This is a genomic window from Sphingopyxis fribergensis (assembly GCF_000803645.1).
In the GTDB taxonomy this organism is placed as follows: domain Bacteria; phylum Pseudomonadota; class Alphaproteobacteria; order Sphingomonadales; family Sphingomonadaceae; genus Sphingopyxis; species Sphingopyxis fribergensis.
Genome location: NZ_CP009122.1, coordinates 2424660 through 2537088 on the forward strand (window position 1 = coordinate 2424660; position 112429 = coordinate 2537088).

The 112429-nt window shown below is 62.7% G+C and carries 113 protein-coding genes, 3 tRNA genes and 1 pseudogene (2 of these 117 only partly in view); 54 read left to right on the forward strand and 63 right to left on the reverse strand.

All coding sequences use genetic code 11. The annotated features are described in order from the left end of the window. Nucleotides 1-35: the final stretch of a DNA polymerase IV gene (gene dinB / locus SKP52_RS11165; RefSeq protein WP_267128059.1), read on the forward strand. It extends 1024 nt beyond the left edge of the window; the window shows 35 of its 1059 coding nt (coding positions 1025-1059); its start codon lies off the left edge, out of view; it ends in the stop codon at nucleotides 33-35. Here dinB and SKP52_RS11170 read toward each other — a convergent pair. Both SKP52_RS11170 and SKP52_RS11175 read right to left on the reverse strand, forming a co-directional pair. Next, nucleotides 28-486: a hypothetical protein gene (locus SKP52_RS11170; RefSeq protein ID WP_039574784.1), complete on the reverse strand. Its 459-nt coding sequence runs from the start codon at nucleotides 484-486 to the stop codon at nucleotides 28-30. The genes dinB and SKP52_RS11170 overlap by 8 nt on opposite strands. 57 nt (nucleotides 487-543) lie before the next feature. After that, nucleotides 544-2139 carry a peptide chain release factor 3 gene (locus SKP52_RS11175; RefSeq protein ID WP_039574785.1) on the reverse strand — a complete coding sequence of 532 codons (1596 nt, stop codon included), beginning with the start codon at nucleotides 2137-2139 and terminating at the stop codon, nucleotides 544-546. A 66-nt stretch (nucleotides 2140-2205) separates the two neighbouring features. Here SKP52_RS11175 and SKP52_RS24595 point away from each other — a divergent pair, with 66 nt between their 5' ends. Together SKP52_RS24595 and SKP52_RS25365 are read left to right on the forward strand one after the other, a co-directional pair. After that, on the forward strand, nucleotides 2206-2868 hold the full coding sequence (locus SKP52_RS24595) for a hypothetical protein (RefSeq protein ID WP_148309103.1): 663 nt from the start codon (nucleotides 2206-2208) through the stop codon (nucleotides 2866-2868). 287 nt (nucleotides 2869-3155) lie between these two features. Beyond that, nucleotides 3156-3452: an immunity 53 family protein gene (locus tag SKP52_RS25365; protein WP_081997302.1), complete on the forward strand. Its 297-nt coding sequence runs from the start codon at nucleotides 3156-3158 to the stop codon at nucleotides 3450-3452. A 71-nt stretch (nucleotides 3453-3523) separates the two neighbouring features. Here SKP52_RS25365 and SKP52_RS11185 read toward each other — a convergent pair whose 3' ends face one another. Next, the gene (locus tag SKP52_RS11185) at nucleotides 3524-3829 is read right to left on the reverse strand and encodes a hypothetical protein (protein WP_039574786.1); all 306 of its coding nucleotides are present in this window, start codon (nucleotides 3827-3829) and stop codon (nucleotides 3524-3526) included. 125 nt (nucleotides 3830-3954) lie between these two features. Between SKP52_RS11185 and SKP52_RS11190 the strand changes: the two genes are divergently transcribed. Next, nucleotides 3955-4761 (forward strand): enoyl-CoA hydratase-related protein, encoded by an 807-nt coding sequence (locus SKP52_RS11190; RefSeq protein ID WP_039574788.1) that lies wholly within the window; start codon nucleotides 3955-3957, stop codon nucleotides 4759-4761. Between the two features lie 98 nt (nucleotides 4762-4859). Here the strand turns inward: SKP52_RS11190 and SKP52_RS11195 are convergent, their stop codons facing one another. From SKP52_RS11195 to SKP52_RS11205, 3 genes are read right to left on the reverse strand one after another with little or no spacing between them, the layout of a single operon-like run. After that, entirely contained in the window at nucleotides 4860-5462 is a 603-nt protein-coding gene (locus SKP52_RS11195; protein WP_039574790.1) for an HD domain-containing protein, read from the reverse strand. Nucleotides 5463-5494: 32 nt separating this feature from the next. Next, nucleotides 5495-6211 carry a COG3904 family protein gene (locus SKP52_RS11200; RefSeq protein ID WP_039574793.1) on the reverse strand — a complete coding sequence of 239 codons (717 nt, stop codon included), beginning with the start codon at nucleotides 6209-6211 and terminating at the stop codon, nucleotides 5495-5497. Then, a complete protein-coding gene (locus SKP52_RS11205; protein ID WP_228383903.1) occupies nucleotides 6195-6755 on the reverse strand; it encodes a hypothetical protein in 561 nt (186 codons plus the stop codon). Before SKP52_RS11205 ends, SKP52_RS11200 begins: the two co-directional genes overlap by 17 nt. 149 nt (nucleotides 6756-6904) lie before the next feature. On the opposite strand from SKP52_RS11205, the gene SKP52_RS11210 reads away from it, so the two are divergent. Next, nucleotides 6905-7351 carry an RrF2 family transcriptional regulator gene (locus SKP52_RS11210; protein WP_039574797.1) on the forward strand — a complete coding sequence of 149 codons (447 nt, stop codon included), beginning with the start codon at nucleotides 6905-6907 and terminating at the stop codon, nucleotides 7349-7351. A gap of 24 nt (nucleotides 7352-7375) precedes the next feature. After that, complete coding sequence (locus SKP52_RS11215) at nucleotides 7376-8794, forward strand: MFS transporter (protein ID WP_039574799.1); 1419 nt, start codon at nucleotides 7376-7378, stop codon at nucleotides 8792-8794. A gap of 17 nt (nucleotides 8795-8811) precedes the next feature. Here the strand turns inward: SKP52_RS11215 and SKP52_RS11220 are convergent. Together SKP52_RS11220 and SKP52_RS11225 are read right to left on the reverse strand one after the other, a co-directional pair. Next, nucleotides 8812-8887: transfer RNA gene (locus SKP52_RS11220), tRNA-Ala, on the reverse strand. Nucleotides 8888-9022: 135 nt separating this feature from the next. Beyond that, a complete protein-coding gene (locus tag SKP52_RS11225; protein WP_039574801.1) occupies nucleotides 9023-9346 on the reverse strand; it encodes a TIGR02300 family protein in 324 nt (107 codons plus the stop codon). A gap of 124 nt (nucleotides 9347-9470) precedes the next feature. Here SKP52_RS11225 and aroA point away from each other — a divergent pair, with 124 nt between their 5' ends. The 4 genes from aroA to SKP52_RS11245 all read left to right on the forward strand — a co-directional run bounded on the left by aroA (nucleotide 9471) and on the right by SKP52_RS11245 (nucleotide 13899). Further along, a complete protein-coding gene (gene aroA, locus SKP52_RS11230) occupies nucleotides 9471-10799 on the forward strand; it encodes a 3-phosphoshikimate 1-carboxyvinyltransferase (RefSeq protein WP_039574803.1) in 1329 nt (442 codons plus the stop codon). Next, complete coding sequence (locus tag SKP52_RS11235; protein ID WP_039574805.1) at nucleotides 10796-11425, forward strand: (d)CMP kinase; 630 nt, start codon at nucleotides 10796-10798, stop codon at nucleotides 11423-11425. The genes aroA and SKP52_RS11235 overlap by 4 nt, the downstream gene beginning before the upstream one ends. Nucleotides 11426-11701: 276 nt before the next feature. Next, nucleotides 11702-13414: a 30S ribosomal protein S1 gene (rpsA, locus tag SKP52_RS11240; RefSeq protein WP_039574807.1), complete on the forward strand. Its 1713-nt coding sequence runs from the start codon at nucleotides 11702-11704 to the stop codon at nucleotides 13412-13414. 206 nt (nucleotides 13415-13620) lie between these two features. Then, nucleotides 13621-13899: an integration host factor subunit beta gene (locus SKP52_RS11245; protein WP_039574809.1), complete on the forward strand. Its 279-nt coding sequence runs from the start codon at nucleotides 13621-13623 to the stop codon at nucleotides 13897-13899. Between the two features lie 99 nt (nucleotides 13900-13998). On the opposite strand, the gene SKP52_RS11250 is transcribed toward SKP52_RS11245, so the two are convergent. Beyond that, the gene (locus tag SKP52_RS11250) at nucleotides 13999-14766 is read right to left on the reverse strand and encodes an ABC transporter permease (protein WP_039574811.1); all 768 of its coding nucleotides are present in this window, start codon (nucleotides 14764-14766) and stop codon (nucleotides 13999-14001) included. After that, nucleotides 14763-15710 carry an ABC transporter ATP-binding protein gene (locus tag SKP52_RS11255; RefSeq protein ID WP_039574813.1) on the reverse strand — a complete coding sequence of 316 codons (948 nt, stop codon included), beginning with the start codon at nucleotides 15708-15710 and terminating at the stop codon, nucleotides 14763-14765. Before SKP52_RS11255 ends, SKP52_RS11250 begins: the two co-directional genes overlap by 4 nt. An 89-nt stretch (nucleotides 15711-15799) precedes the next feature. On the opposite strand from SKP52_RS11255, the gene SKP52_RS11260 reads away from it, so the two are divergent. From SKP52_RS11260 to SKP52_RS11275, 4 genes are all read left to right on the forward strand, one after another. Next, nucleotides 15800-15885, forward strand: a tRNA-Leu gene (locus SKP52_RS11260). A 130-nt stretch (nucleotides 15886-16015) separates the two neighbouring features. Further along, nucleotides 16016-17476 (forward strand): ABC transporter substrate-binding protein, encoded by a 1461-nt coding sequence (locus SKP52_RS11265; RefSeq protein ID WP_039580742.1) that lies wholly within the window; start codon nucleotides 16016-16018, stop codon nucleotides 17474-17476. Between the two features lie 42 nt (nucleotides 17477-17518). Next, the gene (locus SKP52_RS11270) at nucleotides 17519-17941 is read left to right on the forward strand and encodes a DUF4112 domain-containing protein (RefSeq protein WP_039574814.1); all 423 of its coding nucleotides are present in this window, start codon (nucleotides 17519-17521) and stop codon (nucleotides 17939-17941) included. A gap of 173 nt (nucleotides 17942-18114) precedes the next feature. Beyond that, entirely contained in the window at nucleotides 18115-20241 is a 2127-nt protein-coding gene (locus tag SKP52_RS11275) for a prolyl oligopeptidase family serine peptidase (RefSeq protein ID WP_039574815.1), read from the forward strand. A gap of 132 nt (nucleotides 20242-20373) precedes the next feature. Here the strand turns inward: SKP52_RS11275 and SKP52_RS11280 are convergent, their stop codons facing one another. From SKP52_RS11280 to cyoA, 7 genes are read right to left on the reverse strand one after another with little or no spacing between them, the layout of a single operon-like run. Next, entirely contained in the window at nucleotides 20374-20919 is a 546-nt protein-coding gene (locus SKP52_RS11280; protein WP_039574817.1) for a response regulator transcription factor, read from the reverse strand. Continuing rightward, nucleotides 20916-22223: an ATP-binding protein gene (locus SKP52_RS11285; RefSeq protein WP_039574820.1), complete on the reverse strand. Its 1308-nt coding sequence runs from the start codon at nucleotides 22221-22223 to the stop codon at nucleotides 20916-20918. Before SKP52_RS11285 ends, SKP52_RS11280 begins: the two co-directional genes overlap by 4 nt. Beyond that, nucleotides 22223-22924 carry an SURF1 family protein gene (locus SKP52_RS11290; protein WP_039574822.1) on the reverse strand — a complete coding sequence of 234 codons (702 nt, stop codon included), beginning with the start codon at nucleotides 22922-22924 and terminating at the stop codon, nucleotides 22223-22225. The genes SKP52_RS11285 and SKP52_RS11290 overlap by 1 nt, the downstream gene beginning before the upstream one ends. Next, complete coding sequence (cyoD, locus tag SKP52_RS11295) at nucleotides 22921-23298, reverse strand: cytochrome o ubiquinol oxidase subunit IV (protein WP_039574824.1); 378 nt, start codon at nucleotides 23296-23298, stop codon at nucleotides 22921-22923. The genes SKP52_RS11290 and cyoD overlap by 4 nt, the downstream gene beginning before the upstream one ends. After that, the gene (cyoC, locus tag SKP52_RS11300) at nucleotides 23295-23921 is read right to left on the reverse strand and encodes a cytochrome o ubiquinol oxidase subunit III (RefSeq protein WP_148309260.1); all 627 of its coding nucleotides are present in this window, start codon (nucleotides 23919-23921) and stop codon (nucleotides 23295-23297) included. The genes cyoD and cyoC overlap by 4 nt, the downstream gene beginning before the upstream one ends. Nucleotides 23922-23940: 19 nt before the next feature. Further along, on the reverse strand, nucleotides 23941-25953 hold the full coding sequence (cyoB, locus tag SKP52_RS11305) for a cytochrome o ubiquinol oxidase subunit I (RefSeq protein ID WP_039574826.1): 2013 nt from the start codon (nucleotides 25951-25953) through the stop codon (nucleotides 23941-23943). Between the two features lie 16 nt (nucleotides 25954-25969). Then, nucleotides 25970-27154: a ubiquinol oxidase subunit II gene (gene cyoA, locus SKP52_RS11310; RefSeq protein WP_052208131.1), complete on the reverse strand. Its 1185-nt coding sequence runs from the start codon at nucleotides 27152-27154 to the stop codon at nucleotides 25970-25972. Nucleotides 27155-27323: 169 nt separating this feature from the next. On the opposite strand from cyoA, the gene SKP52_RS11315 reads away from it, so the two are divergent. Continuing rightward, nucleotides 27324-28661: an MFS transporter gene (locus SKP52_RS11315; RefSeq protein WP_039574828.1), complete on the forward strand. Its 1338-nt coding sequence runs from the start codon at nucleotides 27324-27326 to the stop codon at nucleotides 28659-28661. A 42-nt stretch (nucleotides 28662-28703) separates the two neighbouring features. On the opposite strand, the gene SKP52_RS11320 is transcribed toward SKP52_RS11315, so the two are convergent. Next, entirely contained in the window at nucleotides 28704-31325 is a 2622-nt protein-coding gene (locus SKP52_RS11320; RefSeq protein WP_039580750.1) for a GAF domain-containing hybrid sensor histidine kinase/response regulator, read from the reverse strand. 27 nt (nucleotides 31326-31352) lie between these two features. Next, complete coding sequence (locus SKP52_RS11325) at nucleotides 31353-31574, reverse strand: hypothetical protein (protein ID WP_039574830.1); 222 nt, start codon at nucleotides 31572-31574, stop codon at nucleotides 31353-31355. 160 nt (nucleotides 31575-31734) lie between these two features. Here SKP52_RS11325 and SKP52_RS11330 point away from each other — a divergent pair, with 160 nt between their 5' ends. The 7 genes from SKP52_RS11330 (at nucleotide 31735) to SKP52_RS11360 (ending at nucleotide 40202) form a co-directional block, all read left to right on the forward strand. After that, the gene (locus SKP52_RS11330) at nucleotides 31735-32496 is read left to right on the forward strand and encodes a histidine phosphatase family protein (RefSeq protein WP_039574832.1); all 762 of its coding nucleotides are present in this window, start codon (nucleotides 31735-31737) and stop codon (nucleotides 32494-32496) included. After that, nucleotides 32489-33370: an NAD(P)H-hydrate dehydratase gene (locus SKP52_RS11335; RefSeq protein ID WP_039580753.1), complete on the forward strand. Its 882-nt coding sequence runs from the start codon at nucleotides 32489-32491 to the stop codon at nucleotides 33368-33370. The genes SKP52_RS11330 and SKP52_RS11335 overlap by 8 nt, the downstream gene beginning before the upstream one ends. Nucleotides 33371-33938: 568 nt before the next feature. Beyond that, entirely contained in the window at nucleotides 33939-35576 is a 1638-nt protein-coding gene (locus tag SKP52_RS11340) for a recombinase family protein (protein WP_160292398.1), read from the forward strand. A gap of 636 nt (nucleotides 35577-36212) precedes the next feature. Then, nucleotides 36213-36860 carry a helix-turn-helix domain-containing protein gene (locus tag SKP52_RS24600; protein WP_052208136.1) on the forward strand — a complete coding sequence of 216 codons (648 nt, stop codon included), beginning with the start codon at nucleotides 36213-36215 and terminating at the stop codon, nucleotides 36858-36860. A gap of 557 nt (nucleotides 36861-37417) precedes the next feature. Continuing rightward, nucleotides 37418-38074: a PEPxxWA-CTERM sorting domain-containing protein gene (locus SKP52_RS11350; RefSeq protein WP_039574834.1), complete on the forward strand. Its 657-nt coding sequence runs from the start codon at nucleotides 37418-37420 to the stop codon at nucleotides 38072-38074. 295 nt (nucleotides 38075-38369) lie between these two features. After that, entirely contained in the window at nucleotides 38370-39368 is a 999-nt protein-coding gene (locus SKP52_RS11355) for an acyltransferase family protein (protein WP_052208137.1), read from the forward strand. A gap of 234 nt (nucleotides 39369-39602) precedes the next feature. Beyond that, nucleotides 39603-40202 (forward strand): FkbM family methyltransferase, encoded by a 600-nt coding sequence (locus SKP52_RS11360; protein WP_081997554.1) that lies wholly within the window; start codon nucleotides 39603-39605, stop codon nucleotides 40200-40202. 156 nt (nucleotides 40203-40358) lie between these two features. Here SKP52_RS11360 and SKP52_RS11365 read toward each other — a convergent pair whose 3' ends face one another. Further along, entirely contained in the window at nucleotides 40359-41042 is a 684-nt protein-coding gene (locus tag SKP52_RS11365; protein ID WP_039574838.1) for a helix-turn-helix domain-containing protein, read from the reverse strand. A 532-nt stretch (nucleotides 41043-41574) separates the two neighbouring features. Next, a complete protein-coding gene (locus SKP52_RS11370) occupies nucleotides 41575-42153 on the reverse strand; it encodes a PEPxxWA-CTERM sorting domain-containing protein (RefSeq protein WP_039574840.1) in 579 nt (192 codons plus the stop codon). Between the two features lie 968 nt (nucleotides 42154-43121). Between SKP52_RS11370 and SKP52_RS11375 the strand changes: the two genes are divergently transcribed. Next, a complete protein-coding gene (locus SKP52_RS11375; protein ID WP_039574841.1) occupies nucleotides 43122-43745 on the forward strand; it encodes a PEPxxWA-CTERM sorting domain-containing protein in 624 nt (207 codons plus the stop codon). Further along, on the forward strand, nucleotides 43730-44407 hold the full coding sequence (locus SKP52_RS26965) for a L,D-transpeptidase family protein (RefSeq protein WP_228383905.1): 678 nt from the start codon (nucleotides 43730-43732) through the stop codon (nucleotides 44405-44407). The genes SKP52_RS11375 and SKP52_RS26965 overlap by 16 nt, the downstream gene beginning before the upstream one ends. On the opposite strand, the gene SKP52_RS26970 is transcribed toward SKP52_RS26965, so the two are convergent. Next, entirely contained in the window at nucleotides 44404-44712 is a 309-nt protein-coding gene (locus SKP52_RS26970; protein WP_228383942.1) for a hypothetical protein, read from the reverse strand. The two genes, SKP52_RS26965 and SKP52_RS26970, sit on opposite strands and share 4 nt — an antisense overlap. On the opposite strand from SKP52_RS26970, the pseudogene SKP52_RS26975 reads away from it, so the two are divergent. Then, a pseudogene (locus SKP52_RS26975) lies at nucleotides 44617-44910 on the forward strand (CAP domain-containing protein); the annotation flags it as partial. The gene SKP52_RS26970 and the pseudogene SKP52_RS26975 sit on opposite strands and share 96 nt — an antisense overlap. Before the next feature lie 137 nt (nucleotides 44911-45047). Here the strand turns inward: SKP52_RS26975 and SKP52_RS26980 are convergent. Further along, on the reverse strand, nucleotides 45048-46064 hold the full coding sequence (locus tag SKP52_RS26980) for a cell wall hydrolase (RefSeq protein ID WP_081997307.1): 1017 nt from the start codon (nucleotides 46062-46064) through the stop codon (nucleotides 45048-45050). Between the two features lie 301 nt (nucleotides 46065-46365). Here SKP52_RS26980 and xrtV point away from each other — a divergent pair, with 301 nt between their 5' ends. The 3 genes from xrtV to SKP52_RS11405 are packed head-to-tail and all read left to right on the forward strand — an operon-like array spanning nucleotide 46366 to nucleotide 48719. Then, nucleotides 46366-47163 (forward strand): exosortase V, encoded by a 798-nt coding sequence (gene xrtV / locus SKP52_RS11395; RefSeq protein WP_052208951.1) that lies wholly within the window; start codon nucleotides 46366-46368, stop codon nucleotides 47161-47163. Then, on the forward strand, nucleotides 47156-47854 hold the full coding sequence (epsI, locus tag SKP52_RS11400; RefSeq protein WP_052208142.1) for an exosortase-associated protein EpsI, V-type: 699 nt from the start codon (nucleotides 47156-47158) through the stop codon (nucleotides 47852-47854). The genes xrtV and epsI overlap by 8 nt, the downstream gene beginning before the upstream one ends. 19 nt (nucleotides 47855-47873) lie before the next feature. Then, a complete protein-coding gene (locus SKP52_RS11405) occupies nucleotides 47874-48719 on the forward strand; it encodes a hypothetical protein (protein ID WP_039574844.1) in 846 nt (281 codons plus the stop codon). Nucleotides 48720-48725: 6 nt separating this feature from the next. Here the strand turns inward: SKP52_RS11405 and SKP52_RS11410 are convergent, their stop codons facing one another. Then, nucleotides 48726-50111, reverse strand: coding sequence for a hypothetical protein (locus tag SKP52_RS11410; RefSeq protein WP_039574845.1), 1386 nt, complete (start codon nucleotides 50109-50111; stop codon nucleotides 48726-48728). 52 nt (nucleotides 50112-50163) lie between these two features. Here SKP52_RS11410 and SKP52_RS11415 point away from each other — a divergent pair, with 52 nt between their 5' ends. Next, a complete protein-coding gene (locus SKP52_RS11415; RefSeq protein ID WP_148309105.1) occupies nucleotides 50164-50646 on the forward strand; it encodes a hypothetical protein in 483 nt (160 codons plus the stop codon). After that, on the forward strand, nucleotides 50643-51737 hold the full coding sequence (locus SKP52_RS11420; RefSeq protein ID WP_039574847.1) for a glycosyltransferase family 4 protein: 1095 nt from the start codon (nucleotides 50643-50645) through the stop codon (nucleotides 51735-51737). Before SKP52_RS11415 ends, SKP52_RS11420 begins: the two co-directional genes overlap by 4 nt. Here SKP52_RS11420 and SKP52_RS11425 read toward each other — a convergent pair. Next, nucleotides 51726-52646, reverse strand: coding sequence for a UDP-glucuronic acid decarboxylase family protein (locus tag SKP52_RS11425; RefSeq protein WP_321164076.1), 921 nt, complete (start codon nucleotides 52644-52646; stop codon nucleotides 51726-51728). The genes SKP52_RS11420 and SKP52_RS11425 overlap by 12 nt on opposite strands. Before the next feature lie 178 nt (nucleotides 52647-52824). On the opposite strand from SKP52_RS11425, the gene SKP52_RS11430 reads away from it, so the two are divergent. Beyond that, nucleotides 52825-54006: a glycosyltransferase family 2 protein gene (locus SKP52_RS11430; protein ID WP_039574853.1), complete on the forward strand. Its 1182-nt coding sequence runs from the start codon at nucleotides 52825-52827 to the stop codon at nucleotides 54004-54006. Here SKP52_RS11430 and SKP52_RS11435 read toward each other — a convergent pair. Both SKP52_RS11435 and SKP52_RS11440 read right to left on the reverse strand, forming a co-directional pair. Next, the gene (locus tag SKP52_RS11435; RefSeq protein WP_052208144.1) at nucleotides 53951-54733 is read right to left on the reverse strand and encodes a WecB/TagA/CpsF family glycosyltransferase; all 783 of its coding nucleotides are present in this window, start codon (nucleotides 54731-54733) and stop codon (nucleotides 53951-53953) included. The genes SKP52_RS11430 and SKP52_RS11435 overlap by 56 nt on opposite strands. Nucleotides 54734-54741: 8 nt before the next feature. Beyond that, entirely contained in the window at nucleotides 54742-56319 is a 1578-nt protein-coding gene (locus tag SKP52_RS11440; RefSeq protein WP_039574855.1) for a tetratricopeptide repeat protein, read from the reverse strand. Nucleotides 56320-56500: 181 nt separating this feature from the next. Here SKP52_RS11440 and SKP52_RS11445 point away from each other — a divergent pair, with 181 nt between their 5' ends. From SKP52_RS11445 to SKP52_RS11465, 5 genes are all read left to right on the forward strand, one after another. Next, complete coding sequence (locus tag SKP52_RS11445) at nucleotides 56501-57064, forward strand: polysaccharide biosynthesis/export family protein (protein ID WP_052208147.1); 564 nt, start codon at nucleotides 56501-56503, stop codon at nucleotides 57062-57064. A 48-nt stretch (nucleotides 57065-57112) separates the two neighbouring features. Beyond that, nucleotides 57113-58294 (forward strand): hypothetical protein, encoded by a 1182-nt coding sequence (locus SKP52_RS11450; RefSeq protein WP_148309106.1) that lies wholly within the window; start codon nucleotides 57113-57115, stop codon nucleotides 58292-58294. Nucleotides 58295-58314: 20 nt separating this feature from the next. Next, nucleotides 58315-59742 carry a Wzz/FepE/Etk N-terminal domain-containing protein gene (locus SKP52_RS11455; RefSeq protein ID WP_160292400.1) on the forward strand — a complete coding sequence of 476 codons (1428 nt, stop codon included), beginning with the start codon at nucleotides 58315-58317 and terminating at the stop codon, nucleotides 59740-59742. Between the two features lie 24 nt (nucleotides 59743-59766). Then, the gene (locus SKP52_RS11460; protein WP_039574861.1) at nucleotides 59767-60567 is read left to right on the forward strand and encodes a CpsD/CapB family tyrosine-protein kinase; all 801 of its coding nucleotides are present in this window, start codon (nucleotides 59767-59769) and stop codon (nucleotides 60565-60567) included. A gap of 263 nt (nucleotides 60568-60830) precedes the next feature. Next, nucleotides 60831-61850 carry a glycosyltransferase family 2 protein gene (locus SKP52_RS11465; protein ID WP_039574864.1) on the forward strand — a complete coding sequence of 340 codons (1020 nt, stop codon included), beginning with the start codon at nucleotides 60831-60833 and terminating at the stop codon, nucleotides 61848-61850. 17 nt (nucleotides 61851-61867) lie between these two features. On the opposite strand, the gene SKP52_RS11470 is transcribed toward SKP52_RS11465, so the two are convergent. The 7 genes from SKP52_RS11470 to SKP52_RS11500 all read right to left on the reverse strand — a co-directional run bounded on the left by SKP52_RS11470 (nucleotide 61868) and on the right by SKP52_RS11500 (nucleotide 71414). Further along, nucleotides 61868-63052 (reverse strand): glycosyltransferase, encoded by a 1185-nt coding sequence (locus tag SKP52_RS11470; protein WP_052208150.1) that lies wholly within the window; start codon nucleotides 63050-63052, stop codon nucleotides 61868-61870. Continuing rightward, nucleotides 63049-64017 carry a glycosyltransferase family 2 protein gene (locus SKP52_RS11475; protein WP_039574866.1) on the reverse strand — a complete coding sequence of 323 codons (969 nt, stop codon included), beginning with the start codon at nucleotides 64015-64017 and terminating at the stop codon, nucleotides 63049-63051. The genes SKP52_RS11470 and SKP52_RS11475 overlap by 4 nt, the downstream gene beginning before the upstream one ends. Then, entirely contained in the window at nucleotides 64010-65371 is a 1362-nt protein-coding gene (locus SKP52_RS11480) for an oligosaccharide flippase family protein (protein WP_039574868.1), read from the reverse strand. Before SKP52_RS11480 ends, SKP52_RS11475 begins: the two co-directional genes overlap by 8 nt. Before the next feature lie 271 nt (nucleotides 65372-65642). After that, nucleotides 65643-67022, reverse strand: coding sequence for an O-antigen ligase family protein (locus SKP52_RS11485; RefSeq protein ID WP_039574869.1), 1380 nt, complete (start codon nucleotides 67020-67022; stop codon nucleotides 65643-65645). A 110-nt stretch (nucleotides 67023-67132) separates the two neighbouring features. Beyond that, nucleotides 67133-68548: a sugar transferase gene (locus SKP52_RS26985; protein ID WP_052208151.1), complete on the reverse strand. Its 1416-nt coding sequence runs from the start codon at nucleotides 68546-68548 to the stop codon at nucleotides 67133-67135. Between the two features lie 7 nt (nucleotides 68549-68555). After that, a complete protein-coding gene (locus tag SKP52_RS11495; RefSeq protein ID WP_039574871.1) occupies nucleotides 68556-70895 on the reverse strand; it encodes a hypothetical protein in 2340 nt (779 codons plus the stop codon). Nucleotides 70896-71165: 270 nt separating this feature from the next. Then, a complete protein-coding gene (locus tag SKP52_RS11500; protein WP_039574873.1) occupies nucleotides 71166-71414 on the reverse strand; it encodes an XrtV sorting system accessory protein in 249 nt (82 codons plus the stop codon). A 240-nt stretch (nucleotides 71415-71654) separates the two neighbouring features. Between SKP52_RS11500 and galU the strand changes: the two genes are divergently transcribed. Beyond that, nucleotides 71655-72533, forward strand: a complete 879-nt coding sequence (gene galU, locus SKP52_RS11505) for a UTP--glucose-1-phosphate uridylyltransferase GalU (protein ID WP_039574874.1) — start codon at nucleotides 71655-71657, stop codon at nucleotides 72531-72533. A 483-nt stretch (nucleotides 72534-73016) separates the two neighbouring features. Then, on the forward strand, nucleotides 73017-73760 hold the full coding sequence (locus SKP52_RS26990) for a PEPxxWA-CTERM sorting domain-containing protein (protein WP_228383622.1): 744 nt from the start codon (nucleotides 73017-73019) through the stop codon (nucleotides 73758-73760). Nucleotides 73761-74544: 784 nt separating this feature from the next. Here the strand turns inward: SKP52_RS26990 and SKP52_RS24615 are convergent. Further along, nucleotides 74545-75192, reverse strand: coding sequence for an Npun_F0296 family exosortase-dependent surface protein (locus tag SKP52_RS24615; protein ID WP_160292401.1), 648 nt, complete (start codon nucleotides 75190-75192; stop codon nucleotides 74545-74547). Between the two features lie 540 nt (nucleotides 75193-75732). Between SKP52_RS24615 and SKP52_RS26995 the strand changes: the two genes are divergently transcribed. Next, nucleotides 75733-75942, forward strand: coding sequence for a DUF5818 domain-containing protein (locus SKP52_RS26995; RefSeq protein ID WP_407695104.1), 210 nt, complete (start codon nucleotides 75733-75735; stop codon nucleotides 75940-75942). A gap of 501 nt (nucleotides 75943-76443) precedes the next feature. Here SKP52_RS26995 and SKP52_RS11520 read toward each other — a convergent pair. Continuing rightward, the gene (locus SKP52_RS11520; protein ID WP_039574875.1) at nucleotides 76444-76887 is read right to left on the reverse strand and encodes a hypothetical protein; all 444 of its coding nucleotides are present in this window, start codon (nucleotides 76885-76887) and stop codon (nucleotides 76444-76446) included. Nucleotides 76888-78087: 1200 nt separating this feature from the next. Here SKP52_RS11520 and SKP52_RS11525 point away from each other — a divergent pair. From SKP52_RS11525 to SKP52_RS27235, 3 genes are all read left to right on the forward strand, one after another. Continuing rightward, nucleotides 78088-78267: a hypothetical protein gene (locus tag SKP52_RS11525; RefSeq protein WP_039574876.1), complete on the forward strand. Its 180-nt coding sequence runs from the start codon at nucleotides 78088-78090 to the stop codon at nucleotides 78265-78267. Between the two features lie 196 nt (nucleotides 78268-78463). Continuing rightward, nucleotides 78464-79336, forward strand: a complete 873-nt coding sequence (locus tag SKP52_RS11530) for an FkbM family methyltransferase (protein WP_039574879.1) — start codon at nucleotides 78464-78466, stop codon at nucleotides 79334-79336. Nucleotides 79337-79358: 22 nt separating this feature from the next. Continuing rightward, nucleotides 79359-79481 carry a hypothetical protein gene (locus SKP52_RS27235; RefSeq protein ID WP_267127954.1) on the forward strand — a complete coding sequence of 41 codons (123 nt, stop codon included), beginning with the start codon at nucleotides 79359-79361 and terminating at the stop codon, nucleotides 79479-79481. 146 nt (nucleotides 79482-79627) lie between these two features. Here SKP52_RS27235 and SKP52_RS11535 read toward each other — a convergent pair whose 3' ends face one another. Beyond that, nucleotides 79628-80365, reverse strand: a complete 738-nt coding sequence (locus SKP52_RS11535) for a hypothetical protein (RefSeq protein ID WP_039574880.1) — start codon at nucleotides 80363-80365, stop codon at nucleotides 79628-79630. 66 nt (nucleotides 80366-80431) lie between these two features. Then, nucleotides 80432-80734: a hypothetical protein gene (locus tag SKP52_RS11540; protein ID WP_148309108.1), complete on the reverse strand. Its 303-nt coding sequence runs from the start codon at nucleotides 80732-80734 to the stop codon at nucleotides 80432-80434. A gap of 374 nt (nucleotides 80735-81108) precedes the next feature. Between SKP52_RS11540 and SKP52_RS24620 the strand changes: the two genes are divergently transcribed. Together SKP52_RS24620 and SKP52_RS11550 are read left to right on the forward strand one after the other, a co-directional pair. After that, nucleotides 81109-83499: a CHAT domain-containing protein gene (locus SKP52_RS24620; RefSeq protein WP_052208156.1), complete on the forward strand. Its 2391-nt coding sequence runs from the start codon at nucleotides 81109-81111 to the stop codon at nucleotides 83497-83499. Nucleotides 83500-83631: 132 nt separating this feature from the next. Next, nucleotides 83632-83913: a DUF1153 domain-containing protein gene (locus tag SKP52_RS11550; RefSeq protein ID WP_039574884.1), complete on the forward strand. Its 282-nt coding sequence runs from the start codon at nucleotides 83632-83634 to the stop codon at nucleotides 83911-83913. A gap of 90 nt (nucleotides 83914-84003) precedes the next feature. On the opposite strand, the gene SKP52_RS11555 is transcribed toward SKP52_RS11550, so the two are convergent. From SKP52_RS11555 to traA, 3 genes are all read right to left on the reverse strand, one after another. Beyond that, nucleotides 84004-84378, reverse strand: a complete 375-nt coding sequence (locus SKP52_RS11555; protein WP_039574886.1) for a glycine zipper 2TM domain-containing protein — start codon at nucleotides 84376-84378, stop codon at nucleotides 84004-84006. Nucleotides 84379-84528: 150 nt separating this feature from the next. After that, the gene (locus tag SKP52_RS11560) at nucleotides 84529-85248 is read right to left on the reverse strand and encodes a DUF6118 family protein (protein ID WP_039574888.1); all 720 of its coding nucleotides are present in this window, start codon (nucleotides 85246-85248) and stop codon (nucleotides 84529-84531) included. A 9-nt stretch (nucleotides 85249-85257) separates the two neighbouring features. Further along, nucleotides 85258-88170 (reverse strand): Ti-type conjugative transfer relaxase TraA, encoded by a 2913-nt coding sequence (traA, locus tag SKP52_RS11565; protein WP_039574889.1) that lies wholly within the window; start codon nucleotides 88168-88170, stop codon nucleotides 85258-85260. Nucleotides 88171-88341: 171 nt separating this feature from the next. Here traA and SKP52_RS11570 point away from each other — a divergent pair, with 171 nt between their 5' ends. The 3 genes from SKP52_RS11570 to SKP52_RS25380 are packed head-to-tail and all read left to right on the forward strand — an operon-like array spanning nucleotide 88342 to nucleotide 89269. Next, a complete protein-coding gene (locus SKP52_RS11570; RefSeq protein WP_039574891.1) occupies nucleotides 88342-88665 on the forward strand; it encodes a conjugal transfer protein TraD in 324 nt (107 codons plus the stop codon). 1 nt (nucleotide 88666) lies between these two features. Then, nucleotides 88667-88924 (forward strand): conjugal transfer protein TraD, encoded by a 258-nt coding sequence (locus SKP52_RS27000; RefSeq protein ID WP_167702731.1) that lies wholly within the window; start codon nucleotides 88667-88669, stop codon nucleotides 88922-88924. 9 nt (nucleotides 88925-88933) lie between these two features. Next, on the forward strand, nucleotides 88934-89269 hold the full coding sequence (locus tag SKP52_RS25380; protein WP_081997315.1) for an excalibur calcium-binding domain-containing protein: 336 nt from the start codon (nucleotides 88934-88936) through the stop codon (nucleotides 89267-89269). A gap of 8 nt (nucleotides 89270-89277) precedes the next feature. Here the strand turns inward: SKP52_RS25380 and SKP52_RS11585 are convergent, their stop codons facing one another. From SKP52_RS11585 to SKP52_RS11620, 8 genes are all read right to left on the reverse strand, one after another. Then, nucleotides 89278-89718 (reverse strand): MucR family transcriptional regulator, encoded by a 441-nt coding sequence (locus SKP52_RS11585; RefSeq protein ID WP_039574893.1) that lies wholly within the window; start codon nucleotides 89716-89718, stop codon nucleotides 89278-89280. 26 nt (nucleotides 89719-89744) lie between these two features. Next, nucleotides 89745-90665: a HEPN domain-containing protein gene (locus SKP52_RS11590; protein ID WP_039574895.1), complete on the reverse strand. Its 921-nt coding sequence runs from the start codon at nucleotides 90663-90665 to the stop codon at nucleotides 89745-89747. A 58-nt stretch (nucleotides 90666-90723) separates the two neighbouring features. Continuing rightward, nucleotides 90724-90975, reverse strand: coding sequence for a sigma factor-like helix-turn-helix DNA-binding protein (locus SKP52_RS11595; protein ID WP_052208157.1), 252 nt, complete (start codon nucleotides 90973-90975; stop codon nucleotides 90724-90726). Next, nucleotides 90972-91205, reverse strand: coding sequence for a zincin-like metallopeptidase domain-containing protein (locus SKP52_RS11600; RefSeq protein ID WP_039574898.1), 234 nt, complete (start codon nucleotides 91203-91205; stop codon nucleotides 90972-90974). Before SKP52_RS11600 ends, SKP52_RS11595 begins: the two co-directional genes overlap by 4 nt. Before the next feature lie 335 nt (nucleotides 91206-91540). Further along, entirely contained in the window at nucleotides 91541-92887 is a 1347-nt protein-coding gene (locus SKP52_RS11605) for a dihydrolipoyl dehydrogenase family protein (protein WP_039574902.1), read from the reverse strand. After that, a complete protein-coding gene (merB, locus tag SKP52_RS11610) occupies nucleotides 92869-93648 on the reverse strand; it encodes a mercuric reductase (RefSeq protein WP_025549114.1) in 780 nt (259 codons plus the stop codon). The genes SKP52_RS11605 and merB overlap by 19 nt, the downstream gene beginning before the upstream one ends. Nucleotides 93649-93657: 9 nt before the next feature. Then, a complete protein-coding gene (locus tag SKP52_RS11615) occupies nucleotides 93658-93885 on the reverse strand; it encodes a GDCCVxC domain-containing (seleno)protein (protein WP_025549113.1) in 228 nt (75 codons plus the stop codon). Beyond that, on the reverse strand, nucleotides 93878-94237 hold the full coding sequence (locus SKP52_RS11620) for a hypothetical protein (RefSeq protein ID WP_017184393.1): 360 nt from the start codon (nucleotides 94235-94237) through the stop codon (nucleotides 93878-93880). Before SKP52_RS11620 ends, SKP52_RS11615 begins: the two co-directional genes overlap by 8 nt. A 74-nt stretch (nucleotides 94238-94311) precedes the next feature. Here SKP52_RS11620 and SKP52_RS11625 point away from each other — a divergent pair, with 74 nt between their 5' ends. Beyond that, entirely contained in the window at nucleotides 94312-94728 is a 417-nt protein-coding gene (locus SKP52_RS11625; protein WP_017184392.1) for a MerR family transcriptional regulator, read from the forward strand. A 3-nt stretch (nucleotides 94729-94731) separates the two neighbouring features. Here SKP52_RS11625 and SKP52_RS11630 read toward each other — a convergent pair whose 3' ends face one another. The 5 genes from SKP52_RS11630 to SKP52_RS11650 all read right to left on the reverse strand — a co-directional run bounded on the left by SKP52_RS11630 (nucleotide 94732) and on the right by SKP52_RS11650 (nucleotide 101974). Then, nucleotides 94732-95601: an ArdC family protein gene (locus SKP52_RS11630; protein ID WP_017184391.1), complete on the reverse strand. Its 870-nt coding sequence runs from the start codon at nucleotides 95599-95601 to the stop codon at nucleotides 94732-94734. A 155-nt stretch (nucleotides 95602-95756) separates the two neighbouring features. Beyond that, on the reverse strand, nucleotides 95757-97934 hold the full coding sequence (locus tag SKP52_RS11635) for a hypothetical protein (RefSeq protein ID WP_039574906.1): 2178 nt from the start codon (nucleotides 97932-97934) through the stop codon (nucleotides 95757-95759). Then, a complete protein-coding gene (locus tag SKP52_RS11640; protein ID WP_039574907.1) occupies nucleotides 97931-99718 on the reverse strand; it encodes a hypothetical protein in 1788 nt (595 codons plus the stop codon). Before SKP52_RS11640 ends, SKP52_RS11635 begins: the two co-directional genes overlap by 4 nt. Then, entirely contained in the window at nucleotides 99715-101064 is a 1350-nt protein-coding gene (locus SKP52_RS11645) for a tyrosine-type recombinase/integrase (RefSeq protein WP_039577820.1), read from the reverse strand. Before SKP52_RS11645 ends, SKP52_RS11640 begins: the two co-directional genes overlap by 4 nt. A 157-nt stretch (nucleotides 101065-101221) precedes the next feature. Beyond that, nucleotides 101222-101974, reverse strand: coding sequence for an ArdC family protein (locus SKP52_RS11650; RefSeq protein ID WP_039574908.1), 753 nt, complete (start codon nucleotides 101972-101974; stop codon nucleotides 101222-101224). An 892-nt stretch (nucleotides 101975-102866) separates the two neighbouring features. Between SKP52_RS11650 and SKP52_RS11655 the strand changes: the two genes are divergently transcribed. Beyond that, entirely contained in the window at nucleotides 102867-103091 is a 225-nt protein-coding gene (locus SKP52_RS11655; RefSeq protein WP_039574909.1) for a helix-turn-helix transcriptional regulator, read from the forward strand. A 54-nt stretch (nucleotides 103092-103145) separates the two neighbouring features. On the opposite strand, the gene SKP52_RS11660 is transcribed toward SKP52_RS11655, so the two are convergent. From SKP52_RS11660 to SKP52_RS11670, 3 genes are all read right to left on the reverse strand, one after another. Next, complete coding sequence (locus SKP52_RS11660) at nucleotides 103146-103469, reverse strand: DUF736 domain-containing protein (RefSeq protein WP_039574911.1); 324 nt, start codon at nucleotides 103467-103469, stop codon at nucleotides 103146-103148. Nucleotides 103470-104024: 555 nt separating this feature from the next. Beyond that, a complete protein-coding gene (locus SKP52_RS11665; RefSeq protein WP_039574913.1) occupies nucleotides 104025-105251 on the reverse strand; it encodes a tyrosine-type recombinase/integrase in 1227 nt (408 codons plus the stop codon). Nucleotides 105252-105448: 197 nt separating this feature from the next. Further along, nucleotides 105449-105534, reverse strand: a tRNA-Tyr gene (locus SKP52_RS11670). A 79-nt stretch (nucleotides 105535-105613) separates the two neighbouring features. On the opposite strand from SKP52_RS11670, the gene rlmB reads away from it, so the two are divergent. Continuing rightward, nucleotides 105614-106384 (forward strand): 23S rRNA (guanosine(2251)-2'-O)-methyltransferase RlmB, encoded by a 771-nt coding sequence (gene rlmB / locus SKP52_RS11675; protein ID WP_039580812.1) that lies wholly within the window; start codon nucleotides 105614-105616, stop codon nucleotides 106382-106384. Nucleotides 106385-106479: 95 nt separating this feature from the next. Here the strand turns inward: rlmB and SKP52_RS11680 are convergent, their stop codons facing one another. Then, the gene (locus tag SKP52_RS11680) at nucleotides 106480-106797 is read right to left on the reverse strand and encodes a 2Fe-2S iron-sulfur cluster-binding protein (protein ID WP_039574914.1); all 318 of its coding nucleotides are present in this window, start codon (nucleotides 106795-106797) and stop codon (nucleotides 106480-106482) included. A gap of 101 nt (nucleotides 106798-106898) precedes the next feature. On the opposite strand from SKP52_RS11680, the gene SKP52_RS11685 reads away from it, so the two are divergent. Next, on the forward strand, nucleotides 106899-107516 hold the full coding sequence (locus SKP52_RS11685) for a DNA-3-methyladenine glycosylase family protein (protein ID WP_039574915.1): 618 nt from the start codon (nucleotides 106899-106901) through the stop codon (nucleotides 107514-107516). 30 nt (nucleotides 107517-107546) lie between these two features. Here SKP52_RS11685 and SKP52_RS11690 read toward each other — a convergent pair whose 3' ends face one another. From SKP52_RS11690 to SKP52_RS11710, 5 genes are read right to left on the reverse strand one after another with little or no spacing between them, the layout of a single operon-like run. Further along, complete coding sequence (locus SKP52_RS11690) at nucleotides 107547-109181, reverse strand: recombinase family protein (RefSeq protein WP_039574916.1); 1635 nt, start codon at nucleotides 109179-109181, stop codon at nucleotides 107547-107549. A 24-nt stretch (nucleotides 109182-109205) separates the two neighbouring features. Next, entirely contained in the window at nucleotides 109206-109547 is a 342-nt protein-coding gene (locus tag SKP52_RS11695) for an HVO_A0114 family putative DNA-binding protein (RefSeq protein WP_039574918.1), read from the reverse strand. Then, a complete protein-coding gene (locus SKP52_RS11700) occupies nucleotides 109544-109828 on the reverse strand; it encodes a toxin-antitoxin system TumE family protein (RefSeq protein WP_039574920.1) in 285 nt (94 codons plus the stop codon). Before SKP52_RS11700 ends, SKP52_RS11695 begins: the two co-directional genes overlap by 4 nt. 44 nt (nucleotides 109829-109872) lie before the next feature. Beyond that, a complete protein-coding gene (locus SKP52_RS11705) occupies nucleotides 109873-110079 on the reverse strand; it encodes a hypothetical protein (RefSeq protein WP_039574921.1) in 207 nt (68 codons plus the stop codon). After that, on the reverse strand, nucleotides 110048-110278 hold the full coding sequence (locus SKP52_RS11710) for a helix-turn-helix transcriptional regulator (RefSeq protein ID WP_039580815.1): 231 nt from the start codon (nucleotides 110276-110278) through the stop codon (nucleotides 110048-110050). Before SKP52_RS11710 ends, SKP52_RS11705 begins: the two co-directional genes overlap by 32 nt. Nucleotides 110279-110706: 428 nt before the next feature. On the opposite strand from SKP52_RS11710, the gene SKP52_RS11715 reads away from it, so the two are divergent. The 3 genes from SKP52_RS11715 to SKP52_RS11725 form a co-directional block, all read left to right on the forward strand. Beyond that, nucleotides 110707-111627: a HEPN domain-containing protein gene (locus SKP52_RS11715; protein ID WP_039574923.1), complete on the forward strand. Its 921-nt coding sequence runs from the start codon at nucleotides 110707-110709 to the stop codon at nucleotides 111625-111627. A 222-nt stretch (nucleotides 111628-111849) separates the two neighbouring features. After that, on the forward strand, nucleotides 111850-112350 hold the full coding sequence (locus SKP52_RS11720) for a hypothetical protein (protein ID WP_228383623.1): 501 nt from the start codon (nucleotides 111850-111852) through the stop codon (nucleotides 112348-112350). Beyond that, on the forward strand, nucleotides 112347-112429 hold the start of the coding sequence (locus SKP52_RS11725) for an RNA polymerase sigma factor (RefSeq protein ID WP_081997317.1). It continues 430 nt past the right edge of the window; 83 of the gene's 513 nt are visible here — the first part of the coding sequence; its start codon is at nucleotides 112347-112349; the stop codon falls past the right edge of the window. The genes SKP52_RS11720 and SKP52_RS11725 overlap by 4 nt, the downstream gene beginning before the upstream one ends.

Consider the following 112429-nt stretch of genomic DNA (forward strand, 5'->3'; position numbering starts at 1 on the left):
CCACGACGCCCGCCGACCTGCTCAGCCTTATCTGACTGCAAGCCCCGGCGCATGGCGCCGGATCGCCGCCTGCATCTTGGGCGATAGCGTCTTGAAATCGCAGCGGATCAGCGGTTCGTCCGAAACCTGGATTTCCTCGCGAAAAGGCGATCCAACACGGTACAGCGCACGGTCGGCACCCTGCGATTTGACGCGGAAATAACCCGCACCGTCATAATCGCCGAACTGCATTTGCGTGAAACCGCCCTCGACCGTCCGCGTCTGGGTGATCGGCCGCAACTCGGCCGCGGGCCCCAGATTGCCGGTCGGTCCGTAATAATAGAGCGATCCCCAACGCGTCCCGTCAAAGACATAGCCATAGCGCACGGTCGCGCATTTCTGATTGTCGTTGGTCCACAACCCTTTGCCGATCGGCATGCTGATCGTCTGTGCCGCCGCCGGCACGCTGCTCGCGATCGCGGCGAGCGCCAAAATCCATACGCGCATAGATCCCCCCACTTCTGCCGAAAGATGACGTCATGGTGGAGGAATTGGGCGAGGCGATCAACCCGCGTTGGCGAACACGCGTTCCTTGGTCGCGGTGAAGCGGATCGCGGGGTGGCGCTGCGTCACATAGCCGACTTCCCAGGCATCCTTCGCCATGAACACCGGCGCGCCGTCGCGATCGGTGGCGCTGGCGCCGCGGTGGTCCGCCTGAAACGCTTTCAGCGCCGCGGCATCGTCGCTCGCGATCCAGCGCGCGGTGTCCCACGGCGACTGCTCGAGCTTCGCCTCGACCTTATATTCGGCATCGAGGCGACTGATGAGCACTTCGAGCTGGAGCTGGCCGACGACGCCGACGATCATGTTCGACCCGATCTCGGGGTAAAAGACCTGGATGATCCCCTCCTCCGCCATATCGTCGAGCGCCTTGCGAAGCTGCTTGGTCTTCGTCGGATCGACGAGCGCGACGCGGCGCAGCAGTTCGGGCGCGAAGTTCGGCAGCCCGGTGATCGTGATGTCGGTCCGCTCGGACAGCGTATCGCCGACGCGCAGCGTGCCGTGGTTCGGAATGCCGATGATATCGCCCGGATAGGCCTCTTCGGCCATCTCGCGGTCCTGCGCGAGGAACAGCATCGGGCGGCTGATCGCGATCGCCTTGCCCGTCCCGCCCTGCATCAGACGCATCCCGCGCTCGAACTTGCCCGAGCAGAGGCGCATGAAGGCAATACGGTCGCGGTGCGCGGGGTTCATGTTCGCCTGCACCTTGAACACAAATCCGGTCACGGCATCGTCGCCGGGCTGCACCGGCGCGGGTTCGGCGGGCTGCGGCTGCGGCCCCGGTGCGTGGTTGGCGAGCGCATCGAGCAGATCGACGACGCCGAATTCCTTCAGCGCCGATCCGAAATAGACCGGCGTCAGGTCGCCGTTGCGATAGGCGGCAGCGTCAAACTCCGCATAGCAGGCCGATGCCAGCTCGGTTTCTTCCTTGAGCAAGGCCAGCGCGCGCTCCGAAAGCTCCGCAGCCAGCGCCGGGTCGTCGAGCCCCGCGACTTTCGCGCGGTGGCCTTCGTACATCCGCGAGGCATCGCCACCCGACTTCATGATCGCCGGATCGACGAGGTCGTAAATCCCTTCGAACTGCCCGCCCATGCCCGCGGGCCAGTTCATCGGGCAGACGTCGAGCGCAAGCCGGTCCGCGACCTCGTCGAGCAACTCGAATGGCGGCAGCCCCTCGCGGTCGACCTTGTTGATGAAGGTGATGATCGGCACCGAGCGCAGGCGGCAGACCTCGAACAGCTTGAGCGTCTGCGGCTCGATCCCCTTCGCAGCGTCGATGACCATCACCGCGCTGTCGACGGCCGTGAGGGTACGATAGGTATCCTCGCTGAAATCCTCGTGCCCCGGCGTGTCGAGCAAGTTGAAGACGAGCCCCTCATGCTCGAAGGTCATCACCGACGAGGTGACCGAAATCCCGCGCTGCTGTTCGATCTTCATCCAGTCGGAGCGCGCGCGCCGCGCCTGCCCACGCGCTTTGACCTCGCCCGCGATATGGATCGCGCCGCCGGCGACGAGCAATTTCTCGGTCAGCGTCGTTTTACCCGCGTCGGGATGCGAGATGATGGCAAAGGTACGGCGGTCGGGGTGCGTCTGGGACATGGCGCGGGCGCCTAGCAGGTGGGGCGACATGTGGAAAGGGGCTGGCGTCCCCACCCCCGCCGCCGCATGATCGGCGCCATGCGCACCCTGCTCCCCATAGCCGCAATGGCCGCCGCCCTGATCGCCGCGCCTGCCGCGGCGCAGGACTCGCCCTTCGTTGGCGAATATAGCCTCGCCGAAGGGCCCGACGTCGGCGGCGGGCTGCTGATCCGGAACGACGGCCGCTTTCAATATATGTTGGCGGCGGGGGCGCTCGATGAACGCGCCGAGGGCCGGTGGGAGATGCGCGGTGACATGGCCTGCCTGACTACCGATCCCAAGCCGGTGCCGCCCGCGATGGAGAAGGGTGCGCTGCTCGAGGTCGAGGGCAGCGTCCCGACCCTGCTCGTTACCTGGCCGGGCGGCAAAGGCATCCCCGGGGTCGATTTCACGATCGGCTTCGACAGCGGCGATCCCGCTGAGGATTACACCCAGGTTTACGGCTGGACGATGCCCGAAGACGACCAGCGCATCCCGCGCTGGATCGAGGTGCGCGAGCCGATCTACGGCATCACCGCGCCGCGATTTGACCTCACCGAAGCCGACGGCGGCAAGCTCCGAGTCACCATCATCCCCAACGATATCGGCGTGGTGAATTTCGAGGGCGCCTGCGTAGAGAAGACCGAGCGCGGCGTCACCCTCCACCGCGCCGAGGGTGACATGCGGTTCGTGCGGCTGGGCGACCCCTAAAGCCACAAAAGTCCCGCACGCGCGCGCCGACTTTGTATCCCTTGTGGCCCCTTCGACACGCTCAGGACAGGCTTAAGGCGACAAAATATACGCATGCACACGCTAAAACTGTCTCCTTTGTCGTTTTAGGATCTGGTTGCAGAAGCCGAAGATTTCAAAGACCGAATCCGACGCTGGCATGGCGCGGCAATGTAGGACAGCGGTTTTTTGGGTCGGCCGATGTCGGTTTTGGGGTGGGAAGCGGACTTTCGCTTTCCAACTCTCCATCATTCAAATAGCCTCGTCCAATGGACGTCTTAGATTGGTTCGCTCGCTGGTATGAAGCCCAATGCGATGGAGATTGGGAGCATGGCTTCGGTCCTCAGATAGACACCATCGACAATCCCGGCTGGTCGATCAAAATCGCGCTAGAAGGAACAGATTGCGACGGCCGCACTCTCGATAGGATTTCCCATAATTATGAACATGATACCGATTGGTGGGCGTGTTGGACTGAAACGAATGTCTTTCACGGCGTTGGCGGGCCGTTACATCTTCGCTCCTTGCTCGAAACTTTTCGAGATTGGGCGACGAACGTCCACTAACGGTCGCTTTCTGCCATCGTGTCCCGAATAGCGCCGAACGGCGAAAACGGGGTGGGAAGCGGACTGAGGTGTTATGCAGCGGGATCTTCGAAGCAGATTTCGACGCCCAGCAGCTTTCCGGTCTCGCGCGAAACTCTGGCGGCCGTGAGCACAACAGCATCAGCAGGAGTGGCACCTGCCAAATAAAGCTGGAAAGTCGCGACGTCGTCCTCGACGATCGTGCCTAGAGTGAGGTTTGGGTCGTTCTGATATAGGTCGAAGCTCTTCTGCACGCCTTCAAGAGCCTTGCGAGTTGCCTCGCGCGCGACGGGCTCCAACTCGTTGATGGTAAATCTTTTCGCCACAGCACAGCGATAGCGCTTGATCGGCCGCTCCACAATGTCCGCAATCGGTCGATACCGGACGTGACTGCCCAACCCCTTCCCTCTTGCACTCCTCGCACAAATAAGTAACAACTTTACGTGAACGTAAAGGTAAAGCGCCTGCGAGAGGATCCTTCCCCATGACCGACATTCCCACCTTCGACACGATCAAGCTCGATCTCGCCGACCAAGTCGCGACGATCACGCTCAACCGCCCCGAGCGGCTCAATTCGATGCCGCCCGCAATGGCCGACGACATTCGCGAAGCACTCGATCATCTGCCCGGCCTCGGCGCACGCGCGCTGCTGATCACCGGCGAAGGCCGCGGCTTTTGTTCGGGGGCCGATCTGGCGGGCGACCGCTCGGCGGGCGGCGCGGTCAGCGGCGGGGCGCGCAGCCGCAACGCGCTGCGCGGCCACTATAACCCGATGCTGCTTTCCCTCGCCAGTCTCGACATTCCCGTCGTCGTCGCGGTCAATGGCCCCGCCGCGGGCGTCGGGTGCAGCTTTGCGCTGTCGGGCGATTTCACCATCGCGGGCAAGAGCGCCTATTTCCTTCAGGCGTTCGTCAATATCGGCCTCGTTCCCGACGGCGGATCGTCCTGGCTGCTCCCGCGCCTGATCGGCGTGCCGCGTGCGCTTCAGATGATGATGCTCGGCGAGAAGATTTCGGCCGACCAGGCCGCCGACTGGGGCATGATCTACAAGAGCGTCGAGGACGCCGATCTCTTGGTCGAAGCCAAGGCGCTGGCGACACGCCTCGCGAACGGCCCAACCATTGCGCTCGGCACGATGCGCAAGATATTGCGCGACGGCCTGACGCAGGATTTCGCGACGACGCTCGACGCAGAAGCCAAGGGCCAGTTCGTCGCGGGCGGCACCGCCGATGCGATGGAAGGCATCATGGCGTTCCAGCAAAAGCGGAAGACCGAGTTCAAGGGGAAGTAAGCCGCCCATTCCCCCTCGTGTCGAGCGAAGTCGAGACACCCCACAGGCCTACGCCAAGCGAACGGGTTTCTAACGCGGCCTTTTGCTTTTTGCTTTGCCTACTCCGCCGCCTCTTCGACCATCACCTTTTTATAGATGCTCGTGCGCGGATAGGAGCAGAGGCGCATCACCATCGGCTCGAAAAATTCGAGCGGTTCGCTATCATAATCGGGATCGAACGCTGGCGCGTCATATTTTTCACAGAATTCTGCGCACGCCGCATAATGCGGGCTATCCTTGAACTGGTCGCGCATGTCGCGGTCGAGCCCGAGATAGTGGAAGAAATAATGGCCCTGGAACACGCCATGATGCTGGACGATCCACAGATTTTCCTCTGACAGGAACGGCTTCAATATCGCCGCCGCGACATCGGGATGATTGAACGCGCCCAGCGTGTCGCCGATATCGTGGAGCAGCGCCATCACGACATATTCCTCGTCGCGGCCATCGCGGTGCGCGCGCGTCGCGGTCTGCAGGCAATGTTCGAGCCGGTCGACCGGAAAGCCGCCATAATCGCCGCCGAGCAGCTTCAGATGGTCGAGGATGCGCTTGCCATTGTTCGGCGCAAACTCCTTCTGCTCGCGCGCGATAATGTCCCAATCTTCCTGCGTCCCGTCGATCATCGACCGGAAAGTGGCGTGATCGTGCGTCATCTCGTTCATGGCAGCCTCTCCTATTTTGAGAGCAGCCTATCCTATTCGTTGTTATTTGCAACGTTATAGGCCTTGACCTCGACTTGCGTCAGGCAGCGCCGCGTCGACTTGTCCTCAGCGTTGGCGAGTGCTTTTTGCCGGTACATAACTTCGGTCAAGAGCTTGCGCGACACGCCCATGCGGATCAGGAAATCATTGTCCTCGCTCGCGAGCAATGCGGCATCCTGTTCGATGTCGCCGATCAATTCCTTGGTCGCATCGGTGCCCATCGCGACGCTCATGTCGATCGCGCTGCGGTCGCCGGTGCGCGTGAACATATGGACGATGAACAAGCCGCCGGGGTCGATCACGCGCGGCTGTCCGCCCATGAAGATGAAATTGCACGCGCTGAAACAGGCCCATCCCGCCGGGATGCGCGTCGTGAGGCCAAAGTTCGAACGGATGATCCGCCCCGCGGCATTGCCCGCGCGCGCGTCGCCGCCGGGCGAGCGCAGCCAGACTTCGCTGATGTCGGGATTGGCGGCGAGCGCGGTCTTCAGCCGCTCGGGCAGCCCGGTATCGATCCGTCCCTCGGCAAGCAGCACCTTGCCGCCCTTTTTCGCCACGGGGGTCAGCTTCATCGTTGCATTCGCCGACCAATCGGGGGTCAGCGGACAGGTCGGGTTCGCGGGGTCGATCGCGGGCTTGGCGGCGGCGGTCAGGCAGGCGACCAGACCCGCCGCCGCCGCGATGCGAAAGACTTTACGCCGCGAGTACATAGCGCGCCTGGCCGGGGGCCTTGCACATGCGCTTCGACACGCGCGTTTCCTCGCCCTCGACGATGACGATATCGGTGACGCTCATGCATTGCGAGCCGTCGGCGAGCTCGTTCTTTGCCGCAACGGTCGACGATCCGCTGACATTCTGCCGCGTCTCGCTTGTCCAGTTCGCGGTCGCGCCGACCTCTTCGCCGCGCGTCACTTCGTCGGTCGCGGCCGCCGCCTGCACCTGCTCTGCGGGGTCGAGGCGGCAGGCGATCGCGTCGGTGAGCGTGCCGCTGACCTCGCCGATCGGCACATAGCTGTAAACGCCCGCTTTGCTCGCGGCGTCGCCGACCGCATCGCTGATTACATTGCCGAGGATGTTGCGGCCGATGCTGCTCCCCTTCTTGCCCTTGGGACAACCGCCATTGCCCTCTTCGCTCGGCTTGGGCGCGGGGGTCGTGACCTTGCGGAGCAGGCTGCCGAACTGCGCCTGTGCGGGCGCGACGGCCAGTAGGCACGCCGCGAGAACCGCGGGGGTCGCCAATATTTTACGCATCATCCTGTCCACCCTTGCCGCGCCCGATACCGGGCAACCATGCGACCTTTATAGGGGTGGTTCATGCCACCCGCTGTGATTTTCATCAACTCTGCAACTTATGTCATCCAGACAGGTTGAATTAAGCCTGAATATGTCACAGTAACGCCGCCATGCTCTCGCAAAAGACCCGTTATACGATCCGCGCGTTCCAGCACCTTGCCGACCATTGGGGCAAGGGCCAGGTCCAGCTTGCGGATATCGCGGACGCGCAGAACATCCCCCCGAAATTCCTCACCGTTATCCTGTCCGAAATGGCGCGCGAAGGCCTGCTGATTTCGCAGCGCGGGCGCGACGGCGGATATCAGCTCGCGCTGCCCCCGATCGACATCAGCTATGGCGACCTTGTTCGCCTCACGCGCGGCTCGCTCGCGCTCGTTCCCTGTGCGGCGCGCAATGCGCACGAGCATTGCAAGAATTGCCTGCCCGAAGCCGAATGCCGGCTGCGCAGCCTGATGCTGAAGGTCCGCGACGACACCGCATCGATCCTCGACCGCATCACCCTTGCCGACCCGATCGCGCTCGAACCCGTGTTCGACAAGGATGAGGCGGCCGAATAGCAAAGGCGCCGGGAGAAAGGGATTATGACAGCCGCTCTTCCCACTCCCTGCGACAGCGCGGTCCTGGGCCGCCCCGAAGGGCAACTGCCGCCGCATCCGCGCTGGACGCTCGTCGCGACGATCCTCGCGTCGAGCCTCGCCTTTATCGACGGGTCGGTGGTCAATGTCGCGCTGCCCGCGATTGACCGCAGCCTCGATGCCGGCGCCGCCGGGTTGCAATGGACCGTCAACGCCTATCTGCTCCCGCTCAGCGCGCTGCTCCTCCTCGGCGGCGCGGCGGGCGATCAGATGGGGCAGCGCCGGATGTTGATCGCGGGGATCCTAGTGTTCCTTGCTGCGTCGCTCGCGTGCGCGGTGGCGCCGACGATCGAAGTCCTGCTCGCCGCGCGCGCGTTACAGGGGGTCGGCGCCGCAATGCTGATGCCGAACAGCCTCGGCATTCTCGGCAACAGCTTCCGGGGCGAATCGAAAGGGCGTGCGATCGGGACGTGGGCGGCGGTCGGCGCCATCGCGAGCGCGGTCGGCCCGCCGCTCGGCGGCTGGCTGATCGAAGTCGCCGGATGGCGCGCGATTTTCTACCTCAACCTGCCCGTCGGCGCCGCGGCGATATTCGTCGCGTGGCGCTATGTCGCGAATGACAAGGGCAGCGGCAAGCCGCTCGATTGGGTCGGAGCGGCGCTCGTGACGCTCGGGCTCGGGCTGCTCACCTGGAGCCTCACCCTCTGGTCGAACGACGGGATCGTGGGCGGAACGGTGCTTTTCGGCCTGATCGCGGGCGTCGCAATGCTCGCCGCTTTCATCTTCGTCGAACGCGCGCGCGGCGATGCCGCGATGATGCCGCTTTCGCTCTTCGCATCGAAAGCCTTTGCCGGCCTGACCTTCCTCACCTTCGCCCTCTATGGCGCGCTCGGCGGACTGCTCGTCCTCCTACCCTATCTGCTCATCACCAGCGGCTATTCGCCACTCGAGGCGGGCCTGGCGCTTTTGCCCTTCCCGCTCGTCATCGGACTTGCCTCGCGCTGGATCGGCCAGATCGCGGCGGGCGCGGGGCCGCGATGGCCGTTGACACTTGGCCCGATCGTCGCCGGCGCGGGCTTCCTTCTGCTCCACCGCGTCGATCCCGCGGCAGGTTATGTCGTGGGCGTGCTGCCCGGCCTCTTCGTGATAGCGCTCGGCATGGCGGGCGCGGTGGCGCCATTGACGACGGCGGTCCTGTCGGCGGTCGACGACCAGCACATGGGGACCGCGTCGGGCTTCAACAGCGCAATCGCGCGGACAGGCGGTCTGATCGCAACCGCGCTTGTCGGGGTCGTGCTGTCGCAGAGCGGCGACGCTTTGCTGTCGGCATTTCGCACGGCCGCCGTCGCGGGCGGCGTGCTTGCTGGTGCGGCGGGGTTCGCCGCGTGGGCCACGCTAGGCGATCCCGAGCAGAGCGGTCGATAAGGTAAGTTGGAAAGAAATGGTGGAGCCTAGCGGGATCGAACCGCTGACCTCCTGCATGCCATGCAGGCGCTCTCCCAGCTGAGCTAAGGCCCCGTACCATTTCATCGTGCCGCGCTGGCCAATATGCTTGGCTGCTGCGACCGGGACGCCGCCTTTAGCAGCGCCATCGAGTGATGCAAGGGGCCAAATGCATCTTTGTGACGCCTTTTTGACCCCTCGCTGAAAAAATCAGGTTTCGACGTCGTCGTCATCCGCCGTCGCGACACCCAGATCGTCGTCGCCACCAAGGTCGACATCATTGTCGGGCGAATCGCTGTCCTCGTCGACATCGACGTCCAGATCCAGATCCTCGTCGACGACGACCTCTTCCTTGACGACCTTGCCGGGCTTTTCGACCTCGAACGGAGTCGACTGCTTCGATTTCAGGACCGATTCCGGGATCCAGTTGTAACCGCAATTGATGCAGTTGATCGGATCGTCCTTGGTCAAATCATAGAATCGGGTCGCGCATTTCGGGCAGCTACGCTTCGTGCCCCATTCAGCCTTTATCATATATGCCTCGTAACCTTCTGAAAGGAGATAGTAATTTCGGGAAAGCGACGACTGCCTGCGCGGCATCCATCAAATCGGCGTGCGCCTTGCCAGATTGCAAGGCCGCTGTCAAAAGCCGCACGCCATGACCGATCACACCGCCACGCCGCGCAGCTTTTCCGCTTCCATTCCGCTTAAAGGTAGGATCGCGATTCCGGGTGACAAGAGCATCTCGCACCGCTCGCTGATGCTATCCGCCCTCGCGGTCGGAGAGAGCCGTGTTACCGGCCTGCTCGAAGGGCATGACGTGTTAGCCACCGCGGCCGCGATGCGCGCGATGGGCGCCACCATCGAACGGCAGGACGACGGCGAATGGCGTATCCATGGCGTTGGCGTCGGCGGGCTGCTCCAACCGCGCGAAGCACTCGACATGGGCAACAGCGGCACCTCGACCCGCCTGCTCATGGGCCTCGTCGCAAGCCACCCGATCACCACGACCTTCATCGGCGATGCCAGCCTGTCGGGCCGCCCGATGGGACGCGTTATCGATCCGCTATCGCAGATGGGCGCCGATATCAGCGCCTCGCCCGGAGGCCGCCTGCCGCTGATGGTGCGCGGTCTCGCCCCCGCCATCCCCCTCGCCTACCGCCTGCCGATGGCCTCGGCGCAAGTGAAAAGCGCGATATTGCTCGCGGGCCTTAATACGCCCGGCATCACCGAAGTGATCGAGCCCGTGCCGACGCGCGACCATAGCGAACGCATGCTGCGCGGCTTCGGCGCCGACCTGACCGTCGACACCGACGCCGACGGCACGCGCCATATCCGCATCCGCGGCGAGGCCGAATTGAAGCCGCAAACGATCGTCGTTCCCGGCGATCCGTCGTCGGCCGCCTTCTTCATCGTTGCCGCGCTGCTCGTTCCGGGATCCGACGTCCTCATCGCCAACGTCGGCCTCAACCCCACCCGCGCGGGCCTCGTCGAAATCCTCAAACAGATGGGCGGCGACATCGAACTGCTCGACCCCCGCACCGTCGGCGGCGAACCCGTCGCCGACCTGCGTGTCCGCCACAGTGCCCTCAAGGGCATCGACGTCGATCCCGCGATCGTGCCGAGCATGGTCGACGAATTCCCGATCCTCTTCGTCGCCGCCGCGCTCGCCGAGGGCCGAACCGCGACCACCGGCCTCGACGAACTGCGCGTCAAGGAAAGCGACCGCATCGCGGTGATGGCAACTGGCCTGAAGGCAATCGGCGCGCGCGTCGAAGAAAACGAAGACGGCCTGATCATCGACGGCACCGGCGGCGATGCGTTGCCCGGCGGTGCCACCGTCGCCGGCCATCTCGACCACCGCATCTGCATGAGCTTCGCGATCGCCGGTCTCGTCAGCAAGGCGCCGGTGACGATCGACGACATCGCGCCGGTCGCGACCAGCTTCCCCAATTTCGAGCAGCTGCTCGCCGGTCTCCAGCAATGATCATCGCCGTCGACGGCCCCACCGCGTCGGGCAAGGGCACGCTCGCCCGCCAGCTCGCCGACCATTATGGCCTGCCCGTGCTCGACACCGGGCTGCTCTATCGCGCGGTCGGCTATCAGACGCAGCTCAATCATGGCGACGCCGACAATGCCGCCGATGCGCTCGCCGCGTGCGATTTCCCCGTCAGCCTGCTCGATGATCCCGCGCTGCGCTATGAAACCACCGGCGGGCTCGCCAGCCGCGTGTCGGTCCATCCCGCCGTCCGCGCCGCGCTGTTCCAGCGCCAGGTCGATTTCGCCAACCAGCCCGGCGGCGCGGTGCTCGACGGGCGCGACATCGGCACCGTCATCGCGCCGCATGCCGATGCCAAGCTGTTCGTCACCGCCAGCCCCGAGGAACGCGCGCGCCGCCGCCACGCCGAGATGCGTGGACGCGGCGTCGATGTGACCTATGACGCCGTGCTCGCCGACGTTCACGCGCGCGATGCGCGCGATACCGGCCGCGCCGATGCACCGCTGCTGCGCGCCACCGACGCATTGCTGCTCGACAACACGGGCATGGACAAGGACGCCGCGCTCGCCGCCGCGATCGCCTTTGTCGAAGAGCGCCGGGCGCACCGCGGCTAGGCTGGCTTTCTGCCTTGCTTTGATGGGGGGTGCGGACTATATGCGCGCCGTCCGACGGGCTTTATTGCGGGTCGAGACATGGTCAGACCGCCGCTCGAAACCGAGTGTCGGGCGTGGCGGGATGCACCCGTCGCGCCCATTTTGCTTTGCCCATGGCTTGCCGGTAAGCGGTTCGAAGGATGCCGTGTCCTGCATCCGGCAGGCATGGCAGATCGGCCATTAAGACCAGCGGAACCAACCGCTTGGCCGGAACAAATGAAGTAAGGACACACATCTATGGCCACTACGGCTTTCCCGACGCGCGACGATTTCGCCGCGATGCTCGATGAATCGCTTGGTGGTGCCGACGGCGGCTTTGAAGGCCGCGTCGTCAAGGGCACCGTGACCGCGATCGAAAACGACCTGGCAGTGATCGACATCGGCCTGAAGAGCGAGGGCCGCGTGCCGCTTCGCGAATTCGCGATGCCGGGCCAGAAGGCCGACATCAATGTCGGCGACGAAGTCGAAGTCTATGTCGACCGCGTCGAAAACGCCAATGGCGAAACCATGCTGTCGCGCGACCGTGCTCGCCGCGAAGCCGCCTGGGACCGCCTGGAAGAAGAATTCAACAAGGAAGCCCGCGTCGAAGGCGTCATCTTCGGCCGCGTCAAGGGCGGCTTCACCGTCGACCTCGGCGGCGCCGTGGCGTTCCTTCCGGGTTCGCAGGTCGACATCCGCCCCGTGCGCGACGTCGGCCCGCTGATGGACCTGCCGCAGCCCTTCCAGATCCTCAAGATGGATCGTCGCCGCGGCAATATCGTCGTGTCGCGCCGCGCCATCCTCGAAGAAACGCGCGCCGAACAGCGCTCGGGCCTGATCCTGAACCTCGAAGAAGGCCAGATCATCGAAGGCGCGGTCAAGAACATCACCGATTATGGTGCGTTCGTTGATCTCGGCGGCATCGACGGCCTGCTCCATGTCACCGACATGAGCTACAAGCGCGTCAACCACCCGAGCGAAGTCATCAACATCGGTGACACCGTCCGCGTCCAGATCATCCGCATCAACCGCGACACGCAGCGCATCAGCCTCGGCATGAAGCAGCTCGAAAGCGATCCGTGGGAAGGCGTCGCCGCCAAATACCCCGTCGGTGCGAAGCTGTCGGGTACGGTCACGAACATCACCGATTACGGTGCTTTCGTCGAACTCGAAGCCGGCATCGAAGGCCTGGTCCACGTCAGCGAAATGTCGTGGGTCAAGAAGAACGTCCACCCCGGCAAGATCGTCTCGACCAGCCAGGAAGTCGACGTCATCGTCCTCGAAGTCGACAGCGACAAGCGCCGCATCTCGCTCGGCCTCAAGCAGGCCCAGTCGAACCCCTGGGGCGCGTTCGCCGAAACCCACCCGGTGGGCTCGGTCGTCGAAGGCGAAGTCAAGAACGCGACCGAATTCGGTCTGTTCGTCGGCCTGCCGGGCGACGTCGACGGCATGGTTCACATGTCGGACATCGCTTGGGGTATCTCGGGCGAAGAAGCGCTGCACCTCCACCGCAAGGGCGAGGCCGTGCAGGTCGTCGTTCTCGACGTCGACGTCGAGAAGGAACGCATCAGCCTCGGCATCAAGCAGCTTGAAAAGGGTGCTCCGGCCGTTGGCGGCGGCACCGCTGCTGCTGGCTCGGTGAAGAAGAACGACGTCGTCACCGTCACCGTCCTCGAAGTCCGCGACAACGGCCTCGAAGTCCAGGCTGGCGACGATGGCGCCACGGGCTTCATCAAGCGCGCCGACCTTGGCCGCGACCGCGACGAACAGCGTGCCGAACGTTACCAGGTCGGCCAGAAGTTCGATGCGATGGTCATCGGCTTCGACCGCTCGAAAAAGCCGAACTTCTCGGTCAAGGCGATGCAGATCGCCGAAGAGAAGCAGGCTGTGGCGCAGTATGGCTCGTCGGACTCGGGTGCGTCGCTCGGCGACATCCTCGGCGAAGCGCTGAAGGCCGGCAAGAAGGATTAATTCCTCCTTCCGCGTCCACGCGAAACAAAAGGCCCGCAGAGCATCCCTCTGCGGGCCTTTTTCTTTCAGTGATATATTTTGACCGGACAGTGATTCATGATACCTTCTCCGCGCGTTGGGAGGGGTCTCACGCAAAAATGAGCCGGCAACGGCCGGACGCCCGCCTCAGCGGGAAACGCGTGGCTGTATATAATAGGGGAAGCACCATGATCCGGTCAGAACTGGTTCAAAAGATCGCTAGCGAAAACAGCGATTTGCGGCTGGAGGAAGTCGAGCGCATCGTCGACACCTTCTTCGATTCCATCGTCGAGCAGCTCGCCGCCGGCGGCCGCGTCGAACTCCGCGGCTTTGGCGCCTTCTCGACCCGTTCGCGCGAATCGCGCACCGGTCGCAACCCCCGCACGGGCGCCGCCGTCGACGTGAAGGCGAAAAACGTCCCCTATTTCAAACCGGGCAAGGAAATGCGCGAACGCCTGAACGGCTAAGCGCCAGCCAAAATCCCGTCATTGCGAGCGCAGCGAAGCAATCTCCAGTTCGATAGCTGAAGATTGCTTCGCTGTGCTCGCAATGACGTTGTTGAAGCCTCAGTTCTTCAGCCGATATCCCGTCCGGAACATCCAGAAAATAATGCCCAGGCACAACGCCAGGAACAGCGCCACTGCGCCCATGCTGACCTCGATCCCGACGTCGCCCTTGCCGAAGAAGGTCCAGCGAAAGCCGCTGATCAGATAGACGACGGGGTTGAACAGCGTGATCGTCCGCCATGCCGCGGGCAGCATGTCGAGCGAATAGAAGGCACCGCCCAAAAAGGTCAGCGGATAGATGACCAGCATCGGGATGACCTGCAGCTGCTCGAAACTCTGCGCCCAGATGCCGATGATGAAGCCGAACAGGCAGAATGTCACAGCCATCAGGATCATGAATGCGGCCATCAACAGCGGATGCGCGACCTGCACATCGACGAACAGGTGCGCGGTCGCGAAGATGATCGACCCGATAATCACCGATTTCGTCGCCGCGGCGCCGACATAGGCCATCACCGTTTCCAGCGGCGACAGCGGCGCCGACAGCATCTCGTAAATCGTCCCCGTCCATTTGGGCATATAGATGCCGAACGACGCATTGCTGATGCTTTCAGTGAACATCGTCAACATCATCAGCCCCGGCACGATGAATGCGCCATAGGGCACGTCGTTTACCTCGGTCATCCGGCTGCCAATCGCCGATCCGAAGACGACGAAATAGAGCGCGGTGGTGATCACCGGCAGCATCAGGCTGGTCCAGAAAGTGCGCCCGAAGCGCGCCATTTCGAAAGCGTAGATCGCGCGCACGCCGCGCCAGTTCGCGGTCATGCGGCTTCTCCCTTTGCGCCATTCGATTCGTGCACCAGCCCGACAAAAATATCCTCGAGCGAGCTTTGCCTTGTGTGCAAGTCCTTGAACTGCACTCCGATGTCGGTCATCCGCCGCAGCAGCGAGGGAACCCCCGTTGCCTCGGCGCGGCTGTCGAATTCATAGACCAGCTCATTGCCTTCGCCTGCCAGCGCGAGCTTCCACTGCCCCAGCTCGTCGGGAATTGCCGTCAGCGGCTCGGCCAGATTGAGCGTCAGCGTCTTGCGTCCCAGCTTCTTGATCAGCTCGTCCTTTTGCTCGACCAGGATCAGCCGTCCGCCGGTGATCACCCCGACGCGGTCGGCCATTTCCTCGGCCTCCTCGATATAATGGGTGGTGAGGATGATCGTCACCCCCCGCTCGCGAAGGCCGCGGACCATGTTCCACATATCGCGGCGCAACTCGACGTCGACCCCTGCGGTGGGTTCGTCGAGGAACAGGATTTCGGGTTCGTGACTGAGCGCCTTGGCGATCATCACGCGGCGCTTCATGCCGCCCGACAATTCCATGATCTTCGATGTGCGCTTGTCCCACAAGGACAGGTCGCGGAGCAATTGCTCGATGAATGCCGGGTCGCGCGGCTTGCCGAACAGCCCGCGCGAAAAGCTCACCGTTGCCATGACCGTCTCGAACGCATCGGTGTGCAGTTCCTGCGGCACCAGCCCGATCATCGTCCGCGCGGCGCGATAGCCCTGCGCATGATCATGCCCGGCAACGGTCACCGTCCCCGCGCTCGCAGTCACGATGCCGCAGACGATGCTGATCAGCGTCGTCTTGCCCGCGCCATTCGGCCCGAGAAGTGCGAAAATCTCGCCCTTGTTGATGGTGAGGTCGACATCGCTCAGCGCTGTGTGACCGCTTTTATAGGTTTTCCCGAGGCCGGAAATTTCGAGGACTGCTGTCATGTCCCGCCTCTAGCCGAGCCGCCCGACCGCGTGAAGCGCCAAACAGCGCTTGACGTCCATCGGCCCATCGGCTTGATCCACCCGACCATGCGGACGTGGCGAAATCGGTAGACGCAGCAGACTTAAAATCTGCCATCCTCTGGGTATGCGGGTTCAAGTCCCGCCGTCCGCACCAGCATTGCGACATATCGGGCGGCAAGCCGGATGCCCACTTCCGGTTTTGCCCGGCATCACTATGATGCAAGACGATGCCGCCAAAAACTGACATTCCGAAATCCGGGTCGAAGACCCTCTTGCCAAAGATCATGCTCGGCTTGGCCGTCCTGTCGCTCGGCAGCTGCGGCCTGTTCGGCGAACGCGGCCCGGTCAAGATCGCCGCGATTGGCCCGATCAATGCGGCCGCGAACCCGCTGAACGGCGAGCTTTCGGCCGCCAATGCCGCGCTGCTCGACGCGACCTCGCAGGGGCTGGTCAGTTATGACGGCGAGGGACAGATCGACACCGGCCTCGCCGACCGCTGGACCGTTACCGCCGACGGGCGCAGCTATATCTTCCGCATTCGCGAAGCCAAATGGAGCGATGGCCGCAAGGTCACGGCCGAGAATGTCGCCGCAATCCTGCGATCCTATCTGGCCCCCGCCAGCCGTCACGTCCTGAAAAGCGATTTCCCGGAGATCGAGACGATCAAGGCGATGACCGACACGGTGATCGAGATCCGCCTCGCCGTACCACAGCCCTCGATCCTCGAACTGCTCGCACAGCCGTCGATGGCGATCGTCAACAAGGGCATGGGCTGGGGCCCGATGCGCGCGCGCAAGATCGGCCGCGCGGTACTGCTCTCGCCCGTTCCCGACCCGCTCGCCGAGGACCAGGAAGCCGCCGAAGCCGCCGCGAACGACCCCGCCGCCTCGATCGAGCTGGTGGGCACGTCACCTGCGGGCGCGCTCGCGCGGTTCAAGAACGGCTATGCCGATGGCGTCGTCGGCGGCCGTTTTTCGACCTTGCCCTATTTCGCCGCGTCGAACATCGGTCGCTCGCGGCTCGTCGTCGACCCCGTCCCCGGCCTGTTCGGCCTGTCGTTCGTCCGCGCCGAGGGGTTCCTCGCGATCGACGCCAACCGCGACGCGCTCGTGCGCGCGGTCCGGCGCCAGCGACTGGTCGAAGCCTTCGGGCTCGCCGAATGGCAGCCACAGGTCACGCTCCGCCCCGCGCTCTATGCGCGCGACGGCGGCCCTGCCCCGCTCGTGCCCGTCTGGGCCGAATATGACGAGGCGTCGCGGATTGCGCAGGCGAAACGCGCCGTCGATGCCTGGCTCGACGCGGGGCGCGAGATCGAGCCGCTGCGTATCGCCGTCCCCGACAACCCAGGTGGCCGCATTCTGTTCGCTTATGTGTCCGCCGATTTCAAAGCGATCGGCGTGCCGAGCCAGCGCGTCCCGATGGCGTCGACCGCCGACCTCCGCCTGATCGACGAAGTCGCGCCGAACGACGATGCTTTGTGGGCGCTGCGCCGCCTGTCGTGCCGCCGCGATACGCTGTGCAACCGCGAGGCGCAGGGACTGATCGACCGAGCGACGGCCAATGTCGACGCGGGCCAGCGCCGGGTGCAAGTCAGCGAGGCCGAGGCCGTTCTGGGCCGTTACGCCCCCTTCATCCCGCTCGCGACCCCGCTCCGCTGGTCGGTCGCGTCGCAGCGCCTCACCGGCCTTCGCGCCAACGGCCGCGCGCAGCACCCATTGAATCATGTGATTGCCTTACCTAACTAATACAGCGGCGCTGCACCTTCGAGCGCTTTTGAAAGGACCCAAATGGCCCCTTCTCCCCCGAATCCCGACGCGATCTTCGACGCGCTGATCGCGAATCGCAGCGATCCCGCGGCGCTGCGAAAGCGCGTCGAGACGCTGGAAATCCTGCTCGAACGCAGCTTCATCATCCCCGGCATCAATCGCCCAGTCGGTCTCGACGCGATCGTCGGCCTCGTCCCCGTGGTCGGCGACGTCATCGCCGCGACGATGGGCGCCTACCTCATCTGGGAAGCACGCAATCTCGGCATGCCGAAATGGAAAATCTGGCGCATGGTCGGCAATCTTGGCGTCGATACCGCGCTCGGCGCCGTGCCGCTGGTCGGCGACGCTTTCGACTTCTTCTTCCGGTCGAACACACGCAATCTTCGGATCATCAAGAAGCATCTCGACAAGCATCACCCCGGCACGATCATCATCGACCAGTAAACTTCTTTTCATTGCGAGCAAAGCGACGCAATCTCGAGCGGTTTGCGCACTCTCTGGATTGCCGCGTCGCCTTCGGCTCCTCGCAATGACGATCGTTGCATTTGCAACAGCCTTCCCCTCCGGTGTCTAATGCTGCTAGCACAGCGCCTCCAAACCCCAGGGGAGACTATTGAATGATCCGCGCCAGCCTCGCCGCGCTTGCCCTCAGCTGTTCCTTTGCCGCCGTAGCGGCGGCCGCGCCGCAGGAGGTCGACAAAAATGGGGACCCCTATCTCTGGCTCGAGGATATCGAGGGCGCGAAGGCGCTGGACTGGGTCAAAAAGGAAAATGCGGCAACCGACAAGCTGATCACCAGCCGTCCGAGTTTCGAGGCCGACCGCAAGCGCGCGCGCGAAATCCTCGACGACGACCGTCAGATTGCCGCACCCGGCGAAGTGATGGGCGACATAATCACCAATTTCTGGCGCGACGCGAACAACCCCCGCGGCATCTGGCGCCAGAGCCCGCTCGACGCCTATCTCGCCGGCAAGCCCGTCTGGACGACGCTGATCGACGTCGACGCGCTCGGCAAGGCCGAAAAGCAAAGCTGGGTGTGGCACGGCGCCGACTGCCTCGCCCCCGATTACAAACGTTGTCTCGTCTCGGTAAGCCCCGGCGGCACCGACGCCGACGTCGTTCGCGAGTGGGACCGCACGACCAAAAGCTTTGTCGAGGGCGGCTTTACGTTGCCGCAGGCGAAGAGCAGCGTGACGTGGGAGGATGCCGACACCCTGCTGGTTGCGACCGATTATGGCGAAGGCAGCATGACCGCGTCAGGCTATCCGCGCATCGTCAAACGCTGGAAGCGCGGCACGCCGCTCGCGGCGGCCGTGACGGTGGCCGAGGGCGAGCACGAGGACGTCGGCATGAACGTCTTCGCTTTCACCGACGGCGGCACGCGCTGGCCGATAATCAGCCGCGGCAAGACCTTCTACACCGCCGACTATCTGATCCGCGGCGTCGGCGGCGAGACCTATCGTTCGACGATCATCCCCGACACCGCCAGCCTGCGCGACGTGCTCGGCGGGCAGGCCATCGTCTTCCTCAACAAGGATTTCGGGACCGGCTTTCCCGCGGGCTCGCTGATCTCACTGTCGCTCGCGGATATGGCGGCCGACCGGCAGGTGCCGATCATTCCTGTGATGACTCCGACGAAGGCGCAGGCAATCGAAAATGTTTCGGCGACCGACAATATATTGTGGGTCAAGGCGCTCGACGATGTCGAGGGCAAGCTGTTCGCGCTGCGCCGCGACGCGAAGACTGGTGATTGGAGCAAAAAAGAGGTTCCGCTCGCCGCAAACGCGACGGTCAACATCGCGGGCACGATCGGCAAGCGCGATACCGTCTTCGCGAGCGCGGAGACGATGCTGATGCCCCCGACGCTCTACGCCGTGTCCGAAACCGCCGCGCCGCAAGCCGTGCAGAGCCTGCCCGCGACCTTCGACGCGAATGACATGACCGTCGAAAAGCGCTTCGCAACGTCGAAGGATGGCACCAAAATCCCCTATTTCATTGCGCGTAAGAAGGGCGCGACCGGCCCCGTCGCTGCGCTGATCCACGCCTATGGCGGCTTCCGCGCCGCGCAGACGCCGGGCTATCTCACCGGCCAGCCGTACCGCGCCGGTCCGCTCGGGCTGTTCTGGGTCGAGGACGGCAATGCCTATGTCCTCGCCAACATCCGCGGCGGCGGCGAATATGGTCCCGCCTGGCACGATGCGGCGCTGCGCGAGAAACGCCAGAACAGCTTCGACGATCTCCACGCGGTCGCCGAGGATCTGGTCAAGACCGGGATCAGCACCAAGGGCAAGATCGCGATCTCGGGCCGCTCGAACGGCGGCGTGCTCGTCGGCGCGGCGATGACGCAGCGCCCCGACCTTTATGGCGCGGTGATCTCCGGCTCGCCGATCAAGGATATGTGGCGGTACGACAAGATGCTCGCGGGCGCCTCATGGGTCGCCGAATATGGCGATCCCGACGTGCCCGAAGATTGGGCGTTCCTGTCGAAATATTCACCATACCAGAACATCCGCAAGGGCGTTAAATATCCGCCGATCTTCCTCTATCTTTCGACCAAGGACGATCGCGTCCATCCTGGCCACGCGCGCAAATTTGCCGCGCGGCTTATGGAGAATGGCAACCGCGTCTATTATCACGAATATCTGGAGGGCGGCCATTCGGTCGGCGCCGACCATGCCGAGGATGCGGTGCGCGCAGCGATGCTCCACGGCTTTCTGACGCGCGAGTTGGTGGAGAAAAAATAGGGCGGCCCAACACCCTAGTCCGTTCGTGCTGAGCTTGTCGAAGCACCGTTCTTCTTCGGCCAACGTCACAAGAAAGAACAGCCCTTCGACAAGCTCGGGGCGAACGGATCATTTGTCGGCGCCCGCCGCAACTCACCGTATCTGCCTTTTCTCCAGCTTTCGCGCCAGCGTCCGCCGGTGCATCCCCAGCCGGCGCGCGGTCTCGGAGATATTGAAGTCGGTCTCGACCAACACTTGGTGGATATGCTCCCATTCGACCGTCTTGATCGACGACTGGCGGTCGCCCACCGGCGTTTCGGCATTGCCGTCGGTACGGTCGAACGCTGCCTCGATATCGTCGGTGTTCGACGGCTTGGCGAGATAATAGGAAGCGCCGAGCTTGATCGCCTCGACGGCGGTCGCGATGCTCGCAAAACCGGTCAGCACGACGATCCGCATTGCCGCATCCGACGCACGCAGCGCCTGCACGCACGCCAGCCCCGACGCACTGCCGAGCTTCAGGTCGACGACCGCATAGCCCGGCCGGAAAGCGTGCAAATGCACCTCCATCTCTTCGGGGCTATGTGCGACCTGCACCAGATAACCGCGCCGCTCGAACGATCGCTTCAGCGTCCGCGCGAACGCCTCGTCATCCTCGACGATCAGCAATTGCCGCCCATCCTTACCGGCGTCGGTCATGCCGTCTCTCCATCATCACGCGCGAGCGACGATATGGGCAGGAAAATCCGCACTAGCGCGCCGCCTTCGTCACGATTGGACACGCTGGCGCCGCCGCCCAGCTTGCGCAGCACATTGACGAGCAGAAACAGGCCCAGCCCGCCACCGGGGCGTCCCTTGGTCGAGCGGTAGGGCTGGCCGAAATTCTCCAGCATCTCCCGGGTGAAACCGGGGCCGCGATCGGCGATTTCGATCACCAGCATGTCACCGTCGCGCGAGGTGGTAAAGCTGGTCCAGTCGGGCGAAACCTCGGCCGCATTGTCGAGCACATTGCCGATGACCTGGCGCAGCGCGGGGTCCGACACGATGGCGACGTCGGCACCGAAACGATCATTGAATTCGACCGTATCCGGACGGCGCACCGCACGCGTGTGCGACACGATTTCGTTGAACGCCGCGCGCATCGTCGTCAGTTGCGGCGCTTCGCCCCGCGCCTCGCCGGCCGACATCAGGATGCCGCTGACGATTGCCTTGCACCGCTGCACCGCCGCATCCATGTCGGCGAGGTCCTCCTGCATCTCGCGATCCTTCGCGAGGCGCGGCGCTGCTTTCCAGTCGCCGATCAGCACCGACAGCGTCGACAGCGGCGTCCCAAGCTCATGCGCCGCGCCCGATGCGAGCAGCCCCATGCGCACGATATGATCCTCCTCGGCGGCGCGCTGGCGGCTAGCTGCGAGCGCCGCGTCGCTGTCGCGCAGGTTGCGGCTGATCCGCGTGACGAAGGCGACGAGCAGCACCGCGATCAGCAGGAAGCAAACGAAGCTGCCCTGTAGATAGAGCTCCATCGGATCGGCCGCATAGGCAGGAGGCAGCACCAGCGGCGTCGGATCGGCGCGCAGCGCCGCGAGCGCCGCCAATGCTGCAACGACGATCGCCCACGACGACCGCGGCGTCAGCAGGATCGCGCCGATCACCACCTGCAACAGGAACAGCGAGGCAAAAGGATTGCCGAGTCCACCGCTGTGGTGAAGTTGCCAGCCGAGCGCCGCGACGTCGAACAGCAACACCGCGGTCAGCTCGGCGTTCGTCACCGCGCGCCCGCGGCGGAGCAAGGCAATGCTCGCGAAGTTGATTGCGATCAGCACCGTGATCGCCGCGAGCAGGGGGGCGCCCGGCAGCGATATGCCCATCGGTCCGCTGACGATCCCGATCGTCGCCAGCTGCCCCCCGACCGCAATCCAGCGCAGCTGGACCAGCAGCGTCATATTGCGGCGCCCGGCGGGGGCTCGGGCGGGCGCGGCCGGCAGGATCGTCGGGCTGGTCATCAATCGCGGATACGCCACAGCCGCCAAGCAAAAAAGAGGCTGAGTGCACAAAGCGCAAACCAGGTCAGCGCATAGACGAGATGATTGTCGGAAAAGCGCACGACGGTCAGCCCGCCGATGGGATAGCCGCCGGGATTCGGAGCGGAGTCCGCATCGACGAAATAGGGCGCGGTCTTACCCAATCCCCTCGCCTTGGCGATCGCGGCGACATCGCGCGAATACCATCGGTCCGCGGCCGGATCGTTCGAACGAAGGAACGCCCCTTCGGGCTCGGTCACACGCAGCAGCCCCGTCACGGTCACCGCGCCCGCGGTATTGCCTGCCGTCCGCGCCGCCGGATCGCGCCGATCCCTGGGCACGAACCCGCGATTGACGAGCAGCGTGAATCCTGGGGTTTCGAGGGGAGTCAGAACCCAGAAGCCCGGACCGCGATCGGTCACTGCCTGCACCAGCGTCTCGCGGTCGTGCCGAAAGCTGCCGGTCGCGGTCACCCGGCGATAGGCATCGCCCTTTGCGTCGACCCGCCCCCACGCATCCGGACCTGGGGCCGCCGCGGGCGCCGCATGGATGCGCGCGTCGACCGCTGCGACCAGCGCATGCTTCCACGCGCGCCGCTCGACCTGCCAGACGCCGAGCGCCGCCAGCCCCATCGCCGCGATCAGCGCCGCGGCGGCAAAGGCGCCGCGGCGGGTGCGTGTCACGGTACCTGTCTCGCGTCTTCGTGCGACATCGGCATCATGTTGGTGTTGAGGTGATGCATCACCCACAAGGATCCTGCGAGCATGATCACGACGACGATCACGGTGAAGATCAGCGAAGTCAGCGACCAGCCGCCCTCCGCTTTTGGTGTCATGTGAAGAAAGAACACCATGTGGACGACGATCTGCACCACCGCAAAACCCATGATGATCGCGCCGGTCGTGCCGGCACTGAGCGGCATCGTCATCACCAGCCAGAAGGGGATGGCGGTCAGGATCACCGACAGCACGAAGCCGATGACATAGTCGCGCATCGACGCGTGCGGCATCTCGATTTCGTCGTGACCGTGCACGGCGGCGTGGGGATCGGCGCTCATCGCAGCACTCCCATCAGATAGACAAAGGTGAAGACGCCGATCCACACGACGTCGAGGAAGTGCCAGAACATCGACAGGCACATCACGCGGCGCTTGTTCGCGGCGATCAGCCCGTGCTTCGACAGCTGGACCATGAGCGTGACGAGCCAGATGATGCCGAAGGTGACGTGCAGCCCGTGCGTGCCGACGAGGGTGAAGAAGCTCGACAGGAAGGCGCTTCGCTGGGGCCCCGCGCCGATCTCGATCAGGTGGTGGAATTCGTAAAGCTCGATCCCGAGGAAGGCGAGCCCGAACAGGCCGGTAATGCCAAGCCAGAGCTGCACGCCCTTCACCTTGCCCTGCTGCATCTGCAGCACCGCAAAGCCGTAGGTGATCGACGAGAAGAGCAGCATTGCGGTGTTGAGCGCGATCAGTTTCAGGTCGAACAGATCCTTCGGCGACGGCCCCGCAGCATAGCTGCCGCCGAGCACCGCGTAGCAGGCAAAGAGGATCGCAAAGATGAGGCAGTCGCTCATCAGATAGATCCAGAAGCCCAGCATCGTGCTGTGCCCCTCGGGATGCGCATGCTCGTCGAGGTCGTAGAAGCGGACGGGTTCGTCGGCGGTGATGGCGTCTGCCGTCATGGTGGGGGCACTCATCGCATCAGGCTCCGGCCGCCAGCTGGCGGGTGCGCGCTTCTTCGACCGCGGTGACCGTCGCCGCCGGGATGTCGAAATCGCGCTTGTAGTTGAAGGTGTGATAGATCGCGCCGACGATCGTCGCGACAAAGCTCAGCGCCACAAGCCACCAGATGTGCCAGACCAACGCGAAACCCATCACCAGGCAAAAACCCGACAGGATCATCCCGGTGCCGGTGTTGCTCGGCATATGGATGTCGCGATAGCCGCCCGTCGGCCGATGGTGCCCGCGCGTCTTCATGTCGTACCACGCGTCGAGGTCGTGGATCACCGGCGTGAAGGCGAAATTATAGTCGGGCGGCGGCGAGCTGGTCGCCCATTCGAGCGTGCGGCCGTCCCACGGATCGCCGCCCGTGGTGTCGCGCAGTTCCTTGCGGCGCCAGATGCTGACGCCGAACTGGACCAGCATCGCGCCGATACCCGCGGCGATGATCAGCGCACCGATGCCCGCGATCACGAACCAGATTTGCAGGCTCGGATCGTCGAACACGCGCATCCGGCGGGTCACGCCCATCAGGCCGAGGATATAGAGCGGCGTGAAGGCGACCCAGAAGCCGACGACCCAGCACCAGAAGCTGATCTTGCCCCAGAAAACATCGAGCTTGTAGCCGAACGCCTTGGGCCACCAATAGTTGATCGCCGCGAACAGGCCGAACAGGACGCCGCCGATGATCACATTGTGAAAATGCGCGATAAGGAACAGCGAGTTGTGCAGCACGAAGTCGGCGGGCGGCACCGCGAGCAGCACCCCGGTCATGCCGCCGATGACGAAGGTCAGCATGAAGGCGATCGTCCACATCATCGGCAGCTCGAAGCGGATACGGCCGCGATACATGGTGAACAGCCAATTGAAGAGCTTGGCCCCCGTCGGGATCGAGATCACCATCGTGGTGATGCCGAAGAAGCTGTTGACGCTTGCCCCCGATCCCATGGTGAAGAAATGGTGCAGCCAGACGAGATACGACAGGATCGTGATACAGATCGTCGCATAGACCATCGAGGTATAGCCGAACAGCCGTTTGCCCGAGAAGGTCGAGGTGACTTCGGAAAAGACGCCGAACAGCGGCAGCACGAGAATGTAAACTTCGGGATGACCCCAGATCCAGATCAGGTTCACATACATCATCGGCGATCCGCCGAGGTCGTTGGTAAAAAAATTGGTGCCGACATAACGGTCGAGCGTGAGCAGCGCGAGCGTCGCGGTCAGGATCGGGAAGGACGCGACGATCAGGATGTTCGCGCAAAGGCTGGTCCAGGTGAAGACGGGCATCTTCATCAGGCCCATGCCCGGCGCGCGCAGCTTCAGGATCGTGACGATCAGGTTGATACCCGACAAGGTCGTCCCGATCCCCGCTATCTGCAGCCCCCAGATATAATAATCGACGCCGACGTTCGGGCTGTATGCAATCCCCGATAAAGGCGGGTAGGCGAGCCAGCCGGTCTGCGCATATTCGCCGATGAACAGCGAGATCATCGTCAGCACCGCGCCCGACGTCGTCATCCAGAAACTGAAATTGTTCAGGAAGGGAAAACTGACGTCGCGCGCGCCGATCTGCAGCGGCACGACATAGTTCATCAGCCCGGTGATGAACGGCATCGCGACGAAGAAGATCATGATCACGCCATGCGCGGTGAACACCTGGTCATAATGATGCGGCGGCAGATACCCCTCGGAACCGTTGAAGGCCATGACTTGTTGCAGGCGCATCATGATCGCGTCGGAAAATCCGCGCAAAAACATGATGAGGCCCAAGATCATGTACATGATCCCGATGCGCTTGTGGTCGACGGTGGTGAACCACTCGGTCCACAAATAGCCCCAGAGTCGATATTTGGTGATCGCGGCGAGGACCGCGATGCCGCCGAGGACAACGGCGATAAAGGTGACGACGAGGATCGGCTCGTGCAGCGGCAGCGCCTCGAGCGACAGCTTGCCGAGGATCGGACCGGTTTCGGGTGCGGGATGCGGGATGCTCATGGGATCTCGGGCTCGTTCAGGACAGCGGGCGGTCGGCGGCGGCGGGCGCGCGCAGCGCGGTGCGTTCGGGTCTGGATGGGTGCGGAAGCCCCTCACCCTTCAGCTTTTGGGGCGCGACGGGCTTCGCGTCAGGGCGATCGTTCGACATCACCGGCGAACTGCAATAGGCCGCGACATAACGCATGCTCCAGCGCGCCGCATCAACGGTGCCGCGCGCGGCGAATTTGTCATAGGTGACTTGCCGGACATTGCCGATGCCCGCGATGCCCGCGCCGCCCTTGGCGTCGAGCGCCATCATGTCGTGCATGCACATCTTTCCGGGTTCGACGCACATGTTGACCACGGCATCGAACAGCTGCGGATCGCTCGCGGCAAAGCGGCGCACGGGTTCCTTGTGCGTGGGCTTTTCCAGCTTGAGATATTCGGCCCGGCTGAGGTCGCCTTCGGACGACGCCTTGGTCTCGGCGACCCATTTGTCGAACTCGCCAGCGGGCAGGCTCTTCACCGCAAAGCGCATGTTCGAAAAGCCCCAGCCCGAATAATTGGCCGAAAAGCCTTCGTAGTTGCCGGTCTTGTCGAACACGCCGTGCAGCTTCGTTTCCATGCCCGGCATCGCGTAAATCTGTCCCGCGAGCGCGGGCACGTAAAAGCTGTTCATCACCGACGAGGAGGAAATACGGAAGCGGACCGGCCGGTTCACCGGCAGCGCGAGTTCGTTGACCGTCGCGACGCCCTGTTCGGGATAGATGAACAGCCATTTCCAGTCGAGCGCGACGACCTGCACATCGAGCGGCTTGACCTCGGCGGCAACGGGCTGGCCAGGCCCCGTGCGCGCGAGCGGGCGATAGGGGTCGAGCAAATGCGTCGCGACCCACGTCACCGCGCCCAGGCAGATGATGATCAGCAGCGGCGCCGACCAGATGACCAGCTCGAGCTGTGTCGAATGATCCCAATCGGGCTTGTACGTCGCATCCTTGTTCGACGCGCGATATTTCCACGCGAAAAAGATCGTCAGCGCCATCACCGGCACGATGACCAGCAGCATCAGCACGGTCGACAGGATGATCAGATCGCCCTGCTGGCGCGCGACGTCGCCGGCGGGATCGAGCACGATCAGCCCGCAGCCCGAAAGCATGGGCAGCGCGGCGAGCAACGGCAAAAGCCGCAATCGGGCGGGAAAACGGGGGAGATTGCTTGGCATGATGCGCGCCTAGGCCTCCTTTGTTGCACTGCACATAGGACATTTTGTCCAATCCCGCGACCGTTCATCATCGCGCAGGGGCATTTTCATTCCGGGCGATTTTGCCCTATGACCGACTCGTGCCGCCGCATCTTGTCTTGCGGAGGGCGCCAGCTCAAGGATTGTTACCATGGCTGCCGATACTGTGCCCACCACCGAGGTCGAACGCGACGCCCGCGCCCTCCACGGCGCCGACGACCAGGGGGCCCACCGCATCGACCCCTCCGAGATCGCGATCGGCGTCATCATCGGCCGCACGTCGGAATTCTTCGACTTTTTCGTGTACGCCATCGCATCGGTGCTGGTCTTCCCAAAGCTCGTCTTCCCGCACCTCGACCCGCTGACCGGCACGCTCTGGTCGTTCGCGATCTTCGCGCTCGCCTTCGTCGCGCGTCCCGTCGGCACGATCATCTTCACGGCGATCGACCGCGCTTATGGCCGCGGCGCGAAGCTGACCATCGCGCTCTTCCTACTCGGCGGCTCGACCGCGGCGATCGCCTTCCTGCCCGGTTACGAATCGATCGGAATCGGCGCCGCGCTGTTGCTCGCGCTGTTCCGCATGGGTCAGGGCGTCGCGCTCGGCGGTTCGTGGGACGGCCTCGCCTCGCTGCTCGCGCTCAACGCGCCCGAGAACAAACGCGGCTGGTACGCGATGATCCCGCAGCTCGGCGCGCCGCTTGGCCTCATCGTCGCCAGCCTGCTCTTCATGTTCCTCATTTCGGCGCTGCCCGCGGAGGATTTCCTTGCGTGGGGCTGGCGCTATCCTTTCTTCGTCGCCTTTGCGATCAACGTCGTCGCGCTCTTCGCGCGGCTGCGCATCGTCGTCACACCCGAATATGCCGAATTGTTCGAGAACCGCGCGCTCCAGCCGGCGCCTTTGCTCGAAACGGTGCGCTCGGAATGGAAGACGATCGTCATCGGCACCTTCGCCCCGCTCGCCAGCTTCGCGATGTTCCACATGGTCACCGTCTATCCGCTGTCGTGGGTGTTCCTGTTCACCGAGGAGACGCCGGTACGCTTCCTGATGATCGAGGCAGTCGCCGCGGTCGTCGGGATTGGGACGATCATCGCATCGGGCGCGCTCGCCGACCGCTTCGGCCGCCGCACTTTGCTCGGCGCCACCGCCGCGGCGATCGCGGCGTTCAGCGGCTTCGCGCCGCAGCTGCTCGACGCCGGCCAGATCGGCGAAGCGACCTTCATGATCCTTGGCTTTGCACTGCTCGGCCTGTCGTTCGGCCAGTCGTCGGGGGCGCTCTCGTCGAACTTCCAGCCGCGCCATCGCTACACCGGATCGGCCTTTACCTCCGACCTTGCCTGGCTGTTCGGGGCCGGATTCGCGCCGATGGTCGCGCTCTGGCTCTCCAGCCAGTTCGGGCTGATCGCGGCGGGTGCCTACCTGCTGTCGGGCGCGGTTGTCACGCTCGTCGCGCTCTGGCTCAACCGCGAACTGGCGAGCACGATCGGCTAAAGCGCGAGGCCGGGGGGCTGCCGCGCACCCCCGGCGCGCCGATCATTCGCGGCGCGGCTTGTCCACCGCCTCGATGGCCTTCCGCAGGTCGCTTTGGCCGAACGGTTTGCCCAGGCGCAGGACGGCGGGGCCGATATCGCTCGGCGTTTCGCCATAGCCGGTCGCGAGGATGATCGGCAGGTCGGGCCTCTGGCTCCGCGCATGCGCAATCAATTCGCTGCCGGTCATTTGCGGCATCGCCTGATCGGTGATCATCATACTAATGTCGCGCCGCGAGGCAAGCTGCTCCAACGCTTCTTCGCCCGAATTGGCCTCGATGACGACATGCCCCAAATCCTCGATCAGCGCGGCGCTGTTCATCAGGATCAGCGCATCGTCATCGACAATCAGGATGACTTCGGCCTCGCCCGCGCCGCGCTCGTCCGGAACGACGGGCGCCTCCTCGTCGCCTCCGCGCTCCACGCCGCTGAGCGGGAGCCAGATATGCGCGTCGGTGCCGACGCCGACGCGGCTTTCGATTTGCAGCATCCCCCCGATCTGCCGGGCGAAGCCATGCACCATCGAAAGGCCGAGACCGGTCCCTTTGCCGACACCCTTGGTGGTGAAAAAGGGATCGGCTGCGCGCGCCAGCGTTTCGCTGTCCATTCCGCTGCCATCGTCCGATACCGTCAGGCGGACGTAACGGCCTTCGGCAAGATCGGCCAGGTCGCCGCGCGGCGGCTCGCGCACTTCGGCACTGATGGTCAGACTTCCCGCGCTCCCCATCGCATCGCGCGCGTTGACCGCCAGATTGAGCAACGCCATCTCCAGCTGGTTGATGTCGGCGATCACCGGCGGCAGGTCGCCCGGAAAGCGCGTCACGATCGCAAAGGTCGGCCCCAGCGACCGTTGCAGCAGCTCCATCATCCCCGAAACGAGCTGGGCGATGTCGACGCTCTCGGTCTCCAGCTCCTGACGCCGCGCGAATGCGAGCATGCGCTGCGTCAGCGCGGCGCCGCGGTCGGTGGCCTTCACGGCATTTTCGAGCAGCCGCATCGTCTGCGGTTCGCCGGACAATCTTTTTTTGAGCAATTCGAGCCCGCCGCGGATAGCGGTCAGCAAATTGTTGAAATCATGCGCGATGCCGCCGGTCAGCTGACCGATCGCCTCCATCTTCTGCGACTGGAAAAGCGCCTCGCGCGCCAGTTCGAGTTCGCGCTGCGCCTCTTCACGCTCGGTGACGTCGCGCGTGATCTTCGCAAAGCCGATCAACGCGCCGCCATCGTCGTGGATGGCATCGATCACGACGCTCGCATGGAACCGCGTTCCGTCCTTGCGCACGCGCCAGCCCTCGGCGGCGAAGCGTCCCTTGCGCCGCGCGGTTTCCAATGCCCGCGCAGGTTCGCCGGATTCGCGATCCTTTTCTTCATAAAAGGAGGAAAAATGCCGGCCGATGATTTCGTCCGGCCGATACCCTTTGATGCGCTCGGCCCCGGCGTTCCAACTCGACACCAGCCCCGTTTCGTCGAGCATGTAGATCGCGTAGTCGGTGACCCCCTGGACGAGCAGCCGGAATTGGGTCTGGCTGCGTTCCAGCGCGGTGGAGCGCTCCTCGATACGCGCTTCAAGCGTCTCGTTGAGATGCCGCAAACGGTCGGCCGTGGTGCGCAATTCGGCTTCGGTCCCGACCCGTTCGATATGCGCCCAGCTGCGCTCGGTCACCTCGCGCAACGTCGCGAGCTCGGTCGTGGTCCAGCGATGCGCCTCGCGATGGTGGACCGCCATCAGCGCGGTCAGGCGCCCTTCCTTGACGAGCGGCATGCAGATCGTCGCGCCGATGCCGATATTGCGGAACGCCGCGGCCGCCTCCGGAGGAAGCTCGGCCAGATTGTCGTTCACGATCAGCGGCTGCCCCGTATGAAGATTCCGCACCGCCAGCTCGCCAAAGGCGGCGAGACTGTAGCGGCCGACGATCGACTGCGAGCCTTCGGTCACCCAGTCCCCGCGAATGGTGAAGCCGTCCTGATCCTCTTCCATGTCGGCATAGGCGCAGATCGCCACGCCGAGTTCCTCGCCCGTCATCCGCGTGACGATCGAGAGGATATTGTCGGCGCTCGTGCTCACCGCAATCGCCCTGCCCAACCGGTCGAGGAACCGGAGGCGCGTCTCGCTCTCGCGCAACGCCGCCGCCGATTGGACCGCATCGGTGACCTCGACGACGACCGCCAGGACGCCCGCCGGCAATCCCATGTCGTCATAGACGGGCGAATAGTCGAGGTTGAGCCACACATCCTCGAACACGCCGGTCCGGTTGAGTCGCAGCACATGGTCGCGATATGCGAGCGTCCCGCCCGCAAGGCCGACCTTCATCACATTGTCGTTGAAATCGGCAACCTCGGGCCATGCCTCGCGCACCCGCATGCCAAGGATGCCCGGATGATTGTCGGCCGCAAAGCGCGAATAGCCGTCATTATAGATCATTATGCCTTCTTCGCCCCACAGCATGACGAGGGGAACCGGCGAATGGAGAAGGAAAGCGACGACCGCGCGCAGGCTTTGCGACCAGGATTCGATCGGGCCGAGCGGCGTCGAACGCCAATCGAAATTCGCGACGCGCCGGCCCATTTCCCCGCCATCGCCGAGAAAGGCATGGTCTTCGGACGGACCGGCCAGCGTGTCGAGCATCCTGCTGTTTTTCCCCTTTGGCGGCATTTATACGAAATAACCGTTCTTCGGTTCCCCGCGCCGCTGCGGTCCGTCGCGCCCGATCCCATCGCCCAAAGCCGCGGGACGCCCATCTTCGCGAACGATATCGGTGCCCTCCACATAACCGCTCGCATTGCGCGCCCGACTGACCTCCCGAATCACCCGCTCACGGGGATTGAGCAGCCGGTTGAGAATCTGGCCGAATGTCTCGCTGTAATCCCCCGTCATAGGGGTCTGATGTGCGCTATGGGTCACGCTCGCAATCATACAGGTTAAGTTTGCGGCGGACGCGGATGTTTTTGTCCGGGGGCGCGACGCAGCCCTTCGATCGCGCAACCGGTTCGCGACCGCTGCGTTCCCTTGCCATGTTGATGACGGATCTCTTCGCATGACGCCGCGCTGGCCTTCGGTCCTGTGGGTCGTTCGCCATGGCCAGAGCGCGGGCAATGTCGCGCGCGATGCCGCCCACGCGGCAGGCGACCTCCGTATCGCGCTCGACCACCGCGACGTCGACGTCCCGCTTTCGGCGTTGGGCGAGGAACAATCGCGCGTGCTCGGCGAATGGTTCGCCGCCGACGAGGAAGAAGGTCGCCCCGAAATCATGCTCGCCTCGCCCTATATCCGCGCGATCCAGACCGCCGAAATCTTCCGCGCCGCGGGGGGCTGCGAGCCCGACGAAAAGATTTGCGTCGACGAACGCCTCCGCGAAAAGGAATTCGGCATCCTCGACGGGCTCACCCGGCTCGGCATCGCGGCGGCGCACCCCGAACAGGCCGAATTCCGCTCGGCGCTTGGCAAATTCTACCATCGCCCGCCCGGAGGCGAGAGCTGGTGCGACGTCATCCTGCGCCTGCGCTCGCTACTCGACACCGTTTCGCTTCACTATGGCGGCCGGCGCGTGATGATCGTCGCGCATCAGGTGGTCGTGCTGTGCCTGCGCACGATCATCGAAAATCTGGGCGAAAGGGAAATTCTCGCGATCGACAAGCAGGGCGACGTCGCCAATTGCGCGATCACCGAGTATCGCTTCGATCCGGGGGTCGGCCGCGACGGCAACCTCGTCCTGTCGCGCTATAATGTCACGGCACCGATGGCGGGCGAGGTGCCCGTCACCCGCGAACCCGATGCGATGGTCGCAGCGCGTGGCTGACCCCGTCCCGCTCGACACCGCCTGGCTCAAGGCCAACCCGCTTCCCGATCACCACGACAATGTCGACAAGAACGGCCGCGGCCGCGTGCTCGTCATCGGCGGATGCCGGCGCGTACCCGGCGGCATGCTGCTCACCGCAGAGGCTGCATTCCGGGCGGGTGCGGGCAAGGTCACGATTGCCACGATCGCCTCCGCCGCGATCCCGATCGGCATCGCCTTTCCCGCCTGCGCGATCGTCGCGCTTCCCGAAACCGCCGACGGCGAAATCGCGCCCGAAAGCGCCGAGCTGCTGCTCGCCGAAATCGCGGGCCATGATGCGGTCGTCTTCGGCCCCGCGATGATCGACGAGGACGGCGTGCGGACGCTGCTCGCCGCGCTTCTCCCCGCGCTGCCCGACGACATGTTCCTGCTGCTCGACGCCGTCGCGCTTCGCGCCGCGACCGATCATGTGGACGCCATCGCCGCGCGCGGCCGCCATATTGTGCTGACGCCGCACGAGGGTGAGCTGGCCGCGCTGCTCGGTATCGAAAAGGACGATGTGTCGCGCGATCCGCTGGCCGCACTCGCCCGGGCGGCGCAAACCTATGATGCGACGGTGATGGTCAAAGGCGCCACCAGCCATTTGATGGCTGGGGGAACGTGCCTCTCCTATGCCGGCGGCGGGCTCGGCCTTGCGGTCAGCGGGTCGGGCGACGTGCTCGCAGGCCTGATCGCCGGGCTCGGCGCACAAGACCTTCCGCCGCTCCAGGCCAGCGCATGGGGCATATGGCTGCACGGCGAGGCTGGGCGGCGATTGTCCGAAACGATCGGGCCGATCGGCTATCTCGCGCGCGAGCTGCTGCCGGTCGTTCCCGGCTTGATGCGCGGCGTCTAAGCCGGGCCGCTTCGGGCTTGGCAGCGAAAAGACGCTGGTTCGATATGCGATCGGGGAAATGGTGACCGGGCTGGATTCGAACCCGCCCGCATCGCTTGCCGATGCGGGCCAGCGAAAAATCGCTGGTTCGATACGCGATCGGGAAGATGGTGGCAGGGCTTGTATCGAACCAGATATTTATTTGTTTAACTCTCAGTACTTAGCGAACCGAGGTTTTAACCTTCCCCCACATATCCCCCCACATTTTTGAGACATTGGCGCCGAAAAATCGAACTGCGGTTTAGTGGAATCGAGATTGAGATCGCGCTGCAAAAGGTTAGCGGCCCCTTCATGGAGCAGGGCGATTCGGAAATGGGCGAGCTTCCCAGCAACGGTAGCTTAGGCACAGCCGCGTTTGAGTTGGTTCAAGGGTGACGCTCAGCATCATGCCGCCACCTTCGAATCGCTTCTGACAGTTCTCAACCGTCGCAAGCGTGCATACCAGAATTCAGTCCGGCGACTTGTCATGGATTTGTCGGAATGCTTGCACAGACCGGCCAACCGCGTTTGGTCGAGTGGAGAGGGTGTGTTGCAAAAACGTGTTCATCGAGATCCGGCAGGGGAAAAGATCTCCGCCGCGCAGTACATCCGGATGTCAACGGAACATCAGCGCTACTCGCCCGACAGCCAGCGCGCAGCGATAGCCACCTTCGCCGATGCTCGCGGGTTCGAAATCGTCGAGACCTACGTTGACGCGGGACGAAGCGGACTCACCTTGGCCGGCAGGCCAGCCCTAAAGCAGCTGTTTGCCGACGTCCTCTCGGGGGAAGCAAATTTCCGCGCTATTTTGGTTCTGGATGTGAGCCGATGGGGCAGATTTCAGGACACCGATCAGTCCGCGCACTACGAATATATGTGTCGAGCCGCTGGAGTCCAAGTCCACTACTGCATGGAGCCGTTCGACAATGACGGTGACGCGCTGTCGTCCATGATGAAACATATGAAGCGCGTGATGGCAGCCGAGTTTAGCCGGGAGCTGTCCGTAAAAATCTCGCGGGCGCAGCGACATCAAGCCGGCCTCGGTTTCAAGCAAGGAGGCGATCCACCGCTAGGAATGCGGCGTCAAGTCGTCGATGAGAGCGGCAAGCCGCGAATGATTTTGCTCCGCGGCCAACGCAAGGCATTGATTACCGACAAAGTGGTCTGGGTCCGAGGGCCATCACGTGAGATTGCGCTCGTTCGACGCATTTTCCATCTGTTCGTGGAAGACAAGTTACGTCTCGGGCAGATCGAATCCTGGCTCAATTGTCGAAGCCATAAACAAGCCAATGGAAAACCGTGGACCACGAGCGCAGTCCGGCGAACATTGACCCAGAATCTTTATTCCGGCCGATATGTCTTCGGAAAACGTGTCAGCAATCTGGGGCGCCCTACATTTACCGAGCCAAGCGACTGGGTGACGGCAAAAGTCACGACGCAAATCATTCCCACCATACTTTTTCAAGCGGCTCAGCAGCGTCTCGGTGCTATCACTCGCAGAGTCTACTCGGAGAATGAACTCAAGGCGGGACTCGCGCGCCTATTGAAAGAGGAAGGCCATTTATCTGGCCGACTAATTAAGCGCTGCGCCTACTTGCCGTCTCCTGAAGCCATCGACACGCGATATGGAAGCCTTGCGGCGGCATTCCGTCTGGTTGGATATGAGATGCCATCTCGGATCAAAAAGAACGCCAGCGGGAAACCCTACTCCGATGAAGACCTTTTGGATGAACTGCGCCGCATTCATCGGGAAAGAGGATATCTGAGTGGTCATGCAATTCAGGCGGATGCTGGTGCCCCGAACCGGAAATATTTCATCCGGAGGTTCGGTTCCCTAGCCAAGGCGTTCGAACTGGCCGGATTTAAAATCACAACGGCCGAACGTCGAAGGGCAGCGGCGGGGTATCGCGAAGAACATGGCATATCCAGTAAACCGCCCAAGGTTTCAATACGCCGCAATCAGGACGGCTCACCGATCACCGATGAGGATCTTATCGGTCATTTAAGGCGCCTACTGGCCAAGCATGGCTATCTGTCAGTCCAGCTGATCGATTCAGCCCCGGAGGTTCCCGCCAAAAACGTTTACCGCAGGAGGTTTGGCGGGCTCAGAGCAGCATATGCCCGTGCAGGTTACTTTGGCACCCATAGCGAAATCGTGCGCGCTGCAAGAGCACGGCTCGGCGCGTGATCAGGGTGAGTCCGACCTTGAACAGAACGAAGCAAGGTTCATGCGCGACGGCTGCTGGAGCGATCGAATGGATCTTAACGCTCAGTCGATAGCCGCCTCTCCATCTACGCACGCCGATGGCTTCACGTGACTGATAAAATCCGTCTGTTACTCTTGGAGAATCCTGACTAACTCGAATCACCATAACATTGAACTTATTGCTATATCCCGCAGCAGCGCCGCGCTTGGGTTTAGAAAACAATGACTATCGGGCCAGCCAATTTTGTGGCTAATTGTCGATGAGGCTTGAGGCACAGGAACTATGGATGGGCGATATTTTCAACTGATCGTTAATGAGACAGGCAATGAGTAGGTCCAACGAGACACGCGGCAAATGGCCTGCAGTGGAGCGGCGTCGATTGCTGGCTTCTATCCGGTGCCTGCTGCGTGTCCTCCCAAGTTTGCAGCCCGTCATCGAGGCTCAAGCGCTTTTGCTCTGGGCAGCTTCACATTCGGACAGCGACAGTTCGCTGAAAGCGAAATCTCGCGAGCGAACTGGAAAGATGGCGATCTGCACGTTCGCAGTCCGGGTCTCCACGAGCACGGGGTGCCGGTGAGCGATCGTTTCGCACCAGATCGCCGACATGAGGGGCAGCAATGACCGTCGCCGCCTACCTTCATAGAGTTGAAGATCAGCCTGGCCAGGCAAAAGAGACGCGGATGCGGTTCGAAGGGGCAGTCCCAAGGACTGGAGAAACCGAGGTTCTCGTACACAATATTTCCGAACTGGGCATGGTGTTTGAAACGGACGAAGCGTTCGCGATCGGCGATCCGATCGACATTAAGCTGCCCCAAAGTGGTGCCACTCGGGCGCGCGTGGCGTGGACCAGCGGGCGACTGATCGGACTTGACTTTGACTTGCCGATCTCGCGCATATCGCTCGGTACCGCACGACTTCGCGACGCGGTATCCGTCGGACCAGACGGACCCGATTCCGCGAACCGCATGGAAAGCTTTGGCATGCGGGTGCAGCGCCTTCGCCTTGCGCTTGGCATGTCGCAAGGACAGTTGGCCAAGCATATGAATGTTAGCGATCCGGCAGTTTGCGGTTGGGAACTGAACAGGACCAGACCCAAGCCGGGTCGAATGGAAGCACTGGCGGAAATTCTGGGCGTCAGCATGGCCGATCTTCTTGGCGAACAGGCAGTATTCCCGCTCTCTGCAACAATCGACAGTGCGCGCCAGGCTATTGCTCTAGCCGCCGGCGTAACTCAAGATCGGGTAAGGATAAATATCGAGGTATGACCGGGTAGCGCGGCAATCCAGGTCGGGGGCCCACCACTCCCGGCACGGATTTTATCTACCCTTTGGCGCCGGTCCCCAAGGGCCGGCACCACTACTCACAACCTTTTCGCAGCGATAGTGCAGATGATGACCATGGAAGGTACAGGCGTGCCTCGGTCTGACAGATGGCACCCAACCCCCGCGCCGGAACTTGTGCACGACAGTTGTTATTTTCACAACCCCACTCCCTGAGGCGTCTCTCCGGGAGGGGGCGACTGGTCGATTTGACGGGGGAGCCAGTCCCATACCTTGCTGTGCCGGAATGCCGGAAGTCATCCCGCCACCAGTGATCGCGAGCGCCGCGCCTGTCTCGCCAAACCTCAAACACCAAAGAGTTATCCCAGTCGCCCCGTCCACAAGCTCAGCCGCGCCATAAGACAGTCGAATTTCGTCTCATAGCGGGACACAAACCCGGAATGGTCGTTTGCGTTCCCAGTCCGTTACTGGCACGTTTACCTTGCGTTGCCCTCGATCCGTTCGCGGATGCGAGGGCCTAATTTTATTACGGGGGAAAATTCATGATCCGCGCATTTGCTGCCGCCTTGCTTGTGATGCTGTTCGCAGCTCCAGCTCAGGCGGACACTTACACTCAGGCCAACTTCTCGTCAGGCATTTTTGGCGGCGACGCGAATGTGCGCGATCCCTTGCTCAACCCCTATTTCCCGAGCGATCCGTTCAGCGGAAGCTTCGTCTACGACAATAATCTTGTTCCCGCCGCCGGCACCGGGTTCGTGAACGTGATGATCAACAGCTATCCAGACATTGCCGCGATTTCAGCTGCTGATGCATTCAAGTTCGACTTTGGTTCTTATGTATTCACGCTTGCCGACGATCCGCTGGCGATGATTCAATACAATAATGGCCAATTTAACGGGTTCGTCTTCAATACGACGTTTGCCTTCGAGGGAGCCAATTACCTGTTCAACCTGAACGGCGGCACGCTCACCGTTCGGTCGGAAGCCGATCCGTTCGGCCAGCCCTACATCAATGGCTATACGAACATCGGTAACGGCAGCCTCACTGGCCAGACCGCTTATACCCCGTCGACCGCGCCGCCGGTCGGGGCAGTGCCCGAACCGTCGACTTGGGCGATGATGCTTCTGGGGTTCGGTTTCGTAGGCTATGCCCTCCGCACGACAAGGCGCCGCCGCAACGCGGTGCCTGCTTTCGCCTGAACGATCGATATGCCGAACGCCGCCGCCATTTCCGGCGGCGTTTTGCTGCCTGTCGAACCAAGCCGTCCGGGAGCCAAGACCGGTTCGGCGATCGGCAGCCCGGCCTGCCAGCTCGATACGAAGGGGCGATCGAAGCCAAAGCCTTGAGCAAGCCGAATATGAACGCGCTAGACAGTCGATCAAAACTGCCTAGCATTCGCACCATCCGTCAGTCTGGGAAGCCTTGATGCTGTTATCTGCGGGAGGGGAGCGGGCGCCGCTGAAACATTTGCCGCTGCTCGACGGATGGCGAGCGATGAGCATCATGCTTGTTCTCGCGGGTCACCTGTTCCCCATCGGCCCTAGCGGATGGCAACTCAACGCCCCGGTCGCCGCTACCGGGATGGTGATGTTTTTCACCCTTTCAGGCTTTTTGATCACGCGATTCCTGATCGAGGACGGCAATATCCGGCGCTTTCTGATCCGCCGGCTTCTGCGCATCGTTCCTCTGGGATGGCTCGGAATGCTGATTGCTTTCGCTGTCGCGGGCGGTGCCACCGCCGGGCAGGTCGCCGGGAACCTCCTTTTCGTGGCAAACATCCCGCCGTCGTCGCTTGTCGCGCCCGGAGCGCATTTCTGGAGTCTCTGCCTCGAGGTCCAGTTCTATCTGTCGATCGCCCTACTCGTCGCGGTAGGCGGCAAGCGCGCGTTGATGGTCGTCCCGCTGGCCTGCCTCGCAATCACCTGCGCGCGCATATACTGGGATCAACCCGTTACGATCGTGTCATGGTTCCGGGCCGACGAGATACTCGCCGGGGCCACGCTCGCGCTCATCTATGAGGGATGGCTTGGCGAACGAGCCCGAAAGCTCGTTTCGATGCCAAGTCTCTTTCTGCTTCTGCCGCTCGTCTTTGCCAGCGGCGACATGCGGACCGGTTTCCTGCCGTATCTGCGGCCGTATCTTTCGGCTCTCATGATCGGTGCCTCACTCTACAATGCGCCCGGCTGGCTGCGTCGGCTCTGTGAGTGGCGCATCGTCACCTACGTCGCCCGGACATCTTACGCCCTTTATGTTTTCCACGGAATATTCGCGCACACTTGGCTCGGTGCGGGCGATACGCTCGTAAAATACGCCAAACGCCCTCTGCTGCTTGCGGTTACCATCGCGTGCGCGCATATGTCCACGTTCCATTATGAGCGGCGCTGGAATTCTTTGGGCCGGCGTTTGACGAAGCGTACGCCTGAACCAATTCCGCCCGGCAGCAATGTGGCGAACGCCCCGGTTTCGACAAAACAGATCGTCGAGCCTCGCTAATGATCGACGATGGCAGTACCCCGGGTAGGCCTGAAGACACAGATTTTGACGGGCGTCGGCTTGGCCTGGCAGCCGCGCAACTAAGGCCATCCGCCGTCGATCCGATCGCCCGCCAGAATTTAAATCCCATTGGAGTGCCGCTGCATGCGTAGTCAGATAAAGCGATTGCTGGGTATTGCGGAGCCCGTGTCGCCAGAGATCGCCGCCTACCAGCGGCTGAAAACGAAGGGCTTCATGCCCGACCGCATCATCGACGTCGGCGCTTACGAGGGATCGTGGACGCGGTTGGTGCGCAGCGTATTCGACAAAGTTCCCGTCACCATGATCGAGGCGCAAGATGGCAAAAGACCGATACTCGATGCAGTTTGTCGCGAAATATCGGATACAAGCCTCGTGTCCGCGCTCTTGGGGTCGGTCGGCGGCACATCCGTGACCTTTTACGAAATGGAGACCGGATCGTCGACCCGACCGGAAAACAGCAATGTCGCCCGGCAAGAAAGGGTCATGACGACACGAACGCTCGACGATGTCATCGATGGTTCAGGGACCGCATTGTTCCTCAAGATAGATGTGCAAGGTTCCGAGCTCGATGTCCTGACCGCCGGTCAGAAAACGCTGGCGCGCTGCGAAGTGGTGCAACTAGAGACAGCGCTGCTCCCTTATAATGCAGGCGCACCGCAGATGACCCAAGTTCTCGTCCAAATGGAAGAATGGGGATTTTCACCCTTCGATTTTGCGGGCTTTATCCGCCCCAATGGCGTCGACCTGGTTCAGACCGATGTCCTTTTCGTGCGCACGAATTCCACGCTGCGCGCGAAGCAATTCCATTTCTGAATTCCCGATCATCGCCGCGGCGGGTGAGCTCTGCTCAAGTGCGGGCTCGAAAGAACGTGGATTGAAGAGGTCAGCTCAGCGAAGGCCTCTGCATTCGATCCGACCTCTTAGTTCCGTAATCATCCCATTGCGCAGGGCTTCAACGGGGGGAGTCTGTCAGACCTCGATGAAAATCCGAACTCGATCGGGACTCACGCCCGTTCCGCGGGCAATTCGCTCGCGGCCCTGGCTGATCAGCTCGGCGGACGCACTCGACGAAGCATCGACCAATAGCTGCGACACGGGCACGCCAAGCAAGTCGGCGAGCACCCCCATGCGATCATGTTTCGGGCGGGCACGGCCGCTTTCCCAGCCGGAAATCGACGGAGCGCTTACGCCCATTTGCTCGGCAACGGTCGCCTGACTGAGCCCCCTCGCGATCCGCAACCGTTTCAGGTTAGCCCCAAAACGCAAATCCGCAGCCTCACCCTCGACCGGAGCTTGAGGCAGAAAAAGCTCCTCGGCTTCTTGCGTGTTCGCCGCGCTCTGCAACTGGGCCGCGCTCAGGGCTGCCGGAGAAATGGGGGTTTCAAACTGACAGCCGAACAGCTTTTCGCTTGCCCAAATCAGGCGCGTTGCAACCGATCCGGCGTGCGGCAGATCGACATCGATCAGGTCATCGATCGCAAGCTGCGCCTCGCATTCGATGAGCATGCCGGTCAGCGAGATATTGTGGATCTTGACGACAATGCTGGCGTCGGATGCGTGAGCGCCCTGAACTTCGAGGTGCAATTTCCTGCGTTCCGTGCGCCTCTTGCCTGCGCCCGGAGCCGTCGACTGAAGATATGCCGAGATAACCATTGCCTCTTAGTCGTCGCACAGTGTTAATATTAACTTATCGAAAGGCAGTAAAAACTGACCTGGACCGATGATGGAGTGGCGCTTTACTGCTAGGAAAATCCCGTGTCCAGCACACCCGCAGTGCATCTCATCGAGACGTCATGCGCCGCAATTTCCTAACGACCGAACCCTTTAACCCAGCAAAAGCGTATGTTGGGCTCCGCCGCCTGTTCCGGACAGCCAGACCACCGGCACCGCATGGCGAACCCGTGCCGTCGATGTTGAGGCCAAGCGTGCCGATTGCACGCGGAGCCGAATAGAGCGGCAGACCGTATCGACAAGAACCTATCTTTCCGACCCAGAGCGGAATCGCCGCACTAGTGTCGGAACGCCGGAATTCAGCGGGCGCGCGACGGCCGCTCTTTACGGTCGACGCTCTGCTATCCACGCGTCGTAAACGAGCGAATTCCGTACCAGACCTTTTCTTCCAGGAGCCAAAAAGCAAAATGCCGCGTGGTTTCCAACGCGGCATTCTGCAAGGATTTATAGGAATTCAGGCGAACCGGACGCGAACCGTCGATTTACGCTGGCGCATGCCAGCACCAACTGCGCCAAAGCCGAGGAACATGAGGAGCCAGGTTGCCGGCTCAGGAACCGCGTTCACCAAAGCAGCGCTGGTTTCGACGCGAAAGCCGCTCGGACCAGTGTCGTTGTTGTAACGGAAGTTCAGCACATATTGCTGCCCCACGACGCTGGCGAAATTCTGGGCGAACGTATCGTAAGAACCGGCGCACACGCCGCCGAAGCTGAGGCCGTTGGTACCGGTACCCTGCCCGTCGCCACCCTGGCCGGCAAGGCTGCCGCAGCCCGCGGGCGCAAACGTCCAGGTCTGCGCCAACAGATTGGTCGAGCTGCCGAGGGCGCTCAGGCTGATTGCGGTGACGTTGGAAAAGGACGGCACTTGATATCCGGCAAAGGACAGGCTCGTATTCGCGGTGCCGGCGAAGATGTTGAAGCTGTAGTTGGTGCCCGCGTTCGGCGTGTTGGTCTCGTTGACCAGCACCGTCGCGCTCGCCGTGGAGGCCGCCAGCGCGATCGGCAGCACGGTAAGGAGTAAGAACTGCTTCTTCATGATTATAGCCCCCGGTTCAAAATGATCGCTTGCGAATTAAGCGGCAATATTCACAGCATATGGCCCGAAATCCCCATCACGGACCGCAAGAATATTTACATTCGCCTAACTTTTCCACAGTCGCCGGTCAACCTAAAGAATCGCGGCCTGACGGGCCCCAAAAGCGTCTCCAACGTAAACAATCGGCGAGATTCCAATCCCTTCACACCGGATTTCGATCGACACCGGCGTCGAAAATCTCCGGATTCCCCTCCCGCCGAACCAACAAATGTAACAGCTTGTAACACACCTCACTAAAGCTGGAGCATGGCGCATCAGCGCGGGTTTCGCCGCTAATAGGCTCGCCACATCACCGGCGAACAAACACCGGCTCCGCCCAAGCAGCCCTTTCCGGGTTCAGCGCGACAAATGCAGATCGGGCCTGCAAGACGCATGGGCACGAACGTCCTATTTTGGTACAATAAAAGCGAAAATCGCCGGCTGGCGCCAGCCGCGACCGGATCGAGCTCCCGACGACTTTCTGTCGCCTTTTTGGCTTGAAGCGAGTCGCGCCCGGCTTTTCGGGCTTTTTTGCAGTTCGCGGGCTCATCGGAGCAAGGCCAGATATGAATTTATTAGGTAAATACATAACACGATTTCGCGGTCAGATTTGCCGTGCGCAAGCGGTATGATCGACCTCAAAACACCCTTAAGCTTGCGTCAAGCTAATCGCCGCCTCGCAACGCCAATTCCACAAATGGCCGTATATTACATTGTTATATAGTAGTTTTTTTTCTGGAAACTCTCGACAGGCCCACGGATTTTCGCAGTGCATTCGCGCGAAGGTGGCGGCGCTTGGACCTGTTTCTCAGCGGGACACAGAGCCACGCCGCGCAAACAAAAATCTTCACTCTCTGTAATAATTGGGCTAGCCCGATGAGGTGACTGGGATCAGAAACTTTTTCGGCTCGACGATGCGCTTAGGGGCGATGGCTATCGCTCTGCTCTTGCTCGCGACCATGTCGATGACCATTCCCGCGTTCAATGGCGACGGGGGAAGCCTCTACGCCCAGACCACCGATGCGCTCAGCCGGTTCGTCGGGCGTTCGCCCGGCGAGCGTAGCGAGACCGACCTACTCAAGGGCAAGGCGCGCAAGGATCGCTCACTGGCCGACCGGCTGTTTGGCCGCCGCATCAATGACGGCGGACCTGAGCAGCGCGCGCTGGGCAAGATTTTCGATACGCCTCCCGAAGAGTCGATCAAAGAAATTACACAGGTGCCTCCCGGTCCGGTGGCCTTGTCCGATCCAATTCCATCGGGCCTGTTGCCGCTCGGCGACGTCGGCACCCCGTCCAGCGCGATCATCGGCGGACCGTCGCTCGGCGTTCCCGGCGGTATCGGCACGGTCGTTCCTCCGGGCACGACGGCGGGCCCCGGTGACCCCGGCGATCCGACAACCCCTGGAGTGGACACGCCGGTCGCTGCCGTGCCCGAGCCAGCAACCTGGGCGATGATGCTCATGGGTTTCGGGCTTTGCGCCGCCGCTCTCCGTCGTCGGCGGAAGCTCACGACCGAAGGAGCACCCGGCGTCGCACGATGCGAGCCGGCCTGATCGGGGCCCTTCTGATTGCCGTTGCAGCAATCATTGGCGTCTACCTTGGAAATGATATCATCGCCGCGGCACCGACCGGGGAGTCGGCGCGCGTAGCAGACGGCGAGCGCGCGCAAGATGCGGTGTCCGCCGACGGCGCCCGGGACTATCTCACGCCGGCCGAGCTCGATACGGCCACACGGGACGGCATTCTCCCGGCGGGAACAAAATCGCTTCTGAAGACCGACGGCAAGATGCGGCATGGCGAATATAAGTGGCACGACGATGGCGTCCCGCCAGGCAAGCTGACGATCTGGGTCGACTTGCGCACCCAGCTTATCTCGGTGTTTCGCGGTGGCCACGAAATCGGTGCGTCCGTGATCGTCTACGGCGCCGAAACGATGCAGTCACCAGTCGGCCGTTTCCCGATCCTTTCAAAGCACCGCGATTATCACTCGCGCGCCTATGACGCGCCAATGCCCTATTCGATGTTCATTACCAATTCGGGCGTCGCCCTGCATGGGAGCCCGATGTCGAGCCGCCGCGCCACGCACGGCTGTATCGGTCTGCCCGTGCAATTTGCACGACTCGTTTTTGAAGCAGCAAAGACCGGAGACGAGGTCCGCATCGTACGATCGGAGACCAAAGCGATAGCCGCAAATTCGCAGTCGGCCGGTTCCTAACCGACAGTTAACCATATTGTGCCACCTTGCCTTAGGGCGCCCGGAGCTACCGTTCCCGTGCGTCTTAGGGGTTTGGTATGCAACGGCTCATCAAAATGGCGGGCAAGCTCGCTTTTCTCGCAGCAGCGGCGACGCTGCTTACCGGAGCCCAGCCACGGCTTGGCGGCCTCAACGACCGCCTCCTCGACAGCCACAATCGCGAACGCGCGCTGGTTGGCGTCCCGTCCCTTCGCTGGAACGACGAGCTGGCCCAGGGCGCGCAGGCCTGGGCTGACCATCTGGCGGCGACCGGACGCTTCGAACATTCGCCTAATATTCCCGGTCGACCGCTCGAAGGCGAGAATATCTGGGGCGGGACGTCCGGCGCCTTCCGTCCGGAATCGATGGTCGATCTCTGGATCGCCGAAAAAAAGGATTTCGTCCCCGGCGTCTTCCCCGCGAACAGCCGAACGGGCCGGCCGCAGGACGTCTCGCATTACACTCAGCTGATCTGGGGGCGGTCGGGCGAGGTTGGGTGCGGCCTCAGCCAGAATGGCGGCGATGAGATATTGGTTTGCCGCTATAGCGAGCCGGGCAATGTGAAGGGCCGCGATCCATTTGGACGTCCCTGGCAGGAAGCGTTCGCCGCACCCGAAGCCGGTCAGTCGATTCTCAGGGCCCCCTTGGCCATGTCGGCGGCGGGCTTTGCCGGCGCTTCGTCGGCCTTGATCGAAGGTACGATCGCATCGCGTGGGAGCGCCGACGAATCGCGCTTCGCCAGTGCGCCGGCCACCTCGTCGGCGATAATCCGCGACGACGGCGGCAAAGCGACGACGTCCGCGGTGGCTGCTTGGGGAATCATTTCCAAGTCGGTCATGCCGACGATTTGCGGCTGGTCGGCGAGCAACTGCTCCTGGCTGACCGACTGATTAAACGCGGCGCGGCGCCCCCACCCGCCCGACCAGCGGTAAAAAATATGGTGGTCGAGCTTGGCGATTTTGGCGAGCGACGAAGCCCAGTACGGTACCACATAATCGGCATGATAATGCGTTGCCATGCCGACGCTCGGTTCGACATAGCCCGACAAGGCGGCCACGGCGACGCGCCGTGCCGCATCCCAGCCGGCGCGTGACGGCTTTCTCGCAAGGCTCCCATCGCAGGTGAAGGTGAACTGGCAGCCGGTCTTGCGTTCCGATCCCTGGTAGACGACGCCGCAAATACTGTTCGGAAAAGCGGGATGGCGCGCCCGGTTCAGGATAACCTGCGCGACGCCCCGCTTCCCGGTCTCGGATTCTTGCGCCGCCTCATAATAGATCGCTGCGGTCAGGCAATCCATCGCCGAGCGACGGCCGACGAAGGCCGACGCATTGAGCGGCACGACAAGCGGCGGGGCGCGCTCGACCGGCGCCGTCGAGAAGGGCAAGGTCGCATTTTCGGCAAGCGCGTCGTCGGGGGTCAGCGGTTTGTACATCTGCGGAACGGGTTCGGGCGGCTTCCTGGCGGCGGCGACCGCGGCCCGCTTGCCGATATCTTCTGGCGACAATCGTCCCTGTCCCAGACCATGCATGAACAGCCAGTAGCCCATGCCCGCGAGGCTGGACACGACGAGCAGGATCATAGCGCCAGCGAGAATCCGGCTGCGCGTTCGCCGACGGGTCTTTTCCACCTGGTCCATCATCTGCTGCTTTTTTTCATAATCGAGGTTCGGACTGCTATGTCAAAGCAGGACGCCGGTCCATAGCCGCCCGCCCCGCCGCTTGCGACAACTGTCCCGCGGCGATACGGTTCGGACGGACTGAAGCGTTGGCAGACACGGCTATTTGCTTTATTCGGACTGTCATCCTCAAGTCATCGGGTAAATAATGGCCACTGCCGCCAATTCCAAAATTGCCGCGAGACTTCCCGGCCCCTCTGCGCGAAAAGTTTCGATTGGCTCGATCGTGCTCGCGATCGGCCTTTTGATTTTCTGCGTCCCGACCATGATATTTGTCGTTCGTCAGTCGTGGACCGGCGAAGAAGGCGCGCATGGCCCGATCGTTCTCGTGACCGGTCTTTGGCTCCTCTACCGCCGATGGAAGGAAATTTCCGAATTTGCCGCACCGGCGCCCTCGGGCACGGTATGGATGCTGCTTGCGCTTCTGGTGCCGCTGCAAATCTTCACTCGGATCACGCAGATCGTCGAGATCGAAGGCTATTTGATGTATGCCATCATGCTGGTGGTGCTTTACAGTCTTGTCGGGATCGAGGCGATGAAGCGCCTCTGGTTCCCGCTTTTCTATCTCGCCTTCATCTTCCCCCCGCCGGAGACCGTCGTTGCCTTCATAACCGTTCCGATGAAGATATGGCTTTCCGAAGCCGCAATCTGGTTCCTCGACCTGTTTGGCTATCCGATCGGAGGCGAAGGCGTCCGGATTTACATCGGGCAGTACGAGTTGCTGGTGGCGGCCGCCTGTTCGGGGATCAATTCGATCATTTCGCTCTCGGCGATCTCTCTCTTCTATATCTACATGCGGCATCAGGCGCATTGGCGATACGCACTGCTGCTGGTGCTTTTGATTGTGCCCGTGGCGCTCGTTGCGAACTTCTTCCGTGTGCTTATCCTTATCCTTCTGACCTATCATGCCGGCGAAGCCGCCGCGCAGGGTTTCCTGCACAATTTCGCGGGCATATTGATGTTCGGCATCGCGCTGGTCACGATCTTCGCGCTCGACATATTGCTGAAGCCGCTATGGGATCGATATATCGAAAAGACCGGACGGGATGCGGCGCATGACTGAAGCAATAAGCAAGCAGGGGCCAGCCGGCCGCGATCTGTCGCGACGCAACATGCTCCTCGGGGCCGTCCTCGCCGGCGCATCGGCCTTCGCATTTGTGCGCCAGCCCGCGGTGGCCAATCCGGTGGTTCCCGAAAAGCAGTTCAACAAATGGGTGCCCGAGCAATTCGGTCCGTGGAAAACGGTATCGCAAAGTGGGGTCGTGCTGCCGCCCCCCGACACGTTGCGGGACCGGCTATACGATAATCTCGTGACGCGGGTGTTCGTCGCGCCCGACCGTCCACCGGTCATGCTGCTGTTGGCCTACAACAATGCGCAGGACGGTGTCCTGCAGGTCCATCGCCCCGAATTTTGCTACCCGGTTGGCGGCTTCGTTCTCAGCGACACGCGCGACATCACGCTCGCGGCAAGCGGCCGGGCGGTTCCGGCAAATATTTTCACGGCAACAGCGCCCAATCGCATCGAGCAGGTCGCTTATTTCACGCGGCTCGGTGCCGCCTTCCCGCGCAAGTGGAGCGAGCAACGCGCTGCGGTGATCCGCGCCAATCTGGCGGGAGACATTCCCGACGGAATGATGATGCGTGTATCGGCGCTCGGTATTGACCAGCGCGAGGCGCAACCGCTGCTGACCGATTTCTCCCGGCAATTTATCGAAAGCACGAACCCGAAAATGCAGCGCTTGCTGCTCGGATAAGATTCAGGAGGACAAGATAATGGACCGCAAAATCAGCTTCGCACTTGCACTGACCGCACTATCGCTTGCGGCATGTGGCAAGGAAGCGACCGGCCAGGTCGCCGCGGTGGTCAATGGCGAGGAAATTACGCTGCAGGAAATCAACGCCGAACTGGGCAGCACCCCGATACCCGATGGCGTCGACAAGAAGGTCGTCCAGCAGGCCGCCCTCCAGAGGATCGTCGAGCGGCGCCTCCTCGCGCAGGCAGCGCGTGACGACGAACTCGACAAGACACCCGACTATCTTCTGCGCGAACGCCAGTTGCGCGATGCGCTCCTCGTTCAGCTGATGGGCCAACGCGCCGAACGTGCGCTGAAAGTGCCGGGCCAGCAGGAAATCGACAAATATATCGCGGACAATCCGGCGGTATTCGGCAGCCGGAAGGTCCTCATGATCGACCGTATCCAGTTCGCGCTGCCCAAGAGCGTCGACCAGCTCAAGTCGCTCGAAGATGATCATTCGATGGACGCTGTCGCTGCACGTCTCTCGCAGATGGGCATCGAATTTCGTCGCGACAATACGCAGGTCGATTCGGCCGCGCTGGGACAACAGCGGTTGCAGCAGATCCAGGCGCTGCCCGCCGGCGAGCCCTTCGTCATTCCGGAAAACGGCGTCGTCACGGTCGGCGTCATCACCGGGGAGCGCGCGGAGCCGGTTTCTCCCGCGAACGCACGCCCCATGGCGGTCCAGGCGATTCGAAACAAGCAACTCGCCGAGACGCTCCAGCAGCGCTTGAAGCAGAGCCGGACCGCGGCGGAAATTCAATATCAACCCGGGTTCGCTCCGCCGGCGGGCAAATCTTCCGGCGACGCGGCAAAAAAATAATCGGGCTCAGGGCGCCGGAGCCTTCCCCGGCGCCCTTTTCGGCGGTTCCTCTGCGCCGTTCCTGGACAGCCGAGCCCTTCGCCGCCCCGCCGCCGCTCCGGCCGTGAGGATCGCTGGATAGAGGAGGAAGCTGTTCAGCAGCGCGTCTCCGGCGAACAGGAACAGCAGGACGGCGTAAAGTCGCTCGGGCGAACTCCCTTGGGCGGCCCGTGTGAGATAGCGAAAAAATGACGCCGCAAGCGCCGCCGTCAGAAACGCCAGTCCGGCGAGGCCGAACTGTCCGAGAAGGAGAAGCGGAAAACCCCATGGGCGGCTGCGCGCCGGACTGAACCAGTCCCAGCGGGCGCTGCCGGTCGTCAGCGTCTGCTGGATCAGCGGTAGCGCCTTGAGATCCTGGCCCACGCGCCACGGAAGCGATTGCCGTCCCAGCGCGCGGAACATGTCGCGTGCAGCATCTCCAGCGGCCGTCTTTTCGGCGATCGTCCGCAGTGGAACAATCCCGCTGATGTGGAGCGCGCCGATCAGCAGCATGGCGGCCGCCAGCGCAGGAAACAGTATGCGGGCAAATGCAAAGCCACCCGGCACCGTCAACATCGCTGCCGCCACGAGAAGGATGAGGATTGCTCCGACCGATTGCGATGCGAGCGTCATTCCAAGCAACAGGGCCGTCACCGCGAGCCAAAGCGTCCGATGCCCTATCCTGTCGCGACCTTCGCTAAGCCGCCAGAGCGCGGCGAGCGTCGCGCCGGCACACCAGACGCCATATTGATTGCCATGCTCGAATAGCGCCTGGGGCCGAAATCCCGCATAACGTTCGATGCCGTCATGCGCGAAAGGATGGGCGCCAAATATCTCGGCATGAAGGCGCCAGCCTGTCATGCCTTCGGCAATGGCGAGCGGTACTAAGGCCAGCGAAAGCAAGGCAAAGACGGCCGCAAAACGCTGTGCGTCGTCAGTGTCGCGGAGGTAGAGTTTGGCGATGAGCCAAGGCAGTCCCCATACCCCTGCGAGATAGGCTGCGCTTGCGAGACCCGAGGGATCGGATGTGCCGACGAGGAGCGACTGCGGTACGGGCCAGAGGCAGAACAAAAGGATAGGTATGTCGATCGGATCGAACCGCAGCTTGGCCCATCGACCGCGATCGAAGATGATCGAGCAAATGGCGGCCATAGAAGGGGCCGTCCACGCTTTGGCCAGCCAGACGTCGGAGGGGAGGCCACCACCGATAATCCAGTAAGGCAAAATGGTCGGGTCGCCGACGGCCGCATAATTGCCCGGCGGGAGAAAGAGCCATCCGCCGATCAAAACCAGCCAGATCGCGACGTCGCTCCGAACGGTACGAAAAAGGCCCAGCGCGATCGCTGCCCAAGCTATATATATGACGAGAAACACCCTATGGGTTTAACCCGCTTCGACGTGGATAGAAGCGAAAATGCGAGGGACCATGGACGCAACGCAGTGGGCGGGGGTTTTATCATTCGGATTGGCATCCGCCGTCTGCCTCGTTACGGCATGCCGGCCATGGCCACTCCTTGCGATCGTCAACGGTTGCTATGCCGCCGAATGCGTATTCGGCTGGCGACATGGTCTGCACAACGCTGCCATCGCCGCCATGGGCGAATATTATTCCGGACGTACTTCGATTCAGATGGTCTTGATTGCGATTGCGCTCGGGTTAGGCGCGATTTTCATTCTCGCGCGGCGAACCGACCCTGCGGGACGCGCTCGTACTTCGGCAGCCACCGCAACTCTTGTCACCGCCCTGCTTTTCATCTTGGAAACCATTTCGCTCCATGACGTCGACGCGGTGCTGTACCGACCCGTCGCAGGTCTGCTGATCATCGGCTGGCTGTGGTTGCTGCTGGGCGGAGCCACGATCGTTGGCGCGCTCCGCGAAGTCCGGCGCACAGGAGTAAAGAGTCGATGAAATTGTTATTCGCGTTGCCGGGATTCCATAGTTACGATCGCGGCGCCGAGGTGGCTCTCCTCTCGGTCGCCGATGCCCTCGCTCGCGACGGCGAGAGTGTGACGGTCATGGGATCGGGCGAAGACAGGCCCGATACCGCGTACCGTTTTCGCCACGTGCCATCGATCCGGCGCGAGACATTCGAAAGCTTTCCGCATTTTCCGCCGTTCCGGAGCGAAACCGCGTGGGAAGATGCAAGCTTCGCGCCGGGATTGCTTGGCGCTTATAGGCCCGGAGACTATGACGCTGCGATAACCTGTTCCTTCCCATTCACCCATTGGGCTCTCAGGCGGCCGGCGGCCCGGAAGCCACTGCAGATTTTCGTCACCCAGAATGGCGATTGGCCCGCCTATGCATCCAATTCCGAATATCGCAGCTTCGGGTGCGACGGCCTTGTTTGCACGAACCCCGATTATCTCGAACGAAATCGCGCAAAATGGAACTGCGCGCTCATCCCGAACGGCGTCGACCTTGAGCGTTTTTACCCAGGCGCCGCGGAGCGGGCCCGCTTCGGGTTCCCCGAGGATCGTCCGATCATATTGATGGTCAGCGCGTTCATTGCGACCAAGCGCGTTCTCGAAGGTATTCGGGCGGTCGCGCAGCTCGACGATGCCTTTCTTGTCGTCGCCGGCGATGGGCCTCTTCGTGACGAAGGCCAGGCGCTCGCGGACGTGCTGCTACCTGGGCGTTTCAAGCGGATCAGCCTCAAGGCGACCGAAATGCCCGCGCTCTATCGCTCGGTCGACGCGTTTCTTCATCTCTCGCTGCTTGAATCCTTCGGGAACGTCTTCATCGAGGCCTGGGCGAGCGGGCTTCCGGTCATCGGCCATGATAGCGACCGCCTGCGCTGGATTCTCGGCGCAGGCGCTGAATATTTGTGCGACACGGAAAATCAGGCGGCGCTTGTCGCGATGGTGCAGAAGGGTCTCGCTAGAGGCGCCGCGCGCTCAGGTCGGCCGGAAGGTATTGAGCGCTTTTCCTGGCCGACCATTGCGGGCCAATATCGCGATTTCATTGCGCGGCTCCTAGCCGAGCGCGCCTCAGTTCGCTAGCTGTCGAAAATAGTCGATCGTTTTGACGAGGCCGTCGCGCAGCGCGATCGAAGGTTCCCACCCCAGCTCGGCGCGCGCGAGCGAGATATCGGGCTTGCGCTGCGTCGGATCGTCCGAAGGCAGTGGCAACTGCACGAGCTTCGAGCGGGCGCCGGTCATTTCAATGACCAGCTCTGCCAATTCACGGATCGTGAATTCGACCGGATTCCCGATATTGACCGGACCCGTGAACCCGTCGCGCGAGTTCATGAGCTGCAGCAGTCCCTCGACGAGATCGTCGACGTAGCAGAAGCTGCGCGTCTGCGAGCCGTCACCGAAAATGGTAATATCCTCGCCGCGTAGTGCCTGCATGACAAAGTTGGAAACGACGCGCCCATCAGCGGGGTGCATGCGCGGTCCATAGGTATTGAAAATCCGCGCGACCTTGATGGCAATGCCATGCTGGCGGTGATAGTCGAAAAACAGCGTCTCGGCGCAGCGCTTGCCTTCGTCGTAACAGCTGCGCAACCCGATTGGATTGACATTGCCCCAATAGCTCTCGGTCTGCGGGTGCTGCGTCGGATCGCCATAAACCTCGCTTGTCGACGCCTGAAGGATCGGTACCTTGATCCGCTTCGCAAGACCGAGCATGTTGATCGACCCGATCACCGACACTTTCGTCGTCTGAACGGGATCGTGCTGGTAATGAATCGGAGAGGCCGGGCATGCGAGATTGAAAATCGCGTCGACTTCGACAAAAAGCGGCCAACAGATGTCGTGACGGAGGAACTCAAAGCGCGGATGGCCAAGCAGATGAGCAATATTGGCTTTCGCACCTGTAAATAGATTGTCGACGCACAACACTTCGTCGCCATCGGCGATCAAACGATCGATGAGATGCGAGCCGACGAACCCCGCGCCGCCCGTCACCAGGACCCTCCGGGCTGAAAAATACTCGCGCGCCATATATACCAAACCCCCGATTGTTTCCGCTTTCTAGACAGCAAGCCGGACGATGCAAAGGACCCATTGGGATCGGTGACATTATGGTACATGCTCGGCGACGAATCTTGCCGTTGCCGCAGGATCGAACGGGGACGCCGCCGCGATGATCGAAACTATTGCCTGGCTGATCGCGCTGCCCATGTCATTTTCGCTCGCCTATCTCGGCGTCGAGACATTTCTCGGGCTGCGCCCACTCTCCGCCGACGACAACGAAGAGCCTGTAGCGCCCCCGCGGGTGGCGCTTCTTGTGCCGGCGCATAATGAGAGCGCCGGGATCGCCAATACGGTCCACCTGCTCTCCGCCGCCGCGCCGGAAGCCCGCATCCTGGTGGTGGCGGACAATTGTACCGACGACACGGCCGAATGCGCACGGCAAGCAGGCGCTGATGTCGCCGAACGGATTGATCCGGACCGACGCGGCAAGGGCTACGCGCTCGCGTTCGGACGCGAACAGCTCGCGCTCGCTCCGCCAGACGCCGTGATTATTGTCGATGCCGATTGCCAGCTGGAAAGTGGCAGCGCCGGTCGGCTGGCGGAGCGTGCGATAGCGACGGGCCGGCCGGTTCAGGCTGCGAACCTGCTCACTTCCTTGGGTCCCGCCTCGCCATTGGTCGCCGTCTCGAACTTTGCCATGCTGGTCAAGAATCTGGTGCGTGCACGGGGGCTCGTGCGGCTCGGCGGCGGTGCGATGCTGTTCGGGACTGGCATGGGATTTGGCTGGCCGCTGTTCGCGAGGCTCCCCCTCGCTACCGGCGATGCAGTCGAAGATCTCAACCTTGGGCTTTGGCTTGCGAGACAGGGTGTGCGCGTCGACCTGGAGGATCGCGCGCTGGTGACAAGCGGTGCCGCGCCAGTCGAGAGCAGCCGAGCCCAGCGCAGCCGATGGGAGCATGGTTTCCTCCGAACCGCCGCGAGCGAGGGTGTGCCGTTGTTGCTGCGCGGCATCGCAACGGCCTCTCCCAACCTCGCGACGTTGGGCGCCCACTTGCTGGTGCCGCCGCTCGCGCTTCTCATTCTTCTGTCGCTGTTCGGCCTCGCCGCCATGGCTGCGATCGGCGTAGTATCGGGCCACTGGGGGCCGCTCGCCCTGGGAAGTGCGGCTTTGGGTTTTGCGGGCACTGCGCTGCTTGCCGCATGGTGGCGATACGGCCGCGACATTCTTCCCTTTACGTCGCTACTGCGCGTGCCGCTCTATATCCTTTGGAAGATACCAATCTATCTCGGATTCTTCACTCGAAACCAGAAGCACTGGAACCGGACGAGGCGCGAAGGCGAACGAAGTTGAGATGCCGCCAACGCTGCCAGATGACAAATATTCTCGGCCCGTCGAGAAGGTAGCGCCGCCATAGTCGCCGGGGCTCGCTGAGCAACCGGAACAGCCATTCGAGACCCCGGCGCTGCATCCACCGGGGAGCACGGACCTTGGCCCGCGTCAAAAACTCGAGCGAAGCTCCGATGCATAGCGCGACACCGCGGGCCCGGCCTCGCAGGAGGATTTCCGCGCAGACAATCTCGCTCTGCGGGGCGCCGATCGCAAAGAAGGTCACGTCCGCGCACGTGGCTTCGACGACCTCCGCAATGGCCGCGCGAGCTTGCGCGTCATGACGGACACCCATCGGCGGCTCGTAAAAATGCCAGTCAAAGCGAGGATAGGCGGCTTCCAGCGCCCTGTGGAGGTCAGTGTTGCCGCCGATGACGAGCAGCTTTCCACGCTTGAGGCTGCTCGTGATCAGGTCGCAGGTGAGATCGCTGCCGGTCACCACCTGAAGTTTCATTCCCGAAAGGAAAGCAAGCCCCGCAAGAATCCGACTGTCGCAAAGAGAGAGCGCAGCGTTATCATAACTCATGGCCAGGATGGGATCGTCGGATCGGTGCAACCGCACCACATGATCGACGTTCGGGGTCACGACATAGGTGAACCGAGGCTTCTTCGCGAGGGCGACGATGCGCGCCGCGGCACCCGCCGCGTCAAGCCGATCGAACCCGACATCCAGAAACTCGCTCCGCCCCATTCCCACCCCTATTTCGAGACAATCCTCCCAAAAAGACCATTGGGAGGTGCCTGCCCCGGCAACAGATCGACTCCGTATAATGTGGACGCATTGTCAAGGCCGTCACGGGCCAGACTAGTGCAATTCTGTTCCAATTTGAAACAAATTCCCTGATAGAGACGCCAGCCGCTCAAAAGCGCCGGCGCCTCATGTGTTACGCGGCGCGCGACGGCGAGAGCCTCGCGCTCCTGCCCATTCGCCAGCAGCCAGTTGACATACGCCCCCGACATCGCCGCATCCTGCGAATTCGCCCGGACGCCCTGGCGCCATAGCCTCCTGGCGTTTTCCATATCCTCGCGTCGCGCATAGGCCTCCGCCGCGAAGGCCCATGCTCTCGTCTGCCCCGGACATTGCGTGACGGCCACCTGCGCCGACCGCAGGGCGCCTACGGCATCTCCCCGTTGCAACAGGCTTTCCGCGCGCGTGGTCAACGCCAGGCATTGGGTCTCATCGCTTGCCAGTACCTGATCGGCCATCCGAAGCGCCTCGGGCCAACGCGCCTCGCGCGCAGCAATGCTCGCATCGACGGCTGCGCGCTCCTTCGGGTCCAATCCGGCCAAAATTGTTCGCGCGCCGGACAGGCGGCGGCGGTCGGCCAGAAATTCCGCGGTCGCGAGCCGTGCCGCTATAGTTCCCGACGCGGCGACGGCGCCAAGGCTCGGATCGCTTGGCCCATCCGCCGCATATTCGCGCCAGACCGCCATGATCGGCGGAAGTTGCTCGTCGGGCAGTTTGGGATCGGCGAGCAAGGCGGTGATCAACGCCGCCCCATCGCGCGGACGACCGTCCTTGAAGGCAAAATTGGCCTCGTCCAGACGCAACTCACGATTGTCGGGCGCCAGATTGCGGAGAAGCGCGAATTGGGAGCGCAGGCCCGGCGCATCGCGCATCTCGCGATAAATCTCAAGTCGCGTCATGGCGACCCCGACCGTGTTGGGCTTTGCGACGCCGTAGCTTGCCAGCACCTCGAGCGCGCGCTCGGGAGAGCCTTTGCGAACGGCGACGCGGGCCTTGAGGATCACCCCCCCTTCATTGTCCGGGTCCCGTGCGAGTATCCGGTCCGCGAAGCCGTCGGCCTCTTCGAAGCGGCTGCGGATGACGGCATGGAGGCCGCGCATCAGCAGCGCGCCGGGTTCGTCAGGCACGAGCGACAGGATAGCGTCGGTGGCCTCGAGCGATTCCCGAAAATGGCCGGTCTGCAGGCCCAGTTGCGACACCGCCTGCAACGCCTCCATATTGGCCGGGTCGAGCGACATGGCGTCGCTATAGGCATCATAGGCGCCCGACACCGAACCGGCAGCCATCTCGATCCGCCCACGCAGGATATGAAATTGTGGCTCGTCGTCGCGCGCCTTGATCGCTTCCTTGATCAGCAAGCGTGCCTCGGCGAAACGGCGCTGCTCGAGGAGTGACTGGGCGCGCGCGGCATCCTCCGCGGCGGCCGCATCGGACCGGCCGCAGGCACCGAGAGAAACCGAAACAGCTAAAGTGAATGTAAAGATTAAGCCGGTAAGCACGCCCGGTACTGTATCGAAACGACGCTTCAAGAGCCGAGATTCCTAGGGTTAACAAGGTAGCCAAACACCATGGGCCACCTTATAGTGCCCTGTGTTAAACTGTCGACCGCTCACTGAGGGACGCTCAATGATAAGAATTTTGGTAACCGCAGGGATTGCGGCGGCACTGGCCATATTGTCGGCGGCGCAAGCCCAACCTGTTGGCGCGCCCGTGGGCGCTGCGAAGCCGGTTATAACGGGTACCGCGGCGTCCGCAACCTCGGCAGCATCGACATATCGGATCAACGCTGGCGACGAGCTCGAAATCTATGTGTGGGGCGAAGAGCGGCTCCAGCGCAAGGTCAAGGTGTTGCCCGATGGCACAATGGCTTTTCCGCTTGTCGGGCAGATCAAGGTGCAGGGCCTCCTCCCATCGGAAATGGAGCAGCTGATCACCAATGGCTTGAGCGCGCAATATGTCGGCGCGGTGCCTCAGGTGACGGTGTCCGTCCTCGTGCCCTCGGGCATGCAATTCTCGGTCATGGGCCGGGTCAACGCGCCCGGTACCTTTTCCCCCGGCCGCTATGTCAACGTTCTTGAGGCGCTGAGCATGGCGGGCGGCCCTAGTGAATTTGCAAACCTCGACAATGTGTTGATCATTCGCAAGTCGGGCGAGCAGCTCAGCACGCTCAACGTGCGCCTCGCGCCCCTCTTTAAAACCGGTGCGGACGCAAAGGATGTGGCGCGGGGTAATATTTTACTGATCGAAACCGGCGATACTGTCATTGTTCGCTGATTGAACGGGGGAATTGGGGTGGTGAGGAAGATCGCGTCTTCCATGGTGTTGGCGGCCTATGCCTGCTGTACACCGATGGCCTATGCTCAATATGAGCCGGAATATAACGTCGATGTTTCCGTCGGCGGTGGTATCTCGAGCAACCCATTCCTCTATGCCGATGGCAAGACCGCCGGTTCCGCCAGTATCGATATAGCTCCGTCGGTCGTTGTGGAAGACGAACTCGGCAAGACCCGGCTCGGCGGAAATCTGAGATTTACGCAGTACAGCAAATATTATGGTAACGATGTGTCGGCACGCCTCGAGGCCGCGACCGAACGCAAACTCGACGAACGGAACAGCGTCCGGGTCGCCGCGTCCGTGCAGCGGCTGCGCTCGGCGATTCAGGACGGCCTTATATTCGAGGGCGGCGGATCGCAGGCCCCGGGCCCCCTCCTCCCGCCTACTCTCCCCATCATCGATACGACGCTCGCGGGCACACGGTCGCGCATTACCTCTCTGAACACGAGCTTCGAGCTCTCGCACATCATCAACGAAGTCAGTTCGCTCGATGCAGGAATCGAATTGAACGGAACCTATATCGAAGATGATGTCGGCTTCGATTATCGTAGTGTTTCGACGCACGCCGGATATCGGCGCAAACTGTCACAACGTACGACAGTGACGTTCGATACGCAGGTCGGGTTCGTCGATTATCTTGGACGGCGTACCGGCGATAGCCTGATCGTCTCGCCTCGGGTGGGTGTTCAGCAGCAACTGACGGATCGCCTCAGCCTCGTGGCAGATGCGGGAATATCCTACGTCCGGACCGACGTCGGGGCCGGTGACCATAGCAAGCTTGTCTCCTTTGCGGGCAGCGTCGGTCTTTGCGACCGCGGTCCCAACCGAAGCCTGTGCCTCTCAGGCGGCCGGAGCGCGCAGCCTACGGCACTGGGCGGTGTATCGACGGTCACGACGGCCTCGCTCAATTACGATGCACGCTTGAGCCGGGTCGATCGCCTGTCGCTCGCGGCGCGCTATGGCCGGACCAACCAGGATGGCGCCGGCCTTCCGGTCGTTCGGGTCACGGACTTCATCGGCGCCTCCGCCACGTACAGCCGCGACCTGAACGATCGACTGGCCTTCACGGTGACGCCAAGCTATTCTAAAATCTTCGACGACACGCAGCCCCGCAGTGCGAATTACGCATTGATGGTTGGCTTGACCATCAGACTTGGAAAGCGGCGATAGTGGACGATACCATGTTTGATATGCCGCTCGACGAAGGTGCATCGAGCGGCAATTTCCTGCAGCAGTTGCCGGTGGTTCTGTGGCAGCGCAGATGGTTGATCATCATACCGACGATCATCGGGATTATTGCCGCGATCGCGGCTATTCTCCTGATTTCGCCGACATACCGCGCGAACGCGATCATGCTGGTGGAGTCGCCGCAGCTGCCCAAGGAAGTGATCGGTCTCGACTCTGGGAATGTGATCGACCGGCGTATTGCGGCGATCCGGCAGCAAATTACAGCCCGACCGGATCTCATTCAGCTGATCGAGCGGCATGGGCTCTACGCAAGCGAGCGCAAGCGCACGCCGCTGTCCGAAATCCTGACCGATATGCGCGAGTCCATTACGCTGACCCCATCGGAGACCAGCCTACCGGCAGGCGGGGGCACCGAAAATCGCACTATCGCGTTTGAGCTCGCGTTCGAATATTCCAAGCCGGAGCAGACGCAAGCAGTCACCCAGGACCTCATGGACCGTGTCCTCCAGCTCGACGCACGCGGTAATGCGGAGCAAGCAACCAACACGGTCCAGTTCCTGACCGATCAGTCCGCCGGTCTCGAAACCCAGATCGCCGCGTTGCAGTCGCAGATCGCCCAGATCAATGCCCGAAATGGGAGTGTCCTCGCCGGCGGCGGGATGATCATGGGCGGCGGTACGGGCAGCTATGATGTCCAGATCGCCGCGTTGCAGCGGGATAACCAGTTGCTCATTCAGCAGCGCAACCTGGCCCAGACGAGCGATCAACGCGATCCGATCGTTGCGGGGGCGGAACAACGGCTCGCGAGCGCGCGCTCCGTCTATGCCGAGACGCATCCGGACGTCGTCATGGCGAAGCAGGCGCTCGCCGAAGCCAAAAGATTGGCGAAGGACACTAGCGAAAAATTGCCGCTCCAGACGCTCGACGAGCAAATCGCGTTCAACAACTCTCAAATTGCTGCTCTGCGGAGTGCGAAAGCAGGCGAGACTGCGCAGGTCAGTTCACGCCTGGCCGCGCAGGCGCGGGCACCGCTCATCCAGCAGCAGCTCGGCGAACTTCAGCAACGGCTGACCGCCGTGAACGCGCAATATGAGCAGGTACAAAAACAGCTGATGGGCGCGCGCGCGGGCGTTCGAGCCGAAGACGAGCAAATGTCGGAACGGCTTTCGGTCGTCGAACCGCCGGTCATCCCCGATCAGCCGAGTTGGCCCAATCGGCTGCTCATCGCAGCGATAGGGATTGCTGGCGGCCTCGGTCTCGGTTTCATCCTGGCGCTCGCGGTCGAACTCATTGCGCGGCCTATTCGCGACCCTTCGGAGTTGAAAGCCATTCTAGGCTCCGCACCGCTCGGAATCATTCCCCTCATCGAGCTCGTGCCCGTCCGGCGCGAAGGTTGGCGCAGGTTTCTTCCGCTCCGCGGCAAACGTTGACTTTCTCCCATCTAAGGTTGACCCATGGCTGATGCCGATTTGCCCCTTTCCAGAGACCAGAAATTGCTGACCCTTTCCGGTCTCGCGAGCTTCACGCCGCCGCTGACGGCAATTAAGAAACATCGGATCGTGGGTTTTGACAATCGCGATGCGCGCGCGCGCCCGTTCAATCTCCTGCGCACGAGTTTTGCCAAAAAGCTCAAGGAGGAGGGGCACCGGCTGATCGGCCTTACGTCGGCGACCCCTGCTGCGGGCAAATCCTTTCTCTCTATGAATCTCGCGAGTTCGCTCGCGCGCGTGACCGAAGAACCGGTTTTTCTAGTCGACCTGGATATCCGCCGCGCGTCGCTGGCCGATGAAATCGGTCTCGTTGCCGAGCGCGGGATCGAAAGCTATCTCGAAGGCGATATCGCCGATCTGAGTGATGTCGGCCACCGCATCGAGGGGACCAAGCTTGGGGTTTTTCCCACGGTTCGGCGCACCCGCAACACTGCGGAATTGCTTGCTGGCGAGCGTTTCGCTCAAATGGTCGACACGCTGCGGAATCGAAGCGAAGCGTCGATTGTCCTGTTCGATCTGCCGCCCGCTTTCGCGAATGACGATGCAATGATCAGCCTGTCGGCGCTTGATGGGTTCGTCCTCGTCGTCGATTCCGGCAAAACGACCCGCCGCCATGTCCAGGATGTCATGAGCATGCTGTACCCCACCCCGTGCATCGGCTCCATTCTGAACCGGTACCGCGGCGGCCTCGGCGACAGCTACGGTTATGGATATGGTGGACCGAACTACGGCAAATATTACGACCGGCCCGATCCGGACGCATGACGAAAACCACAAATGCCGAGGCTCTCGATGCGCCCATCTTTGTGCGAACGATGGCGCAGCGTCGAAAGTCCCGTTGGACGTGCCGATCCGTGTGATGGAAAGAGGATGCGAGCGCAGCAGATCCCTCAGAACATCATATCGTCGCGGTCGACCTGGCTGTGGCCCCCGGTGCGAAAGTTACAGCCCCGGCCAGAAACGTGCAGCGCAATCCACGGACGCTTCAAGCGGCTTGAAGTAGAGCCAATGCTAATGGAGCCTGTCCCTTGAAGATCGCGATATGCGTGATAGCGAGGAACGAAGAAAAGACGATCGGCGCGCTTGTTTCGCAGCTCGCTGCCCAGACCTTGTTGTCGAAGCCTCACACCTTCCAGATCCTTGTCGTCGCCAACGCCTGTTCTGACGGCACCGTCGCCGCGGCCCGCGCGGCAATGACCAAGAGTTTCGCCGGCCATCCGGCGCACATGCTCGTCCACGATACGCCGCTCGGCGGCAAGGCGCGGTCCTGGAACCTCGCAGTGCACGAGCTGATTGCGGCTGACGCCGACATCGCCCTGTTCGTGGATGCGGACATCGAATTGATCGACGAAATGGTATTGGAGGATTTGGTACGCCCCCTCACCACCGACGCCGCCTTGCTCGCAGTGTCCGGTCACCCGGTGAAGGACATTCTGAAAAAGCGCCGCAAATCCCTGATCGATCGTTTCTCGCTGATTGTATCGCGCCAATCCCCTACCCCGCATGCAATCAACGGCTCTCTATACGCTGCGCGAATGAGGGAGTTGTGCAAGGTCTGGCTCCCGGTCCCGACGCCAGGGGAAGATGGTCTGCTGACGGCGATGATCCATACGGACGGCTTTTCGCGGCCGGCAATGCACGGCGTGATTACGCAAATCGAGCGGCCTACACATTATTTCGAAGCGCATTCGGTTGGCGGTTTTTTTCGCCACGAAAGGCGGATGACCGTCGGCACGGTGATCAATGGCTGGATCTGCGAATTTTTGTGGGCCGGGAACTATAAGGAGAACGCGGGCGCCGCCATTCGTGAGCGGAATGAGAGTGATCCGGAGTGGGTTAGCCGGTTAGTGGAAAGCCGGGTGCATGGTCGAAGCTGGGTGCTTCCTCCCCGTATGCTGACCTGGCGGCTGTTCAATCTGCGAGGTGTTGGCATGGCGCGAGCGCTCGCCCGATTTCCCTTCTCGCTAGCCGCGACGCTTCTCAATATCTTGCCGGCGGTCCAGGCCAACAGAACATTGAAGCGCAAAAATTCCGCGAGCTTCTGGTAAGTCTCGGCGCCGGATCGTCATGGCATGACCTCACCGGAAAAAAGCCGCGCCATCCGCGACGCGGACAACTCGACCTTGAATTCCTCCTCGATTTTGGCGCGCCCGATGCGGCCCATATCGTCCCAGTCAGCCCGGCAGGACAAGAGCGCCGACAGACGCCGCGCCAGATCGTCCCAGTCGGAGGGGGTGAACAGATAGCCCGAGCGCGTCTCCTCTACCAACTCGGGTATACCGGCAACGCGGCTTGCCAGCACGGGGCGCCCCATCGCCATTGCTTCCATCAACACCACCGGCAGCCCCTCCATGAGGCTGGGAAGAACAAGGACATCGGCTCGCGCTATCTCGCCAAGCGTTTCGGTCTCGGGCAGTGCGCCGGCGAAGCGAATACGATCCACAAGGCCCAGCTCGGTTGCCCGCATTTGGACCGCCTCCCTCTGGGGTCCGTCACCGACGATGACCAGCCGGAATTCGCCATCAGACTCAGCGATCGCGGCCAAGGCATCAAGGAGACCGAAATATCCTTTCTCGGGCGAAAGACGGCCAACACAGACGATCCTTGCCGGCCCCGCGTCGCTGAACGGCGTCGGCGCCGGCAGCGCCGTCATATCGATCCCGCAGCGAACAATGGCCATTTTGGGCCAGTGCGACGGATCGACCGCGCGCATCGCCTGGGCGCGCATGAAGTAGCTCGCACAGGCTACGAAGGACGCCGTTTCGAGTTTTTTGCCGAGGAGCAGCCCAGCGGGATACTCGGTTTCAGATATGCCATGGAGGGTAAGGCTCCAGGGAAGCCCTGTAAGGCGCGAGGCGATCAGGCCGACGGTGGCGCCGCTATTGGCAAAATGATTGTGCAACCGCTCCGCACCCGAGCGGTGCAACAGACGCGCGAGCATCATGGCTTCGACGAAATGGAACTGCGACCACACCAACGCCTTGATCCCGGGCCCGCGATGCCGCACCGCCAGCCACCAGCTCGCCAGAAACGCCAGGGGGCGCGTGAACATTGCCCACCCCAGTGCCGCGATATAGGCCGAGGGTGAGCGTCCGAGCAGGCTTTCTGCCGACATCTCGGCGGCCCCGCCGCCTTGGATACTGAAGACATCGACATCGATGCTCGACGCGCGCAGAGCGGCGACTTCCCGCCGAACGAAAGTATGGGACGGAGCGTAATAGTCGCTCACCAAATAGGCGATGCGGCTCATTTGTAGAATATCGCGCCGTGATTGCGGCGGCGGATTCTGGCCGCGGCATAACGCATGATGCCGAATGTTTCGGCCGCTTTTCCTGCGAGCATATGCCCCCCCCATGCGGCGCCGCCGCGTCTCGACAGCCTTGCCAACTGGATCACCCACAGCAATGGCGCCGCGATGAGGCCGAGCGGTCCAAATGCGATGGCCGACAAAATTGCGACCAACGCGACACCCATCGTCCAGAACAGCGCACTGACGAGTTGTCGCCCATAAAGAGCTCGGCCGCCCGTCCGGCGCGTCTTTTGCCAGACCTGGGCGTAGCCGAAGCCGCTTCTGACCGAGCGCATCCACCATTGGCGGACGCGGTGCATGTCGGCGTCGTGAATCGTCATGGGACTGTCAATTCGCCAAATTCTCCATCCCATGCCGCGCAGACGATGGCACAGTTCGGGTTCCTCGCCGGCTATAAGCTCTGAATCATATCCCCGCGCCTGGGCCAAGGCGTCGGCCCTGAACAGCGCGTCGCCGCCGCACGCATCGGCCTCTCCGATCGGCGTGTTCCATTCGGCATCGCACAGGCGGTTATAGAAACTCCGTTCGGGATAGCGTTCGCGGCGGCGCCCACAGACCGCCGCCACCGAGGGTTCCGATACAAGAAACTGCTGTGCAACGGCCAGCCATCCCTGCTCGAGCTCGCAATCGCCATCGACGAACTGGATATATTCAAGGCCGGACCATCTCTGGAGGATCGTATCGAGTCCCGCATTGCGCGCGCGCGCGGCGGTGAAGGGCGATCCCATATCGAGTTCGACGACCTGCGCTCCGCGGGAGCGAGCAAAATCAACGCTTCCGTCGGTCGACCCGCTGTCGACATATGCGACGGGGACATCCCCGGGAATGGATCCGAGGCAGGTCCGGAGCCTTTCGCCTTCGTTGCGCCCGATCGCGACGACCCCGATCTTGGCCGGCTTATCCATGCGACGTGCGGGCCTGCGCGAGCCAATCCGCAACGCCGCCGGTCAAGCCGACCACCATGGTCATTTCGCGGAACAGAAATATCAGTCCAAAAAACAGGAGCGTCAAGGCGACATCCTGGCGGAGGAAACTCAGCCCGACACCGCGCTTTCGCCAGGCGAGGACCGCATATCGAACGACCTCGGCCAGCACGAAAACGACAAGCGCCGCATTCATACCGTATCGCGGCAACACCAGCGGCAGCGCAATCGCGATTGCAACAAGTTTGGCGCCGTTGCTGAAGGCGACTCCCGACGGCTTCCCTACCCCCATCATCATCGCGTCCGCCATCGATGCCAAAATACCGAACCAGCTTCCCACAAGCAATATCGTCAGGAAAAAGCCGGCCGCATGATATCGCTCGTCGTAAACCAGGTAGATAAATTGATCGGCGAGGGCGGTGCCGAACGCGAGCCCCGTCGCGACCAGCAGCAGGGTTGCCAAGCGCAGCGGACGAATGGCGCGTTGCAAATCGAAGCCCCGCTGCTCCGATGCCGCAATCTTTGGAAAAATCAACAGGCTCCCCATCCGCTGGAACAGGAGGGTGACGGTTTCGGCGAATGTTCTTGCAATGCCGTAGATGCCGAGCAGCGCGAACGAAATCGCGTCGGCGAAATAAAGCCGGTCGAAGTTCATAGCGAGGAAATAAACCAGCGACGCAAGAAAGACCCATTTTCCGAAATGGAGGATCGATCGAACCGCCTCCTTTTCCCAGCGAAGCCGGTGGGAGCGCCAGTCGATCAGGAAAAAACTGGCGGCGCCGGGCACGGCGGCGCCGAGAAGCAATCCCCAGACGAGCGCCCAGATCGTCGGGATGAAGTACGCCAGTGCGATCTGGACGCCGGCTCCAAACACCGCTGCGGCGAGATCGAACAGGGCGAGCTTTCGTACCGCAAACTGTTTCTGGAGAAGGAAACGCGAGGGCGATGTCAGGCCGGTCAAGATGAAGATCGGCGCGACCGCCGGCAGCAGGATCAACAGGTCGGGATTATCGTAACCGCGCGCGATCGGAATGGTGAGCGCCATTGCGACGGCAAATAGAAGCAGCCCGCGGACGATCTGGATCGTCCAGGCCGTGTTATAGAAGTCCGGTTCGTTGCCGCGCCGGTTGTTGACGATGCTTTGTCCGACGCCCACGTCGGTCAGCAATTCGCCACCCGTCCTGAGCGTATTGATCAGCAGCATGGTACCGAGCAGCGCCGGCGCGAGGAGCCACGCGAGGATGATGTTGGAGACGAGCCGCAACACTTGCTGCGCAACGAAAGTCGCGGTGACCCAACCGGCTGCCCCGAAGATCGCCTGCCGGGACGCGATCATCTTCCATAGCCTCGACAGCAGCCGGGACAAAGCGAACGCAGTAGCCGACGGTGGTTTCCGGGATTCTTCCACGCGCAGCGAGTGCCTTCTTACCAATCGACCAGTCGCTCTTCGGGCGTCCAGAAACGCAAATAGCATTCAATAGAGGGCAGGAATACTCACAAACACCGCCCGCTCATCCGAGACCCGCCCAGATTGGCACGGATCCGGCGGCGCTTCGCGGCACGGTCCGCGATCGATTTCGCCCTACACCCGCGGCGGATCACTGCAACTAAGGACGTTCCGCGACCGCATGCATGGACCGCGCGCGGCTTGCCGCGACCTTTTGAGGCAGCGTAGCGGCTCTTCCGCTCGCCGCGTGCGATCGCAGACGGGCTTCACGATGATATTGCCTGATGGACCCGGCAACGATCCCCATCGCTATGGCAAACACATATTGCGCATGTCCGGTAACAAAAATCCACTCCACCAAACCATGAACCGCGGTCACGAAGATCGCGACGGTCGCGCCAAGGACGACATCGCCGCGGGGATCTTTTCGATAGCGAAACGCGAAGTGCAGCCCGCGCAGAACCGGCCAGGCGAACAACAAAATCAGTGAAATCAGGCCTGCCCAGCCCATCTCGGCGGCCGTCAGCAGATACATATTGTGGACATTCGTTGACCGGCTGGCGTAATTCCAGATCACGCCCGCGCGTTCGGAATAGCCCTCCGCGTTCGCCGTCACGACATATTGGTTCGCGCCGACGCCCATCGGGTGATCGCGCCACATCGCGGTAGCTGCGCGCTCGAACGCCTGTCGCTCGCCATCGGGACCCTCGTAAGCGGATCTGCCCCCAAAACGCTCATGGAGACTGGAGATTCCGACCGGCACGACGACGGTCATCGCGAGCACGGCGAGCCCGGTGATTTTCCACTTATGGGCTGTTGGCCGGCGCGCCAAAGAAAGCACAAAGAGCAACAGGATGCCAATCCCCACAAAAGCGATCGCTCCGCGGGAGACCCCGAGCGCGACGGCGATCAGCGCCGAGAGCACCCCGATCATGATCAGCTTGTTTCGCTCGCCGGCGAGAAGCAGCGCCAATAGTGGCAGGGTGACAAAATGGAGCATGAGCCCGAGAAGATTCTGATGGCCCATCGTCCCCGTCGCCTGAATCGCGCCGGAGAGCCGTTGGTCGATTGTGACGACCGCCTGAAAAACAGCGCCCAGCGCAAGACCGAAGCAGAGCCAGCGCATCGCGCCGGGGGTGCCGGCGAAGGATGCGACCGCAACGAACAGGATAAAAACCCGCACAAGTTGGAATGCGTAGAATGTCGAGCTCACCGGGAGCGTGGAGACGGCAACCGACAGGATTGCAGCCACCAGATAGAGAAGAAAAACGCCTATGAAGGGAAGTTTTCGAAAGGGCGCCTTGCTTGTGACGAGGATCGCTAGAGCAAGCGTGTCCAGCAGCGACACGACAAGTCCTTTCGCGTAGCCGGGCCAGCCCTCCCAGTTGATGAATGCGGCATCGAGGTTGAACGCGCTTATAATGAAGGGAAGCAGGCCGACCCCGAGATAGGCCCATTTGCGCTGCTGCGGATAGCGCCGCAGCCATGCGATCAGCACCGGCAACGACAAGATGACGAGGATGATGCCGACTATCCGCATTCGCTTGGCCTAGAAGAATGAAGGTATGCTGCCAATGCGGGTCGCCGGACGTCCCTATTTTGCCCCACCGACAAATTTGCGCGATCGCGGGTCAATGTCTCTTCCCGCGCCTAATAAGCATTTTTGTGGATCACGACCCGGACCGTCTTGAGCAGGATCAGAATGTCGGTCCAAAGCGACCAGTCCGACAAATATTCAAGGTCGCAGCGGACGCGTCGGGCGAGATCCTCGACGCGTTCGGTGGCGCCGCGGTAGCCCCGGATTTGGGCGAGGCCGGTAATACCGGGTTTCAGGGCATGACGAAGCCAATATTGCCGCGATGCATGCCAGAACAGTTCATCCCCGGCCGTCGATCCCAACGCGTGGGGCCGAGGCCCCACCATGCTCATGTCGCCGCGGATGACGTTAAGGAGCTGCGGGAGCTCGTCGATGCTTGTTCGCCGTATCACGCGCCCGACCCGAGTGATCCGTAAATCAGCCCGCCCGGTCGACTGGCTGCCTGCGGCATCGCTGCTCTCCGCATGCATGGAGCGAAACTTGAATATGCGAAACTGCCTATTGCCCTGCCCGACGCGGAGCTGGCGGAATAATATAGGTCCCGGACTATCGAGCCGGATGGCGAGCGCCACGACCAGGAAAAGCGGAGAAAGGATGATCAGCGCGAAAACGGACACGACAAGGTCGAGCGAGCGCTTCTGGATGCGGTTCATGAGATTAAGCGGACCGCGAGACAGGATGATCGTATCATGATCGTCATACTGACCGATCGCGACAGCGCCATGGAGGAGGTCACGATCGAGCAGGATTTCGCCCCCGACATCATGTCCCTTGAGAAAGGTCGACCAGGCAGGACGATGATCGAACTTGCAGGCGACGATAACTCTGTCGAACGGAGCGATGAGATGAGACAGCGCGTCGATCATGTCGGGGCGATCGAGGTCGGGCCAGAGGCCATCGGCCGCGACGTCGACGACGGCGGCATGCGGCTCCGCGCGCGCCGGAAGGCCATCGAGGATCAAGATTGTCGCGACGACCGCATCGCCCATCGTTTTCTTCACGAGAAAGTCGAGGAAGGTCTTCGACAGGATTATGAATATAGCAGCCGCGCCAAAGGTAACCGCAAGGCCCAGTCGAGAAATTTCCTCGGACTTGAACAGGAAGCCCATGCCGATGATGACGATCGCGGTCGCGCCAAGCGCGCTGAGCGCGCGTTGAATTCCGGTCAGGCGATTGCTGAGGGTTTCGACATCTTGCGCTTCGCGTGCGATCTCGAACATCACGAAGATCGGCAGGGCGATGTAAATGATCGATTGCCCACCCGTCACCAGCCATTGTTCGTCACGCAGTTCAAGCGCAACGAGATAACCCGCAACCAGCGACAGCATGTCGAGGAGCAGCGACAGGCAATATAGAAATGTCCGCTTGTCTCGCGCCGAGGAAAAAATGCGGCGCACATTGGCGGCCGGATCGACGATACGAAGCCGTGCGTGCGCCTCGTTGGGCAAATCGGTCCGAGAATTATCCATGCTGTTCCTAGCCGCCCGGCAAACGACTAGCGGACAAAGGTGGATTTTGCGTTGCCGCGGCCCGAGCATGGCCCGCGGTCAGCTCTGCGCGCACCCATCCATTGCCTCCGAACCCCAGATAGCAACGGCCAAATCGGCTCATGTCGCCCACGAGGCCCAACCCCGCCGATACATAATCGAAACTGCTGTTGGGAAACCGGCTGATCAGGACAGGCTCGGTTTCGAACCAGTCGAAGGTGACATACAGGCCCTGGACCTTTCCATGGGTGCCGTAAAAATAGATAGCCGGGCGATCCGCACCGGGCGCCGGCATGCCAAAGTCGAACGCGAGCAGCCGATAGGCCGGAAGGCCTTTGATCTTCGCCCCGTCATCCTGAAGCCACATCAATTGATCGTATCGGTTCGTGCCTTCGCAATTTGCGTAGAGCAGTTCGCCGCTACGTCCCGGCACATAGGCCAGCCGCGCCTGCCAGAACTGGCTCAAGGTATAATTTTGCGCGCCCAGCGGTGCCAGCGTACCCTTGATGCGATGCTCCCAATCCCCTTCGCCACCGTTCCGGTTGAGCCAAAGCCCCGCGATGTCGCGTCCAATCGCGTCATCATTGTTGGGAAGCTTGTAGATGTTGTTCACGAGCGCCGCGAAAACCCCAGGCCGCGTCTTGTCGGCGGCAATGCAGTCGCGATGAACATAATAAGCGTTGAGCCAGGAGGCGACCGGCGAATATCCGCCGAACGAGACGGGGTGCCAGTCTTCGGTTCGCAGCCCCCCGGTCTTCGTCCACCACGCACTGCCGCGGTTGCCTTGTGCGATGATGATATTGTTGCGCGTCGACACCGCGCAATCCCCACCCGGCAGCCAGTTCTGCTGCCCCGGCGGAGGTGGAAATGACTGGAAGGAGCGCCCCCAATCGCTCGACCATCCATTGCTCCCGTCCTGCTGAAAGAGCCCGACGACGAAGTCGGGGTCGTCGGATGCGTTATCGAGGCTGCGCACATGCGCTACCGCGCTCGGATCGGCGATCGTCCCCGGAGGCGGGCTATACGCCCAGCCCTTTTCGGTATCGCCGGAAACCTGCCAGACGCCTTTGTCCATCACACCGAGAAGGGCTACCGGATTACCGGCGGCCGAGAGGCCGCATGTCGAAACAAACTCCGAGATACCGGCATTCACGTCGTGGAAGACCACCGGGTCCGATGTCTTTGCCGGCAGATCGCAGTAATTGACACCGACGCCTTCGCATATCCAGAGCCGTCCCCGGCGGACCGGATCGAACAAGATTTGTGCGGGGAACACAGCCTTGCCGCTATCCGAAAGCCATTTGCTCTCGCCGGCTCCGCGGCGCTCGTTGCCGAAATCGATCGACGTTGCCCCGCCGTCGAAACTCTGCCACCACTGGCCGGAATTTTCATTCGCCCAGACCAAGTGCATCGGATCGAACGGATCGACCGCAACCTGGTCCGCGTTCAGCGTATCCTTGCCGCGCCGCCATTGTCCCTCGCGCAATATATGCAGTGCATCGGGAATCTGGGTTGCGCTGGTACGAAATTCGCAGACGTATACGGCGCCGTCCTTTCCTACCACCAGGCACGATGCGGTGGCCGGTCCGCCGGCAAACAGAAGCTGCCCCGCGATGCCCATCGGCGCATGGTACAGACCGACGCCGAACACATGAACCCATGCACCGCCGTCTGGGGCCCAGGCGACGAGATATCGTCCTGGTGTGCCGCTGAAATCCTTGCCCGTCCCGGGAAGTTTCAATTCCCGGAACGTCGCGAAGCCGTCGGTCGAGGCATAGCAACCATCGCCGTTCGTGCCGACGATGACCTGGGCCGGGTCGCGCGGATGGACATCGATCGATCGGTTGAAACGGCGCGACGGCCCCGTGTCCGACAGAAAGGCTTTTGGTGGCAGCGGGGTACGGCGGAAGCTCTTGCCAGCATCGATCGAGCGATACAGGAAGGCGTTCCATGCCGTGTAAATAACGCGCGGATCCGATGGAGCGATACGGGTGCAGTAGGTCCCGTTATTAGCGCCACTTTCGACCTGTGCACGCAGGACCTTGCCATTGTCGGGGCGTGGATCGAAATCGGTGGGCGCCAGATTGTCCTGTCGCAGGAGGTGGCGCCAGCGCGTTTCTCCTGCCTCGCGGATATAGCCATTAAATACGTCGGTATTGCACACCATGCGCGACCCGTCGGAGGCGATATCGATCCCTGTGACGAAGCCGCCTCCGAAACCGATGGGCGCCGGGGAGATCTGCCACTCGGCACTGTCTTCAGCCTGCCCCTTCGCGCTGCTCCCCGAACGCCCGCCGGGTTTCGTTGGCTCACCCACGGCGTAGCGCACTCGGGGGACAATATATCCATGTCGCAATGCGGCCGTGCCGCGCCGGCCAGGCCTGCGCGCGCGCATCCCCGCCGCGCACAAAATTCCGATCGAAGGCGGCGAAGGCCCCTGTCCGATAAAAGGTGGAAATGAACATGTCGGGCCTCGCCTCACAATGCGCCTTCGCAAGCGCGCTGCTCGCAGTAGACGCCTACTTAACATAATGGAAAGGCCGTTGTTAAGTTCCGCAAGAGACGGTTCGCCGAGGAAATTCCCGCAATGGGATCCCGCTCATTTCCGGGCGAAAGGCACAGGCACGTTGAGGACCTTGAAGATATAGGCGACGACCGCGACAAAAATCACCGCGGCTGGCGCATGATATCCCTCGTTGCCGACATAGTTGACCAAGGCGCAGCCGACTGCCGGCGGCGCATATTGCCACAGATGGTCGCGTGGCTCCTCTTCGGCCGATCGTTGCAGAAGCAAGGTCGCCAGCCCGGCAAATGTAAAAACGGTAATCCAGTCCCAAACTGTTTCCACGTCCGCTCCCCCTCCGCCGCCAGCCGAATTGTGCGCGAAATGCGCAGGCCAGATCCAGATAGATGGCGTAGCAGGGACCCTCGCCATCGGATAGACGCGAATTTCTTGCATCGAAACGAGACCATACCGTGCGTCAAACCAACTCTATAGGTACAATCCTTGGCATCGCGCGACATCGAGGAGATCGGCAAGCGTGCCAAGTTGAGACTGTTTTAAAGATATGCTGATAGCAGGCTGCCCATGAAACCGATCCGCAAAGCCGTCTTCCCCGTCGCTGGCCTCGGCACCCGCTTCCTTCCCGCTACCAAGGCGATCCCCAAGGAAATGCTGCCCGTCGTCGACCGGCCGCTGATCCAATATGCGATCGACGAAGCGCGCGAGGCGGGGATCGAACAGATGATCTTCGTCACCGGCCGCGGCAAGAGCGCGATCGAGGATCATTTCGACGTCGCCTTTGAACTCGAAAAGACGATGTCCGAGCGCGGCAAGGACCTGTCGGTTCTGGGACCGACACGGCTAGGGCCGGGCGCCTGCGCCTATGTCCGGCAACAGGAACCGCTGGGCTTGGGGCACGCGATCTGGTGCGCGCGCGACATTGTCGGCGACGAACCCTTCGCAATCTTCCTGCCCGACGAATTCATGCACGGATCGCCCGGCTGCATGAAGCAGATGGTCGATGCGTATCACAAGGTCGGCGGCAATCTGATCTCGGTGCTCGAAGTGCCGCACGAGCAAGTGTCGAGCTATGGCGTGATCGCACCCGGCGCGCGCGATGGCGCGCTCACCGAAGTGACCGGGCTCGTCGAAAAGCCGCCGGTGGCCGAGGCGCCGTCGAACCTGATTATTTCGGGCCGTTATATCCTGCAACCCGAAGTGATGCGCGTGCTCGAACGCCAGGAAAAGGGTGCAGGCGGCGAAATCCAGCTGACCGACGCGATGGCGACGATGATCGGCACCCAGCCGTTCCACGCCGTCACCTTCGACGGGGCGCGCTACGACTGCGGATCGAAGGCCGGATATATCCAGGCGAATCTCGCGGTCGCGCTCGAACGGCCCGACATCGCGGACGAGGTCCGCGCCTTCATTCTAGCCAAGCTGAACGGCGACAGCGCCTTCTGACGGAACCCTTGGAAGGCGTAGTAAGTCCGCCCGCGGTCCGCGCCTTGCGCGAGCAGAAAAACACACCGGCTGCTTCAGGGACGCGACTCGGACAATGTTACGCCGAGTCGTGGCGCGCCAATCCATTCTTCCCGCTCCACCCGCGCCGTGTCGTTGTGAAGCGCGGCCGATAAGTTCGGATATTGCTTGCGAGAAATTGCAGGACTCCATTGCGGAACGCCATCGCCGTGACGCATGGCCAAGCCTCCGACCAGATGACGGTGAGCGGTCAAAGGTTGATGTCATGTCCGGGATTCTTCGACCACGCAGGTAGCGATCCCATTAAAAACGCAGCCATTTTCCGAAGGCAGGCCAGGCTCGCGCCAACCCCCAAAATTGGCAACCAGCCATGCTTTGAATGGCGCAAATAGCTCCCACCTGCGCGACGCCGCCCGCCGGCCAAATCGGGGCCTTCTTCGACGTGTCAAATCGGGACAAATCCCTGTGAAGGATGATGAATCGATTCGACTCAACCCGCCACGCTATGTAAATCATGTGTTATTAATTAAGCAACGGAACGGGGTCGCAACCTTTTCGGGCAAGGAGCGCGACATGCGTAAAATCATCAAACTCGCTGCGGCCGTCGCACTGATCGGAGCAAGCGCTCCGGCAGCGGCAGCCGTCACCATTTGTCTCGGCGGCGGCTGTGCCGCGCAGCCGGGGTCGAACGTTTTGGTCACCCAAGGTGTCCCCGGTCTGAATGTCACCGGAACCCTCAACAACGCGCCCGGGACGGTGAATTTCTCGTCGACCGAACAACTGATCGGCCTCGCCAACGGCCAAGCGCGTGTCGGTGCGGTCGATGGTGTCCTCAACAACCCGCTCACCTTCTCGTTGACGGGCGGCCTGATCAGCGCACTCGAGTTCAACATCGACGCGATTACCAGCGGCAAGGTGTTCTTCACCTTCGCCGGCGGTGACAGCAACGGGCTTGTCACGAGTGCCTATAATCTCGGTCGGAACGGCAGCAACTTTTACAACGCCTTCAACGGCACCTTCTCGAGTGTCACGATGACGTTCACCGAAGGCGCCACCGTGGCCGATGTCGGACAGTTCCGTCTTAACTCGGCGCAGACAGTTGCCGCCGTGCCGGAACCTGCCACCTGGGCCCTGATGATGCTGGGCTTTGGCGCGATCGGTTTCTCGGTACGCCGCCGCAAGCCGGGCGTGCGCGTCCGATTCGCATAAGGATTTGAACCGCTCGAAAGAGCGGCTTTGGTGGTGAGTGATTACGACGGCCAGTCCGTGCAATGCTCACAAGGTATACCCCCGCCCCGGCAGTCGCGTTGGTCCACTGACGCAATTGCCGGGGATGCCTTTGTGGATCTTGACGGCGCAACATTTTCGACGCGAAGACTAACTTGCCCCAGGATTTCGACTCCGGCTTATTCCGCGTCGCCGATGTCCACTCATATCATCGCAGCTTTCGCTCCGCCCTATCGTGCTCCTAGCGTCTCGCGAGCAGATCCATCTCCGACACCCAACTGCAACGCCGAACGAAGCGATAAACCCAAGCCGCTCCGCACCATGCGCCGCGCCGCATTCTTCGTCCCTGCAAGGCTCGACATCGAGCGATCGCTTAGAGCGATGCAATATATTTTGATCGCGCAGGTTAGATGTCGCGGCAAGGAACCGCGTTGATCGACCGGCCCCACACTTACATTGTGCGCTGACGGCCCTCGACGAAAACCGTCCCGGTCACTCTTGCGGCAGTTATCGCGCGCGAACGGGAAGCATTGTAGCGGCGAGCTGCGAGGCTATGTCCCTGTTGCGGGTAGGCTGCGCAAGGCGGATGCGGGGCGCGATATTTCCACGAGCCTGGCATCGCAGGCTGGAACGCGCGGTCTAATTTGGATCCCCATTCGAACGGCGCAATAGCGCGTGGATTTCGCACATCTTCCTTGGAGAGACCGAAACAAAAAAGAGGCGGCCTAAACAGGCCGCCTCTCTTGTAGCTTGCGTGTCGCGAAAGTCAGGCGAACTGAGGCAGACCCTGATGGCGACGACGGCGCATGCCGAAGCCGATCGCACCGAAGCCAAGCATCATCAATGCCCAGGTCGCCGGTTCGGGGACAGCATTGATCGTGAAATTATCGGTTTCGAAGGCATTGCCCGTCGAGCTCAAGCGAAGCGAAGTCAACGCGGTAACATCGCCGCCGGTGACATTGAAGCGGACGACCGGGTTGAGGTTGGGATCGGTCTGGCTGCCATTCGCAGGATTGAAGATCTGCGAACCCGTGAAGCTCGCGATGACTCCGCCACCGGCATTGAGGAATTCGATCGTATTATAGGCATCCACGGAGCCCCAGATGAAGCTGACATTGAAGATGTCGCCGATCGAGGAGAGATTCATGATGCCGGGCGAGCCATCAGCGGGACCGACCGTCCAGTAATTGCCCGAACTGCCGAACGGAGCCGCGCGAATGCCGTCGACCGAAGTGCTCGTTACGAGGCCCCCCGAAACGGGTGCCGGCGACTGGAAGGTATAGGTTGGCGTCGGGCCGGAATAGGGTGCCGTGCCCGGCGTTACGGTCCCAAGCGTGATAGCGGCGCTAGCGGCGGCCGGCAGAGCCAGAGCGGCAGCGGAAACCAGCATGAATTTCGTCAAAAAAGTACGCATCGTCGGTATCTCCATAGTTGGCGACAGGCCGTGCGACTCGCCCTGTTGATGTTATTAGTAAGTAAACATTAACCCGATTCGGAGGAATTGCGAATCAAAATTGCCCTGCCCGTCCCAAATCGAGACTCTTTTTGGGGGGCTGCAAATCGGATGCACCGGCCCGCAGATTGCGGCGCAAGGATAGCCTGCAACCAATTGTCCCGAAGCGGCATTTCCGAACGCCCTTGCCGAGTTATCTGCAGGAGGGTTGCTGTCGGCAGGTTGATAGACCGGCAGGCTGCAGCCAAGCATGATGCGGTGCGTTTTAGTGGCGGCTGTGACCCCACGCGATAAATGAGAAAGGCTACTCTCTTCGCGGAACGGAGCCATTCCACCTTAAAGTCGGCGCTTCCCTGCTGTCCAAAGACGGATCCGTCCACCACTTCTGGGTAACAGACCGGAAGAATGACTCTGTTGTTTAGGCGCACCTCGTCATTGGCGCCCAGTCGAAAGTAGGCACGCAAAATGGATGCAATTGGCTCGAGAATTTCGGAAACAGGAATGCTGCTCCGGGACGGAGGCGGTTTTGCACTACGGCGCGATCTCGGCGGCCGGTGGCGACTTGATCTGCACAGGGTTCCGATTGATCATATCGAGAAGCGCGTCCGGGTCACCGGAGTCATCGTTGGCGAAGATCTCGTCGACGTCGACGGTATTGCGCCGGATCATGGGCCACAAGGTAGCGCAAAAGAATTGCATCCAGGATTGTAACGTTTCGTACCGCCAGCCAACGCCCGGCATGAGAAAGCCAGTCGCGCGGGATTCCGCTCTAGCGAATGGCGCCTGCGCTGCCGACGCTCCTGGTCGGCTACCCTGGAGGACAGTCGTCCAGCGAAAGCGCATAGGGGCCTGTACGTCCTCGCTGCAAACAGGTCCTTTACTTCCGTCCGCTATGCGAAGGGCATGAAGCAGCGCAGACAGAATGGCCGAAGACGCGAGGGATTTCCGAGACCCGAAACGTCCGCTGGCGGAGTGATTACCGTCGCAGCGTTGTTCGTAGCTGCGCTGGGAACACTTTGGACGATTTCGAGTCCTGAACAGCGGGCCGCAGCTCTCAACTTAGCCAGCGGGTTGGCTGCCGCGATGGGGCTGATACGCGACGCCGCATAAAGGCGAGCGATAGTGAAGCTTGCCACGTGGTGGCGGTTCGGCACTGCACCGATTGGTCACGCGTCGGGATGTGCCGGCCCTCGCCAGCGCACCGTGCGCCGTTTAATGCACGGCCCGAGCGTCGCCGGCCTCTACCAATGCCGGCCAGCGCAAGCCCGATGAGCGTAATTCGGCGTCAGCTTCCATAACCTTTTGATCGAGCTGCCCTAGCCGCGACAGATAGCTGTCGCGCGAAATCGCCTTGATTTCTTCGAGGCGGCGGAGCGCGGTTTCTGCGATGTTGCGAAGACTTTGACCATGGATGCCGAGCGTTCCGCGATAGACATGAAACTTGCCGGGCTCGATCTGCTGCTCGATATATCTTGCGACCACAGAAATTACGAACTGGGCGGCCGAAACATCGTCAATTACCAGCGCGTCGCGGCTGTCATTGCTTCGTTCCACCATCGGCCTCATGGCCTCGCGAACCTTTTCCCACATATGCTCATGCTTGAAAAGTGCGTCGCACTGCGCGAGTGCCTGAAGCGATAATTCGACTGCATTCATAGGATTGCTTCCCCCGAAGAACCATCCGCAGGAGCCACCATACCCGGTCGCAATCGGGTAAACATTGGTGTTCCCGAACCTCGTGAATTTGCTATCGGATACTTCTCCAGCTGTGCCGGCATCGCGCCGAGCCCGCGGACGGGTGCCGGATCGACGGCGCCTGGTCAGAGCGATCATAGCGGAGACTCGCCGCGCCGAAGTTTCCTCGCAGTTCTTTCATGCCGAACTGCCGCCTCCCGAAAGCGGACGGCAAGGAACGGATCGCCGCATTGAGCGGCCTTCACCCGGGCGACGCGCGCTAGTTGCTCGAAATAGACGCTGTCGCGAGGCGGTTCCATGCATCACCGATACCATGGTTAAGTCACCAAAAACCTAAAGAAGCGATCTCGATAACACCGCCTGCGGCCGGCCGTTGCCGTAGGTCCGTGAACACCGAGGATTATCATAGTCGAAGATCCGCGGTTGGCTTACGGCACCGGCATTCACAGAGACTGGAGGTCTTGGCATAACGCGGCGCGCGGCGAATAGCCTCCGTCCTCGCCTAAAGCCACTAACGGTCCACGTCGCGATTTCTGGTTGCGAACCGATAACATGGGTTAATGCCGACAGTATCAAATCAACTAGTCTCCCCGCGCTCACTGATCCCTGTCTGCGACGCAGGGAGCCGTGGGGTCCTCTTTTTGCATCCAAAGGGGAGGAAAGGCTCTGCTTCGCGGCGGGGCCTTTCTTATTCTTAGCGACTGTTCATCATGTCGGCAGCAGTCTGCGCCTCGGCTTTGGTGGGATAGGAATCCTCAAGGGGCGTCTCTGTTATCACAGCGTCTCTGTTATCACGGCAGCTTTCATCTCAATCGCAACCACCCAATAATTCATTGCGCGGTCTGGTCCGCGCACTTCGTATGTTGGCATTTTCCACAGCTGACTCCCGGTCCAATTCCCTACTTACTCCCCAACCGCTTTCGAAGCTTGGTGGAGCTGTCCGATGAGTTACGGCCTTGTCGCCTTTTCGCTCGATCCCAGCGCGCTCGCAAGATCTGACATCAAGGGCTCGAACCGGCCCACCGCTGCTCACAACAAGCGGCAGAGGCGGTTACGACTTCACTTAACCTTAATTGCCGTCCGCTATTGCGGCGACAGTCCCGTCGCTCTTGCGACCTCGAGTGGCGGGGCTACCAATCCGGAGCGGGAGATTTGGTAGTCGTGCCGACCTTCGAAATCGCAGGCCCAGGTCCGGACGGCGACTATTGCGTCGTTCGTTCCGACACTCTGGGCGACGTCACCCATTACGCCACGCTTCCCACATCTTACGACACGGCCGCCGAAGCGCAAAAGGCTGCGGACGCCTACAATGCCGATCCGGCATCCGCCCCGAAAGTCTAGACGCAAGATTGGGCGCCAGTCTGGCGATGGCCCCGTCGCGGTCGGTCGACATCTCGCGCGTCATGGTTTCACAAGGTTAGGCACCAACCGGCCGCCCAGCGGCGCAAAAAAGACGATCCGCGACCTCTGGGGACGCAAACGGCATTTCGCTCCTGCCCTGGCGAGAGAGCGCGATCGCGATGCGTGGTTTCACTTTTTGAATGACATCGCAAATTTGCGCGGCCATTCGTTTTTGCCCATGGGAAAATTGCAAGAGCGAGCGTTCCGAATCACCAATGCCGCTTTGATCGGCGCTCTTGTCGGGCTTCATCGCTTGTTCGGTGTAGAAACCATTTACCGCATAGGACATCATGGCGTCGCGGCCCTATTCGAGGACAATTGGTTTGCTTATTCGCTGAAGGAATTTGGCTGCACCGGCAACGTCGACTATGCGCAAGACGCCGAGAATATGACGCGCCATGAGTTATTCAAACGCATCAGGCCCTCCGATGTCGTTTATGATATTGGCGCCCACGGCGGGGTGTACAGTGTCACCCTGAAAAGTCGCTTTCCAAAAAGCCAAGTCTTCTCGTTCGAGCCGCAACCAGAAGATCTGCTGGTAAACCTGCGCCTCAATCAAATGGCGACGGACAATGTCCACGAGATAGCCGTTGGCAACATCGTCGGCGTTGTTCGAATGACCACGCGGGAGCGGTCAAGCAATCACGTCAACATCGCAGGCGACCGAGAGGTACGGATGGTTCGCCTGGACGAATACACGGCGGCTCAAAATATCCCGGACCCGGATTGGATCAAAATCGATATTGAAGGAATGGAGTTGCCCGCTCTGATCGGCGCAGAGGCTTTAATTCGAAGGTCTCGGCCAACCATCATTTGCGAGATTAATCATCTGCACAATCGGTTCGGCACGACAGTCCCCGATATTCTCCGTTGGCTTCGATCTGTCGACTATGAAGCGCACCGACTAACCGGCAACAGCCTGATACCAATCCCCGGAGCGATCGATTTTGCGTCGCTCGGATATTCGGCTGACAGGAACTTCTGGTTCATGCCTGCATCGCGGCAATAGTCGATCGAGCCGGCGCGTGAGAATGGGTTGGGAAGAAGCGTCGATTCTGGCCAAATTACGATCGCCACCGACGCAACCAGACAAAGTCGCCAACCTGCCGATCGATCGATTTGACGGGCTGCACGGCTTCGAATCCACCATCTGACGGCCGATGCGTTCGGGACTTTGGTCCTAAGCTTCAAACCTGCGCAACCTTGGCAAGTTTCCGGCTCTCAATTTTAGATTGAGACGAGCTGATGGCCGGTATTTCGGGCGCGAGAATCTTAGACCGACGTTGAAAAAGCCGCGACATTAGCCTCCGTGACAGCGTAGCGGCTTGCCGTCCAAGCCATCGAACCAGATGGTCGCATTTACGCCGTCGATATCGACGACGCTTCGGCCATTGGAAAAACGTTTGGCGACGCCATCAACCGGAACGAGAGGCTCGGCATTGATTCCACGCTCGAACGAGAGGGTTCCATCTTCGTTCGAACTCATCATCACGTGCCGATCGTCGGAACAAGTGAGAGACCAAGCGCTGATTTCGGAACCGGTATCGATCCGGTGCCCGCGCGGATAGAAGCGACCGTGCCAAGCCTCCCAGAGAAGCCCGGCGAGGCCCAGACCAAGGATTATCAGCATCAGCGTCGCCTTGTAATCCACGCGGCGCCGCCGGAAATTCGACCGGTCTTGATCCCCGTTCGGGTTCAGGAGCTTGTGGATCGCGCTGTTCGCGCCGGCGATCGGATGCGCCGCCCAGCCGTCGTCGCTGGTCGAATATATCCCCTCCTCCGGATCAATCGATACTCCAAGACCGGTGCTCAGCATAAGCTTCAGCCCGCCACCCGGTTGCCATTCGAACGCGGTGTCGACCGGTTCGTCGGCGAGGTTCAGAAGGACAACGCCATCGTGAGCAACCTTTGGCCGGTACTGCACCTGCATTTCGTGAACGTCGCCGGGGTCATATCCCGGCACCAGGTGGAGAATGATCCGCCCGTCAGGCGACGCATGGCGGACGATCTCGGGATAACCGGTTGGCGCTTGATCCATGGCCCACGCTACGCGCCGATCGCGGGCTTGCCAAGCGAGGCCCGATCTGCACGTCGATCGACCTTTCTACCCGCTAGATCGGCTCCGGCGTCTGCCCAGCCATCCCGCCAGCACCGCTCCAGCGGCAAGCAATGTTCCGAGCGGCCCGGCCAGAAAGGGATAGATTCCGTCCATCTCGTCGAACGCACGGTGACCAGGAGCCGTATATTGCCCCCAGTAAGCAAAGACGATGAGGAGAGCCGCTGCGAGGAGGAAGATATGCACGAGGATGCTGGTGACACCGCGCGTCGGCAGCGTGCGCGTCAGACGCCATGCAAGAACGCCGAACAGAATCGAAAGAAAGACGCCGGCAAGGAACAGGGTCAGCATGGGTTGGGCCTCGCTTCCGGGAAACATAGCTTACCAAGCGCATATTTTGGGCAAGGGTGCCATCAAATAGCATCGATGCCCCGCCCATAGACCGGTTGCGGGCTGGACGAACAGAACCAGCGCGGGACGGCGTCGAGGCACATGACGGACAGTTAACGTCACTGCCAATCACCCGTCGCAGCGACACCCGGCATCTTATCGGCGCGTAGCGGATTCCGTCGCGCGGAAGACAGTTTCTCGATGGAGGTGCGCGGTCTTTATGGCACGCCGATTCAACAAGTGAACGGTCCTGCTCATTGCCGCGTCATCGGTCAGCAGCTAGCCTCGCGGTCTGGAGCGGGGAGCGAATGATGATACGAGGATGGAGCGTAAATTTGGCGGCGAGTGCATGGTTTCTCGCCATTTCGTTCGCTCCAAGCGTTTATGCCCAGTCCCCTCCGGCGCAGGATGAAGCCCGCAAAATCGAATTCGACAAGCGCATCACCGACATCAAGCAGCGCCTAGGCGCAACGCCCTATGCCGACAAGGAGGGACGCATTGCCCTGCTTGGCGAACGCGCCAAGCTGATTGCGGAGTATCACGGCGAAGAGAGCTTGGCGCACGCCGATGCACTCCAGCTTCTCGCCTTCGAATATTATTCGGACAAGCGCTGGGTCGAGGACGCAGCCCCCCGGACTCGGGCCCTAGCCGTTCGGCGCAAGCTACAGGGCGATCGCTCGAGCGAGACGCTGTACGTCGCCCGGGCGCTGGCCCATTCGCTTTCCGAGGCCGGCCGACGAGCCGAAGCAGCGGCTATCCTCGCCGAGGTACTAAGCGCGTGGCAGGGTGGTGCCAACTTGACGGAAACGGCAGGACGCCATGTACCGCGCGGCCGTACCGTTGAAGGCAAGGCGCTTGGTATGATCGCGGCCGCGCATGCGAGACTTGCACTTGATGAGGGAGATGCCGCCCTCGCCTTGCCATCGGCCCGGATCGCCGCGGCGTCTTCCCTAGCTTATCGTCGGGGCTTCGGCGTCGGCGTGCTCGACGAGCAGATGGTCGAACTTGCCGAGCGCGATCCGTCCACTCACACGGGCGAAGAGTCGTTCGCCGAATGGTCGCGGCTTTATGCCGATGTCTTGTGGGAAGCGGACGGAAAGAGCGCCACGGCCAGGGCGGACGCGCTGCTCATACTCCAGGATATCATGGCTGGCCGCACGTCGCGCGCAGTGGCACGCTCGGCGGCAGCGCGCGCCGCGGCTGCGTCGGGTTCCGCGGGACTGGCGGCGGAGCGCGACGCGAAGGCCGCCGAACTCGCCGCGCTTTTTGTGCGAAGCGAGGGGCTGAAGGCCGGAAGTGAGGCCGATCGCGCGCTCTGGCAGCAAATTGGCACGGCCAACGCGGCGCTTGAAGCCATCGATGCGCGGCTGTCGGCTGCGACGCCTGGCTATTTCGAACTGGTGAAGCCGGCGCTGTTCGACGAGACCGCCGCCAAGGGCCTGCTTGCAGCGGATGAAGCCTTTTTGATGATCGTGCCTACGGCTCGCGGCACGCACAGTCTTGTCTTAACACGCGAAGGCATCAACTGGCACCGCTCGGCGATGACCGACGTGGAACTTTCCGGACATGTTCGCCGCCTTCTGTGGGACGTCGGTGCCAATATCGAAGTGACGCCCGACGAGGATGCGACATGGTCCGCCGAGGGCGAGGGAGACTTTCCGTTCGATCGCGGGACGGCCTTCCGGCTCTATGAAGAACTCGTCGGACCCGTGAGCTCGGCCCTCGCCGGCAAGCGACATTTGTTCACATCGGCCACCGGGGCGATCTCGTCATTGCCGCTAGGCATCCTGATTACCGAGAAGCCCGTCGGAGCAGACGGCAATCCCGATGCCTTGCGGGCGACGCACTGGCTCGCCGACAAGGCCGCAATCGTCCAGCTTCCTTCGCTTCAATCTCTCCAGCTTCTCCGGGCGGTTGCCGGACGCGACGCTTCTAAAAGCGACGCCACGATGATCGGGTTCGGCGCTCCGATGCTCGACGGAAAAGCCGCGACGCGCGGCGTGGAGGGTCGGATACGTTCGGCGCGCGGTGGAACCGCGCCCCTGCCAGCCGCCACATGGCGCGCGTCCAGCGACGGGCCCGCCCTCGCCGATCCAAGCGCTTTGCGCCGCCTGTCCCGGCTCCCGGGCACGGAAAAGGAACTGAGGGCGATGGAATCCCTGATGGGACCCGACAAGACAAAGCTTTTCATGGCGGATGCAGCCACCGAGACGAATCTGAAAAAAGCCGATCTCGCCTCGCCCTCCCTGCTTTTTCTCGCAACGCATGGGCTGGTGGCGGGCGAGTTCGGCGACATCGGCGAGCCAGGGCTTGTCTTCACGCCGCCCGCTGCCGCCAGCCCCACCGATGACGGCTTGCTGACCGCCAGCGAGGTCGCATCGCTTCGCATCGGCGCGGGATGGGTCATCCTGTCGGCGTGCAACACGGCCGCAGGCGATGGCCGCGCAGGCGCGCCCGGCCTTTCCGGTCTTGCAAGGGCCTTCTTCTTTGCTGGCTCGGAGAGCCTGCTTGCCTCGCACTGGCCGGTCCGCGACGATGTTGCGGCTGTGCTCACCGTACGCCTGTTCGAGATCTTGCGCGCCAATCCAGCCCTTTCCCGCGCCGAGGCGCTACAGCGCGTCGAGCGCGAAATCCGCAACGACACGCGCGACGATTCCTATCTCAAAAGCTGGTCGCACCCCAGCGCATGGGCACCATTTTCGTTGATCGGAGACGTCGTTCGCTGAGCATTTTACGGTACTGCGACCAACCGCTGACCGCAATTTCGGGCATTTGGTAAGCTTTGATTAACCTTATCGGCCCAGTTTCCATGTGGGGGGCATGGAAGCGGCAGCAGCCGTGCGAATGGAGAGTTCGCAGTGCTCGAAGATAAGACAAGGCCGACATCGGTCGCCGGTCCGCTCGGGCCGGTTACGATTGGCGACCTGCCATCCACGTCGACGACTTACTGGGTCGCGCGGCGCAAGGCCGAACTTCTGGCCGCGATTGACGGTGGGCTGATCGAGATCGAAGTCGCCTGCGAGACATACCGGCTCAGCCGCGAGGAGCTTGCTGCCTGGCGGCACGCGCGCGATCGCGCTGGCGTACCGGGTCTTCGCATAAACAGAATAAGACCGCATCGAGATCAACGTATCGGATAAGACGATGGAACCGCGCGCTCCCCCACAACGGCGCGTGGAGCCATGAGGACGGCGCGAGCAGACTGGTCCCTCTCGCGCCGTCCTTTTAATTTAGCGGCATTTGAGTTCGCCACGGTCGATGGCCCGTCCCAATAGCCCGCCGCCGGCCGCGCCCATGATCGTCCCGACCGTCCGGTCGCGACCGCCGTCGAGCTCGCGTCCGACGAGCGCACCGACGGCTGCGCCGATGATTAGGCCGGTCGTTCCATTCTCCCGGCGGCAGTAATATCGTCCATCCTTCGCTCGCCAGATGCGATCGTTGTGCGACAGGCGGCGCGGCTCATAATAGCGGCCAGAGCCGTCATACAGGCCGCGATCCTTGGCGCGCTTGCCATGTGCAGGAGCCCAGGGGGGCGGATCGGCAAGTGCCGGAGCACTCGGAATGACAAGGGCAGCAAGGACAGCGGCTGCAATATATTTCTTCATGGCCCGTCTCCTTCTTTGAACGGAGAGCCATAGTCCTGACGGGCCTAACGACGGCTGAACGAGACATTCTGGCCGAAAGTTGACGTAGAGATCCCCACGAAGGACGCTTTCACCCTAATTTGGTTTCTGTCGAATGTCTGATTTCAGGCGCTAAGCAGTCGTTTTGTTGCCTGGCTCCGGCGGCGGTACGTCGACCTCGCAGCGCACCGACTTTTTCTTCGCGCGCCTGGCGCAGGCAGCAATCTCGGCCTCGTTCTCTTTGTAAAAGCGCGCTGCCGACATCAGTCGAAGCCATTGATCGGGCTCGGACGTCTGCATCAAATGCTGACCTGCACTCCAAGCATCGCGCTGCAGTACCGCCGCCGCCCTTTTCTCCGGCCAACGCCATTCCAGCGGGGCAGCACGATCGACCAGCGGCGGCAATGAGCACCCGACTATCGCGGCTATAACAAAAGCGGAAGCGATGCCGGTCGCGAGCCACCGGTTTTGCTGTTTTGCCGATCGTGCTGATGCAACTATTGTTCCGATAGAACGAGCAGCATCATCAAGACGCTGCTGCGCCGATCGCCAGGCTTCGTGATCGGCCGACCGTCCATCCCGTCCGGAGATTTCGATTTGATGCCCGATCTTCTCGGGCGTGAGCGCCAGGACGGGGCGTTCCTTCAACGCGTTGAAGGCTTCGCGCGCCTTCTCCCATCGCTCCGCGATCAGGCCCAGCTCCGAGCTATAGTCGCGCCCGTGTATTTCCTGCTGAAGCTTGGCGAAGCCGTCGACGGAAGATCGCAGCCCGGCAATGCCGCGTATGATGGCTTCTACGGCGTCCTCGACGGGAGGCGGTTCGGGTTCGGGCTGGGGTGCGTTTTCGGTCATCCGGCAAGCTTACATACCGATTCCCAAGCCACGTGAAGGGCGGAGATATTCTGCAAGATCATGAGACAGCGTTTTCTTGCTCAGGGCGTCCAGGCCAAGTTCGGCGCGCCGATTTCGGAGCAGCGACTCGAGCTGTGCATCGCGGTGAAGGCTCTTCGCCATCCCGTCGAGGCGGTCGCGGACACTGTCCATTCGTGCGTAATCGCCCTCGCGCTGAAGGTGTCGGAGCTGGCGCGCGTTCGACTGCCATTCGGATACGAAGCGATCGGCCCTTCCCTGCACGTCGATGCGGATCTCGGCTTCGGCCGCCATGGCTTGGATCGCACGCTGTGTTCGTCCCCCTGCCGCTTCGCTCATCAGCGATGGGTCCTTCCGCATGGCTTCGGCAAGGTCGGCAGACCCATGTTCACGCACGGCGTTCATAGCCCGCTGGGCGCGCTCCATCGCGTCCACCTGATGGCGCAAAGGTTGATACCCCTGCTGCACCATCCCTTCGACATCCTTCGCCGCGCGGCCGTAGCTCTCGATAGCCTGGTCGAGCGGATTTCGCGGGGCGAGCGCGTCCAAAGCGCGCGCGTTAACGCGGACGCCATCGAGCGCTCTGCGTTTCGGCGATGTTGGTGCCGGGCCTGATTGCAAAGTGAGCTCCGGCATTGGTCTGACCTTTATGCCGGCAAAGATGTTTCGCTTCGGCGCTACGGCTGGTGCCGCCTCTCGTTCGAGATAGTCGCTCGCCATATCTTTACCGCGCTCGCGGCTGAGTGCGCGCACAAGCCTCGGCTGGTCAGCAAAATCGTCGCGGCCATAGTGGAGATCGACGGATTGGCGATGGCGCGACATCGCGACGTACGCGCTGTGCCGATCGAGTCCGGGTGTTGCGAGCACATGGACGCGGTCCACGGTCATCCCCTGCGCCTTGTGGATCGTCGCCGCATAGCCGTGATCGACATGCGCATAGTCTTTGAGGTCAAAAGCGATGCTGCGGCCGTCGTCAAGCAACACGCCAATACGCATCCGGTCTATGGTCTGAACGGTGCCGAGCGTGCCATTCTTCACGCCGAGATCGCGGTCGTTCCGTTGGAACATGACGCGGTCACCCGAAGCGAAATTCCGGTCGCCGCGCTCCACCGTCATCGCGACATCAGGGCCGAGACTGCCGCCCGCCCGCAAACGGGTGCGCGCCTCGTCATTGAGGGCGCGGACTTCGTCGTTGGTGTGCGTAAGAATGATCCGACTAGCATCGGGATGCAGCTGCCGGTCGCGATCCCACGCGTCGACGAGGTCTCCGCGCGCAACCTCTCGCGTGTCGGCAGCATGAAGGTGTCCCGCGTCGGCATAGCGGCCGATCGCCTCGCCAGTCCTACCCGTGGCAAGCTCGCGTGTCGCGTCGCGCTGCCAGCTTTCGTTCTGCCGCCGGATCGACGTGATCTCGACGGCACCGTGGCGCTCGGCGGTCGAGCGGAACGCCGCGCCCGCTTCGATGGCCTGAAGCTGCTCCGGATCGCCAACGAGGACGATCTTCGCCCCTTGCTTCTCGGCCTCGGTGACGACGCGTTCGAGCTGGCGCGTGCCAAGCATGCCCGCCTCGTCGATGACCAGGACATGCTTATCGGTCAAAAGCTCGCGGCCGTTGGCCCATTGATGCTCGAGACTGGCAATCGTGCGCGACGCAATGCCCGAACCTTGTTCGAGCCCTTCTGAGGCGATGCCCGAGAGGGCTGCACCGCGCACCTCATACCCGGCGGCCTCCCACGCATCGCGGGCAACCCCGAGCATCGAACTTTTGCCCGATCCCGCGTAGCCGATGACATTGCTGATCCCGCGGGCGCTGGTGGCATGTTCGAGCGCGCCGCGCTGCTCTGCCGATAGCTCCAAGCCTCGGTCGAGGGCGCTTTCCAAGGCACGGTCGCGGTAGCGATCGGCGACGCCGTGATTGCGGCGCGCGTCGAGCTTCGCCGTCGCGCGTTCGAGGCGCTGCTCGGTCTCCAACATCAAGCGTGACGTGAAGCGATCTTCGCCGCGTCCATCCCGGCCTAGCGCGACGAGCTCGGGCGATGCCTTCACCGCGCCAATCACCGCATCGAACTGCTCCTTCCCCTCGCTGTGCCGGTGCACGAATATCGCAAGGTCGCGGTGGGTGAACGTCGCCTGCTGGTGGGTGATCGCGTCGAGCGCGATGGACGGATTGGCGAGAATGCGCTCGCCGTTCGATCGCGCGATCTCGACATGATCCTGAAGCCGCTCGGCCTCAAGCCCCTGCCCAGCCATGCGGGATGCCGCCGGACCGATCTTGTGCTGCGGTTCGAGCTCAATCCCCTGCTCTTCCAACGAGCGGTGGTCGATGCGCGCATCGATATCGAGTTCGGCGAGCCGCTCGTTGACATGCTCAGCCCAGGCCTCGCGCCAGTGGGTCAGCAGTTCGGTGCGGTTCCACTCGCGGACCTTCGCGCCAAAGCCGACCTCCCCTTCCTCGCCAATCTTGATCTCGCGCATGGTGAGCATGACATGCGCGTGCGGCCTCGCCAGGCCGTCGGCGCCGATGTCCCAATGGACATTGAGATCGGCGACCATGCCGCGAGCGACGAACTCCCTTTTCACGAAGTCGCGCGCGAGGTCGATGCCCTGCTGCTCGGTCATCTCGCGCGGGATTGCGAACTCGACTTCGCGAGAAAGCTGGGCGTCTTTCCGAAGCTCGGCCGCTTCGACATCATTCCAAAGGCGCTCGCGGTCGTGCCATTCGTCGGGGGCGCCTCCGGGCAGCAGCACCTCGCTGTGCACGACGCCGGCTTTGTTCGAAAAGTCGTGGCTTCGACCGAGGCGCTCATCGTGCAGACGATCAGCCGATCGATAGGCTGCGGCGGCGACCGCGCTGCTGCCGGCAGCGCGCGAAATGACTTTTGCAGATAAATGGTAGATCGCCATGGCAGCATACCATTTACTGCAAAACGAGCACGTCGGCACGACGTATAAGCGCGCCCTCACACGATTTCATCGCGCTCGGGATCGCAAAGTCCCAAGAGATTTCAACCGCTTGAAGTGCCGCGAGACTCTCGATAGCTGGACTGTCCGTTCCATCGTAAGGAAGGACAGACGATGCGTAAACCGCGTGATTTCGATGCCGAACTCCAGGCGCTCACCGACAAGGCGAAGATGCTGAAGACGAAGAAGCAAGGGCAGCTCGGCGAGCTGGTCGTCGCGACTGGCGCGAGCGCGATGTCGATCGAACAGCTGGCGGGCGCCTTACTCGATGCCATCGCGGCGGATGCATCGCGGAAGGAGGCGTGGCGAAAAAGCGGCGCCGCCTTCTTTCGCGGCGACGGCGCCAGCGCTCGCCCGGGCGCTCGCCGCGGTGCGGGCAGCGCATCGGCGAGCGGTGCAGGCACACCACCGACTTCAGGCGAAGGCAGCGCGGCATGACATGCGGGCATGGCAGGTGAAGCGGCGCGAGCGCACGCGGCAGCTGATCGAGCTCGGCGGGCTCGTCGCCAAAGCCGATCTGATCGAGCTGACTGGCGACGATCGGGCGGTGATCCTGGGGCTACTTGTCGAGGCAGCCGCGAAGCTGCGCGGAGAGACGCGCGAGCAACAATTGCTTTTGTGGCGGCGACGCGGAAAGCGAGCGTTCGAGGACAGTCCGGCGCCAGGCTCAAACGGGATATTTACCTCAACGGTCTAACCGAGCGCAATGGCACGACGCTGGAACCATCGAAGAGCCAATCGCGCTGGCGTATCGAGCACCCATATACTCCTGGGCGCAGGCGTCATCGGCGCGCTTGCGGGCATCGGATCGATCGGCGCGACGTCCGAAGGACGCGCGCACCTTTATGATGTCGCGAGCGAAGCGAGCGTCGCCGCAGGATTGGCGCGCGAGCGCGCGCCAGCAGGAGGCGATTATTGGCGACGTTGCGACGATGCGCGCGCGGCGGGGACGGCCCCGATCTACCGCGGCGAACCAGGATATCGCGATGGTCTGGATGCGGACAACGACGGTATCGCCTGCGAGCCTTATCGCGGTCAGTAGCGCCGAGGCTATTTAGCCTTGGCGCCGCCGCGTGCCGCAGGCTTGCGGCCGCCGCCACGCCCCTTTGTTCCGAGGCCGATCGATTTCGCGAGTTCGCGGCGCTTCTCCGCATAATTGGGAGAAACTAGCGGATAGTCTTTCGGCAGATTCCATTTCGCGCGATATTCATCCGGCGTCATGCCGTGATCCGTTGCAAGATGGCGGCGAAGCATTTTCATTTTCTTGCCGTCTTCGAGGCAGACGATGTAGTCAGGCTTGATCGATGCGCGCACGGATACGGCGGGCTGCTGCGGCTCGGGCTCCGGCACCGACTTGGTGTCTAGACCAGAGAGCGCCTCGTGCACCGAACGGATGATCAGGGGAATATCTGACACGGCGACCTTATTGTGGCTGACGTGCGCAGCAACGATATCCGCGGTCAGCGTTATCAGCGTTTCGGAGTCTTCCATCTTGCAAACATCCTTCGAGGTCTAAGCTACTTCGCTTTACCCTCTAGCGATGCAATCCGTTCCGAACAAATGGCATGTACGGCGCGGCCCAGTTCTTCGACACGCTCGCCGAGCCAAAGCAACTCTTCTTCGGTTATGCGATAATGCTTCGAATAGCGGGCTTTCACGTAGGCCTCTTTGAGCTTCTCGAAGTGCTTGCGATCCGATTTTAGCTCGCGCGGCCAAGCATCGACCAGCCGCATGTCAATGCGCTCTGCCTGAGTGCGCAGGAAGCCTAGATTATGAACATGTGGCGTGTAAAAGGTGCAGACCAACTGAACCCCGTGATAGAGGCTTTCGGTAGCCTGATGTAGCAGGAAGGCCGCTTTTCGGAAGCTACGACGCCCGAGGTAGAACCTATAGCCTTCAATGAATTCTGCGGCTCCTGGTATCCACTCTTCGAAATATTCGCGGGCCATGTCTAATGCCTGGCTTGGCGTCTTCGGCTTCGGCTTGTGCAGTTCCTTGTCGTCATATTCGTAGAGCGCGATCCCGTCCTTGGCGATGTCCATGAAGAAATAGCGCCCATGCGCAAGCCCGTCGTTCACTTCCGACATGGTGTGGACGATGAAGTTCACTGGCGTGTGCAGCGTCTTGTCGATGGCGAGTTCGCGGTTCAGCCGGTCCTCGACCTTTAGCCAATAATCGACCTTGTCGGTCAGGCGCTTGTCGCTGACGATGATCAGCAAATCGAAGTCGGATCGGTAACCCTTGGCTGTGTGCGGTTCGTCGACCCAGCCGCCGCGCGCGTAGCTGCCGTAAAGAATAAGCTTCTCGATCCGGCCTTTTTTCTTCCAGCTCATCGTCGCGAGCGCGATGCTGTCGGCGAATTCTTCAAAGATGATAGTCTTCACGCGCTCGATTTCGCGCTGCTTGTTGGCAGGAAGATGATCGAGGTCGGTGCGCATTGTTTTCACCCTGTAATTCGGATCGCCGGATGGCAAGAGCCATCCGGCGAAGCTGCCGTCACCACGGCCAGAATTTCCACCACCATGCGTCCTTTTGGTCCATCGCCCGCATGAGGACGCGGAGGCTTAATGCGAAATGGCGCTCGACGTCGGCGACGCTGATGTCGAACCGTTCGGCGATCTGCGGATAGGTCTGCTCATCGATGCGGATCGCGAGGAACACCTCGCGGTCCATCCCCTGCATCTGGGCGACCGCGCGCTCGGCGCGGCGAAGGCGAAGCCGCTCTTCACGGCTCATGCGCGCGCTCATTCGTCGCTTCCCGCGAAAGCGAGAAGGTAGTCGGTCGCCTCGCTCGCCTGACTTGCGGCGCGGAAGATCGCCTTTTCGTCCCCGCGCAGGACCGAGAGCCAAGACGCGATGTAATCCGAGTGCCGAACGGTCGGCGCGATGCCGAGCGACGCACAGGTGAAGGCCGCCGACATTTCCGCGACATATCCTGACAGTCCAGCCCCAATCCGGGGTTCGAGGAAGAAAACCATCGGCTGCCTCCAGCACTGCCCAAAAACCGCATCGGCCTCCCCCGAGGCGGGGGTGGGCGGCGAGAGCGACCGAAGAGGCCCGTTCGAGCGGCGGGCTGCACCCGCAGGGGCGAAATGAAATGGAGCAGCCCGGCGAAGCCGGGGCTTGCAGCCCGCCGTGGCGGGCCTAGCAGGGAGCGCCGACCACCTCCGCGTCGGAAGGGAGGCCCAAAAAGTAGCGCCGCCGCGTCAGCGGCGTCCGCAGATCAGGCGGGCGACAGCCCGCTATCGTCTTTCGCGACAGGCTGCCGCCCGCCCGCGGGCGAGCACTGGTGACGGATCGTGCGCGGCGTCGCCTAGAGCATGTAGCCGATATCCGAGGCGCCGGTCGGATAGGCAAACATGGTGGAGCGTAGATCGGCCGCGGTGAGGCCGTGGCGGATGGCCAGGCCGAAAAGGTTGATCACCTCGTCGGCGTTCGGCCCGACGAGATGCGCGCCGAGGACGAGGTCCGTCCGCTCGTCGATCAGAACTTTGTGGCCATAGACCGGCTCGGCGAGCCGGCGGGCGGTGAACCAGTCCGGCGTCGAGGCCGCGTTAACCCGGAACTTGAGGCCGCTGCGGCGCGCCGCCTCTTCCGAAAGCCCGACGGCGGCGATCGGCGGCACGGTGAAGGCGACGCTCGGAACACCGCGATAGTCGGGCTCGCGCGATGGACCTTGCAGGAGGTTCGCGGCGACGATCTTCGCGTCGTGGCTCGACACCGGGGTCAGGGGCGGCCCGACGCCGGCGGCGTCACCGGCGGCATAGACCCGCGGGTTGGAAATGCTGCGCAGATGCGCATCGAGCTGCAGTCGTCCGTCTTGCACCGCGACCTGCCCGGTGGACAGGTCGAGGCTGCCGAGATCGGGACGACGCCCGGCAGCATGAATGACGAGATCGCAGGCGACCTCCAGGTCCGGCGCTCCCTGGCGAGAGGCACGCACCTGCAGGCCGTCCCCGTTCCGCTCGACCCGTGTGACCGCGGTGCCGGTCTCGATGCGAATGCCGAGCGCCGTGAACCGCGGTGTGAGCCAGCCCACCAGGTCGGGATCGAAATGCGGCAGCAGCCGGCTAGCGCGCTGCAGGATCGTGACTTCGGCGCCGGCACGTGCGGCCAGATGCGAGAACTCCGCGGCGACATAGCCGCCGCCGATCAGCACGATCCGGCGCGGCAGCGTCTCCAGCTCGAGGAAAGCGTCGCTCGTGCTGACCAGCTCCTCGCCTGGAATGCCGAGCGGGATCGGCCCCGCGCCGGTTGCGATCAGGATATGCTGGGCCTGCAACGTCCGACCGTCGACCGCGACCGCGTCCGGGCTTGCGAAGCGCGCTAGCCCGTGGAAGGCGTCGACGCCCAGCTTGGCGTAGCGGCGTTCCTGCTTGGCGGGGACCGGATCGGTAAAGCTGCGCTTGAACGCCATCAGGCTCGGCCAATCGATCGCCAGGTCGCCGCCGACACCATGTCCGGCCATGCGAGCGGCGGCATCGATCGCCTCTTCGCCGCTGACCAGCATCTTCTTGGGATCGCAGCCCCGTAGCGCACAGGTGCCGCCGAACGGGCGGTGGTCGATGACGGCGACGGACCATCCGGCGGCGCGGACCTGGCCGATCGCGACCTGGGCGGCTGTTCCGCTGCCGATGACGATCAGGTCGTAATGGGCCATGGCAATATCCCTCCGAGCATCGGTGCAAAGATCGCGCGGCCGACCTGGAGGGCCTCGCGCAGGGTCAGGCGAATGCCGTCGCGGGCGGTCACGGAACCGTCCATACGCCAGGCTTCAAGATGATCGGCATGGCAGAAGAAAGCCTGCTGAGTGCAGAGCGAAGACGCTGCACAGCCGCCGGTGTAGCGATGACCGGACCAGACGAGAATCCCCTCGGGCACGACGTCGCCCAAGGTGCAGCCCCGGTCGTGGACATGGATCGCAAGCGAGCGCCGGCATTGGCGGCATGACGAGCGGATGAGGCTGGCGTGCGGTGCGATCGTGCAGATCCCCAGCGCGTCGAGGGCGCACATGGCTCCCATCGTGATACCCGCGGCCTCCACCTGATGCTCACTGGGAGCATCGGTGAAAGGATAGGCGCCGCTCACTCGGCCGTCGCCGTCGAGGACCACGAGATCACGTCCGGCGAGCCGGTGGAGCGCTGCGGCCACGTCGCCGGGCGGGAGCGCAACCGCGGCAGCGATCTCCACCGGCGCCGGCGCGTGGCCCTGGGTGACATAGGCCCGGAGGATGGCACGCCGCACCTCGTCCTCGGTGCTGTCGATGCCATGCCACCTGCGGCCGATAAATGCCGCGAACAGCGCTGTCAGGGCCGAATGGGCGCTTGGCGCGGTGACCGCAGTCCAGTCCGGGACGACGGTGCCGTCGGGGAATGCAACCGTCGGTTCAGGGGCAGCGTCAGCGGGGGTGGCAAGCGTCACGGCTTGTCTTCAGCCGCAGCAGGACGCGCCCTTGCCCTCGATCTGGATCGGCGGACACGGAACGTCGCCATAGGAACAAAAGACGCAGCAATCGCCCTGCTTGGGCTTGAGGACCGCGCCGCAGCCCCGGCAGTCATAGAAAAACTGGCATGCGTTGGTCGGCATCGTCTCGGTCGCCTGATGTCCGCAGTGCGGACAGGTCAGGGTCGAGTGCAGCTCCGGAACGACGTCAGACATAGCTATAACCCGCCCAGAGCAGTGCCGCGCCGACCAATAGGCCGGCGAGAGTGAGGATGCGCGTCCAGCGCGGCGTGCACACGCCGTCCGGGCCGCAGCGCATGGCGGCGAGTTGCTGGCGCAATAGCAGCGCGGCGCCGGCGACGAGGCATAATGCGCCGATCACGAGGAGCGGCGTGCGATAGGGCGCGGAGACGACGGCCACGCCGCTGAGCCAGGCCGCGCCGATGCCGGCGGATGCCAAGAGGATCGGCAGTGCGCAGCAGGCAGCGACGCCGAACGCGGCGGCGATCCCCGCCAGGGTAAGCGCGGCGGTACTTATCCCCTTGGGCGGGCTTGGTGTCTGGGTCACGGGCGACTCCTTGTGGCGGGCATGCAGCTATCCTACCATCTGTAGCGACTACAGACTCAAGAGGTATTTTGAAGATGGCCGCAACCGCCGCGATCCAGATCGGCGAACTCTCGCGCCGTACCAGCTGCAACATCGAGACGATCCGCTATTACGAGCGGATCGGGCTGCTGCCCGTTCCGCCGCGGCGGGGCCGTTACCGCAGCTACGGTCGGGAGGACGTGGCTCGCCTGGGCTTCGTGCGCCGTGCGAGGGAGCTGGGCTTCACCCTTGACGAGGTGCGCGCCTTGCTCGGACTCGCGGCCGGCGGCCAGGCCTCCTGCACCGAAGTCCGCGAGCTCGCGGCGTCGCATCTGCAGGATGTGCGCGCGCGGATCGCGGACCTCAGGCGGATGGAACGGGTTCTGGCAGACTCGGTGCGAGCCTGCGATGCCGGTCAGGATCCGGGCTGTCCGCTGCTTGATGCGCTCGGCGCCGAGGTGCGGGCCGCGTGAGCGTCACGGCTGCTGGGCGTGCATCCAATCGGCCGCCGCCTGCGCCTTGCTGGCCGCAGTGAAGATCGCGCGGCTGTCGTTCTTCAGCACCTGAAGCCAGGAGGCGATATAGGCGGCATGATCGGGACGCGGATCGTGCGCGATGCCGAGGTCGGCAAGCAGGAACGAGGCGGTCAGCTCGGCGGTCGCTTCCTCCATCGCGAGCGCGTCCTTGGTCCACCTGGCGCTGAAATCCCGGTCGAGCCGATGCGCCGCGCCGCTGGCATGGGCACACTCGTGGATATGGGTGCCGTAGAATCCATGCGCGCTACGGAAGGTTGCGAAGTGCGGCATGTAGATGCGGTCTTCGCCGAGATGGTAATAGGCGCTGCTCGACCCGTAGACCGTGTCGATACCGAGCGCGGCGATGAAGGCCTCGGCGGCCGCAAGGCGCTCGCTCTCGGGCAGGACCGGCCCGGGCTCGGGCGCGTAGCCGTCGACCTGATCGGCGTTGAACAGGCTGAACGCCCGGGCGAAGAGCCGCCGTCCCTTGCCGCCATCTTCGTCATCCTGCTCGTCGTCGCGCCGGCTGATCTCCTTCCAGAGGACGCCGAGGCTGGCCTGCTCGCCCTTGCGGACCTGGGCGCCGCGGTCCTGCCACTGACGATAAGTGCCCCAGACCCCGCTCGCATAGCCGCCGCCATAGGCCGCCGCCCAGAGCGACACCGTGTTGATGCCGCGATAGGGCTTGCCGCTGGCGATGTTGGTCGGCCGGGTGACATCGGCGCCGCTGTGATGCCATGGCATGCGCCAGTTGCCCGTACCGGCTTCGATCGCTGCAAGGATCGCCTCGGTGACCCGAGTATAGACGTCGGCTCGTACCTGAGTTGGCATGATCTGAACTCCGCTTGCCCGTCGGGGGCCATCCCCGGCGGCGGAGCTCGACTAGCGCCGGGCACAAGCGCGGTTGCGCACCCGTAGGGCCGCAGCGAAGCGGAGGACGGCAACGCCGTTGCGCCAGCGCGCCGACCGGCGCAGAGCTTCCGCCGTCAGCCGGGGTTGGCCTCCGGCGGCGCGGGGCCGATGGCGTCGATCACGGTAGTGAGCCGGTTGATCTCGGTGGCGAGTGCATGGCGTTGAAGATCCGACAGACGTCGTTCGCGCAGCAATGCCCTGGCATCATCGGCCGCGCGTTCCCAAGCTGGCCTGTGACGGGCGGTGATGCAGGCGTTGGGACAGCGGGTCGGCTCGCACAGCGCCGTGAGCGGCTGCTTGGGATCGGGGGTGGTCACGCGCTTGAGGCAGAGCGCGGTGGCGGGATCGAAGAAGCAATCCGCGAGGAGGCCGACATGGAGGGTTCGCGCGACGCTGGCGAGCATGACACGTAGCCGGGAGCGGTCGGCGATCATGGCGGGCAAGGGCCCGAGCTGCACGGCCGCATCGTCGAGCGTCCGCGCGATGCGTGGTCCCGCCGGCCCCGCGAGTGAGGCACCGCCCTGCCGCCGGTCGAAATAGTCCAGCAGGTCGCCCTGCTGACCGAGCCGGCGCTGCGCCTCGACCTCGGCGCGAAACCCCGATGCGCTGGTTCCGGCATAGCCCTCGAAAGCGGCGACCGAGGCGTGCTTATACTGGATCATGCCGGCGATGGTGCCGAACGGACGGTTGGCGATGTGCCATGCGATGGTGCGGCGGAACTGCCGCGTCGTTATGCGCCACGGCTTGCCACCGGGTCCGGACGGGATGACCGGCACATCAGGGCTGCCGAAGGCAGCGTTGAGGTGGTCGCGGAAGGCGTTGAGTTGGCGGACCACCTCGCTCGACAGATGCGTCTTGGTGGCGGCGCCGGGGCGTAGCACCGGCCAGAGCGTATCGCTGCCGCTGGCGCGCGTCGGTCTTGCCGACAGGCGTTCAAGCACCGCTATCGCGTCTGCGACCGGCTCGATCGTCACCCAGCTCGCCGCCTCGCCCATGGTCGACCGACGCTTGTAGATGGTCGATCGAATGCGATGCCGCTCGACCAGGCCATCCTCGCTGCGCGCGATCGAGAGGCACCCCCGCCGCATCGCCTGCACCTCGCAGTCGCGCATGCCGGTGAGGTAAGCGCACACTATATAGGCGGCCGCCTGAAGCATCCGTTCCTCTTGTGCGAGCGTCTTCGCATCGAAGCGTGCGCGCCATGGCCGACCGCTATCGGGATCAATCGAGATCGGCGTGTCCATGCCGCCCACTTCGACGCCCAGGTCGGCGGCAGCGGCTTCGATCAGGGCGGAGACGCCCTTGGCGAGTCCGAAATGCATGGCCGGTTCCGCCTCAGCATCGACACCGGCATGAAGATGGAGAAGATGGACGTTGATCGGCGGCGTCGCTTCTCCGGTGCGGGGATCGGTGCGCGTGACGCCGTTATGCGCGGTCGTCCAGATCGGCACGCCGCGGCCTTGCCGGGCTCGACGCGCGATATGGCGCTCGAGGCGCGCGCGCTGCCGCAGGCGGCGCTCTGCGCCAGGCAGTCCGCGCTCGGCGGCAAGCAGCCGGGCGCGGCGCGCCTCGAGCCGATCCAGCGCGGCCCGAGCCGATAGAATATCGTGCGCGAAGACGGTGACGTAGCGCAATGACCAGGCGAGCAGTGCGGCGATGACATCTTCCGGAAACCGCGGGGTACGGTTCTCAACGACGTGCCGATAGCCTGCGACGCGGGCGGGTGCCTGTCCGGCCCAGGGCTCAAACGCGAGGCCTCCGCCAGCGAGGCGGTCACGATAGTGATAGAGATCGGAGACCACTTCGAGGAGGTGGCCGACTATGACGGGTCGCCGGGCAGAATCGTGGCGAAGATGCCTGGCATAGGCATCGGCCAGCGCCTGATCGATGCGGCCAAGGTCGAGCCCTCCAAGCGTCAGGCGCGCGAAGGCGAAGAACCGGCGTGCGCGGTTGAATGCCTGGCGGATGCTCGCCGGCGGCAGCTTCGGGCGGTAGCCGGGAAGATCGACGTTGAGGCGGGCGTAGAGATAGGCACGCATCGCCGCCTGCACATCGGCATGTTCGAGCACGTCGAAATGCACGGTGACATGGCAGCGCCGCGCGTTCTCGCGGAACACGGCGGGACCGAGATCCCAGCTTGAGTCGCCGACCCGCGACAGCTCTTCGCGGGCGTGGCCCGCCTTGAGCGGCGCAGTGGCCAGCACGGGCCGATCGTCGAACGCGGGTGCGCGGGCATGGGCGGGCGTGATCATGCGCGTGCTTCCGGCGGCAGATAGAGCCGCTCGCTCTCCATCTGCCAGCGCGCATCGGCGATAACGGCATCGGAGAAGACCGGCAGGACCTGGGTCGTGATGCGGGAATGGACGCGGCCGAACTTGGCCGCCCAGTCGCTCGCCGGGAGGCTCGGTCGCTGCTCTTCGACGAACGCGAGGAAGGCGAGGATCGCGGGAAGCTTGCGCGCGGTGATGACGGCGTTGGGGCAATCGAGGCAGCCCCAGAAGGGCTGCGCGCAGGGTGAGCCGGCCTCGGAGAAGGGGCTGCTATGGAAGCCCGAGCAGGCGGCGAGCCAGACATCCTGTTCGCCGTCGAGCAACGGCCCCACCGTATCGGCCGACATCAACGGCGCCGCCTGCTCGGGCGCTTCGCGCAGCGCCTGCTCGGCCGTGGGCGCGAGGACGGTCGGCATCGCGGCGGCGACCGCCTCGCGAAAGGCATCGGCGACGGCCGCCTCGTGCAGGGGCCGGAGCGACGGCAGGTCGGCATAATGGCGCGCCGCGACCTCGCGCGTGTGACCGACCGCGAAGCGGGCCATGTGCCCCTCGGTCTTGGTGTACCACAGCGCCTTGTGGGTCTTGCGCAGCCGGGAAAGCAGCAGATGCAGCGGCTTGCCGTTATCGTCGACAATGCCACAGCGGCGAGCCCAGGCGGGGAGCGGATACTTGAGGTCGACTATGCCGGCGCGAAGGCCGCCGACGTTGTGATAGGCCCACAGGCAATCGCCGGGCAGGTGCTCGCGGGCAGCCGCCGTGGCGTCGATCAGGCGGCGGATCAGCCCGCCCGGCGTGCCGCCACCGCCGTCGCGGATGCGCATGCTCTTGTGCTCGGCGCCGCGAGCCCGGCGCTTCAGATAGCGCAGCTCCACCGTGCCGGCATGGGCATTGGCGAGACAGTCCACGGTCAGCGTCTTCAGGCACTCGGGCTCAAGGCCCGTCTCAAGCGTGAGCAGCACGAGCAGCGCCGGCAGGTCGCGCGCGAGCAGATGATGCCGGCCATGCAGGTCGTCGATGAGCGTCGCGGTTGGCAGGTTGCGGCGCATGCGCATGAAATAAAGGCTCTTCAGCTCGGGCTGGTCTGCGACGATAAAGCCCTGCCGCGCGATGATCGCTTCGACATCGGCGCGGGCGGCGGTGATGGCCGGATCACCCTCGTCGGTCCGATCGTCGGCGCCGAGACGGCGGAACATCGCTTCGACATCGGCTCGCGCCGCGTCGCGCAGCGCGCGGGCGACGAAGGGGCTGTAGGCATCGCGCGGGGTCGAGCGGCCCGCCGAAGTGGCCAGCGTGTAGCGCAGCCGCTCATGCAGCTCGGGTGCGATCCGATCGGGCCGGTCTGCTTCGATCGCGCGCAGTGTGTTGATGATCTTGCTGACCGTCATGTGACGGTGGATCGGGCCCATCCCACGCCGTTCGAGCGCGGATGCGAAACCATCGATATGGACCGCGCGCAGGTCGCTGACGCCAACCACCTTCAGTCCTTCGTCGGCAAGCCAGGCGAAGAAGTGACGATAGACCTGGACATACTGCTTGATGACGCTGGCCGCACCGATCGGTCCCCCGAGCGCGGCCGACCGACGCAGCGCACCGGCAAAGGCGATGGCGAGCGGGCGAGGATCGAGCGCGGTCATATCGACCAGGACCGTCCCGCCATGCCGCGCCTCGATGGTGAACTTGAGGCCGAACACCGGATCGGGCTGCGGTCGCTCCGGCGTGATGGGCGCGAAGGCGACAGGCCGGCCCTTGCGGGGACGCTCGCTCATGCGCCCTGCGGTCCCGGCAACAGCGCCAGCAGCTCCTCGACGGCCGCATCCACCGTATCGGCGCGGGTCGCGATATGGTCGAGATAGACATAGGTGGTGGCGAGGCTCGCGTGGCCGAGCAGGCGTTGCACCTGTTGCAGCGGGTCGCCCAGGATCAGCCGATAGGTCTCCACCGGCCCCACCGGCAGTGCGGCCTCGCGCAGTCGCTGCTGGATCAGCAGAGCGAGCATATGGACTGCGAAGGTGTGGCGAAGCTGGTGCGGGCTGATCGACAGCGGGAAGCCGTTCTCCTCGCACCGCTTGCAGGCCCGGGTGAAGATCACCTCCCACGAGTTGGGGCGGACAGGCTGCCCGACCTCGGTCAGCCATAGCGCCACCGGCTCGCGGGGCGTTCCATCCTCGTCGCACAGGATCAGGCGGCATCGTTCCTCCGGGGTGCAGACATCGCGCATGCGGTCGAGACCGGCGCGGGTGACGTGGATCGGTCGCTCGAACCTGGCCGCACCGTCGCGCGCGGCGAACTTGGTCACGCCCGCGGCGCGCTCGACGGCGACATAGGCGGTGATCTGACGAAGGAGCCGGCGCGGGACCAGGACGCTGCGTCCGCGGTCGCCCTTGGTGAGCGGCGGCGGCAGGCGCAGCCAAAGCTGCTGAGCCTGATCGTGGTCGTGATCGATGGCCGCAAGCTCATCGGCGAGCAGGCCCGACGCCTCTTCGAGACGCAGGCCGGTTGTGACGAGAAGATCGGCGAACAGCGCGTTGCGCAGCCCGTTGCGATCGCGAGCGCCGGGGCGTTCCGTACCGTCAAGGGCGAGGCCGCGCAGACCGACGTCGCGGAAAATGCGGTAGTCGTCCATCGTGACGAACCGCACATCCGATCGCTTGGCAGTGCGTTCATAGGCGTCGTTGCGCGCGGCGATCATGCCCCGACGCCCCCCATGCGCCGGTCGCCATATAGCGCGCCGACTGAACGGCGCTTCGGCAATCAGCCCTTGGCTCTTACCCCAGCGGTAGAGGCGATCGAGGCTGGCGACTGCCCGGTTCCAGCTTGCCGCGCTGATCCGCTGGGCGGCGTCGCCGCGCCGCCGCGCGCGGTGATAGGCGGTCACATCGTCGCGGGCCGCGTCCCATATCGTCGTGCCGCAGGCATCGAGGAAGCGAAGCCACACCGCAACGTCATAGGCGTAGGCGCGCAGCGAATGGCGCGAGCGGATCCCCGCTAGCGGCAGGTCGACAAAGAAGCGGTCGAGATCGGGATCATAGAGAGCGTCTCCCCGCAGGATCAGCGGCACATGCGCGTCGAGCCCCCTGGCGTCGCGGCGCTCGCAAACGGTAATGATCGACACCGGCACGAAACCCTCCCCCCCGGACCCCCCACCCGGAAGCTGACCTCACACCGATGCGCCCTATGGCCCGGCAGTTATCAGGCTGGCCTCCGCCAGCTCTTGGGTCAGCGCTACGGCCAGCCTGATAACTGCCTACCGTGGGCGTCCATCGCCGACCTTACTGCAATGTTGCGGGCGGCGCAGACTGTCCAGATAAGGCGACAAGCTCTTCCTTGGCATAAGCCTCCGATCCAAACCGGCCCTTCTGGTCGCGGTCCAACCGGCTGTCATGCCCTGTCCAGTGCCCAAGCTCGTGCAGCGCCGTGCGATACCAATTGATCGGTTCGGGGAATGCGGCCTGCGGCGGCACCTGCACGAAATCATGGCCGGGGCTGTAGAACGCCTCGCCGCCTCCGATCTGGAAACGCGCGCCGCTCGCGGCAATCAGCGCATCGGCATCGGCAATGGCAAGAACCGGGTCGACCACCGCAGCATCGGGCGTGAAAGCGTCGGGCAAACCTTCGCACTGCTCGACATTGAACACCGTAAAGCGTTTTAGGAAAGCCACCTGCCGCGCTTCTCGATCCTCGCCGCGCGCCGACTCTGCTTCTGCCTTTGGTGTGAAGCGGTCGGCGTAGCAGATGATTGTCCCCTTCTCGCCGCGCCGCACATTTCCGCCAGCCGCTGCCGCCTGCCGGTAAGTAAGCCAGCGCTGCGACCCAAAGCCGCGATGCACCACCTCGGCCCACAGGATCAGCACATTAATCCCCGAATATTTGCGCCCCGTTCCAGCATTCTGCGGCATGCTGCATCCGCACGCCGCGCTGTCCCAACGCTGGACCCAAGGCAGCCGCCCTTCTTCAAGCTCGGCGATGATCCGGCCGGTGACCTCGGAATAGAGGTTCTGCCGCTCGATCCTTTCCGCACGCATATCCCTTCTCCTTCAAACCACCGCACCCCGGCCCGGAAGGGGGCGGGGTGGGCGGCAGGAGGGAGCCGGCAGACCCGCGACGACGGGCGGGCCGCATCCGAAGGACCGAAACGAAGAGGAGGACCCGCGGCACGCGGGTTGCAGCCCGACCGCGCGGGGCTAGAGGCGAGTGACGCCCACCCTGCCCCCGCCCTGCCGGGGACAATCCACGCCGCCGCGAAGCGGCGACCGCAGCTGACCGGACCGACGCATGAACGCCCCGACTCGGGAGCCGCAGGCGGCCCGATCGGGTCCGCTTCCAGACACAACCGTCTCAGACGGTCTCATTTTCAGGGCGGGTGACAATATCGTTCAAGAAATCGAAAATATTTTTTCAGCGTCCGATGCCGAGTCGTGCTGAAAGTCAACTACCCCGCTGGTGCACCTAGATACACTCTTGACGCGCCAAAGACCGGATAGCCGTGAATGCGCTTTGAAGTCGAGAATCTCACGATATTGACGGAGGATTGCACTTTTGCATCATCGTCTCGGGAGCAACAACTTGAAGTCAGAAAGCCGAAGGACGTAACATGATGACCAACTCTCTCGATCCACTTTTTCACTTGCCAACGGCTCTCGCCTGCACGGGGCTGGGCCGCGCCGCTCTCGCGCCATCGTCTCAGACGGTCTCAACCAAGGCGCGTGAGACTAAAAATCCGAAGCGAAGTGAATTTTTTTCACAGCGTTCATGCGTACGTTCGGAAACAATAGGAAGCTCCCGGATACAATTGGCCGCTTTTGACCGCTTTCGACCGGAAAGAGCTGCTTCTCAACAGATTGAAACCCAGCGACATTCTCCCACATCCTTTGGGCTGTGAGGGGCTCACAGCGTCACCTCTTGGAGAATATGTCCATGGCATCCCAGTCCCCTCCCGATCGCTTCCTCCGCCTGAACTCCGTCCTCGACCGCACCGGCCTTAGCCGGGCGACGCTGTACCGGAAGATCACCGCCGGCACCTTTCCGCCGCAGCACAAGCTTGCAACGCGCTGCTGCGGCTGGCGCGAGTCCGAAGTGAAGATTTGGCAGCGCAATCCCGTCACCTTCACGCTCAAAGACCTGCCGCCTATCGAGGACTGACAGCCCTGGCGCGGAAAAGCCCCGCACCGCCAAACCGGTGCGGGGCATCCGGCGTCAGTCGGCCGGGTTCCAGATCAGGGCGTAGCCGTCTTCGCCATCCTGGCCGGCAGCCCGGCCGAGGTTGGCGTAGAGCCGGCGCGGCCCGAATTCCGGGGCGGCGAGCGACAGCGACACATAGGGCTTGCCCGATGCTTCGCCGGTGCGGATCCAGCCGGCACCGATCTCGACGCCTTCCGAATAGACCCGGTAGTCGGGCTGGACGTCGCCGCTCTTCGAGCGGTTGGTCCGGATCTCGATCGCGGCGCGGATCGAGAGGGTCTTCAGCTGGCCCACAAAACCCTGTTCGATGGTGCCGTTCACAAAGCCGATGGATGCCATTGGTCGTCTCCTTGAATTGCCGCGAGAACCATTCCTGCGGCATGGGCGGACCAGAGACCGGGGCATGAGGCGTCCCGCGTACCCGCAGGGCCGCAGCCTCAGCGGAGGACTTGAGGCGGCCGATTATTTGCAGCGAAGCGGCCGCGAGGAGCGCGCGAAGCGCGCGGGGAAATAATCGGCCGCCGATGGTTACGTGGGGCGGCGCCCCGGTCCAGGTCATCTCGCCCGTCGCCGGGAAAGGTTCGCGGCCGGGTCAGCCGAGACGCATGGCTTACGCAAGCCAAGACGGCATTCGAATTTAGACGGTAGGATAGCCGCGCGCCGACCGCCACGCTGTCCGTGGCCGGCCCACCCTGCAACGCCGCCGCGCAGTCAGCGCGGCGTCCTCATCTGAGAACCAACGCACCTTTGGCGAAGCCGCAGGCGGGCGGCGTGCGCGCGGGACTGGGCTTAACCGCTGCCCCGCCAAGAACAGCGAGCCAAAAGCGCTGCGCGGCCCACCGTGCAAACACGCAACCTCTGGCGGCAGCCTGCCGCCGCCAGTGTGCGCTCATTTCAGGCCGCGCTCATTTCCACTGGCACCGCTGTATGTTCTGATCCGGCCGCGCTGCCGGCACAATAAGTCCCCCAAGCCTGCATCAGTTTGACGCGCGCGCCGGGCTGGCCTGGCGTGCCAAGGTAGGTTGTACGGCGATAGGCCGCCTGCACGGCGTCAGGTGTCTTATGCGCCAGCGCCGTCTCCACTACCGCGTCGGGGAAGTCCTCGTTCGCCGCCCAGTCGGTGAATGTCGAACGAAAGCCGTGAACGTGAAAGGGCTCCTTCATGTCGCGCAGCACCTTAAGCAGCGTCATATCGGACATCGGCTTTCCCGCCGCGCCCGGGAAAACGACATCGGTATCCGGAAGGCGAAAAGCCTTTGCTTTCGCCAACACGGCCATAGCCGCGTCGGATAGCGGAACGATGTGAGCCTTGCCCCGCTTCATATGATCGGCGGGAATGGTCCATAGACGCTGTTCGAAATCAAACTCGGCCCACGTCGCAAACCTCACCTCCTGGCTGCGCACGCCGGTAAGGATGAGCAGTTCGAGTGCCAGTCGTCCAAAGGCCGGCTTTCGCCGCAAAGTCGTGATGAACGCAGGCAGCGCGCTGTAAGGCATCGCTTTGCGATTCTCCTGCGATTTGACTTGGCGTGGCAATCCGCGCCCTGCCTTCAAGCTGCCATTGCCCGACGGGGCCTCGCTGGAGCGCCAGCCTTTCGCGTGGGCATAATCCAGTACGACGCAAATGCGGTTGCGAACCTGCCGCGCCGTCTCCGGAATTTCCTGCCAAATAGGCAACAACACGTCGATTATATCAGCCGCGGCGATCCCGCCGGTCGCAACATTGCCTAGCTTCGGAAAGGCGTGACTTTCGAGGCTGGCCAGCCACTGGCGCGCATAAATCGCGCTTTTCCAGCCCGCCGCATTCTCCTTATGATATTGGCGCGCGGCTTCGCGGAATGTCACTTGGGCAGCAGCTTCATTCTTCCTTTCGGCCAGTACGTCGCGACGGTCGATCTTGATGGCCTTGCGAAGCTCATTTGCTTTCTGACGAGCCTCGAGCAGTGGGAGCAACTTGGCACTGCCCAAACCGATGTCCTGCCGTTTTCCGTCACGTTGAAGTCGCAGAAGCCAATAAGCGCCGCCGCGCTTGTCCACCTTCAAAAACAGCCCATCGCCGTCCTGATAGGTGCCAGGATTCGCCAAAGCTGCCTTGATCGCCAAAGCGGTGAGCCTTTTCATAGCGTTACCCCATATTTTTACCCCCACACATGGTGGGTCGATTCTTGAGGGTCAAAAAATTTACCCCCACATTCCCCCCACAGTTTTTGCTGAGCTGCAGTGAAATGGAATGGGATGTGGAGGGACGAACCATGCGATTATACGCTAGGTTTTCCGCCATTTCTAGGGATTTTGGGGGATGCCCTCGGACTAGAGGGTGGTGGACAGGGCTGGATTCGAACCAGCGTACGGAAACCCGGGCAGATTTACAGTCTGCTGCCTTTAACCACTCGGCCACCTGTCCATTGGGGCCCGCTTTGGGAAGCGGTCCAATGGCGAAACGAGGCTTGCCTGTCAATGCCAGTCATGGGAAAGGCGCGCGCATGAGACAATTTTCCCGTCACCGCCGCACGCAGGGCCCCAGTACGCGCGGTCAGCCCATCCGTTTCTGGGGCCGCCACGCCGTTCTGGCGGCGCTCGCCAACCCCGAACGCACCGTCAAGCGCATCTGGGGCACCCGTGAAGCGTTCGGCCAGCTCGACCTGCCGCCGGTGATTCCCATCAGCTATGCCGAAGTGACCGACCTCGCGCGCCTCGTCGCGCGCGACGCACCGCATCAGGGGCTGGTGATCGAGGTCGACCCGCTCGAAAGCCTCTATCTGGGCGATCTGCTCCAGGAAGAAGTCGACGCGGGCAGCAAACGGCCGCTCGTCGTCCTCGACCAGGTCACCGACCCGCACAATATCGGCGCAGTGCTCCGCTCGGCCGCCGCGTTCGACGCGGCTGCGATCATCACGCAGGACCGCCACAGCCCGCCCGAAAGCGGCGTCATCGCACGCTCGGCGTCGGGCGCGCTCGAAATCGTGCCATGGGTCCGCGTCGTCAACCTGTCGCGTGCGCTCGAGGAAATCGCCGAGGCGCAATATTGGCGCATCGGGCTGATGGGCGATACCGAAACGACGCTCGGTTCGACGCTCGACGGCAGCAAGGTCGCGCTGGTGCTAGGGTCCGAGGGCGACGGCATGCGCCACAATGTGATGGAACATTGCGACGTGCTGGCAAAACTCCCGATCTCGCCGCGGATGGAGAGCCTGAATATCTCGAACGCCGCCGCGGTCGCACTCTATGCGGTGGCGACGGCGGCGAGCGCCTAATTCCATTGGCAGTCACCCCGGCGAAGGCCGGGGTCTCAACGTCGCGTTATAGCAGAAGCGTCGAGATCCCGGCCTTCGCCGGGATGACGAACAAATCAATCCTCCGCGGCAATCCGCACCTTCAGCCCGTCGAGCGCGTCGCTGAACGGGATCTGGCACGACAGACGCGAGGCGTCATCGCGGTCGGTCGTCGAATCGAGCAGGTCGTTCTCGTCCTCGCTCATCGCGGGCATCGCACCCTTGTCGCCCGCTTCGACATGGACATGGCACGTCGCGCACGAGCAGCAGCCGCCGCACAGCGCGAGCAGCTCGTCGAACCCGGCGTCGCGGATGTTTTCCATCACCGTCAGGCTGGTGTCGCCCTCGATCTCATGCTCGGTCCCGTCACGCGTCACGACAATCAGCTTGGCCATGCTAGTCCCCATATCTTCGGTGTTGGTGGCGCTATGTCGCGCGTTGCGTGTCAAATCAAGCGTTGCTATTGGCTACTGAAGGAACAAAAGGAGAATATGCGATGGGCCTCAGCCAGCAGCAGCTGAACGCGGGAATCGACGCCCTCGCAGCGCAGGATAGCAATTTCGCGCGCGCGCTCGGCAACGCCGGCTATCCCGAACCCCGCATCCGCGCGCCGGGTTACGCCACGCTGCTCCGCACGATCGTCGGCCAGCAGGTCAGCGTCGCGGCCGCCAATTCGATCTGGAACAAGCTGGAGGCTGAGTTCGGTGAGGGCTGCCCCGCCGAGACGGTCGCCGCCGCCGACTTCGACACGCTCCGCGCCTGCGGCCTGTCGGGGCAGAAACAGGGCTATGCCAAGAGCCTCGCGCAGCTGATCCTCGACGGCGAACTCAAATTCGATGCCCTCCCCGCCGACGACGAGGAAGCGATTGCCGTGCTCACCAAGGTCAAGGGCATCGGCCGCTGGTCCGCCGAAATCTACCTGCTGTTCGCCGAGGGCCGCCCCGACATCTGGCCCGCCGGCGACCTCGCGGTGCAGGAAGCCGTCGGCCGCATCCTCCAGCTCGGCGCGCGGCCGAGCGAAAAGCTGGCCCGCGAGCTTGCCGAAGCGTGGCGACCGCATCGCGGTGCCGCAGCGATCTTCAGCTGGCATTGTTATAATATGGATGTGATTTGAGGGTGAAGCGAATAGCCCCTCCCTTCTTCGTCATTCCCGCGAACCCGGGCACACCTTTGTTATAACTCGGTCGGCGCCCGGTTGCGCGTTGTCATTCACGAAGTCGAGAATGCCCATCAGCGAGCCGTGGAGCGTCGCATGAACCTCACCGCGCTTCGCGCCGGGATGCAGCACGATTTTGCCGACGAGCGAGCGGATATCAGTTGACGCATCGAGCCGCGCTTGCGGGTCTTCGATCGTTTCGGCGAGCCTGGCGACCTTGCGCTTGTAGATTTCCGCTATGCCGGGATGGACATCGGGAATACCGGCAGGCGCTTCGGCGAGCCGCGCGGTGATCTCAGCCTTCTCGCGTTCGAGCTCGGCCATGCGCGCCTTCATCGACGGCTGATAAAGCCCGTCCTCGATCGCGGCCATGATGCCCGCGACAGCCTTGTCGATCTTCGCCAGCGCGCGGGTGTCGGCATCAGCCTGCATACGCCGCTCGCGGTTCTCGCGGTTGATATGCGTCGCATAAGCGGCAACAGCAGCGTCGATCTTGTCGGCCGACACCAGCCGCTCGGCGATACCGGCGAGCGCGCGGCGTTCGAGGTCATCGCGCCGGATCGTCCGACCGTTGGTGCAGTTGCGGCTACGGTGATGACCGATGCAGCCATAACGATCGGTCGTGACGATCGCATAGTTGCCGCCGCATTCGCCGCATTCGAGCAGGCCCGATAGAAGATAGGCGGGACGCCGCAGCCCGTTGACGCTTCGTGCCTGGGCAGCTTCCTTCATGCCTTTGTTCCGCGCGGCGAGAGCCTCCTGCTGGCGCTTGGCTGCGTCCCATAGTTCGTCGCTGACGATGCGCAGGTCGGGCACGGCCTTGCGCACCCATTCGGATTCGGGGTTGAGCCGGGTGACGTCCTTGCCGGTGGCCGGGTCCTTCACATAATGTTTGTGGTTCCAGACCCGGACCCCGACATAAAGCTCGTTGTTGAGGATGCCGAGCCCGCGGCGCGGCGTGCCCCGGATGCTGGTGTCGCGCCACGGCTTTCCAGACGGTCCCGCTATGCCCTCTGCGTTGAGGTCGCGCGCGATGGCGATCGGGCTTTTGCCAGCGGAAAACTCGCGGAAGATGCGTTCGACGATCAGCGCCTGCGCCGGATCGATCTCGCGCTCGCCGCGAACCAGCTCGCCTTCGCTGTTGAGGCGACGCACCACGCGGTAGCCATAGCCGACCGCGCCCGCCGAGAAGCCCTTCTCGACCCGCCCACGCAGGCCGCGATGGGTTTTCTTCGCAAGGTCTTTCAGGAACAGCGCATTCATCGTGCCCTTGAGCCCGACATGCAGTTCGGAGATTTCGCCTTCGGCGAGCGTCACCAACGGCACGCGGGCGAACTGCAAATGCTTGTAGAGGATTGCGACGTCGGCCTGGTCGCGCGACACGCGGTCGAGGGCTTCCGCCACCACGATATCGAACTTGCCGGCCTGCGCATCGGCAAGCAGCCGCTGGACACCGGGACGCAGGATCATGCTCGACCCGGAGATGGCGGCGTCCTCGTAGGTCGCCACAATCTGCCAGTCCTCCCGCTCGGCGTGCTCGCGGCAGAGCCGTAGCTGGTCGGCGATCGACGCGGCATTCTGCTGGTCGGAGGAATAGCGGGCATAGAGTGCGGCACGGATCATGGCTTTCTCCTCTCGATCCCGCCGTTAGGCGGCCTTTGTCAGCATGAAATCGACGTGGACGGCATCATAGGGAAAGACGATACCGCGCTCGGCACGGTCGATCACCCCGACCGCGATGAGCGCCTGGACATCGCCATGCACCGCCTTGACGTCGCGCCCAACGCGCCGCGCCGCTTCGCGGATCGACATCACGCCTTGCCCGGTCATCGCCTGGAGCAGTTCCCAGCGTTTGCGGGTCAGCGTCTGCCAGAGCAGGTCGGTCGACCCGAAGGAATAATGCGCGCCCTGCGCCTTGCCCTCGAACGCCGCCAGCGCACGGGCCTCGACCGCTTCGCGCGAAGCAACGGAGAGGGTCACGATGTTCATTCCGGTTTCCATTGATCGACATCCTTCCAGAAGTCCGCCAGCAGAGCCGCCGGAGTGGTGAAGGCATAGGGTGTCTCGCTCTTGCCGACGTGGCGATGGTCGCCTTTGCCGGCCTCGTTATCGTAGCGCAGCACACAGATGCCGCCGACGACATAAGCGAGGGCATATTTGAGATCATGGTTCGACCCCGGCACCCGCCGGGGCACACGCCATATCCGCAATTCCACGAATGCCTCGGCGCTGAGTTGGTGGCGTTCGTGAAGAAGCGGCCCCGCCTTCATGTTGGATTTACTACCAACGACTAGCCTCGTTGTCAATGACTCCATCACCCCTTGCCGATGGGATCATTGTCATTCGCCGCGCGAAGCGTGCGAATATGCTCGCGCGCGATATGGCGACCGATCGCCTCGGCGATCCGCGTCAGCGCGGCATCGACATCCGCCGTGCGCAATGTGGGCGCATTATCGTTGGCTGGAACGATGCCCCGTTCGGGCTGCGCATCATCCTCGTGCATCGCCGGTCCCCGCGTCATCGTCATTGTCCGCACGATAGGCGGCGGGGTTGGCGACCCAGCGGTCGATCGCGGATTCATGCCAACCGGCGCCGTGGACGCTGATCTTCTCTTGTCGCGGGAAAGTGCCTTCCGCGATTTTGCGGTAGATGGTCGAGCGCGACAGCCCGGTGCGGTCGAGGACAGTCTTGAGACGGACAATTCGTTCGGGAGCGGACACGGGGGCTATCTCCAACATCTGGTGGTTGACGACGCCCCTTGCGAACAAACTTCGACGGTCGAAGCTCGCCGTTCAAGTGCTTCTTCGATGCCGCTCGGCGCAATCGAAGCATAGGATGCAAAGACAGGCGATAGCTCACAATAGCGCATGAACGGCGGCTCGCGGCGCGAAGAGGCAGGAAAAGGAAAGTTTAGCGCAGGATAGCGCCGGCTCTTGTGAGCGGCGCGGATGGACGATCGCTTTGCGGTATCTGTTCGCATGTCTTCGCAGACCTCCGACTCGGTGGTCCGCCCGCCGTGCGCCAGTCTGCGTCACCTTGTCCGATCCATGCAATGGGGAAGGCATTGTCGTGCCGATCCGGGCACGTATCGATAGTCCGGTGCCGATAGGTCTTGCCAAGGACCGGAGATTGGCTGAAGATTCCAGCAATGCGCATCGACGTCGATTTTCTTCCTGCCGTGAAGCAGCGCGAGCTTGAGCGCGTCGTCGAGATATTGTTCGATGAGTTCGGCCAGGCCACCGAAAATGCGACCGGGCGCCGCAAGGGCGCCCGCATCCTCAAGGTAGTGCTATTCGGCAGCCACGCGCGCGGCGATTGGGTTGATGCGCCGCTGTCAGCGAACCAGTATAAATCCGACTACGACATTCTCGTCATCGTCAGCCAGAAGGAGCTGACCGACCGCGCCGCCTATTGGGCGAAGGCCGAGGAACGGCTGATCCGCGCCTATACCATTGAGAAGACGCTGCGGACGCCGGTCAATTTCATCGTCCATTCGCTTCACGAAGTGAACGACGGACTCGCGCATGGCCGGGTCTTTTTCATGGAAGTCGCCAAGGATGGCATTGCGCTGTATGAAGCGGATGACCGCGAACTGGCGACGCCCAAGCCCAAGACGTCTGAACAGGCGGCCGGAACAGCGAAGGAATATTTCGAGGAATATTATCCGAGCGCCGCCGCCTTCAAAGACGGTGCAGAATTTTATGTCGGCAAGGGGCGCCTAAAAGAAGCTGCGTTCTCGATGCATCAGGCAACGGAGCGACTATACGTCTGCCTATTGCTGACGCTGACCTTCTACACGCCGTATAACCACAACATCGCATTCCTGCGTGCGCTGGCCGAAGGGCTCGACCGTCGACTGTATGGCATCTGGCCTGAGACCAATCGTCGCGAGCGTGCGATGTTCCAGAAGCTCAAAGAAGCGTATACGAAGGCAAGGTATTCAAAACACTACCGGATCAGCGAGGAAGAGTTAACGTGGCTCGGCGAACGCGTCGAGGAACTCGGCCGCGTCGTCCATCAGGTCTGTTCGGAATGTATCGCCGAACTCGAAAAGGCCGCGCGCGAATAGGCGCATCTCCGCTCGGCTTGCCGGGACTCCGAGATTCTGGCATGATCCGCTGCACGGGATGGAAAGACTGGCGGCCATCCCCGGGATAACCCTGCCAGGCATCATGTAGGTTCGGCCATCACGGTCGGGCAGTTGCTGTAAGCCGCAGTTGCGGCACCAGACAGCGGACACTGCTTGCACATTCGCGCCTCGACGCGCGGACCGCCGGTGTGCGAGCTGCAAATGAATACCCCGAAATCGAAAGCGAACGACGTTTACGCGCGCGAAGTCGTGATGGCGCGCGTTGACCATCTCATCCGCCGCAAGCAGCAGGAGGTCGAGCGTATCGCGCGCATATTGCGCGCCTGCTTCGATCCCGATGCTGTGCAGGCACCCGAGCCGGGCGAGATTCGCCGCATCATCTTGATCGGACCCTATGCCCGGAAGAATTGGTATGAAGACGACGAGACGATCAATTTCTCCGATTACGAGTTCTGGATCGTCGTCAATCATCCGCTGTTCAAGGAAGCGGAATGCTGGACCCGCGCCCGCGATGTCATCGACAGCGAGCTTGGCAACCGCTGCGCGGTCGGCCTTGAACTTTACTCCAAGGCCGACATCCGCGTCGCCAGGGCGGAGCGCGACACCTTCATCCTCGACCGCATCGAGGCGGGCATTTGTCTCTATCGCGCCTCGCGCGATGCGCCGCTGAATGCGCGCGAGCGCAAGGGAGCGCGGGAATGACCGCCCGCCCGGAGATCGCGACATTCGAGGATGTCTACCGTGCCGAATATCCGCGCCTGCTGCGCAGGCTGACGCGGCG

Coding starts and splice junctions, on each gene's coding strand:
- SKP52_RS11170 (WP_039574784.1), bottom strand. CDS start 486: ATGCGCGTATGGATTTTGGCGCTCGCCGCGATCGCGAGCAGCGTGCCG.
- SKP52_RS11175 (WP_039574785.1), bottom strand. CDS start 2,139: ATGTCCCAGACGCACCCCGACCGCCGTACCTTTGCCATCATCTCGCAT.
- SKP52_RS24595 (WP_148309103.1), top strand. CDS start 2,206: ATGATCGGCGCCATGCGCACCCTGCTCCCCATAGCCGCAATGGCCGCC.
- SKP52_RS25365 (WP_081997302.1), top strand. CDS start 3,156: ATGGACGTCTTAGATTGGTTCGCTCGCTGGTATGAAGCCCAATGCGAT.
- SKP52_RS11190 (WP_039574788.1), top strand. CDS start 3,955: ATGACCGACATTCCCACCTTCGACACGATCAAGCTCGATCTCGCCGAC.
- SKP52_RS11195 (WP_039574790.1), bottom strand. CDS start 5,462: ATGAACGAGATGACGCACGATCACGCCACTTTCCGGTCGATGATCGAC.
- SKP52_RS11200 (WP_039574793.1), bottom strand. CDS start 6,211: ATGTACTCGCGGCGTAAAGTCTTTCGCATCGCGGCGGCGGCGGGTCTG.
- SKP52_RS11205 (WP_228383903.1), bottom strand. CDS start 6,755: ATGATGCGTAAAATATTGGCGACCCCCGCGGTTCTCGCGGCGTGCCTA.
- SKP52_RS11210 (WP_039574797.1), top strand. CDS start 6,905: ATGCTCTCGCAAAAGACCCGTTATACGATCCGCGCGTTCCAGCACCTT.
- SKP52_RS11215 (WP_039574799.1), top strand. CDS start 7,376: ATGACAGCCGCTCTTCCCACTCCCTGCGACAGCGCGGTCCTGGGCCGC.
- SKP52_RS11225 (WP_039574801.1), bottom strand. CDS start 9,346: ATGATAAAGGCTGAATGGGGCACGAAGCGTAGCTGCCCGAAATGCGCG.
- aroA (WP_039574803.1), top strand. CDS start 9,471: ATGACCGATCACACCGCCACGCCGCGCAGCTTTTCCGCTTCCATTCCG.
- SKP52_RS11235 (WP_039574805.1), top strand. CDS start 10,796: ATGATCATCGCCGTCGACGGCCCCACCGCGTCGGGCAAGGGCACGCTC.
- rpsA (WP_039574807.1), top strand. CDS start 11,702: ATGGCCACTACGGCTTTCCCGACGCGCGACGATTTCGCCGCGATGCTC.
- SKP52_RS11245 (WP_039574809.1), top strand. CDS start 13,621: ATGATCCGGTCAGAACTGGTTCAAAAGATCGCTAGCGAAAACAGCGAT.
- SKP52_RS11250 (WP_039574811.1), bottom strand. CDS start 14,766: ATGACCGCGAACTGGCGCGGCGTGCGCGCGATCTACGCTTTCGAAATG.
- SKP52_RS11255 (WP_039574813.1), bottom strand. CDS start 15,710: ATGACAGCAGTCCTCGAAATTTCCGGCCTCGGGAAAACCTATAAAAGC.
- SKP52_RS11265 (WP_039580742.1), top strand. CDS start 16,016: ATGCTCGGCTTGGCCGTCCTGTCGCTCGGCAGCTGCGGCCTGTTCGGC.
- SKP52_RS11270 (WP_039574814.1), top strand. CDS start 17,519: ATGGCCCCTTCTCCCCCGAATCCCGACGCGATCTTCGACGCGCTGATC.
- SKP52_RS11275 (WP_039574815.1), top strand. CDS start 18,115: ATGATCCGCGCCAGCCTCGCCGCGCTTGCCCTCAGCTGTTCCTTTGCC.
- SKP52_RS11280 (WP_039574817.1), bottom strand. CDS start 20,919: ATGACCGACGCCGGTAAGGATGGGCGGCAATTGCTGATCGTCGAGGAT.
- SKP52_RS11285 (WP_039574820.1), bottom strand. CDS start 22,223: ATGACCAGCCCGACGATCCTGCCGGCCGCGCCCGCCCGAGCCCCCGCC.
- cyoD (WP_039574824.1), bottom strand. CDS start 23,298: ATGAGCGCCGATCCCCACGCCGCCGTGCACGGTCACGACGAAATCGAG.
- cyoC (WP_148309260.1), bottom strand. CDS start 23,921: ATGACGGCAGACGCCATCACCGCCGACGAACCCGTCCGCTTCTACGAC.
- cyoB (WP_039574826.1), bottom strand. CDS start 25,953: ATGAGCATCCCGCATCCCGCACCCGAAACCGGTCCGATCCTCGGCAAG.
- cyoA (WP_052208131.1), bottom strand. CDS start 27,154: ATGCCAAGCAATCTCCCCCGTTTTCCCGCCCGATTGCGGCTTTTGCCG.
- SKP52_RS11315 (WP_039574828.1), top strand. CDS start 27,324: ATGGCTGCCGATACTGTGCCCACCACCGAGGTCGAACGCGACGCCCGC.
- SKP52_RS11320 (WP_039580750.1), bottom strand. CDS start 31,325: ATGCTCGACACGCTGGCCGGTCCGTCCGAAGACCATGCCTTTCTCGGC.
- SKP52_RS11325 (WP_039574830.1), bottom strand. CDS start 31,574: ATGACGGGGGATTACAGCGAGACATTCGGCCAGATTCTCAACCGGCTG.
- SKP52_RS11330 (WP_039574832.1), top strand. CDS start 31,735: ATGACGCCGCGCTGGCCTTCGGTCCTGTGGGTCGTTCGCCATGGCCAG.
- SKP52_RS24600 (WP_052208136.1), top strand. CDS start 36,213: ATGACCGTCGCCGCCTACCTTCATAGAGTTGAAGATCAGCCTGGCCAG.
- SKP52_RS11350 (WP_039574834.1), top strand. CDS start 37,418: ATGATCCGCGCATTTGCTGCCGCCTTGCTTGTGATGCTGTTCGCAGCT.
- SKP52_RS11355 (WP_052208137.1), top strand. CDS start 38,370: ATGAGCATCATGCTTGTTCTCGCGGGTCACCTGTTCCCCATCGGCCCT.
- SKP52_RS11360 (WP_081997554.1), top strand. CDS start 39,603: ATGCCCGACCGCATCATCGACGTCGGCGCTTACGAGGGATCGTGGACG.
- SKP52_RS11365 (WP_039574838.1), bottom strand. CDS start 41,042: ATGGTTATCTCGGCATATCTTCAGTCGACGGCTCCGGGCGCAGGCAAG.
- SKP52_RS11370 (WP_039574840.1), bottom strand. CDS start 42,153: ATGAAGAAGCAGTTCTTACTCCTTACCGTGCTGCCGATCGCGCTGGCG.
- SKP52_RS11375 (WP_039574841.1), top strand. CDS start 43,122: ATGGCTATCGCTCTGCTCTTGCTCGCGACCATGTCGATGACCATTCCC.
- SKP52_RS26965 (WP_228383905.1), top strand. CDS start 43,730: ATGCGAGCCGGCCTGATCGGGGCCCTTCTGATTGCCGTTGCAGCAATC.
- SKP52_RS26970 (WP_228383942.1), bottom strand. CDS start 44,712: ATGTTCGAAGCGTCCGGTCGCCGCCAGATGGTCAGCCCAGGCCTGCGC.
- SKP52_RS26980 (WP_081997307.1), bottom strand. CDS start 46,064: ATGATGGACCAGGTGGAAAAGACCCGTCGGCGAACGCGCAGCCGGATT.
- xrtV (WP_052208951.1), top strand. CDS start 46,366: ATGATATTTGTCGTTCGTCAGTCGTGGACCGGCGAAGAAGGCGCGCAT.
- epsI (WP_052208142.1), top strand. CDS start 47,156: ATGACTGAAGCAATAAGCAAGCAGGGGCCAGCCGGCCGCGATCTGTCG.
- SKP52_RS11405 (WP_039574844.1), top strand. CDS start 47,874: ATGGACCGCAAAATCAGCTTCGCACTTGCACTGACCGCACTATCGCTT.
- SKP52_RS11415 (WP_148309105.1), top strand. CDS start 50,164: ATGGACGCAACGCAGTGGGCGGGGGTTTTATCATTCGGATTGGCATCC.
- SKP52_RS11420 (WP_039574847.1), top strand. CDS start 50,643: ATGAAATTGTTATTCGCGTTGCCGGGATTCCATAGTTACGATCGCGGC.
- SKP52_RS11430 (WP_039574853.1), top strand. CDS start 52,825: ATGATCGAAACTATTGCCTGGCTGATCGCGCTGCCCATGTCATTTTCG.
- SKP52_RS11435 (WP_052208144.1), bottom strand. CDS start 54,733: ATGGGGCGGAGCGAGTTTCTGGATGTCGGGTTCGATCGGCTTGACGCG.
- SKP52_RS11455 (WP_160292400.1), top strand. CDS start 58,315: ATGCCGCTCGACGAAGGTGCATCGAGCGGCAATTTCCTGCAGCAGTTG.
- SKP52_RS11460 (WP_039574861.1), top strand. CDS start 59,767: ATGGCTGATGCCGATTTGCCCCTTTCCAGAGACCAGAAATTGCTGACC.
- SKP52_RS11470 (WP_052208150.1), bottom strand. CDS start 63,052: ATGAGCCGCATCGCCTATTTGGTGAGCGACTATTACGCTCCGTCCCAT.
- SKP52_RS11475 (WP_039574866.1), bottom strand. CDS start 64,017: ATGGATAAGCCGGCCAAGATCGGGGTCGTCGCGATCGGGCGCAACGAA.
- SKP52_RS11480 (WP_039574868.1), bottom strand. CDS start 65,371: ATGATCGCGTCCCGGCAGGCGATCTTCGGGGCAGCCGGTTGGGTCACC.
- SKP52_RS11485 (WP_039574869.1), bottom strand. CDS start 67,022: ATGCGGATAGTCGGCATCATCCTCGTCATCTTGTCGTTGCCGGTGCTG.
- SKP52_RS26985 (WP_052208151.1), bottom strand. CDS start 68,548: ATGGATAATTCTCGGACCGATTTGCCCAACGAGGCGCACGCACGGCTT.
- galU (WP_039574874.1), top strand. CDS start 71,655: ATGAAACCGATCCGCAAAGCCGTCTTCCCCGTCGCTGGCCTCGGCACC.
- SKP52_RS24615 (WP_160292401.1), bottom strand. CDS start 75,192: ATGCGTACTTTTTTGACGAAATTCATGCTGGTTTCCGCTGCCGCTCTG.
- SKP52_RS26995 (WP_407695104.1), top strand. CDS start 75,733: ATGCTGCTCCGGGACGGAGGCGGTTTTGCACTACGGCGCGATCTCGGC.
- SKP52_RS11520 (WP_039574875.1), bottom strand. CDS start 76,887: ATGAATGCAGTCGAATTATCGCTTCAGGCACTCGCGCAGTGCGACGCA.
- SKP52_RS27235 (WP_267127954.1), top strand. CDS start 79,359: ATGGGTTGGGAAGAAGCGTCGATTCTGGCCAAATTACGATCGCCACCG.
- SKP52_RS11535 (WP_039574880.1), bottom strand. CDS start 80,365: ATGGATCAAGCGCCAACCGGTTATCCCGAGATCGTCCGCCATGCGTCG.
- SKP52_RS11540 (WP_148309108.1), bottom strand. CDS start 80,734: ATGCTGACCCTGTTCCTTGCCGGCGTCTTTCTTTCGATTCTGTTCGGC.
- SKP52_RS11555 (WP_039574886.1), bottom strand. CDS start 84,378: ATGAAGAAATATATTGCAGCCGCTGTCCTTGCTGCCCTTGTCATTCCG.
- SKP52_RS11560 (WP_039574888.1), bottom strand. CDS start 85,248: ATGACCGAAAACGCACCCCAGCCCGAACCCGAACCGCCTCCCGTCGAG.
- traA (WP_039574889.1), bottom strand. CDS start 88,170: ATGGCGATCTACCATTTATCTGCAAAAGTCATTTCGCGCGCTGCCGGC.
- SKP52_RS11570 (WP_039574891.1), top strand. CDS start 88,342: ATGCGTAAACCGCGTGATTTCGATGCCGAACTCCAGGCGCTCACCGAC.
- SKP52_RS27000 (WP_167702731.1), top strand. CDS start 88,667: ATGCGGGCATGGCAGGTGAAGCGGCGCGAGCGCACGCGGCAGCTGATC.
- SKP52_RS25380 (WP_081997315.1), top strand. CDS start 88,934: ATGGCACGACGCTGGAACCATCGAAGAGCCAATCGCGCTGGCGTATCG.
- SKP52_RS11585 (WP_039574893.1), bottom strand. CDS start 89,718: ATGGAAGACTCCGAAACGCTGATAACGCTGACCGCGGATATCGTTGCT.
- SKP52_RS11590 (WP_039574895.1), bottom strand. CDS start 90,665: ATGCGCACCGACCTCGATCATCTTCCTGCCAACAAGCAGCGCGAAATC.
- SKP52_RS11595 (WP_052208157.1), bottom strand. CDS start 90,975: ATGAGCGCGCGCATGAGCCGTGAAGAGCGGCTTCGCCTTCGCCGCGCC.
- SKP52_RS11600 (WP_039574898.1), bottom strand. CDS start 91,205: ATGGTTTTCTTCCTCGAACCCCGGATTGGGGCTGGACTGTCAGGATAT.
- SKP52_RS11605 (WP_039574902.1), bottom strand. CDS start 92,887: ATGGCCCATTACGACCTGATCGTCATCGGCAGCGGAACAGCCGCCCAG.
- SKP52_RS11615 (WP_025549113.1), bottom strand. CDS start 93,885: ATGTCTGACGTCGTTCCGGAGCTGCACTCGACCCTGACCTGTCCGCAC.
- SKP52_RS11625 (WP_017184392.1), top strand. CDS start 94,312: ATGGCCGCAACCGCCGCGATCCAGATCGGCGAACTCTCGCGCCGTACC.
- SKP52_RS11630 (WP_017184391.1), bottom strand. CDS start 95,601: ATGCCAACTCAGGTACGAGCCGACGTCTATACTCGGGTCACCGAGGCG.
- SKP52_RS11635 (WP_039574906.1), bottom strand. CDS start 97,934: ATGATCACGCCCGCCCATGCCCGCGCACCCGCGTTCGACGATCGGCCC.
- SKP52_RS11640 (WP_039574907.1), bottom strand. CDS start 99,718: ATGAGCGAGCGTCCCCGCAAGGGCCGGCCTGTCGCCTTCGCGCCCATC.
- SKP52_RS11650 (WP_039574908.1), bottom strand. CDS start 101,974: ATGCGTGCGGAAAGGATCGAGCGGCAGAACCTCTATTCCGAGGTCACC.
- SKP52_RS11655 (WP_039574909.1), top strand. CDS start 102,867: ATGGCATCCCAGTCCCCTCCCGATCGCTTCCTCCGCCTGAACTCCGTC.
- SKP52_RS11660 (WP_039574911.1), bottom strand. CDS start 103,469: ATGGCATCCATCGGCTTTGTGAACGGCACCATCGAACAGGGTTTTGTG.
- SKP52_RS11665 (WP_039574913.1), bottom strand. CDS start 105,251: ATGAAAAGGCTCACCGCTTTGGCGATCAAGGCAGCTTTGGCGAATCCT.
- rlmB (WP_039580812.1), top strand. CDS start 105,614: ATGAGACAATTTTCCCGTCACCGCCGCACGCAGGGCCCCAGTACGCGC.
- SKP52_RS11680 (WP_039574914.1), bottom strand. CDS start 106,797: ATGGCCAAGCTGATTGTCGTGACGCGTGACGGGACCGAGCATGAGATC.
- SKP52_RS11685 (WP_039574915.1), top strand. CDS start 106,899: ATGGGCCTCAGCCAGCAGCAGCTGAACGCGGGAATCGACGCCCTCGCA.
- SKP52_RS11690 (WP_039574916.1), bottom strand. CDS start 109,181: ATGATCCGTGCCGCACTCTATGCCCGCTATTCCTCCGACCAGCAGAAT.
- SKP52_RS11695 (WP_039574918.1), bottom strand. CDS start 109,547: ATGAACATCGTGACCCTCTCCGTTGCTTCGCGCGAAGCGGTCGAGGCC.
- SKP52_RS11700 (WP_039574920.1), bottom strand. CDS start 109,828: ATGAAGGCGGGGCCGCTTCTTCACGAACGCCACCAACTCAGCGCCGAG.
- SKP52_RS11705 (WP_039574921.1), bottom strand. CDS start 110,079: ATGACGCGGGGACCGGCGATGCACGAGGATGATGCGCAGCCCGAACGG.
- SKP52_RS11715 (WP_039574923.1), top strand. CDS start 110,707: ATGCGCATCGACGTCGATTTTCTTCCTGCCGTGAAGCAGCGCGAGCTT.
- SKP52_RS11720 (WP_228383623.1), top strand. CDS start 111,850: ATGAATACCCCGAAATCGAAAGCGAACGACGTTTACGCGCGCGAAGTC.